Origin of the sequence: Nonomuraea ceibae (assembly GCF_019396325.1) — a bacterium.
GTDB classification, from domain to species: Bacteria; Actinomycetota; Actinomycetes; order Streptosporangiales; family Streptosporangiaceae; genus Nonomuraea; species Nonomuraea ceibae.
Genome location: NZ_JAHKRO010000009.1, coordinates 1 through 115,343 on the forward strand (window position 1 = coordinate 1; position 115,343 = coordinate 115,343).

At 72.4% G+C, this 115,343-nt stretch carries 104 protein-coding genes and 1 tRNA gene (1 of these 105 running past the window's edge); 68 read left to right on the forward strand and 37 right to left on the reverse strand.

Features of this window, described 5'->3' with window-relative positions; genetic code table 11:
- The 17 genes from ftsL to KME80_RS08705 all read left to right on the forward strand — a co-directional run.
- A partial coding sequence (gene ftsL, locus KME80_RS08625) for a cell division protein FtsL (protein ID WP_219502295.1) occupies positions 1-497 on the forward strand: 497 nt, incomplete at its 5' end.
- Positions 498-1,675: 1,178 nt separating this feature from the next.
- Positions 1,676-3,406: a peptidoglycan D,D-transpeptidase FtsI family protein gene (locus KME80_RS08630; RefSeq protein ID WP_504739704.1), complete on the forward strand. Its 1,731-nt coding sequence runs from the start codon at positions 1,676-1,678 to the stop codon at positions 3,404-3,406.
- A gap of 40 nt (positions 3,407-3,446) precedes the next feature.
- Positions 3,447-4,979, forward strand: a complete 1,533-nt coding sequence (locus KME80_RS08635; protein WP_219502296.1) for a UDP-N-acetylmuramoyl-L-alanyl-D-glutamate--2,6-diaminopimelate ligase — start codon at positions 3,447-3,449, stop codon at positions 4,977-4,979.
- On the forward strand, positions 4,976-6,400 hold the full coding sequence (locus tag KME80_RS08640) for a UDP-N-acetylmuramoyl-tripeptide--D-alanyl-D-alanine ligase (protein WP_219502298.1): 1,425 nt from the start codon (positions 4,976-4,978) through the stop codon (positions 6,398-6,400). The genes KME80_RS08635 and KME80_RS08640 overlap by 4 nt, the downstream gene beginning before the upstream one ends.
- Positions 6,397-7,452 (forward strand): phospho-N-acetylmuramoyl-pentapeptide-transferase, encoded by a 1,056-nt coding sequence (mraY, locus tag KME80_RS08645; protein WP_219502300.1) that lies wholly within the window; start codon positions 6,397-6,399, stop codon positions 7,450-7,452. Before KME80_RS08640 ends, mraY begins: the two co-directional genes overlap by 4 nt.
- Positions 7,437-8,816, forward strand: a complete 1,380-nt coding sequence (gene murD / locus KME80_RS08650) for a UDP-N-acetylmuramoyl-L-alanine--D-glutamate ligase (RefSeq protein WP_246644354.1) — start codon at positions 7,437-7,439, stop codon at positions 8,814-8,816. Before mraY ends, murD begins: the two co-directional genes overlap by 16 nt.
- Entirely contained in the window at positions 8,813-10,099 is a 1,287-nt protein-coding gene (ftsW, locus tag KME80_RS08655; RefSeq protein ID WP_219502302.1) for a putative lipid II flippase FtsW, read from the forward strand. The genes murD and ftsW overlap by 4 nt, the downstream gene beginning before the upstream one ends.
- A gap of 12 nt (positions 10,100-10,111) precedes the next feature.
- Positions 10,112-11,188 (forward strand): undecaprenyldiphospho-muramoylpentapeptide beta-N-acetylglucosaminyltransferase, encoded by a 1,077-nt coding sequence (gene murG / locus KME80_RS08660; RefSeq protein WP_219502304.1) that lies wholly within the window; start codon positions 10,112-10,114, stop codon positions 11,186-11,188.
- Positions 11,185-12,597 (forward strand): UDP-N-acetylmuramate--L-alanine ligase, encoded by a 1,413-nt coding sequence (gene murC / locus KME80_RS08665; protein ID WP_219502306.1) that lies wholly within the window; start codon positions 11,185-11,187, stop codon positions 12,595-12,597. The genes murG and murC overlap by 4 nt, the downstream gene beginning before the upstream one ends.
- A gap of 86 nt (positions 12,598-12,683) precedes the next feature.
- The gene (locus KME80_RS08670) at positions 12,684-13,346 is read left to right on the forward strand and encodes a cell division protein FtsQ/DivIB (RefSeq protein ID WP_219502308.1); all 663 of its coding nucleotides are present in this window, start codon (positions 12,684-12,686) and stop codon (positions 13,344-13,346) included.
- 342 nt (positions 13,347-13,688) lie between these two features.
- Positions 13,689-15,209 carry a cell division protein FtsZ gene (ftsZ, locus tag KME80_RS08675; RefSeq protein WP_219502310.1) on the forward strand — a complete coding sequence of 507 codons (1,521 nt, stop codon included), beginning with the start codon at positions 13,689-13,691 and terminating at the stop codon, positions 15,207-15,209.
- 167 nt (positions 15,210-15,376) lie between these two features.
- Positions 15,377-16,069, forward strand: a complete 693-nt coding sequence (locus tag KME80_RS08680; protein ID WP_219502312.1) for a YggS family pyridoxal phosphate-dependent enzyme — start codon at positions 15,377-15,379, stop codon at positions 16,067-16,069.
- 139 nt (positions 16,070-16,208) lie between these two features.
- Complete coding sequence (locus tag KME80_RS08685; RefSeq protein WP_049564089.1) at positions 16,209-16,709, forward strand: cell division protein SepF; 501 nt, start codon at positions 16,209-16,211, stop codon at positions 16,707-16,709.
- 80 nt (positions 16,710-16,789) lie between these two features.
- The gene (locus KME80_RS08690; protein WP_049564087.1) at positions 16,790-17,083 is read left to right on the forward strand and encodes a YggT family protein; all 294 of its coding nucleotides are present in this window, start codon (positions 16,790-16,792) and stop codon (positions 17,081-17,083) included.
- A 107-nt stretch (positions 17,084-17,190) separates the two neighbouring features.
- Complete coding sequence (locus KME80_RS08695) at positions 17,191-18,057, forward strand: DivIVA domain-containing protein (RefSeq protein WP_219502314.1); 867 nt, start codon at positions 17,191-17,193, stop codon at positions 18,055-18,057.
- Between the two features lie 41 nt (positions 18,058-18,098).
- Positions 18,099-20,360 (forward strand): hypothetical protein, encoded by a 2,262-nt coding sequence (locus KME80_RS08700; RefSeq protein ID WP_219502315.1) that lies wholly within the window; start codon positions 18,099-18,101, stop codon positions 20,358-20,360.
- A gap of 132 nt (positions 20,361-20,492) precedes the next feature.
- Positions 20,493-21,128, forward strand: coding sequence for an MBL fold metallo-hydrolase (locus KME80_RS08705; protein ID WP_219502317.1), 636 nt, complete (start codon positions 20,493-20,495; stop codon positions 21,126-21,128).
- 141 nt (positions 21,129-21,269) lie between these two features.
- Here the strand turns inward: KME80_RS08705 and KME80_RS08710 are convergent, their stop codons facing one another.
- The 3 genes from KME80_RS08710 to ileS form a co-directional block, all read right to left on the reverse strand.
- Positions 21,270-21,884 carry a TetR/AcrR family transcriptional regulator gene (locus KME80_RS08710; protein ID WP_219502319.1) on the reverse strand — a complete coding sequence of 205 codons (615 nt, stop codon included), beginning with the start codon at positions 21,882-21,884 and terminating at the stop codon, positions 21,270-21,272.
- Positions 21,881-22,723 (reverse strand): alpha/beta fold hydrolase, encoded by an 843-nt coding sequence (locus KME80_RS08715; RefSeq protein WP_219502321.1) that lies wholly within the window; start codon positions 22,721-22,723, stop codon positions 21,881-21,883. Before KME80_RS08715 ends, KME80_RS08710 begins: the two co-directional genes overlap by 4 nt.
- A 136-nt stretch (positions 22,724-22,859) precedes the next feature.
- The gene (gene ileS / locus KME80_RS08720) at positions 22,860-26,009 is read right to left on the reverse strand and encodes an isoleucine--tRNA ligase (RefSeq protein WP_219502323.1); all 3,150 of its coding nucleotides are present in this window, start codon (positions 26,007-26,009) and stop codon (positions 22,860-22,862) included.
- 420 nt (positions 26,010-26,429) lie between these two features.
- Here ileS and KME80_RS08725 point away from each other — a divergent pair, with 420 nt between their 5' ends.
- The 3 genes from KME80_RS08725 to KME80_RS08735 are packed head-to-tail and all read left to right on the forward strand — an operon-like array spanning position 26,430 to position 28,301.
- Positions 26,430-26,834 carry a TraR/DksA family transcriptional regulator gene (locus KME80_RS08725; RefSeq protein ID WP_246644367.1) on the forward strand — a complete coding sequence of 135 codons (405 nt, stop codon included), beginning with the start codon at positions 26,430-26,432 and terminating at the stop codon, positions 26,832-26,834.
- Positions 26,798-27,388, forward strand: coding sequence for a signal peptidase II (gene lspA / locus KME80_RS08730; RefSeq protein ID WP_308125667.1), 591 nt, complete (start codon positions 26,798-26,800; stop codon positions 27,386-27,388). Before KME80_RS08725 ends, lspA begins: the two co-directional genes overlap by 37 nt.
- The gene (locus KME80_RS08735) at positions 27,372-28,301 is read left to right on the forward strand and encodes an RluA family pseudouridine synthase (RefSeq protein WP_219502325.1); all 930 of its coding nucleotides are present in this window, start codon (positions 27,372-27,374) and stop codon (positions 28,299-28,301) included. Before lspA ends, KME80_RS08735 begins: the two co-directional genes overlap by 17 nt.
- Positions 28,302-28,305: 4 nt before the next feature.
- Here KME80_RS08735 and KME80_RS08740 read toward each other — a convergent pair whose 3' ends face one another.
- From KME80_RS08740 to KME80_RS08765, 6 genes are read right to left on the reverse strand one after another with little or no spacing between them, the layout of a single operon-like run.
- Positions 28,306-29,721, reverse strand: a complete 1,416-nt coding sequence (locus KME80_RS08740) for a serine/threonine-protein kinase (protein ID WP_219502327.1) — start codon at positions 29,719-29,721, stop codon at positions 28,306-28,308.
- A gap of 9 nt (positions 29,722-29,730) precedes the next feature.
- Positions 29,731-30,042 (reverse strand): AzlD domain-containing protein, encoded by a 312-nt coding sequence (locus KME80_RS08745; RefSeq protein ID WP_219502330.1) that lies wholly within the window; start codon positions 30,040-30,042, stop codon positions 29,731-29,733.
- Complete coding sequence (locus tag KME80_RS08750) at positions 30,039-30,701, reverse strand: AzlC family ABC transporter permease (RefSeq protein ID WP_219502332.1); 663 nt, start codon at positions 30,699-30,701, stop codon at positions 30,039-30,041. The genes KME80_RS08745 and KME80_RS08750 overlap by 4 nt, the downstream gene beginning before the upstream one ends.
- A 22-nt stretch (positions 30,702-30,723) precedes the next feature.
- Positions 30,724-31,554: an AraC family transcriptional regulator gene (locus KME80_RS08755; protein ID WP_308125668.1), complete on the reverse strand. Its 831-nt coding sequence runs from the start codon at positions 31,552-31,554 to the stop codon at positions 30,724-30,726.
- On the reverse strand, positions 31,551-33,464 hold the full coding sequence (locus KME80_RS51740) for a serine/threonine protein kinase (protein WP_281426892.1): 1,914 nt from the start codon (positions 33,462-33,464) through the stop codon (positions 31,551-31,553). Before KME80_RS51740 ends, KME80_RS08755 begins: the two co-directional genes overlap by 4 nt.
- 10 nt (positions 33,465-33,474) lie before the next feature.
- The gene (locus KME80_RS08765; protein ID WP_219502334.1) at positions 33,475-35,412 is read right to left on the reverse strand and encodes a serine/threonine-protein kinase; all 1,938 of its coding nucleotides are present in this window, start codon (positions 35,410-35,412) and stop codon (positions 33,475-33,477) included.
- A 286-nt stretch (positions 35,413-35,698) separates the two neighbouring features.
- Here KME80_RS08765 and KME80_RS52660 point away from each other — a divergent pair, with 286 nt between their 5' ends.
- Positions 35,699-36,601 (forward strand): chorismate mutase, encoded by a 903-nt coding sequence (locus KME80_RS52660; protein ID WP_219502336.1) that lies wholly within the window; start codon positions 35,699-35,701, stop codon positions 36,599-36,601.
- Between the two features lie 16 nt (positions 36,602-36,617).
- Here KME80_RS52660 and KME80_RS08775 read toward each other — a convergent pair whose 3' ends face one another.
- Both KME80_RS08775 and KME80_RS08780 read right to left on the reverse strand, forming a co-directional pair.
- Positions 36,618-37,619, reverse strand: a complete 1,002-nt coding sequence (locus KME80_RS08775) for an SGNH/GDSL hydrolase family protein (protein WP_219502340.1) — start codon at positions 37,617-37,619, stop codon at positions 36,618-36,620.
- A gap of 175 nt (positions 37,620-37,794) precedes the next feature.
- Positions 37,795-38,646: an SDR family NAD(P)-dependent oxidoreductase gene (locus KME80_RS08780; protein WP_219502341.1), complete on the reverse strand. Its 852-nt coding sequence runs from the start codon at positions 38,644-38,646 to the stop codon at positions 37,795-37,797.
- A gap of 191 nt (positions 38,647-38,837) precedes the next feature.
- Between KME80_RS08780 and KME80_RS08785 the strand changes: the two genes are divergently transcribed.
- Positions 38,838-39,743: an RNA polymerase sigma-70 factor gene (locus tag KME80_RS08785; protein WP_219502342.1), complete on the forward strand. Its 906-nt coding sequence runs from the start codon at positions 38,838-38,840 to the stop codon at positions 39,741-39,743.
- 7 nt (positions 39,744-39,750) lie between these two features.
- Here KME80_RS08785 and KME80_RS08790 read toward each other — a convergent pair whose 3' ends face one another.
- Positions 39,751-41,121, reverse strand: coding sequence for an amino acid permease (locus KME80_RS08790; protein WP_219502343.1), 1,371 nt, complete (start codon positions 41,119-41,121; stop codon positions 39,751-39,753).
- Positions 41,122-41,268: 147 nt separating this feature from the next.
- Between KME80_RS08790 and dnaE the strand changes: the two genes are divergently transcribed.
- Together dnaE and KME80_RS08800 are read left to right on the forward strand one after the other, a co-directional pair.
- Positions 41,269-44,796 carry a DNA polymerase III subunit alpha gene (gene dnaE, locus KME80_RS08795; RefSeq protein ID WP_219502344.1) on the forward strand — a complete coding sequence of 1,176 codons (3,528 nt, stop codon included), beginning with the start codon at positions 41,269-41,271 and terminating at the stop codon, positions 44,794-44,796.
- A 126-nt stretch (positions 44,797-44,922) separates the two neighbouring features.
- The gene (locus tag KME80_RS08800) at positions 44,923-45,543 is read left to right on the forward strand and encodes a TIGR03086 family metal-binding protein (protein WP_308125669.1); all 621 of its coding nucleotides are present in this window, start codon (positions 44,923-44,925) and stop codon (positions 45,541-45,543) included.
- A gap of 116 nt (positions 45,544-45,659) precedes the next feature.
- Here the strand turns inward: KME80_RS08800 and KME80_RS08805 are convergent, their stop codons facing one another.
- Entirely contained in the window at positions 45,660-46,316 is a 657-nt protein-coding gene (locus KME80_RS08805; protein WP_219502345.1) for a class I SAM-dependent methyltransferase, read from the reverse strand.
- 67 nt (positions 46,317-46,383) lie between these two features.
- Between KME80_RS08805 and KME80_RS08810 the strand changes: the two genes are divergently transcribed.
- Positions 46,384-47,754 (forward strand): amidase, encoded by a 1,371-nt coding sequence (locus KME80_RS08810; protein ID WP_219502347.1) that lies wholly within the window; start codon positions 46,384-46,386, stop codon positions 47,752-47,754.
- Positions 47,755-47,765: 11 nt separating this feature from the next.
- On the opposite strand, the gene KME80_RS08815 is transcribed toward KME80_RS08810, so the two are convergent.
- Positions 47,766-48,296: a hypothetical protein gene (locus KME80_RS08815; protein WP_219502350.1), complete on the reverse strand. Its 531-nt coding sequence runs from the start codon at positions 48,294-48,296 to the stop codon at positions 47,766-47,768.
- A 64-nt stretch (positions 48,297-48,360) separates the two neighbouring features.
- Between KME80_RS08815 and murA the strand changes: the two genes are divergently transcribed.
- Entirely contained in the window at positions 48,361-49,671 is a 1,311-nt protein-coding gene (gene murA / locus KME80_RS08820; RefSeq protein ID WP_308125670.1) for a UDP-N-acetylglucosamine 1-carboxyvinyltransferase, read from the forward strand.
- 52 nt (positions 49,672-49,723) lie between these two features.
- A complete protein-coding gene (locus tag KME80_RS08825; protein WP_308125671.1) occupies positions 49,724-52,060 on the forward strand; it encodes a transglycosylase domain-containing protein in 2,337 nt (778 codons plus the stop codon).
- A 38-nt stretch (positions 52,061-52,098) separates the two neighbouring features.
- Here KME80_RS08825 and KME80_RS08830 read toward each other — a convergent pair whose 3' ends face one another.
- The 4 genes from KME80_RS08830 to KME80_RS08845 all read right to left on the reverse strand — a co-directional run bounded on the left by KME80_RS08830 (position 52,099) and on the right by KME80_RS08845 (position 56,246).
- Positions 52,099-53,556: an amidohydrolase family protein gene (locus tag KME80_RS08830; protein WP_219502353.1), complete on the reverse strand. Its 1,458-nt coding sequence runs from the start codon at positions 53,554-53,556 to the stop codon at positions 52,099-52,101.
- A complete protein-coding gene (locus KME80_RS08835; RefSeq protein WP_219502356.1) occupies positions 53,553-54,818 on the reverse strand; it encodes an MFS transporter in 1,266 nt (421 codons plus the stop codon). The genes KME80_RS08830 and KME80_RS08835 overlap by 4 nt, the downstream gene beginning before the upstream one ends.
- 106 nt (positions 54,819-54,924) lie before the next feature.
- Positions 54,925-55,419, reverse strand: coding sequence for a Cys-tRNA(Pro) deacylase (ybaK, locus tag KME80_RS08840; RefSeq protein ID WP_308125672.1), 495 nt, complete (start codon positions 55,417-55,419; stop codon positions 54,925-54,927).
- Between the two features lie 20 nt (positions 55,420-55,439).
- The gene (locus tag KME80_RS08845) at positions 55,440-56,246 is read right to left on the reverse strand and encodes an AraC family transcriptional regulator (RefSeq protein ID WP_219502373.1); all 807 of its coding nucleotides are present in this window, start codon (positions 56,244-56,246) and stop codon (positions 55,440-55,442) included.
- 58 nt (positions 56,247-56,304) lie between these two features.
- On the opposite strand from KME80_RS08845, the gene KME80_RS08850 reads away from it, so the two are divergent.
- A complete protein-coding gene (locus KME80_RS08850) occupies positions 56,305-57,462 on the forward strand; it encodes an MFS transporter (protein ID WP_308125673.1) in 1,158 nt (385 codons plus the stop codon).
- A 4-nt stretch (positions 57,463-57,466) separates the two neighbouring features.
- Here the strand turns inward: KME80_RS08850 and ligD are convergent, their stop codons facing one another.
- Both ligD and KME80_RS08860 read right to left on the reverse strand, forming a co-directional pair.
- Complete coding sequence (gene ligD / locus KME80_RS08855; RefSeq protein WP_219502375.1) at positions 57,467-58,468, reverse strand: non-homologous end-joining DNA ligase; 1,002 nt, start codon at positions 58,466-58,468, stop codon at positions 57,467-57,469.
- 58 nt (positions 58,469-58,526) lie between these two features.
- Complete coding sequence (locus tag KME80_RS08860) at positions 58,527-58,721, reverse strand: hypothetical protein (RefSeq protein WP_219502377.1); 195 nt, start codon at positions 58,719-58,721, stop codon at positions 58,527-58,529.
- A 370-nt stretch (positions 58,722-59,091) separates the two neighbouring features.
- On the opposite strand from KME80_RS08860, the gene hisD reads away from it, so the two are divergent.
- The 9 genes from hisD to hisF are packed head-to-tail and all read left to right on the forward strand — an operon-like array spanning position 59,092 to position 65,064.
- Entirely contained in the window at positions 59,092-60,399 is a 1,308-nt protein-coding gene (gene hisD, locus KME80_RS08865) for a histidinol dehydrogenase (RefSeq protein WP_219502379.1), read from the forward strand.
- Positions 60,396-61,466, forward strand: a complete 1,071-nt coding sequence (locus tag KME80_RS08870; protein ID WP_219502381.1) for a histidinol-phosphate transaminase — start codon at positions 60,396-60,398, stop codon at positions 61,464-61,466. Before hisD ends, KME80_RS08870 begins: the two co-directional genes overlap by 4 nt.
- Positions 61,463-62,056 carry an imidazoleglycerol-phosphate dehydratase HisB gene (gene hisB, locus KME80_RS08875; RefSeq protein WP_219502383.1) on the forward strand — a complete coding sequence of 198 codons (594 nt, stop codon included), beginning with the start codon at positions 61,463-61,465 and terminating at the stop codon, positions 62,054-62,056. Before KME80_RS08870 ends, hisB begins: the two co-directional genes overlap by 4 nt.
- Positions 62,053-62,208 (forward strand): CG2302 family histidine operon protein, encoded by a 156-nt coding sequence (locus KME80_RS08880; protein ID WP_219502385.1) that lies wholly within the window; start codon positions 62,053-62,055, stop codon positions 62,206-62,208. Before hisB ends, KME80_RS08880 begins: the two co-directional genes overlap by 4 nt.
- Positions 62,202-62,837 carry an imidazole glycerol phosphate synthase subunit HisH gene (gene hisH / locus KME80_RS08885; protein WP_219502387.1) on the forward strand — a complete coding sequence of 212 codons (636 nt, stop codon included), beginning with the start codon at positions 62,202-62,204 and terminating at the stop codon, positions 62,835-62,837. Before KME80_RS08880 ends, hisH begins: the two co-directional genes overlap by 7 nt.
- Positions 62,830-63,159, forward strand: a complete 330-nt coding sequence (locus KME80_RS08890; protein WP_219502390.1) for a hypothetical protein — start codon at positions 62,830-62,832, stop codon at positions 63,157-63,159. Before hisH ends, KME80_RS08890 begins: the two co-directional genes overlap by 8 nt.
- A complete protein-coding gene (gene priA, locus KME80_RS08895; protein WP_219502393.1) occupies positions 63,159-63,881 on the forward strand; it encodes a bifunctional 1-(5-phosphoribosyl)-5-((5-phosphoribosylamino)methylideneamino)imidazole-4-carboxamide isomerase/phosphoribosylanthranilate isomerase PriA in 723 nt (240 codons plus the stop codon). The genes KME80_RS08890 and priA overlap by 1 nt, the downstream gene beginning before the upstream one ends.
- Before the next feature lie 29 nt (positions 63,882-63,910).
- Positions 63,911-64,306: a Rid family hydrolase gene (locus KME80_RS08900; RefSeq protein WP_246644356.1), complete on the forward strand. Its 396-nt coding sequence runs from the start codon at positions 63,911-63,913 to the stop codon at positions 64,304-64,306.
- Positions 64,303-65,064: an imidazole glycerol phosphate synthase subunit HisF gene (gene hisF / locus KME80_RS08905; RefSeq protein WP_219502399.1), complete on the forward strand. Its 762-nt coding sequence runs from the start codon at positions 64,303-64,305 to the stop codon at positions 65,062-65,064. Before KME80_RS08900 ends, hisF begins: the two co-directional genes overlap by 4 nt.
- Here the strand turns inward: hisF and KME80_RS08910 are convergent.
- Positions 65,061-66,434, reverse strand: coding sequence for a glutamine synthetase family protein (locus tag KME80_RS08910; protein WP_219502402.1), 1,374 nt, complete (start codon positions 66,432-66,434; stop codon positions 65,061-65,063). The two genes, hisF and KME80_RS08910, sit on opposite strands and share 4 nt — an antisense overlap.
- A gap of 62 nt (positions 66,435-66,496) precedes the next feature.
- Positions 66,497-66,658: a hypothetical protein gene (locus tag KME80_RS08915; protein WP_197094029.1), complete on the reverse strand. Its 162-nt coding sequence runs from the start codon at positions 66,656-66,658 to the stop codon at positions 66,497-66,499.
- Between the two features lie 258 nt (positions 66,659-66,916).
- On the opposite strand from KME80_RS08915, the gene KME80_RS08920 reads away from it, so the two are divergent.
- Positions 66,917-67,549 (forward strand): MerR family transcriptional regulator, encoded by a 633-nt coding sequence (locus tag KME80_RS08920; RefSeq protein WP_246644382.1) that lies wholly within the window; start codon positions 66,917-66,919, stop codon positions 67,547-67,549.
- 22 nt (positions 67,550-67,571) lie between these two features.
- On the opposite strand, the gene KME80_RS08925 is transcribed toward KME80_RS08920, so the two are convergent.
- The gene (locus KME80_RS08925) at positions 67,572-68,213 is read right to left on the reverse strand and encodes a TIGR03085 family metal-binding protein (protein WP_219502407.1); all 642 of its coding nucleotides are present in this window, start codon (positions 68,211-68,213) and stop codon (positions 67,572-67,574) included.
- A 117-nt stretch (positions 68,214-68,330) separates the two neighbouring features.
- Here KME80_RS08925 and KME80_RS08930 point away from each other — a divergent pair, with 117 nt between their 5' ends.
- A complete protein-coding gene (locus KME80_RS08930; protein WP_219502687.1) occupies positions 68,331-70,139 on the forward strand; it encodes an ABC transporter ATP-binding protein in 1,809 nt (602 codons plus the stop codon).
- Positions 70,136-71,938 carry an ABC transporter ATP-binding protein gene (locus KME80_RS08935; protein ID WP_308125674.1) on the forward strand — a complete coding sequence of 601 codons (1,803 nt, stop codon included), beginning with the start codon at positions 70,136-70,138 and terminating at the stop codon, positions 71,936-71,938. Before KME80_RS08930 ends, KME80_RS08935 begins: the two co-directional genes overlap by 4 nt.
- A 9-nt stretch (positions 71,939-71,947) precedes the next feature.
- Here the strand turns inward: KME80_RS08935 and KME80_RS08940 are convergent, their stop codons facing one another.
- Entirely contained in the window at positions 71,948-72,334 is a 387-nt protein-coding gene (locus KME80_RS08940) for an ATP-binding protein (protein WP_219502409.1), read from the reverse strand.
- The gene (locus KME80_RS08945) at positions 72,327-73,157 is read right to left on the reverse strand and encodes an MEDS and STAS domain-containing protein (protein WP_219502412.1); all 831 of its coding nucleotides are present in this window, start codon (positions 73,155-73,157) and stop codon (positions 72,327-72,329) included. The genes KME80_RS08940 and KME80_RS08945 overlap by 8 nt, the downstream gene beginning before the upstream one ends.
- Positions 73,158-73,307: 150 nt before the next feature.
- Between KME80_RS08945 and KME80_RS08950 the strand changes: the two genes are divergently transcribed.
- From KME80_RS08950 to KME80_RS09020, 16 genes are all read left to right on the forward strand, one after another.
- Positions 73,308-73,643 carry an STAS domain-containing protein gene (locus KME80_RS08950; protein WP_219502415.1) on the forward strand — a complete coding sequence of 112 codons (336 nt, stop codon included), beginning with the start codon at positions 73,308-73,310 and terminating at the stop codon, positions 73,641-73,643.
- A 41-nt stretch (positions 73,644-73,684) separates the two neighbouring features.
- The gene (gene hisI / locus KME80_RS08955) at positions 73,685-74,041 is read left to right on the forward strand and encodes a phosphoribosyl-AMP cyclohydrolase (RefSeq protein ID WP_219502418.1); all 357 of its coding nucleotides are present in this window, start codon (positions 73,685-73,687) and stop codon (positions 74,039-74,041) included.
- 74 nt (positions 74,042-74,115) lie between these two features.
- Entirely contained in the window at positions 74,116-74,745 is a 630-nt protein-coding gene (locus tag KME80_RS08960) for a Trp biosynthesis-associated membrane protein (RefSeq protein WP_219502421.1), read from the forward strand.
- Between the two features lie 62 nt (positions 74,746-74,807).
- Positions 74,808-75,395, forward strand: coding sequence for a DUF4190 domain-containing protein (locus KME80_RS08965; RefSeq protein WP_219502425.1), 588 nt, complete (start codon positions 74,808-74,810; stop codon positions 75,393-75,395).
- Positions 75,396-75,551: 156 nt separating this feature from the next.
- Complete coding sequence (locus KME80_RS08970; RefSeq protein WP_219502445.1) at positions 75,552-76,097, forward strand: CD225/dispanin family protein; 546 nt, start codon at positions 75,552-75,554, stop codon at positions 76,095-76,097.
- Between the two features lie 2 nt (positions 76,098-76,099).
- Entirely contained in the window at positions 76,100-76,531 is a 432-nt protein-coding gene (locus tag KME80_RS08975; RefSeq protein WP_219502447.1) for a DUF2752 domain-containing protein, read from the forward strand.
- Between the two features lie 121 nt (positions 76,532-76,652).
- Positions 76,653-77,492, forward strand: a complete 840-nt coding sequence (trpC, locus tag KME80_RS08980) for an indole-3-glycerol phosphate synthase TrpC (protein ID WP_219502450.1) — start codon at positions 76,653-76,655, stop codon at positions 77,490-77,492.
- Positions 77,493-77,530: 38 nt separating this feature from the next.
- Positions 77,531-78,736 (forward strand): tryptophan synthase subunit beta, encoded by a 1,206-nt coding sequence (trpB, locus tag KME80_RS08985; RefSeq protein WP_219502693.1) that lies wholly within the window; start codon positions 77,531-77,533, stop codon positions 78,734-78,736.
- A gap of 47 nt (positions 78,737-78,783) precedes the next feature.
- Positions 78,784-79,584 (forward strand): tryptophan synthase subunit alpha, encoded by an 801-nt coding sequence (trpA, locus tag KME80_RS08990; RefSeq protein ID WP_219502453.1) that lies wholly within the window; start codon positions 78,784-78,786, stop codon positions 79,582-79,584.
- Between the two features lie 208 nt (positions 79,585-79,792).
- Entirely contained in the window at positions 79,793-80,071 is a 279-nt protein-coding gene (locus KME80_RS53145; protein WP_372455349.1) for a pentapeptide repeat-containing protein, read from the forward strand.
- A 146-nt stretch (positions 80,072-80,217) separates the two neighbouring features.
- The gene (locus KME80_RS08995; protein ID WP_219502457.1) at positions 80,218-80,709 is read left to right on the forward strand and encodes a MauE/DoxX family redox-associated membrane protein; all 492 of its coding nucleotides are present in this window, start codon (positions 80,218-80,220) and stop codon (positions 80,707-80,709) included.
- The gene (locus tag KME80_RS09000; protein WP_219502461.1) at positions 80,696-81,448 is read left to right on the forward strand and encodes a DsbA family protein; all 753 of its coding nucleotides are present in this window, start codon (positions 80,696-80,698) and stop codon (positions 81,446-81,448) included. Before KME80_RS08995 ends, KME80_RS09000 begins: the two co-directional genes overlap by 14 nt.
- Before the next feature lie 26 nt (positions 81,449-81,474).
- Positions 81,475-82,491 carry a prolipoprotein diacylglyceryl transferase gene (gene lgt / locus KME80_RS09005; RefSeq protein ID WP_246644358.1) on the forward strand — a complete coding sequence of 339 codons (1,017 nt, stop codon included), beginning with the start codon at positions 81,475-81,477 and terminating at the stop codon, positions 82,489-82,491.
- A complete protein-coding gene (locus KME80_RS09010; RefSeq protein WP_219502463.1) occupies positions 82,488-83,192 on the forward strand; it encodes a VIT1/CCC1 transporter family protein in 705 nt (234 codons plus the stop codon). Before lgt ends, KME80_RS09010 begins: the two co-directional genes overlap by 4 nt.
- Positions 83,189-84,046, forward strand: coding sequence for a hypothetical protein (locus tag KME80_RS09015; protein ID WP_219502467.1), 858 nt, complete (start codon positions 83,189-83,191; stop codon positions 84,044-84,046). The genes KME80_RS09010 and KME80_RS09015 overlap by 4 nt, the downstream gene beginning before the upstream one ends.
- A gap of 125 nt (positions 84,047-84,171) precedes the next feature.
- Entirely contained in the window at positions 84,172-84,756 is a 585-nt protein-coding gene (locus tag KME80_RS09020; protein ID WP_219502470.1) for a hypothetical protein, read from the forward strand.
- 341 nt (positions 84,757-85,097) lie between these two features.
- Here KME80_RS09020 and KME80_RS09025 read toward each other — a convergent pair whose 3' ends face one another.
- Positions 85,098-86,633 carry a bis-aminopropyl spermidine synthase family protein gene (locus KME80_RS09025; RefSeq protein ID WP_246644359.1) on the reverse strand — a complete coding sequence of 512 codons (1,536 nt, stop codon included), beginning with the start codon at positions 86,631-86,633 and terminating at the stop codon, positions 85,098-85,100.
- A gap of 286 nt (positions 86,634-86,919) precedes the next feature.
- Between KME80_RS09025 and gltB the strand changes: the two genes are divergently transcribed.
- The 5 genes from gltB (at position 86,920) to pyk (ending at position 96,482) form a co-directional block, all read left to right on the forward strand.
- Positions 86,920-91,425: a glutamate synthase large subunit gene (gene gltB, locus KME80_RS09030; RefSeq protein WP_219502472.1), complete on the forward strand. Its 4,506-nt coding sequence runs from the start codon at positions 86,920-86,922 to the stop codon at positions 91,423-91,425.
- Between the two features lie 13 nt (positions 91,426-91,438).
- A complete protein-coding gene (locus KME80_RS09035) occupies positions 91,439-92,917 on the forward strand; it encodes a glutamate synthase subunit beta (RefSeq protein ID WP_219502475.1) in 1,479 nt (492 codons plus the stop codon).
- A gap of 114 nt (positions 92,918-93,031) precedes the next feature.
- Positions 93,032-94,669, forward strand: a complete 1,638-nt coding sequence (locus tag KME80_RS09040) for a S8 family peptidase (protein WP_219502478.1) — start codon at positions 93,032-93,034, stop codon at positions 94,667-94,669.
- Entirely contained in the window at positions 94,666-95,016 is a 351-nt protein-coding gene (locus KME80_RS09045; RefSeq protein WP_219502481.1) for a DUF2784 domain-containing protein, read from the forward strand. Before KME80_RS09040 ends, KME80_RS09045 begins: the two co-directional genes overlap by 4 nt.
- Before the next feature lie 35 nt (positions 95,017-95,051).
- Entirely contained in the window at positions 95,052-96,482 is a 1,431-nt protein-coding gene (gene pyk / locus KME80_RS09050; protein ID WP_219502484.1) for a pyruvate kinase, read from the forward strand.
- 93 nt (positions 96,483-96,575) lie between these two features.
- On the opposite strand, the gene dapD is transcribed toward pyk, so the two are convergent.
- The 4 genes from dapD to KME80_RS09070 form a co-directional block, all read right to left on the reverse strand.
- A complete protein-coding gene (gene dapD, locus KME80_RS09055) occupies positions 96,576-97,538 on the reverse strand; it encodes a 2,3,4,5-tetrahydropyridine-2,6-dicarboxylate N-succinyltransferase (RefSeq protein WP_219502487.1) in 963 nt (320 codons plus the stop codon).
- Between the two features lie 61 nt (positions 97,539-97,599).
- Complete coding sequence (locus tag KME80_RS09060) at positions 97,600-98,040, reverse strand: pyridoxamine 5'-phosphate oxidase family protein (protein ID WP_308125680.1); 441 nt, start codon at positions 98,038-98,040, stop codon at positions 97,600-97,602.
- A 95-nt stretch (positions 98,041-98,135) separates the two neighbouring features.
- Positions 98,136-98,894: a helix-turn-helix domain-containing protein gene (locus tag KME80_RS09065; protein ID WP_219502490.1), complete on the reverse strand. Its 759-nt coding sequence runs from the start codon at positions 98,892-98,894 to the stop codon at positions 98,136-98,138.
- Positions 98,895-98,938: 44 nt separating this feature from the next.
- Positions 98,939-99,012: transfer RNA gene (locus KME80_RS09070), tRNA-Leu, on the reverse strand.
- Positions 99,013-99,102: 90 nt separating this feature from the next.
- Here KME80_RS09070 and KME80_RS09075 point away from each other — a divergent pair.
- From KME80_RS09075 to KME80_RS09085, 3 genes are all read left to right on the forward strand, one after another.
- Positions 99,103-99,690 carry an ANTAR domain-containing response regulator gene (locus KME80_RS09075; RefSeq protein WP_308125675.1) on the forward strand — a complete coding sequence of 196 codons (588 nt, stop codon included), beginning with the start codon at positions 99,103-99,105 and terminating at the stop codon, positions 99,688-99,690.
- A gap of 146 nt (positions 99,691-99,836) precedes the next feature.
- The gene (locus tag KME80_RS09080) at positions 99,837-101,135 is read left to right on the forward strand and encodes an ABC transporter substrate-binding protein (RefSeq protein ID WP_219502492.1); all 1,299 of its coding nucleotides are present in this window, start codon (positions 99,837-99,839) and stop codon (positions 101,133-101,135) included.
- 172 nt (positions 101,136-101,307) lie between these two features.
- Entirely contained in the window at positions 101,308-102,609 is a 1,302-nt protein-coding gene (locus tag KME80_RS09085; protein WP_219502494.1) for an ABC transporter substrate-binding protein, read from the forward strand.
- Here KME80_RS09085 and KME80_RS09090 read toward each other — a convergent pair.
- Positions 102,606-103,124 carry a hypothetical protein gene (locus KME80_RS09090; protein WP_219502495.1) on the reverse strand — a complete coding sequence of 173 codons (519 nt, stop codon included), beginning with the start codon at positions 103,122-103,124 and terminating at the stop codon, positions 102,606-102,608. The two genes, KME80_RS09085 and KME80_RS09090, sit on opposite strands and share 4 nt — an antisense overlap.
- A 517-nt stretch (positions 103,125-103,641) precedes the next feature.
- On the opposite strand from KME80_RS09090, the gene KME80_RS09095 reads away from it, so the two are divergent.
- Positions 103,642-104,934, forward strand: coding sequence for an ABC transporter substrate-binding protein (locus KME80_RS09095; RefSeq protein ID WP_219502497.1), 1,293 nt, complete (start codon positions 103,642-103,644; stop codon positions 104,932-104,934).
- Positions 104,935-104,994: 60 nt separating this feature from the next.
- Here KME80_RS09095 and KME80_RS09100 read toward each other — a convergent pair whose 3' ends face one another.
- From KME80_RS09100 to KME80_RS09125, 6 genes are all read right to left on the reverse strand, one after another.
- A complete protein-coding gene (locus KME80_RS09100) occupies positions 104,995-105,390 on the reverse strand; it encodes a hypothetical protein (RefSeq protein ID WP_219502499.1) in 396 nt (131 codons plus the stop codon).
- A gap of 80 nt (positions 105,391-105,470) precedes the next feature.
- Positions 105,471-106,256 carry an ABC transporter ATP-binding protein gene (locus KME80_RS09105; protein ID WP_219502501.1) on the reverse strand — a complete coding sequence of 262 codons (786 nt, stop codon included), beginning with the start codon at positions 106,254-106,256 and terminating at the stop codon, positions 105,471-105,473.
- On the reverse strand, positions 106,253-107,188 hold the full coding sequence (locus tag KME80_RS09110; protein ID WP_219502503.1) for an ABC transporter ATP-binding protein: 936 nt from the start codon (positions 107,186-107,188) through the stop codon (positions 106,253-106,255). The genes KME80_RS09105 and KME80_RS09110 overlap by 4 nt, the downstream gene beginning before the upstream one ends.
- The gene (locus KME80_RS09115; protein WP_219502506.1) at positions 107,178-108,164 is read right to left on the reverse strand and encodes a branched-chain amino acid ABC transporter permease; all 987 of its coding nucleotides are present in this window, start codon (positions 108,162-108,164) and stop codon (positions 107,178-107,180) included. The genes KME80_RS09110 and KME80_RS09115 overlap by 11 nt, the downstream gene beginning before the upstream one ends.
- An 11-nt stretch (positions 108,165-108,175) precedes the next feature.
- Positions 108,176-109,330 (reverse strand): branched-chain amino acid ABC transporter permease, encoded by a 1,155-nt coding sequence (locus tag KME80_RS09120; RefSeq protein ID WP_308125676.1) that lies wholly within the window; start codon positions 109,328-109,330, stop codon positions 108,176-108,178.
- 522 nt (positions 109,331-109,852) lie between these two features.
- Entirely contained in the window at positions 109,853-110,197 is a 345-nt protein-coding gene (locus tag KME80_RS09125) for a hotdog fold thioesterase (protein ID WP_219502705.1), read from the reverse strand.
- A gap of 122 nt (positions 110,198-110,319) precedes the next feature.
- On the opposite strand from KME80_RS09125, the gene polA reads away from it, so the two are divergent.
- The 3 genes from polA to rpsA all read left to right on the forward strand — a co-directional run.
- Positions 110,320-113,010 (forward strand): DNA polymerase I, encoded by a 2,691-nt coding sequence (gene polA / locus KME80_RS09130; RefSeq protein WP_219502514.1) that lies wholly within the window; start codon positions 110,320-110,322, stop codon positions 113,008-113,010.
- Positions 113,011-113,514: 504 nt separating this feature from the next.
- Positions 113,515-114,603 (forward strand): polysaccharide deacetylase family protein, encoded by a 1,089-nt coding sequence (locus KME80_RS09135; RefSeq protein WP_219502517.1) that lies wholly within the window; start codon positions 113,515-113,517, stop codon positions 114,601-114,603.
- Between the two features lie 201 nt (positions 114,604-114,804).
- Positions 114,805-115,343, forward strand: partial view of a 30S ribosomal protein S1 gene (gene rpsA, locus KME80_RS09140; protein WP_219502519.1) — the start only. It continues 943 nt past the right edge of the window; only the first 539 of its 1,482 coding nucleotides appear in the window; its start codon is at positions 114,805-114,807; its stop codon lies beyond the right edge, outside the window.

Below are 115,343 nucleotides of genomic sequence, written 5' to 3' on the forward strand. Positions count from 1 at the left end.
AGACGTGTGCCCTCCCGATCTGGTCCGCGGGCGCGGCCTCCGAGCGCGCCGGCCGCACCAGGACCGAGGCCGCCCCGCGGTCTGCCGCCACCCGCACCCGGCCCGGCGCCGACCCCCGCACGCGCAGGCCGCGCACCGACCGCGGGCGCGGCGTCGCCGGCGGGCTGGACGGGCAGGCGCGCCCCGCCGTCCGGCGACGCCCGGCACGGCGGCAGCGCGCCCCGTTCGTGCTGCTCGTCGTCGGGCTGCTCTGCGGCGGCCTGGTGAGCCTGCTGCTGCTCAACACCGTGCTGGCCCAGGACTCCATCACCGCCTCGACCCTCGTGGACGAGATCGCCAGCGAGCGGCAGCACAACGAGGACCTCAAGCGCAAGAACGAGCAGAGCAAGCTGCCCACGGAGATCGCCAGGCAGGCCGAGGAACTCGGCATGCGCCCGGCGTGGGACAGCGTCGACCCCTACACCGCCGAGCCCGGCCAGGCGGTCCAGGGGCGGTGAGCGGCACCAGCGGCAGGGGTCAAGGTCCCGGTCGCGGCACAGGCGGCGCCGGCTCTCAAGGAGGGCCCGGCGCCGCTCGTCGTACGCCGGGCGGCCCAGGACGGGCGGGACGCAACACCTCCGCCCGCCCCACGCCGCCGGACGAGCCCCGCGAACGGCCCGACCCGTTCGACCTCCCCTTCACCCGCGACTTCACCCCCGATGAGCCCGGCGACGACACCCCACCGCCCCGGGGCGACGCCTCCCGGGGCCGCTCCCGCCGCGAGGGTGAGGAGCCGTCCCGGAGTGACCCCCCCGGTGGGTGCTCCCGAGATGACGGGGACGGGCCGTCCCGGGGCGACGCTTTCCGGGGCCGCTCCCGCCGCGACGGCGAGGGGCCGTCCCGGGGTGACGTCCCGGAAGGCCGCACCCGGGGTGAACGGGACGGGTCGTACCGGGGTGACGCCTCGGGCGGCCGGTCCCGTCGTGGCGGGGAGGGGCCGTACGGAGGCGACGAGGACGGGCCGCGCGGGCGGTCGCGTCGTGGTGCGGGGGAGGGACGGAACGGCGGGGCCGGTGACGGCCCGAGGGGGCGGTCGCGGGGTGACGACGGCGAGGGCCCGCGTGACGGGGCCCGCCGTGGAAGGCCCTCCGGGGGTCGCTCCGGTGATGGTGGTGAGGACGGGCCGGGCGGCAGGTTCCGGCAGGACGAGGGGCCGGGGGCGCGTGGGCGTGCCCGGCAGGATGGTGGCGATGTGGCCCGCGGGCGGGCAGGTGACGGTGGCGAGCGGCCGAGGAGCCGCGGACCCCAGGGCGACGACCGGCCGAGGGGCCGGGGCGACAGGCAGGACGCGCCGGGCAGGCGCCCCACCACGGGCGGCCGCCGCCCGTTCCCGGACGAGCGCCGCCCCGGCGCGGACGATCGGCGCGCCCCCCAGGACGACCGCCGCCCCGACGGGGGCGGGCGCAGGCCGAGCCCGGCGGAGCGGGGGCGGGAGGCCCCCGGGAGCGCCAGGCGGACGTCGCGTGACTCCGCCCAGGGCCCCAGGGGACGCACGCGCGACGGCTCCGACGGGCACCGGGGCCGCGACGGCGGGGAGGGCTACCGCAGCGCCCGCGAGGACGGCGGCCGCCGTCCACCGCCCCGGGGGCCGCGCCAGGGCGGCGGGCGGCCGCCCGTGCCGCCGAGGCCGCCACTGGTGCTGCGCCTGGGCAACCCGCGCCGGCGGATCAACATCGGCCTGATCGGCATGACGTTCGTGCTGTCGATCTTCGCCGGCCGCCTGATCCAGATGCAGGGCCTCGACTCCAAGGTGTACGAGGCGGCGGCGGTGGACCAGCGGCAGCAGACGGAGGAGATCCAGGCCAAGCGCGGCTCCATCACCGACGTGAACGGCCACGACCTGGCCGTGACGGTCGAGGCGCGGGAGATCGCCATCGACCCGACGAAGGTGCCCGAGGAGGTGCGCGGGAAGGTGGCCGCGCTGCTGGCGCGCCATCTGGGCAAGGACGAGCGCGAGCTGGCCGCCAAGCTGGCCCGCGTCGACACCCGCTACCAGCTCCTGGCCAGGGACGTGGAGCCGGTCGTGGCCACCCGCCTGCTGAAGGAGCCGATCCCGTCGCTGACGGCCACGGAGACGTACCGGCGGGTCTACCCCGGCGGCGACCTGGCGGGCAGCCTGATCGGCTTCGTCGGCGACGAGAAGAGCGGCCTGGCGGGCATGGAGCAGGCCCGCGACTCGGTGCTGGCGGGGCGTGACGGCGAGGTGCGGATGGAGACGGGCCGTGACGGCCTGCGCATCCCGATGACCAGCAGCCAGCGCACGCCGCCGGTCGACGGCCGTGACGTGCGGCTGACCATCGACCGCGACATCCAGTGGGCGGCCCAGAAGGCGATCGCCGAGCAGACGAGGAAGTCGGGCGCGAGCAGCGGCACCGTGATCGTCATGGACGTCCGCACGGCGCAGATCATCGCCATGGCCAACGCCCCCGAGCTCGACCTGGCCAACTGGCGCAAGGCGCCCGAGTCGCACTACGTCAACCGCGCCGCGGCCGAGGTGTTCGAGCCGGGCAGCACGAACAAGGTGATCACCGCCGCCGCCGCGCTGGAGGCGGGCGTGGTCGAGCCGGGCACGGTGTTCCACGTCAAGGACAACATCCAGTGCGCCGACCGGGTGCTGCGCGACGCGCACGCGCACCCGCCGCAGAACATGACCTTCCAGCAGGCCGTGGCCGAGTCGAGCAACGTGGCCACGGTCATGGCCGCGCGCAAGGTCGGCAGCCAGGGCCTGTACGAGATGCTCAAGGCGTTCGGGTTCGGCACGCGGCCGGGCGGCGGAGTGCCGGGCGCGGAGGCCGGGCTGCTGCCCGACTACAAGACCTGGTCGGGCAGCCAGAGCTGCACGGTCGCCTACGGGCAGGGCGTCTCGGTCACGGCGCTGCAGATGGCCAGCGTCTACCAGACGATCGCCAACGGCGGCGTCAAGATCGAGCCGCAGATCGTCGCCGGCACGACGGACGCGGCGGGCAGGTTCGTCCCCGCTCCTCCTGGTAAGCAGACCAGGGTGACCAGCGAGGAGACCGCCAAGGAGATCAGCACCATGCTCGAGGCCGCGGTGAGCGCGGAGGGCACCGGCGAGCTCGCCGCCATCCCGGGCTACCGGGTGGCGGGCAAGACCGGCACGGCCAACCGCTACGATGCCGAACTCGGCCGCTACGACGGCTACACCGCCTCGTTCGTGGGCTTCACGCCCGCCGACGCGCCCCGGCTGGTGGTGCTGTCGGTGCTGCAGAACCCCAAGAACGGCCACTTCGGCGGGCAGCTGGCCGCGCCGGTGTTCAAGGATGTGATGACGTTCGCCATCAAGAGCAGGAAGATTCCTCCCACAGGCTCCGCCGCCTCCCCGGTGCGGACACGCGCGGGACAGTGACCGGGAAAGGTACGCTGCCGCCGTGCGTCCCCCGTCGTCTATGCGTCCAACGAGCAGTCCGCCCCGCCCGCTGACCGGGCTGGCGACCATGCTCGACGCCGGTTCAGGCACCGCGCGCTCGCCGCGCGCCGCGCTGACCGGCGTCACCATCGACTCCCGCCAGGTGCGGCGCGGAGATCTGTACGTCGCCCTGCCGGGCGCCAGCGCCCACGGCGCGGACTTCGCCGCCGAGGCGCTGGCCCGCGGCGCCGTGGCGGTGCTGACCGATCCCGGCGGCCGTGACGCGGCCGTCGCCACCGGCCTGCCGGTGCTGATCGTGCCCGATCCGCGCGCCGTGCTGGGCCAGGTCTCGGCCTGGGTCTACGGCCGGCCCGCCGACGGCATCACCGTCCTCGGCGTGACCGGCACCAGCGGCAAGTCGACCACCACGTTCCTGCTGGAGGCCGGGCTGCGCGCGGCCGGGCACACGGCCGGCCTGGTCGGCGGCGTGGAGATCCGCGCCGGAGAGCTGCGCTTCGAGGCCAGGCTGACCACGCCGGAGGCCTCCGAGCTGCACGGCCTGTTCGCGCTCATGCGCGAGCAGGGCGTCACGGCGGCCGCCATGGAGGTCTCCAGCCACGCGCTGGCGCTGGGCCGGGTCGACGGCGTCTGCTACGACGTGGCGCTGTTCACCAACCTGTCGCAGGACCACCTCGACTTCCACAAGGACTTCGACGACTACTTCGCCACCAAGGCCAGGCTGTTCCAGCCGGAGCTGAGCCGCTGCGGCGTCACCAACCTCGACGACGCCTACGGCCGCGAGCTGCTGAGCGTGGCCAAGGTGCCGATGACGACGTTCTCGGCACTGGGCGACCCGGAGGCCGACTGGCGGGCGCTGGACGTCCGGCTGGGCGCCGACGGCAGCGAGTTCCTGGTGGCCGGTCCGGGCGGCGTGGAGGCGCGGGCGCGGATCTCGCTGCCGGGCCCGTTCAACGTCGCCAACGCGCTCGGCGCGATCGTCACGCTCGTCGAGTCCGGGGCGCCGCTGTCCGACGCCGTGCGCGGCGTCGGCACGCTGACGGGAGTGCCGGGCCGCATGGAGCGGGTCACCGGCTCCGGCGACGCGTTCCAGGCCGTCGTCGACTACTCGCACAAACCCGCCGCGGTCGAGTCGGTGCTGCGCTCGCTGCGCGAGGTCACCGACGGCACGCTCACGGTCGTGCTCGGCTGCGGCGGGGACCGCGACTCGGGCAAGCGGCCGCTCATGGGCGAGGCCGCCGCCCGGCTGGCCGATGTGGCGGTCTTCACGAGCGACAATCCCCGTTCCGAGGACCCGCTGCACATCCTGGCCGCCATGATGGAGGGGGCGCTCCGCGTTCCCCGGCACGAGCGCGCCCATGTGATCATTGAGCCCGACCGCGCCGCGGCCATCGACCTGGCGGTCGGCCGCGCCGGGCGCGGTGACGTGATAGTCGTGGCCGGCAAGGGCCACGAGCAGGGCCAGTACGTTTCAGGCGAGGTGATCCCCTTCGACGACAGGGAGGTGGTCGCCGCCGCGATCGACGCACGCAAGGAAAGCAGGAAGCACGCATGATCCCGTTGCCTCTGGCCAGGATCGCCGAGATCACCTCGGGCGCCCTGTCGGGCATGGCCGACCCCCGCGCGGTGGTGCGGGGTCCCGTCGTCATCGACTCGAGGGAAGCCGCGCCGGGATCGCTGTTCGTCGCCTACAAGGGCGCCCGGGTCGACGGCCACGACTTCGCCGCGCAGGCGCTGCGGGCCGGCGCCGTCGCGGTGCTCGCCGGCCGCCCGGTCGAGGGGCCCGCGATCATCGTGCCCGACGCCACGGCCGCGCTCGCCGAGCTGGCCACGGCGCAGGCCGCCGCGCTGCCCTCGGCGACCGTGATCGGCGTGACCGGCTCGGCCGGCAAGACCACCACCAAGGACTTGCTGGCCAGGCTCACCGCCCGCATCGGCCCGACGATCGCGCCCGCCGGCAACCACAACAACGAGATCGGCCACCCGCTCACGGTCCTCAAGGCCGACGCCACCACCCGCTACCTGGTGCTGGAGCTGAGCGCCCGGAGCATCGGCAACATCGCCGACCTGGCGCGCATCGCGCCGCCGCGGATCGGCGTGGTGCTCAACGTCGGCACCGCCCACCTCGGCGTGTTCGGCGGCAAGGAGGCCATCGCCAAGGCCAAGGGCGAGCTCGTCGAGGCGCTGCCGGGCGACGGCGTCGCCGTGCTCAACGCCGACGACCCGCTGGTGCGCGCGATGGCCTCGCGCACGCAGGCGCGCGTCACCCTGTTCGGCCGATCCGAGGACGCGGTCGTGCGGGCCGAGGAGATCACCGTGGACGAGCGCGGGCGCGCCGCGTTCACGCTGCGCACCCCCTCGGGCGCGGCTCCCGTCAGGCTCAAGCTGTACGGCGGCCACGCGGTGGACAACGCGCTGGCCGCGGCCGCGGCGGGCTACGAGCTGGGCCTGCCGGTCGCCACCATCGCCGAGGAGCTGTCGCAGGCCGAGCCGCGCAGCCGGTGGCGGATGGAGGTCACCGACCGGCCCGACGGCGTCACGGTCGTCAACGACGCCTACAACGCCAACCCCGACTCGATGCGGGCCGCGTTCGAGGCGCTGGCCGCGCTCGGCCGGGGCCGCCGCCGGTTCGCCGTCATCGCCGCCCTGCGCGAGCTGGGTGACGAGAGCCAGGAGCTCAACACCGAGCTCGGCCGGCTGGCGGGCGGCAGCGGCCTGGCGGGCCTGGTCGTGGCCGGGGCCGACGCTGGTCCGGTGCTCGAAGGCGCGCACGAGGCCGCCAGGCGGCTGGCCGAGGCGGGCGGGCCCCCGGGAGCGGGCGGGCCGCCGCTCATCACGCACGTGCCCGACGCGCAGGCGGCGGCGGCCGAGCTGGGCCGGTGGCTGCGGCCCGGTGACGTCGTGCTCGTCAAGGGCCCCCGGGCCATGGGTCTCGAACGCACGGCCGAGCTGCTGCTCGGGGGTGCCGCCCAGTGACCGACATCATCATCGCCGGCGCGGTGGGGCTGATCCTCTCCATGCTCGGCACCCCCCTCGCCATCCGGCTGTTCTCCAGACGCGGCTACGGCCAGGAGATCCGCGAGGAGGGCCCGTCCGGCCACCACGGCAAGCGTGGCACCCCCACCATGGGCGGCACGGTCATCGTGCTGGCCTCGCTGCTCGCCTACGGCGCATCCCACCTGGCCACGCTGGCCAAGCCGACGATCTCGGGGCTGCTGGTGCTGTTCCTGATGACCGGGCTCGGCGCCGTCGGCTTCCTCGACGACTTCATCAAGATCTACAAGCAGCGCTCCCTGGGCCTGCGCAGTGGCGCCAAGGCGCTCGGCCAGCTCATCATCGGCGCGATCTTCGCGGTGCTCGTCACGCAGAACCCCAACATCTACGACATCACGCCCGCCGAGCCGAGGCTGTCGTTCCTGCGTGACTTCGGCCCGTCGATCGGCATCGTCGGGTTCACCATCTGGGTCCTCATCATGATCGTCGGGTTCTCCAACGCGGTGAACCTCACCGACGGCCTCGACGGCCTGGCCAGCGGCGCCACCGGCGTCGTCCTCGGCGCGTACGTGCTGATCGGCAACTGGCAGCTGCGCAACAACTGCATCGACCAGCTCGGCCCCAACTGCTACTGGGTGCGCGACCCGCTCGACCTGGCCGTGGTGGCCGCCTCCGTGCTCGGCGCCCTGGTCGGCTTCCTGTGGTGGAACGCGCCCCCCGCCAAGATCTTCATGGGCGACACCGGCTCGCTCGCGCTCGGCGGCGTGCTGGCCGGCCTGGCCATCGCCACCCGCACCCAGCTCCTGCTCATCATCCTGGCCGGGCTCTGCGTCGTCATCACGATGTCGGTGATCATCCAGGTGGGCTTCTTCAAGATGACCGGCAAACGAGTGTTCCGGATGGCGCCGCTGCAGCACCACTTCGAGCTCAAGGGCTGGGCCGAGACCACGATCGTGGTGCGCTTCTGGCTGGTCGCCGGGCTGTGCGCGGCGCTCGGGCTCGGCCTGTTCTACTTCGAATGGATGCCCCGCTGATGAGCCTCACCTGCGTCGCCGGGCTCGGCGTCTCCGGCACCGCCGCCGCCCGCGTGCTGGCCGCGCGGGGCGAGCGGGTCGTCGTCGTGGAGTCGGCCGAGGGGGAGCGGCAGCTCGCCGCCGCGGCCGAGCTGTCCGGGCACGGCGTCGAGGTCAGGTTCGGGCCGCTGGAGCTGCCCGGGGGCGTCACCCGGCTGGTCACCACCGGCTGGGCGCCGCACCACCCGCTCATCGCCGCCGCCCTCGACGCGGGCGTCGAGGTGGTCGGCGAGGTGGAGCTGGCGTGGCGGCTGCGGTCCGGCCGGGCCGCCCCCTGGCTGGCGCTGACCGGCACCAACGGCAAGACCACCGCCGTGCGCATGCTCACCTCCATCCTGCTCGCCGCCGGGCGCAAGGCCGCCGCCGTCGGCAACGTGGGCGTGCCCGTGGTGGAGGCCGTGGGCGAGCCGTACGACGCGCTCGCCGTCGAGCTGTCGAGCTTCCAGCTCCACTGGTCCTCCACGCTGGCCCCGCACGCCGCCGCGATCCTCAACCTGGCGCCCGACCACCTCGACTGGCACGGGTCCATGGAGGCGTACGCGGCCGACAAGGGCCGGCTGTACGAGCGGGCCGGCACCGTGATCTACAACGCCGACGACCCCGAGGTCGCCCGGCTGGCCGCCCCCTACCCGGGCGCCGTCGGCTTCACGCTGCGCGTGCCCAGGCCCGGCCAGGTCGGCGTGGTCGAGGACCTGCTCGTCGACCGGGCCTTCGTCGCCGACCCGGCCGAGTCGGCCGAGGAGCTCGCCACGCTGGCCGACGTGCGCCCGCTCGCGCCGCACAACGTCGCCAACGCGCTGGCCGCCGCCGCGCTGGCCCGCACCCTCGGCGTCTCCTCGGAGGCCGTACGGCAGGGCCTGCGCGACTTCACGCCCGACCCGCACCGCCTGGCCCACGTGGCCCGCGTCGGCGAGGTCGACTACGTCGACGACTCCAAGGCCACCAACCCGCACGCCGCCGCCGCCGCGCTCTCGTCCTACCCGTCGATCGTGTGGGTGGCCGGCGGCCAGCTCAAGGGCGCTGACGTGGACGAGCTCGTCCGGCAGGCGGCCCCCCGGCTGCGCGGCGCGGTGCTGCTCGGCGCCGACCGGGCCCGGATCGCCGAAGCTCTCGCGCGACACGCGCCGAATGTCCCCGTCGTGGACATCTCCGGCCAAGACACTGGTGTGATGGACCGAGTCGTCACCGAAGCCTCCCGGCTGGCCTCCCCCGGAGACACCGTGCTGCTGTCCCCGGCGGGCGCGTCGCTGGACATGTTCGCCAACTATCCGGCGCGAGGGGAGGCCTTCGCGCGTGCCGTACGCGGGCTAGAGGCGGCCACGTGAGCGCGCCGGCCTCCGAGAAGGAACAGCGCTCGCGCGCCACGCAGGAGCCGTCAGGCTGGGCCCGCGAGCAGCTCGTCTCGCTGCGGGAGCTGCTGGACAAGCCGCTCACCACCTACTACCTGATCATCGGGTGCGTGACGCTGCTGCTCGCGCTCGGGCTGATGATGGTGCTGTCGGCCTCCAGCATCGAGGCGATGCACAAGACCGGCAGCCCGTTCTCCTGGTTCATCAGGCAGTCGATGTCGGCCGCGCTGGGCGTGCTGGTCATGTGGCTGTGCACGCGGCTGCCGTACAAGGTGTTCCGGTGGGCGGGCTACCCGCTGATGGCGCTGTCGATCATCGCGCTGATCCTGGTGCTCGCCTTCGGCCGGTCGGAGCTGGGCGCGCAGCGCTGGCTGGACCTCGGCCCGATCTTCCTGCAGCCGTCGGAGCCCGCCAAGCTCGGGCTGGCGCTGTGGGGCGCCGACCTGCTGGCGCGCCGGGCCCGCGCCGGGCGGATCGAGTGGCGGCACATGCTCATCCCGCTCATGCCCGGCACCGCGATCCTGGCCACCATGGTCATGCTCGGCAGCGACCTCGGCACCACGATCGTGCTCTTCATGATCTTCCTGGCGCTGCTGTGGGTGGTGGGGGCGCCGGTCAAACTGTTCGGCGGCATCCTGGCGCTGGCCATGCTCGCCGCGATCATCATGATCCGGGTGGAGCCGTACCGAATGGCCCGCGTCGGCTCCTTCCTCGACCCGTGGGCCGACGCGCAGGGCGCCGGCTACCAGGCGGTGCAGGGGCAGATCGCGATGGGCTCCGGCGGCTGGTTCGGGCTCGGGCTGGGCAGCAGCCGGCAGAAGTGGTCGTGGCTGCCCCACGGCGAGAGCGACTTCATCTTCGCCATCCTCGGCGAGGAGCTCGGGCTCATGGGCACGCTGCTGGTCGTGGCGCTGTTCGGCCTGCTCGGCTACGCCGGGCTGCGCGTGGCGACCCGCGTCAACGACGCCTTCGTCCGGCTCGTGGCGGTCGCCGTGGTGGCCTGGATCGTCGGCCAGGGGCTCGTCAACATGGGCGCCGTGCTCGGCGTGCTGCCCATCACCGGCATCCCGCTGCCGCTGGTCTCCTACGGCGGCTCGGCGCTGCTGCCGACGCTGGCCGCGCTGGGCATGCTGCTGTCGTTCGCCAAACGGGAGCCCGGAGCGCGCGAGGCCTTGGCCGCACGTGGCCCCGGACCGGCCGCCCGGGGCCTAAGCTGGCTTGGCCTGGGGCGTACGAGCAGACGCCGAGACAGACGTTAGGGAGTGACCGACATGAGGGTGGTCCTCGCCGGTGGCGGGACGGCCGGGCACATCGAGCCGGCTCTCGCCCTGGCCGACGCGCTACGCCGCCTCGATCCGGGTGTCGGCGTCACCTGCGTGGGCACCGACAGAGGGCTGGAGACGCGCCTGGTCCCGGCCCGCGGCTACGAGCTGGAGCTGGTCCCCGCCGTGCCGCTGCCCCGGGCGATCACCCCGCAGCTGCTCACCGTCCCCGGCAGGCTCGCCGGGGCGGTCAACGCCATGGCCGCCGTCCTCGACCGGGTCCGGGCCGACGTCCTGGTCGGCTTCGGCGGCTACGTGGCCACCCCCGCCTACCTGGCCGCCAAGCGGCGCGGCGTGCCCATCGTCGTGCACGAGGCCAACCCGCGCCCCGGCCTGGCCAACCGGCTCGGCGCCCGGCTGACCGACCACGTCTTCACCGGCTTTCCCGACAGCTCGATCGGCAAGGCCGAGTTCATCGGCACCCCGCTGCGCCGCGAGATCGTCGAGCTCGACCGGCTGTCCACCGGCGACAAGGCGCGCTCGTGGTTCGGGCTGCAGACCGACCGGCCCACGCTGCTGGTGTTCGGCGGCTCCCAGGGCGCCCGCTCGATCAACGAGGCCGCGCTGGCCGCCGCCCCCGCGCTGCGCCGCGCCGGGGTCCAGGTGCTGCACGTCATCGGCCCCAAGAACACCGTTGACCACGAGCCGCCGCCCGGCGACCCGCAGTACGTCCTGCTCCCGTACGTGGACCGCATGGACCTCGCCTACGCCGCCGCCGACCTGGCGGTGTGCCGCAGCGGGGCGCTCACCTGCGCCGAGCTGACCGCGGTCGGGCTCCCCGCCGCGTACGTGCCGCTGCCCCACGGCAACGGCGAGCAGCGGCTCAACGCCGAGCGCGTCACCGCGGGCGGCGGCGGGCTGCTCGTCGACGACGCCGAGCTGACCGCCGAATGGATCGTCCACCACGTGCTGCCCGTCCTCCACGACCCCGAACGGGTCGCCGCCATGTCGGAGGCCGCCTCCACACTGGGGAGGAAGGACGCCGACCTCATACTCGCCAGGAAAGTGTTGGAGATAGCCCGATGAGCCTCGTCAAGCTGGTCGATCCCGTAGCCGCAGAAGACCTGGGCCGGGTGCACTTCATCGGCATCGGTGGCGCGGGCATGTCGGGCATCGCGCGCATCCTGCTCAAGCGCGGCGTGCGCGTGTCCGGCAGCGACGCCCGCAGCGGCGAGCAGGTCACCGAGCTGCGCGAGCTGGGCGCCACCGTGCACATCGGCCACGCCGCCTCCCACATCCGCGACGTCGACACCGTCGTCGTCTCCACCGCCATCCGCGACTCCAACCCCGAGCTGGGCGAGGCGCTCAAGCAGCGGCTGCGGGTCATCCCGAGGGCCGCCGCGCTGGCCTCCGTCATGGCCGGGCGCACCGGCGTGGCCATCGCCGGCACCCACGGCAAGACCACCACCACCTCGATGCTCACCGTCGCCCTGCAGAAGTGCGGGGCCGACCCGTCCTACTGCGTGGGCGGGCAGCTCGTCACGACCGGGCTCGGCGCCGACGAGGGGTCCGGGCAGGTGTTCGTGGCCGAGGCCGACGAGAGCGACGGCTCGTTCCTCATGCTGGCGCCCGAGATCGCCGTGGTGACCAACGTCGAGGCCGACCATCTGGACAACTACGGCGACCCGCGCGCCGTGCACGACAGCTTCGCCCGCTTCGCCGAGCGGATCGGCTCGCTGCTGGTCTCCTGCTCCGACGACCCCGGCGCGGCCGAGGTGGCCGCCCAGGCGCGGGCGCGCGGGCTGCGCGTGGTGACCTACGGCGAGCAGGGCGACTACCGGATCTCCGGCGTGCAGCCCGACGGGTTCGGCACCGTGTTCACCGTCGAGGGCCCCGACGGGCGCGGCGGCGAGGTGCGGCTGGCCGTTCCCGGCGCCCACAACGCGCTCAACGCCACCGCGGTCATCGCCGTGGCCGACGAGCTGGGCCTGCCCTTCGAGGAGATCAGGGACGGCCTGGCGGCCTTCACCGGGGCCAAGCGGCGCTTCGAGGCCAAGGGCGAGGCGGGCGGCGTGGCCGTGTTCGACAGCTACGCCCACCACCCGACCGAGCTGGCCGCCGACCTGCGGGCCGCCCGCGACGTGGTCGCCTCCTACTCCGGCCACGGCCGGGTCATCGCGATCTTCCAGCCGCACCTCTACTCGCGCACCCGCTTCTTCGCCGACGAGTTCGGCGCCGCGCTCGGCCTGGCCGACGAGGCGATCGTGCTCGACGTCTACGGGGCCCGCGAGGACCCCGAGCCGGGCGTGTCGGGCGCGCTGGTCGCCGGGCGGGTGCCGCTGCCCGCCGAGCGGGTCGCCTACGCGCCCGACCGCGCCTCGGTGCCCGCGCTGGTGGCCGCGCGGGCGCGGGCCGGCGACGTCGTCCTGACGATGGGCGCGGGCGACGTGACCGAGCTCGGCCCGCAGATCGTCGCCCGCCTGTCGGGCGGCTGACACGGCTGACACGCGGGCGTGGCGCCACGGCGTCCCCCGGGCCGGCGGCGTAGGTTCGGGGGTCACAGGGTGACGCGGGGAGGGCGATGAAGGCGCGGAAGGTGTTCCTGGTGCTGCTCACCGCCGGAGTGGTGGGGACGGCGGCGTGGCTGATCTTCTTCTCGCCGGTGCTGGGCGTGCGATCGGTGGAGATCGTGGGAAATGTCACAGTGCCCGCCGACCGGATCAGGCAGGCGGCCCAGGTCCCCGACCTGCACCCGCTGGCGACCGTCGACCTGGCCGGCGTCCAGGCCCGGGTGCAGGCCATCAGGCAGGTGGCCGGCGCCAAGGTCGACCGGGTCTGGCCGGGCACCCTGCGCATCGAGGTCGCCGAGCGCGAGCCGGTCGCCCAGGTGCCCGCCGGGAGCCAGGTGGCGCTGATCGACAAGCTCGGCGTGGTCATCGAGGTGCAGGACGTCGCGCCGCCGCTGCTGCCCGTGCTGAAGGTCGCCGCGCCCGCCGCGGGCGACCCGGTCACCATGGCGGCGCTCAAGGTCGTCGAAGGGCTGCCGGGGGAGCTGGCCGGGCGGGTGCGCCAGGTGGCCGCCACGACGGCCGAGGACGTCACGCTGACGCTCTCCGACGGCCGCACGGTCATCTGGGGCGGCGTGGACCGCCCGGAGGCCAAGGCGCGCATCCTGGCGAGCATGCTGCGGCGCGAGGCCGAGGTCTACGACGTGAGCTCGCCCGACGTGGTGACGCTCAGGTGAGGATCGGCCCTCATGGTCACCCGGGCGGCCAAACTCGGGGCCGCGGCACCGCCGAGCCTGTCCGTCGCGGGCCTCCCGCCGTGAGAGCCTGTACCCCGGGTAACGGCGGTGGAGGCCCCCGACCAGGCGTGACCACGGAGCGAAACGGACAGCCCGCGACACGCCGGACGTGCTTGCGGCGCGGTTAGTTGACCCGCGCGGAGCGTAACTCCTACTGTCCGTATCAATCTCAGGTTGACATAAATCTAAATCTCAACTTGAGGTTGAGAGTTACCCGAACTGACAAGACGCGGAGAAATCCGCACCGAAATGGCAAGTCAACGAGCGGAAAGGCCCCTCGTCGTGGCAGCACCGCAGAACTACCTCGCGGTCATCAAGGTCGTCGGCATCGGCGGCGGCGGAGTGAACGCCGTCAACCGGATGATCGAAGAGGGACTCAAGGGCGTCGAGTTCATCGCGATAAACACCGACGCCCAGGCGCTGCTGATGAGTGACGCCGACGTCAAACTGGACGTGGGCCGCGAGCTCACGCGCGGCCTCGGCGCGGGGGCGAACCCCGACGTCGGCCGCAAGGCGGCAGAGGACCACCGGGAGGAGATCGAGGAGGTCCTCAAGGGGGCCGACATGGTCTTCGTCACGGCCGGCGAGGGCGGCGGCACCGGCACCGGCGGCGCGCCCGTCGTGGCCAACATCGCCAGATCGCTGGGCGCGTTGACGATAGGCGTAGTCACCCGGCCGTTCAGCTTCGAGGGCCGCCGCCGCGCCATGCAGGCCGAGGCGGGCATCGAGACGCTGCGCGACGAGGTCGACACCCTCATCGTCATCCCCAACGACCGGCTGCTGTCGATCTCCGACAGGCAGGTCAGCGTCCTGGACGCCTTCAAGGCGGCCGACCAGGTGCTGCTCTCCGGTGTGCAGGGCATCACCGACCTGATCACCACGCCCGGCCTGATCAACCTCGACTTCGCCGACGTCAAGTCGGTCATGTCGGGCGCGGGCTCGGCGCTCATGGGCATCGGCCACGCGCGCGGCGACGACCGTTCGGTCGCGGCGGCCGAGATGGCCGTCTCCAGCCCGCTGCTGGAGGCCAGCATCGACGGCGCCCACGGCGTGCTGCTATCGATCGCGGGCGGCTCCGACCTCGGCCTGTTCGAGATCAACGAGGCGGCCCAGCTCGTCTCCATGGCGGCCGCGCCCGACGCCAACATCATCTTTGGCACGGTCATCGACGACGCGCTCGGCGACGAGGTGCGGGTCACCGTGATCGCCGCGGGCTTCGACGACCTGCCGCCGGCCGAGAAGCCGCTGCCGCGCCCGCAGGCGCGTCCCGCCGCCCAGGCGCCGGCGCAGCCCGCCGCGCCGCCCGTGCCGCCGCCCGCGCGCTCCAGCACGCCACCGGCCGCCGTCAAGCCCGAGCCCAGGCCCGAGCTCCGCCCGGAGCCGCGCGCCGAGTTCAGGCCCGAGCCGCGCCCCGAGCCCCGCTCCGAGTTCCGCCCGGAGTCGCGTCCCGAGCAGCGCGCCGACTTCAGGCCCGAGCCGCGCCCCGAGCCCCGCGCCGAGTCGCGTCCGGAGCAGCGTGCCGACTTCAGGCCCGAGTCGCGTCCCGAGCCGCCCCGTACGGACTTCAGGCCGGAGCCCCGGCCCGAGCCCCGCCCGGAGCCGGCCCGGCCCGCCGAGAGCGCCCAGGAGCCGGCCGCCGGCCAGGACGACCAGCCCGGCCCGGTCTCCATCCCGCGGCCCACCCCGGAGCCCGCCAACCCGCCCACGCCCATCACCTCCCGCATGTCGGAGCCCGCCAAACGTCGGCCGGTGGTCTTCGAGGAGCAGGAGGAGGAGCTCGACGTCCCCGACTTCCTCAAATAGCACCGCAGGCCCCCGCCGCTCCCTCGTCCATCCAGGGGAGCGGCGCCGCTGTGTCAGGGGCCTGTGACCCTCTTCTCGTACGTGACCGCGGACCGTTCCCACCAGGGGGGCGGGGCCGTGGCGGGGAGCCGGGTGCGGGAGGATGGGGGCGCACAGGAAGGAGAGGCGTGCGAAGGGAAGAGATCGCCTCGGGCCTCACCGAGGTCGAAGGACGCATCGGGGAGGCGTGCCGGGCGGCGCGGCGTGACCGGGGCGAAGTGACGTTGATCGCCGTGACCAAGACCTACCCGGCCGACGACGTGCGCATCCTGGCCGAGCTGGGCCTGCGCGACGTGGCGGAGAACCGGGACCAGGAGGCGGCGGCCAAGGCGCGCGAGTGCGCCGGGCTCCCGCTGACCTGGCACTTCGTCGGGCAGCTGCAGACCAACAAGGTCCGTTCCGTCGTCGGCTACGCCGACGTGATCCACTCCGTCGACCGGCTCCGGCTGGTCGAGGCGATCAGCCGCGAGGCCGTACGGCAGGGCCGCGAGGTCGGCTGCCTGGTCCAGGTGGCGCTCGACGACGATCCGGCCAGGGGCGGCGCCCGTCCCGCCGAGGTGCCCGAGCTCGCCGCGCAGATCGCCGCCGCGCCGGGCCTGTGGCTCGGCGGCGTCATGGCCGTGGCGCCGCTGGGGGAGGACCCGGGGGCGGCGTTCGCGCGGCTGCGCGAAGTGGCGCTGGCCGTACAGGACCGGCATCCACGTGCCACGATGATTTCGGCGGGTATGAGCGACGATCTGGCCGAGGCCGTCGCGCACGGCGCCACACATGTGCGGATCGGTACGGCGTTGCTCGGCCGCCGCAAGCTCTTCGTCAGGTAATGTCCCCTCAAGTGGGTCTTCAAGGCCCGCGATCCGGTAGAGGTCGATCAGCGGTGAGCTCCAAGGGGGTACGGCTACCGCCTCGGGCCCGGCGACAGGCCCGAGCGAGTGCGACCATGAGCAGGAGGACGACTTAGCGATGGCCGGCGCGATGCGCAAGATGGCGGTCTACCTCGGTCTCGTGGAGGACGACCGCTACGAGAGGTACGAGCCCTACACGGATGAGTACACCTACGAGGACGACGGGCCGCGAACCGGCGAGGAACGTCCCGTAACGGTCCAGGACCGTGAAGAGGAGGCCGAGCCCGGGGTCCCCGCGCCGCGGCCCGCCACGACCGTCCTGGAGCGCCGTACGACCGATCTGGCCCGCATCACGACCCTCCACCCCCGGACGTACAACGAGGCCCGGACCATCGGCGAGCACTTCCGCGACGGCACGCCGGTCATCATGAACCTGACGGAAATGGTTGACAGCGACGCAAAGCGGCTGGTCGATTTCGCGGCAGGTCTGGTCTTCGGGCTACATGGCAGCATTGAACGTGTTACCAACAAGGTGTTCCTGTTGTCCCCTGCCAATGTCGAGGTGACCGCCGAGGACAAGGCTCGAATCGCGGAACGCGGGTTCTTCAACCAGAGTTAGAGTCTCTGTATGCCTATCGGATCCAACCAGGTCTCCCCGAGACCGGGCGGACACATCGGAAGTGGAGGGACGGCCGGACCGTGGGGATCGTAAGCCAGATCTTGGTCGTCGTCCTGTCTCTTTATCTGGTGCTGCTCATCGGCCGGATGATCTTCGAGACAGTGCAGGCTTTCGCCCGGCAGTGGCGGCCTTCAGGGGTCGTCCTCGTGCTCGCCGAAGCCACATACACCGCAACCGACCCGCCTCTCAAGTTCCTCCGCCGTTTCATTCCCCCGCTCCGGTTGGGTACGGTGGCCTTTGACCTAAGCTTCACTGTCCTCTTCATCATCGTCCTGCTGCTGATCAACATCGTAGGATCGTTCGGCGGCCGATGAGTGGGGGCCGCGGGGCACAGGTCGTGATCCAACTCGTGTCCGCGCTGAAGTGATTCGGGTTACCGTCCCTCCGGACAGACTCCAAAGCGCGCCAAGGAGACCAAAAGATGCCGCTTACGCCCGCTGATGTGCGGAACAAGCAGTTCAGCACGACCCGGTTGCGACCGGGCTACGACGAGGAAGAGGTCGACGCGTTCCTCGACGAGGTCGAGGCCGAGCTTGACCGCCTCATCCAGGAGAACGAGGAGCTGCGCGCCAAACTGGCCGAGTGCCTGCGCGGCAAGGTGCCTGGGGGCATGAACATGCCCATGGCTTCCGCGCCGGTCCAGGAGCAGCCCAAGCCGGAGATGATGCAGCCGCCGCAGCCGGAGCCCATGCGGGCCCCCGAGCCGCAGCCGCAGCCCCAGCCGGTTCCCGTGGCCATGAACATGCCTCCCGCCGAGGACAACATGGACACCGCGGCCCGCGTTCTCGCCCTCGCCCAGCAGACCGCCGACCAGGCGATCGCCGACGCCCGCCGCGAGGCCGACGAGACCGTCACCCGCGCCCGCCGCGAGGCCGACGAGATCCTCACCAAGGCCCGCCGCCAGGCCGAGCAGGTCATCGGCGACGCCCGCGCCCGCGCCGAGACGCTCGAGCGCGACGCGCAGGAGCGCCACCGTCAGGCCATGGGCTCCCTCGTCCAGACCCGCGACGAGCTCGAGCGCAAGGTCGAGGAGCTGCGCAGCTTCGAACGCGAATACCGCAGCCGCCTCAAGCTCTACCTGGAGAACCAGCTCGCCGAGCTCAACGTCTCCGCGGAGGGCAGCGGCGGGTTCCCGGTCATGTCGGGCGGTCCCGGCGCTCCCGCCATGTCGCACGCCGTGCCTCAGGGTGGTCAGCAGCCTCTGCCCGGTGGCCAGAACCCGTTCGGCGGCGAGGCTCCGCAGGGCGCCTTCCCCGGCGGTGACGGTCCCCACAACGACCGCCGGTAAAGTAACGGGTCGACCGGACCCGTCACTCGAAAGAGCCCCTAGTGATCCTTATCAGTGCTGGTTTGGTGCTCGCGGCGGTCGTGCTGCTGATCGCGGGCTTCGTACTGGCCAAGCCGTTCCTGATCATGTGGTCCATCGTGGTCAGCGTGCTGTCGGCGCTGTTCCTGGTGATCGGAGCGCTGCTGCGGCGTCACGAGCTGTTCCCCGGTGGTGGGCAGGCCGCTGCGCCGGCCACCCCCCCTCCGGCAGGGCTCGTGCCCCCCGGGGCGCCGCACACCCGCACCGGCCCGATGACGACCTCGGCAGGGACCTCGATGGGGGCCCCGATGGGGACACAACAGCCGTCCGGTCCGCACCCGTACCAGCGGACTCCGGCGATGCCCGCACCTGTGCCCGCGCCCGCGGCCCGGCCCGCGCAGGCACCCGCGACGCACCGCCCCGCGACGGCCGGAGGGATCTCCCCGGACGCGATCGTGCTGGTCATTCCCGGACGCAGGCGCTACCACGTGCCGGGATGCCGCCAGCTCGCCGGACGGGATCACGAGGAGCTCACGTACGAAGAGGCGCGGGAGGAGGGCTTCACGCCCTGCACCGCCTGCCTCCCGGACGCCGCGCTCGGCGGACGGCAGCTGCCGCCTGCCGCCGACCCCGAGCCCGCGGTCTCCGCCGCACATCTGGCCGAACCCGCCGAACCCACGCGCGACCTGCGCTCCCCGGTCGCCCCGCCGAAGTCCGGTCCCCAGGCTTCCACCCCCACCCCGTCCGGTTCATCCGCGTCGCCGGGCTCGCCCGCTTCGTCTGCTTCGCCTGATGAGCGTACGACCGGGTCGCGTGCCGAGGCCGCAGCCGCCTCGCCCGCCGAGGGGCGCCCCGCGCCTGCCGACGGCCCGTCCGCCTCGCCCGCCTCGTCCGCCGAGGACGGTGAGAGCGCGTCCGGCTGGTTCGCCCGCCCGGCCGCCAAGCCTGACGACACCCCCTCCGGCTCCCGTCCCAGCGGCAGCGCCACGGCCTCCGACGAGGACGAGACGGAGACCAGGACTTCCCTCCCGCTGCCCGGCGCCAAGCCGGGGCGGCCCACTGCCGCCCGCGCCGCCGACCGAGACGCCGGCCCGGCGGACCGCGATCCCGACACCCAGCCGCAGCCGCGCGTCACCGCCGACGGCACGCCGGTCCCGCAGCCTCCCGCCGCCGCCCCGGGCCGCACGGAGCGGCCCAGCGCGTCGGGCGGCCCGTCCGCTTCCGGCCCGTCCTCTTCCAGTACGTCCCGCCAGGCTGAGGCGGCCTCCGAGATGACGCCGCCCAGCGGGGTCAGGCGACCCGCCGCAGGCGGCGCCCGGCCCGGCTCCCCAGCGGGTGACGCGCCGGAACGCCCGGCCTCGTCCGCGGAATCGGCCCGCCCCAGCGGCCCCCTGCCCTCCGGCACGAACCCCAAGAACGCCACCCCGGCCGACCGCCCCTCGACAGGCAACGCGAAGACCGCCCCCTCGGCGGGCGCTTCCAAGGGCGCTGCCCCGGCCGACGCCCCCAAGGGCACTGCCCCGGCCGGCGATCGCAAGGGGACGAGCTCGGCCAGTGACTCCAAGGAGACCGGCCCGACGGGCGGTTCCCAGGGGACCGCTCCCACCGGCGCCTCACGAGGGGCCGCCCCGTCAGACGCCACCCCGAGCAGCGCCGGAAATGGTGGAACCTCAGGTGGCGGCAGATCTACGGGCGCTTCCGCGAGCGGAGCCGCCGGAACCTCCGGGAGTGGCAGGCCGACGGGCGCCGCCGCGAGCGGGGCCGCCGGAACGGGTGGCGCGTCGGGTGGCGGCACCTCTACCGGTGCCGCCTCGACCGGCGCCAAGGGCCCCGTGACCGAGGGCCCCGCGCCCAAGGACTCAGCGCCCAAGGGTTCCGCTGCCAAGGGCGGGGCCGCTTCGGGCAGTGGGGCCGGGAAGGGGGCCGCGGAAGGCGGTGCCTCCGGCGCGGGCAAGGGGAAGGCGCAGTCTCGGGCAGCCGAGGAAGGGACGGCCGGGACGGCGGGGGAGTCCGCTGGTCCGGGGCGCCCGACTTCGTCGGCGGAGTCAGCCAAGGGGACGGCCGGTGCCGCGGGCAAGGGCCGTGAGGCCGCCGCTGCCCAGGGCAAGAACGGCGGCGGGACGGTGAAGGTCATCGTCGGGACCCGGCGCTACCACAGCACCGCGTGCCCGCTGATCCAGGGCGCCGGCGACTCGGGCGTGGAGACCATGACGCAGGCGCAGGCCGAGGCGGCCGGGCTGACGAGCTGCTCGGTCTGCCAGAACGAGCGCGAGACCGTCGGCTGACATCGACGACACCGCCCCGCGTCCGAGAGGGCGCGCGGCGGGTTGAGCTGTACGCGAAGCCGGACGTGCGGCGGGTTGAGCTGTACGCGAAGCCGGGCCTGCGGGGCGATGTACGGGCGGCAGGATGGCCGCATGAGGCTCACCAAGTACGGACATGCCTGCGTACGGCTGGAGAAGGATTCGCGGGCACTGGTCATCGACCCCGGAATGATCATGCCGGACCCCGCCGCCCTGGCCGGGGCGGAGGCGGTGCTGGTCACGCACGAGCACTGGGATCACTTCGACGCCGACCGGTTGCGGGCGGCGGCCGAGGAGAAGCCGGACCTCGTCATCTACACCTGTGAGGTCGTGGCGCGGAAGCTGCCGCAGCTCGCCGAGCGGGTGCAGGTGGTGCGGGGCGGTGACGTGGTGAAGGCGGCCGGGTTCGAGGTGGCGGTCGTGGGGGAGCGGCACCATGTGAGCCACCCCGACGTGCCGCCGGTGGGCAACGTGGGGTTCCTGGTCGACGGGGAGGTGTTCCACCCGGGTGACGCGCTCACCGTGGTGGACGTGCCGACGCTGCTGGTGCCGGGGCAGGCGCCGTGGATGACGGTGCCCGACCTGATCGGCTATCTGCGGACGATGCGGCCGCGCAGGGCGTTCGCCGTGCATGACGGGCTGCTCAACGAGTGGGGGCTGAAGGTGCTCGACGGCGTGCTGGAGAGCGAGCGGGACGGCCTGGGCGCGGACATCCGGCGCCTGCCCGTGGGCGGCACCGTGGACCTCTGACGCCCCCGCCCCGCCCCCGGCCGCGGCGCGACCCGGTCCAGGCGTGACCCCGGCCTCACACCCCGGCCTCACACCCCGGCCTCACACCCCGGCCTCACACCCCGGCCGTGGTGTGAGGCCGGGTGCGGGGGGTGGGCTCGCTCAGGGGTGGGCTCGGGTCAGGGTGACCAGGGCGTCGGCCAGGAGGGTGGCCTGGCGTTCGCAGGCGGCCGGGTCGCCTGTCTCGGCGTACTCGAAGACGAGCCCGTCCATCCGGTGGATGAGGAAGCGCGTCAGCTCCCCGGTCGGCACGGCGGGCCGGATGCCGTCGGCGTCGGCGGCGGCGTCCAGGGCGGACCGGATGAGGTCGCCGCCGAGCGGCCCGTTGACGGCCTCCCACACGTCCTGGGAGCCGGGCAGCACGCTGTCCTTGTTGCGGATGACCCACATGGTCAGCTCCATGAGGGCCAGGTGCAGTCCGGGGTGGTCGCGGATCCACCGCCAGTAGGTGGCGACGAGGGCGCGCAGGGTGGCCTCCAGCCCGGCGGCGGGGTCGAGGCCGTCGAAGGCGGCGCGCATGGTGGCGCCGGCGCGTTCCAGGACGAGCATGATGAGCTCGTCCTTGCCCCGGAAGCAGTAGTGGATGGTGGCGCGCGGCGTGCCGGCGCGTTCGGCGATGCGCCGGGTGGTGGCGTGCGCGAGCCCTTCCTCGGCGATCACCTCGATGGCCGCGTCGGCGATGAGCCGGCGCCGCTCCCCGGCCGGCAGGTACGTCATGCGACGAACGCGCGCAGCAGGGAGAAGAACAGTTCGCCCTCGGTGTCGGGGACGAAGTGGCCGGAGCCCCCGAACACCTCCAGCCGGGCCCCGGGCACGCCGGCGGCGATCTCCTGGGCGGTGTCCAGGGGCGTGATCGGGTCGCGGGAGCCCGCCACGACGAGCGTCGGGCAGCGGATTGCGGCGAGCCGGTCGCGCAGGTCGAAGCGGGCGGTGGACATGAAGCTCATGGTCAGCTCCGGGTTGGGGGTCATGCGGGCCATCGCCTGGATGTCGGCCTCCGAGGGGAAGGCCGGGTCGGGGCTGTAGGCGGGGGCGCAGAGCCGTCCGAAGGCGGCGAACGTCTCCGGCGTGCCCTCGGTGAGGAACGCCTTGGCGGCCAGCGCGGCCTCCTCGCCCGCTTCGGCGCGGAAGCCCTCGACGACGCGGTCCACGTCCCAGCGGGCGACGGTGCTCTGCAGGATCAGTTTGGCGGGGTGGCCGGGGTGGCGGGCGGCGTAGTTCATGGCGACGGCGCCCCCCCAGGACCAGCCGAGGACGATCGGGCTGACGATGCCGAGGGTGTCGCAGAGGGCGCGTACGTCGTCGGCCCACTGGTCGAGGTGCCAGGTCGCCGGGTCGGAGTCCTGGCTGCGGCCGTTGCCGCGCTGGTCGACGTAGACGAGCTGGGCCACGTCGGCGAGCTGCCGGTAGGCGGGCTTGAAGATGGTGTGGTCGTGGCCGGGGCCGCCGTGCAGCAGCACGAGCGTGGGCTTCTCCCGCATCGTGCAGCCGTCGGGCTCCAGAGCGGCGCCTTCAACGTCGACGTACAGGGTGGTGCCGTTGACCTGGACTCGCATGGGACGAGCTCCTTCCGGAAGCAAATGGGCGCTTGGCCAAGTCTTGCGGCGGCCCGGTTCCCGGACAAGGAAGGCGCTCCCCCCGGGCGGTGGTAGGGCAGGCCCTACCGCCGCCCGGGAGGGAGCGCGGGACGTCTCAGGCGCGGCGGAGCTGGAAGGTGAGCCCCAGGTCGGGGTCGGTGTGCTCGGGCAGGCCGGGCTCGGCGCCCTCGGTGACCGAGGAGGCCAGCACCTCGTCGGCGACCGAGCCGCCGCCCGAGCGCAGCGCCTGCGCCAGGTCCGGGCCCGAGGCCGTCCACCACAGGTCGATGCGGTCGGTGATGGACAGGCCGCTCGACTTGCGCGCGTCCTGCACCAGGCGGATGACCTCGCGCAGCAGCCCGGCGCGGCGCAGCTCGTCGGTCAGCTCCAGGTCGAGCGCGACCGTCTCGCCGGTGCCGGTGTCGACGGCGCCGGTCTCCACCGCCCAGCCGGAGCGCGGCTGCTCGGTGACGATGACCTCGTCCGGTCCGAGCTCGACCTGGCCGAGCTCGCCCGCGTCCACGGTCACCGCGGCGCCGGAGCGCAGCCCTCGGGCCAGCGCGGTGGCGTCGGCGGCGGCCACGGCGGCGGCCACGAGCTTGGTCTGGGACCCGAACCGCTTGCCGAGCGCCCGGAAGTTCGGCTTGACCGTGTAGGACACGAGATCGGCGCTGAAGCCGGACATGTCCTCCAAAGCCTGGACGTTCAGCTCGTCGGCGACCAGGTCACGCAGCTCGCCCGGCAGCGACGGCCAGCCCTGCGCGCCGACGAGGGCGCGGCCGAGCGGCTGACGCGTCTTGACGCCGGAGGAGGCGCGGGCCGAGCGGCCCAGCTCCACCAGCCGCCGCACCAGCGCCATCCGCTCCGACAGCGCAGGGTCGAGCAGGTCCTCGCGCACGGCCGGCCAGGAGGCCAGGTGCACCGAGGAGGGCGCGTCCTCGCCGCGCAGCACGTCCCACAGGTAGTCGGTGACGAACGGCGTCATCGGCGCCATCAGCCGCGTGACCGTCTCCAGGCACTCGTACAGAGTGGCGAACGCCTCCCGCGACCCCTGCCAGAACCGGCGGCGCGAGCGGCGCACGTACCAGTTGGACAGGTCGTCGAGGAACTCGGCCAGCCTGCGCCCGGCCCGCTGGGTGTCGTACTCGTCCAGCGCCGCCGTGACCTCGGCCACCGTGCGGTGCAGCTCGGCCAGCGCCCACCGGTCGAGCAGCGGGCGCTCGGCGGCCGGCGGGGCGTCGGCGAGCATGGCGGGCGACCACGACTCGGCGTTGGCGTACAGGGTGAAGAACGAGGCGGTGTTCCAGTAGGTCAGCAGGACCTTGCGGACGATCTCCTCCAGCGCGTTGTGGCCGACCCGGCGGGCCGCCCACGGCGAGCCGGAGCAGGCCATGAACCAGCGCAGCGCGTCGGCGCCGTGCTGGTCCATCAGCGGCATCGGCTCCAGGATGTTGCCCAGGTGCTTGCTCATCTTGCGCCCGTCCTCGGCCAGGATGAGCCCCAGGCAGAGCACGTTCTCGTACGAGGACTGCCCGAACACCAGCGTGCCCACGGCCATCAGCGAGTAGAACCACCCGCGCGTCTGGTCGGTGGCCTCGCAGATGAACTGCGCCGGGTAGACGCCCTCGGGCTTGCCGGGGCGGCCCCACTGGGCGAACGGCATCGAGCCGGAGTCGTACCAGGCGTCGATGACGTCGGGCACCCGGCGGGCCTCGGCCGAGCACGTCGGGCAGGGGAAGGCCACGTCGTCGACGAACGGCCGGTGCGGGTCGAGGGCCGACAGGTCCTGCCCGGCCAGCTCGCCCAGCTCGGCCAGCGAGCCGACGCAGGTCACGTGGCTCTCGTCGGCGGAGCACACCCACAGCGGCAGCGGCGTGCCCCAGTAGCGCGAGCGCGACAGCGCCCAGTCGACGTTGTTGCGCAGCCACTCGCCGAAGCGGCCCCACTTGACCGTGTCGGGGTACCAGTTGGTGCGGGCGTTCTCGGCCAGCATCTGGTCCTTGACCGCGGTGGTGCGGATGTACCACGACGGGAGCGCGTAGTAGAGCAGCGGCGTGTGGCAGCGCCAGCAGTGCGGGTAGCTGTGGTCGAAGTGGCCGCCGCGGAACAGCAGCCCGCGCCCGCGCAGGTCGCCGGTCAGCCGCTCGTCGGCGTCCTTGAAGAACACGCCGCCGACCATCGGCACGTCGTCCAGGAAGCGCCCGTCGGGGCCGATCGGGTTGACGACCGGCATGTCGTAGCGCTTGATGACGGCCATGTCGTCGGCGCCGAAGGCGGGCGCCTGGTGGACCAGGCCGGTGCCGTCCTCGACGGTGACGTAGTCGCCGAGCACCACGTAGTGGGCGTCGGGGATGTCGACCAGCTCGAACGGCCGCTCGTACGTGGTGCGCTCCAGCTCGCGGCCGGTGAAGCGGGCCAGCTCCGTGGCGTCCTCGCCGAGCACGGCGGTCAGCAGCGGCTCGGCCACGACCAGCACCTCGCCGTCGGCGGTGCGGGCGGCGACGTACGTGACGTCGGGGTGCACGGCGACGGCGGTGTTGGACACCAGCGTCCACGGCGTGGTGGTCCAGATCAGCAGCGAGGCGCCCAGCTCGGCCAGCGGGCCGGAGGTCGCGGGCATGCGGACGTAGACCGACGGGCTGGTGACGGTCTCGTAGCCGCCGGGCTGGCCCAGCTCGTGGTCGGACAGGCCGGTGCCGCAGCGCGGACAGTAGGGCGTGATGCGGAAGTCGCGGAACAGCAGCCCCTTGTCGAAGACGACCTTGAGCGACCACCACACGGCCTCGACGTAGGCCGGGTCCATGGTCCGGTAGGCCGTCGACAGGTCGATCCAGTAGCCCATCCGCTCGGTGAGCTGCTCGAACGCGTCGACGTGGCGCAGCACGGACTCGCGGCACTTGGCGTTGAACTCGGCGATGCCGTAGGCCTCGATGTCGCGCTTGCCGGACAGGCCGAGCTCTTTCTCGATGCCGACCTCGACGGGCAGGCCGTGGCAGTCCCAGCCGGCCTTGCGGGGGACGCTGAAGCCGCGCATCGACTTGTAGCGCGGGAACAGGTCCTTGAACACGCGCGCCTCGACGTGGTGCACGCCGGGCAGGCCGTTGGCGGTGGGCGGGCCCTCGTAGAAGACCCAGGACGGGTTGCCCTCGTTCTGCTGGATCGAGCGCTCGAAGATCTTCCCGTCCCGCCAGCGGTCCAGGACCTCGCGCTCGAGCGCGGGCAGGTCGACCTGCGCGGGAAGAGAGCGGAATGATGGCGAAGACATTTCGGGTGGGACCTCCACGCGTCGACTGGACGGACCGGCGTGAAGGGACGAAGCCGCACGGGCTCCGCGGTACCACCCTTCTTGGCCCCTGAGGGGCCCTCTTCGTTTGGCTGCTGCCGGGTCTAGTGAGCTCGAGGCGAGCCGTTCTTCCGGCGGCTCCGGGGTGATATCCCTCACACGAGGGCCCCATCAACGCCTTGCAGCTTCACACCTTAACGCAGAGCGGAGGCCGGTCGCTTCCGCCTTTCCTCGTGCCGTGGAAGTGCCTGCAAGCGACAAAGTTGTGGGAATGGAGTCCACTGAGCAGGAGTGAGAACTGCGGGGCGGGATAGTACGGCAGAGGTAAACCGTCCGGCGGGTCGTTTGCCGTTCCGTTATCGGAGACCTAAGCTGCCCGCACCATTCACGGCCTTGATCAGCATGGAGGCAGCCATGGTGGCAGTCACGCAGACCACCGCAACACCGTCGATGTGGTCGAAACAGGAGCTGGCCGAGGTACGCGGCAGTCTGCAGACGGAGATCGACGAGCTCAACGCCGACATCCGCCGCCACGAGACGGAGATCGCCTCGGGTGACGTCACCCAGGGAGCGGGCGACGACCAGGCGGACGCCGGCGCCAAGACGTACGAGCGGGAACGCGAGATCGCCCTTACCCTGAATGCACGCGACCTGGTCGCGCAGAACGAACGTGCGATCGCCAGGATCGACGCAGGGACCTATGGAGTGTGCGAATCGTGCCACAAGCCGATCGGCAAGGAACGCCTTCAGGCGTTCCCGAGGGCGACGCTGTGCGTGGCCTGCAAGCAGAAGGAGGAACGCCGGTAGCAGGCGGGCGCCGGGGCCGCCTGATCGCGGTCCTGGCCTGCCTGGCGGCCGTCCTGTACGTGTCCGACCTCGTCACCAAGACGGTGGTGCTGCGGACGCTGGAGGGCGAGCCGCCGCTGGTCGTCATCCCGGGAGTCCTGCAGTTCCGGGTGATCTTCAACTCCGGGGCCGCCTTCAGCATCGGCACCGGGATGACGTTCGTCTTCACCTTCATCGCCGCCGGCGTGGTCGTCGCGATCATCCGCACGGCGCGCAAGCTCCGCAGCATGCCCTGGGCGATCACGCTCGGGCTGCTGCTGGGCGGCGCGCTCGGCAACCTCACCGACCGGCTGTTGCGCTACCCTTCCGGTTTCGGCAGGTCCACCCAGTTCCAGGGGCACGTGGTCGACTTCGTCGAGGTGCTGCCCGGCAACTTCCCGGTGATCGACTACTTCCCGGTGTTCAACGTCGCCGACTCGGCGATCGTGTGCGGCGGCATCGTGGCGGTCGTCCTGGCCTGGCGTGGCTACCAGATCGACGGAACGAGGGAGGGCAAGAGTGGCCGAGCAGCGTAGTCTGCCCGTGCCCGACGGGCTGGAGGGCGAGCGGCTCGACGCCGCGCTCTCCCGGCTGTTCGGATTCTCGCGCACCCGCGCGGCCGAGCTCATCGGCGCCGGGGAGGTCATGGTCGACGGCCGCGAGCCGGCCAAGTCCGACCGGGTCCACGCCGGAGCCTGGCTGGAGGTGACGCTGCCGCCTCCGGTGGCGACCCCGATGCCGGTGGCCGAGCCCGTCCCAGGCATGACGATCGTGTACGAGGACGACGACATCGTCGTGGTCAACAAGCCGATCGGCGTCGCCGCCCACCCGACCGTCGGCTGGACCGGCCCGACCGTGATCGGCGGCCTGCTCGGCGCCGGCCACACGATCGCCACCAGCGGCGCGGCCGAGCGGCAGGGCATCGTGCACCGCCTCGACGCCAACACCACCGGGGCGATGGCCGTGGCCAAGAGCGAGCACGCCTACTCCTTCCTCAAGCGCGCCTTCAAGGAGCGCACCGTCGACAAGCGCTACCACGCGCTGGTCCAGGGGCATCCCGACCCGTTCCGGGGCACCGTCGACGCGCCGATCGACCGCCACCCCTCGGGTGACGGCAGGTTCGCGGTGGTCGCGGGCGGCAAGCCGTCCATCACCCACTACGACACGATCGAGGCGTTCCGGGCGGCCTCGCTGCTCGACATCAAGCTGGAGACCGGCCGCACCCACCAGATCCGGGTGCACATGTCCGCGCTGCGCCACCCGTGCGTCGGCGACCTCATGTACGGCGCCGACCCGACGATCGCCGCCCGGCTGGGCGTCACCCGGCAGTGGCTGCACGCGGTGTCGCTCGGGTTCGAGCACCCTTCCAGCGGCGAGTGGATGTCGTTCACCACCGACTACCCGGACGACCTGCGCCACGCGCTCGACGTCGTGCGCGCCGAGTCCTAGCCGGTCAGGTCTTCTCCGCCTTTTTTGCGTTCTTCGCGTTCTTGGCGGACTTCGCGGACTTGCCGGGCTTCTCGGGATGGGCCTGCGCCTGGTCGCCGCCGTCCGGCTCCGGGTCCACCTGACCGGGCTTGGTCGGCGACGGGCCGTCCGGCTCGTCCGTGCCTTCGGGGTTCTCCGGCTCCTGGGGGTCGGCGGAGTCGCTGGGCTTGGGGGACTTCGTGGGCTTCGGGTCGGGCTTGCGGTCCGACGGGCGGTCCGACGGTCTCGCCTGCTTGCCGGTCTCCTCGTCGCGCGGTGTCGCGTACGTGGGGTCGGAGCCGGTGGGCGGGAGGCCGGAGCGCGGGGACGACGACGGCGCGTCGGCGGGGGACGAGGGTTCGGCGGGCCCGGCGGAGCTGGGCGTGCTCACCACGGCCGGCACGGCGGGCGGTCTGGCCGTCTCCGGCGGCCGGTTCGACCACCACGCCCACCCGCCCGTCACCAGCGCCACCAGCAGCGACCCGACGCCGAGCGCGAGCAGCGGCGGCCGGGTGCGGCCCGGCGGCGGCTCGGCCTGCGGCGCCGGGACCGGCACCGGGACGGGCCCCGTCGGCTCCGGCGGGCTGCCCGCGATGATCGCCGTCAGCCGCGCCTCCGCCTCCTCCAGCGACATCCGCTCCGCCGGGTCCTTGCGCAGCAGCCCGAGCAGCACCGGGGCCAGCACCCCCGCCCGCGCCAGCGGAGCCGGCTCCGCGTGCATGACCGCGCCCAGCGTGGCCAGCGCGTTCGAGCGGTGAAAGGGGGAGTGGCCCTCCACCGCGACGTACATCGTCACGCCCAGCGACCACAGGTCCGACTCCGGGCGCGCCTGCCCGCCCGCCGCCCGCTCCGGCGCCATGAACGCCGGCGTGCCGATCAGCATCCCGGTGCGGGTGACCGGGGCCTCGTCCTCGGTGGTCGCGATGCCGAAATCCGTCAGCACCGCCCGGCCGTCCTCGGTCAGCAGCACGTTGTCGGGCTTGACGTCACGGTGCAGCACCCCGGCCGTGTGCGCGGCCCGCAGCGCCTCCAGCAGTTGCAGCCCCAGGTGCGCGGCCTCGGCGGGGGACATCGGGCCGTCGTCGCGCACCAGCTCGCCCAGCGTGCGGGAGCGGACGAGCTGCATCACGATCCACGGGTGCCCGTGCTCCTCCAGCACGTCGTAGACGGCCGCCACGCACGGATGGGCCACCCGCCCGGCCGCTCGCGCCTCGCGGAACGTCCGGGTGGTGAACACCTCGCGTTCCGGCCCTGTCAGCTCGGGGGGCGGGAGGACCTCCTTCAGGGCCACGTCCCTGCCGAGCACCTCGTCGTGCGCCTGCCACACGGTGCCCATGCCGCCACGGCCGATCGTCCGCACCAGCCGGTAGCGGCCCCCAACAATCCCCGCAGAATCGGACATGCGGGGCGCCTACCCGAGAAAGAGCCTGACAACCCCGGTTGTGGCCGCCGCCGCGATCAGCACCACGAGGAACGGCGCCCGCAGCACCAGCGCCACCACCGCCGCCACCAGCCCCGCCGTCCTGGCCAGGTCGAAGGCCAGCGCCCCGTCCGCCGTGAACGTCTGCACGGCGATCAGCGCCGACAGCAGCGCCACCGGCACCAGCTCGGCGAAGCGCCGCACCGCCGGATGGTCCAGCACCTGACGCGGCGCCGCCAGCCCGGCCAGCTTGAGCGCGTAACAGCCCAGGCACACCGCCGCGATCGCCCACCACAGCGTCATCGCGCCATCACCACCAGCACCGCGAACGCCGACAGCAGCACCGGCACCCCCGGCGGCAGGAACGGCGTCGCCAGCAGCGCGATCCCCGCCCCGGCCGCCGCCAGCAGCCGCAGCTCGCCGCTGCCCGCCAGGCGCGGCCACAGGATCGCCAGGAACGTCGCCGGCCCCACCACGTCCAGCCCCAGCATGCCCGGATCGCCCAGCGCCGACGTGCCGAGCGCCCCGGCCAGCGTCGTGATGTTCCACGTCACGTACAGGGTGGCGAACGTCGTCACGAATCCCGTACGGGACGACTCCGGCGACGGCTGGGCCAGCGCCACGGCCGTCGTCTCGTCGATGACGCCGTGCGCGACCACCAGCCTGCGCGGCCCCCGTACCCCCAGCAGGTCGGCCAGGCGCAGCCCGTACAGCGTGTTGCGGCCGCCCAGCAGCAGCGCCCCCGACGCGGCGGCGACCAGGTCGCCGCCCGCCCCCACCGCGCCCGTGAGCGCGAACTGCGAGGCCCCGGTGAAGGCCAGCAGGCTGAGCACGCACGCCTGCGGCACGCTCAGGCCCGCGGTGATCGCCGCCGCGCCGAAGGCGACGCCCGACAGGCCCACGGCCAGGCCCACCCCCAGGCCGTCCCGGATCGCGGCCGAGCGATATGTCGTTCTTTCCATGTCATACGAGGGTATGGGCAGGTCAGCCGTGTTTCTTGTACGTTCCTGCGGCCCGCTGGTACGCCGCGGGCGGCACGCCCACGATCCGCTTGAAGTGCCGGGTGAGGTGCGCCTGGTCGGTGAAGCCCACGTCGGCGGCCACCCGCGCCGCCGGGATGCCCGACCGCAGCAGCCGGCGCGCCTGCCGCACCCGCAGCGACGTCAGATAGGCGTGCGGCGGCAGCCCCGTCGCCGCCTTGAACGCCCGCAGCAGCGGGAACGGCCTGGCCCCCACCGCTAGCGCCAGGTCCTCCAGCGCCGGCGGGTCCACCAGCCGCTCGCGCAGCACGCCCATCGCCTCCCGCACCGCCCGCAGCCCCTCCGGCGCCAGCGCCACCGCCGGCCGCCCCGCCGCGTGCCGGGTCAGCAGCCCCGCGAACAGCGTCCGCGTCAGCGTCGAGGCCGCCAGCCGGTCGCCCACCTCCGCGGCCCGGTGCGCCGCCGCCAGCGCTGCCGCCATCTCCCGGTCGCCGACCACCTGCTGCGGGAAGTACGGCGTCCCGTACGTCACGCCCAGCTCCGCCGCTACCTCCGCGACCGCCTCCACCGTCGGGTAGAGCATCCGGTACGACCAGCCGTCCTCCACGCCCGCCTGGCCGGTGTGCATCGAGTCGGGATTGACCAGCACGATCTCACCGGCCCCCGCCCGGTGCAGCGTGCCCCGGTAGTCGAACTCCTCCACCCCGGACGTGATCACGCCGATCGCGTAACCGTCGTGCACGTGCCGCGAGAAGCGGTGGGTGACGTACCGGGCCTTGAGCAGGTCGACCTCCGGCACCGCCGGATGCCGCCAGAACCGCGCCTGCTCCTTCACCTCGGCACCGGGCGGAACGTGCGCAGGAACGCCTCGACGTAGTGCCGGTCGCGCTCCCACCGGGTGTGGGCCGTCTCCCAGTAGAGGGCGAACGGGCGGCCGTCGGCCGTGCGGAAACCCCGGTTCACCACGTGCAGCAGGGCGCCGTCACGCGGCCTGACGAACTCCCAGTCGGCCGCCGGGACCCCCAGGTACGTCAGCGGCGTGATGCCGATCCGCCGGTAGCCGGGGAACTCGCCCTTGTCCCTGATCTCCCGCTCCAGCGCCCGCCAGTGCGCCTCCGGGGTGCTGTGACGCACCTCGGGCACGGTCCACTCGACGACCATCTTCCCGGCGGTGCCGGGGCCGGACAGGGTGACGCTGTCGCGCGTGGGACTCTTGGCGGCCCGCCAGCCGCGCGGCAGGGCGATGGAGAACCCGCCGGCGGCGTTGCGGTACGTCCGCCACCCGGCGGGCGGGCGCGCGGACCCGGTGGCCGTGGGCTCCCCGGAGGCCGAGGCGGTCGGCTCGGCCGAGCTGCCGGTCGGACTGCCGGTCGGGGCGCCCGTGGGGTCGCCTGCCGGGCTGCCTGTCGGGGTGTCCGCCGAGATGCCGGTCGAGGCGCCGGTCGGCGTGGCCCGGGCGGCGACGTCCGAGCCCGGCGACCTCAGCTCCAGCGCCACCAGCACGCCGCCCGCGCCCACGGCCGCCGCCACGACCACGGCCACGCCGATCCCCGCCCACCGCCGGCCCCGGGGCACGGGGACGGTGTCCCCGCCCGGCACACCCCCGGTCGGCATCCCGCCGAGCTGACCGGCCGTCTCCTCGCGCCACGCCTCCCCGTGAGCGGGCGTCCCACCATGACCGGCCGCGCCGCTCTGGGTGGGTGCGCGGTGCTGGGAGGGTGCGTCGCCCTGAAGGGGCGCGCCACTCCAGGAGGACCCGCCGCCCTGGGAGGACCCGCCGCCGTGGGCGAGCACGCCGCCGTGGCTGGGCGTGCCGTCATAGGCGAGCACGCCCCCATGATCGGGCGCGCCCCCATGCGGGGGCGGGCCTGCCGGGGAGGGCGTGACCCCCGGGTACGCCCCTCCGGCCGGTTGCCCGGGGACGGGGCCCGGGTAGGCAGGCTGGGCGGCGATCGACTCCAGGAGCCGGGCCGCCTCGGCGGCGGGCATGCGCGTGGCCGGGTCGCGGGCCAGCAGCCCGGTGATGACCGGCGCGAGGGGCCCGGCGTGGGCCGGCGGCACCAGCGGGTCACGCAGGATCGCCGCCACGGTGGCCGCCCACGTGTCGCGCCGGTACGGCGGCGCGCCCTCCACCGCCGCGTACAGCGTCGCCCCCAGCGACCACAGGTCCGACTCGGGCCGCGCGGCCTCGCCGTTGAGGCGCTCCGGCGGCATGTACGCGGGCGTGCCCACCAGCCCGCCGGTCGCGGTCAGCCCGGCGTCGGTCTCCACGGCGGCGATGCCGAAGTCGGTCAGCACCACCCGGCCGCCGTCGGCCAGCAGCACGTTCTCGGGCTTGACGTCGCGGTGCAGCACCCCGGTGGCGTGCGCGGCGCGCAGCGCGTCGAGGACGCGGGCGCCGATCGCCGCCACCCGCGCCGCCGGCAGCGGCCCGCCGTCGCGGATCGTCTCGGCGAGCGAGCGGGAGCGGACGAGCTGCATGACGATCCACGGCCGCCCGTCCTCCTCGACGACGTCGTGGACGACGACCACCGAGGGGTGGTCGAGCCGCCCCGCCGCCCGCGCCTCCCGGATGGTGCGCCGGTTGAGCGCGGCCCGCTGGGCGTCGCCGACGCCCGTGTAGCGGACCTCCTTGATCGCGACCGTGCGGTCGAGGAGCTGGTCATGGGCGCGCCAGACCACGCCCATCCCGCCCTCGCCAATGGGCTCGATGAGGCGGTAGCGGTTGCCGACCTGCCTGTCCATCGCCCGCAGCCTACTGGTCGGGTTTGAACGTCGCGCAGAACGTCTCGAAGAAGTGGTAGTCCTTCTTCCAGCGGCTGTTGAGGTTGTGCCAGTAGATCGCGTAGCCGCGGCCGTTCTCGGTGACGAAGCCGCGGTTGCGGACCCGGGTCAGGCCCGTGTTGGTGCGCCAGGTGAAGTCCCAGTCGGCGGCGGCCTTCTGGTAGTCGACCTTCTTGATGCCGATGAGCTTGTAGCCGCCGAACCCGTAGCGGGCCGTCTTCTCCTGCTTCTTCCAGTCCTTGTACGGGTCGGAGCCCGGGTTGGAGGCCCGGTCGACCGACACGAAGGCGTTGGACGCGGCGCCGGGGCCGCGGAAGAAGACCTGGTTGCCCTCGCGCTTGAACTCCTCCCAGCCCTTGGGCAGCGCCATGGTGAAGTCGAGCTTCTTGTCCTTGTAGAGCTTCCAGCCGTCCGGCAGGGCGGAGGCGGGGTCCTCCTCCTTCTCCGCGGTCTCGGACGGGGTGGGGGCGGTGCTCGACGGCTCGGACGACGGCCGCGCCGGCGATCCGGTGCCGCCGGGCGTGGCGGCGGTGCTCGCGGCGGCCGTCTGCTGCTCCTCCGGCGTGTCGCCGGCGGTGGAACGCAGGCCGAGATAGCCGCCTACGGCCGCGATCAGCACGACGGCGACGACGGCGACGACCACGGGCACGGCCTGCCGTTTGCCGTCGCCGCTCAGCCGCGTCGGGTCGCCGGTCACCGGGTCGGCGGTCGCGGGCCCGAACCGGTCGGCGGCCTCGGCGAACAGCGACTCGCTCTCCGGGCGGCGCTCCTCGACCTCGCGCGGGGAGCGGCCGGCGCCGCCCGCCTGGGGGAAGCCGCCGTCGCGGTCCTCGTGGCGGGCGCGGGAGCCGCCCTGGGGACGGTTCGCGCCGGGCTCGGGGAAGCGCGCCCCGGTCTCGGCGAAGGGCGCGGGACGGGACGGCCGCGCGGGCGGGACGGGCTGCACGGGCCGGACAGGCTGCGCGGGCTGGACGGGCGCCAGGTTCGGGTCCGTCGGCATGTCGTCCTCGATCGCGGGCTGGACCCGCGTCGCCGGCTGCACCCGCGTGGGCGGGTCGGCGCGGGGGACCGCCCGGGGCTCGCCGCCGCCGGACTGGCTGATCCGCCGCAGCATCCGCGCGGTCTCCTCGTACGTGAGCCGCTGCACCGGCTCCTTGGCCAGCAGGCCCGCGATCACCGGCGCCAGCGGCCCCGCGTGCGGGGCGGGGTCGGGCTCGTCGGTGAGCACCGCGTGCATGGTGGCCAGGGCCATCCCGCGCTCGTGCGGGGAGCGTCCCTCCACGGCGGTGTAGAGCGTCGCGCCGAGCGCCCACAGGTCGGACTCGCGCCGCGCGGGCAGGCCCTTGAGCCGCTCCGGCGCGATGAACGCCGGGGTGCCCGCCAGGCCCGTCACGGTCAGCTGCGTCTCGGTCTCCAGCGTGGCGATGCCGAAGTCGGTCAGCACCACCCGGCCGTCGTCGGCCAGCAGCACGTTCTCGGGCTTGACGTCGCGGTGGAGCACGCCGGACTCGTGCGCGCGGTGCAGGGCGTCGAGCACCGCCAGGCCGATCTCCGCCACGCGGGCGGGGGGCAGCGGCCCGTCCTGCTTGATCACCGTGCCGAGCGAGCGCGACTGGACGAGCTGCATGACGATCCAGGGCCGGCCGTCCTCCTCGATCACGTCGTGGACGACGATCACGTTCGGATGCTCGAACCTGGCGGCGGCCCGTGCCTCGCGCATCGTCCGCCGGTTCAGCAGTTGCACCTCGTCACCCAGGGCGGCGGCGTACCTGACTTCCTTGACAGCGACGGTGCGGTCAAGGAGCTCGTCATGGGCGCGCCACACGATGCCCATGCCGCCCTTGCCGATGGGCTCCTGCAGGTGGTACCGGCCGGCGATGCGGCGTCCGTCCTGCTTGCGATCCGACATCAACGGCCTCAAACCCTCCCTCTCGGCCAAGAAATACTCCCATAGGCACGGATCAACGGCGACTCGCCGGAAGGCCAGTCCACCATTCGGGAACGATGTCCCGGCAGGTGGATGACGGGTGTAAGGTTCAGACATGACTTGTCGCTACGCGTTTACCGAGCCGGCTCCGGGAGGGCCGGTCGTCAGCTAGCGACCACCTGGAGTCGGCACAAGGCAGAGACGCCGCGTCTCTGCCTTTTTGGTTTTTCCGCCGGTTCCAGGAGAGCCGGCCGATTGGGGAGCCGAGATGTCATCGACCTTGGAACGGCACGTGGTCACGCTGGGCGGGCTGCGGGTGGGCGAGGGCCCCGCCGTGGTGATCAGCGACCGGGTGAGCCTGCGTGAGCGCGGCGGGCGCGGCGCGGACGCCGCCGAACGGCTGCGCGACGGGGTGACGCTGGCCGAGCCCGCCGGCGCCGCCGACCTGCCCGCGATCGCGGCGCGGGCCGGAGGCGTGGTGATCGGGTCGGCGTGGACGCGCGACATCCCGCTGATCCGGGCGGTGGCCGCGCTGGGGCTGCCGGTCGTGGTGGAGCGCCGCCCGTCGGCGACGCTGGAGGAGTGGCTGGGGGTGGCCGCTTACGTGGCCGCCGAGGGCAATGACCAGGTCATCCTGTGCGAGAGCGCCGACCTGGGGCTAATGCGTGCCGCCCGGGAGGCGTCCGGCCTGCCGGTGTTCGCCGACTTGTCCGGAAATATCAGCACGAGCCCCGACCCTGCTCCGGGCGGCGGCGCGCAGGGCGTGCGGCTCGGCGCGGAGCTGAGCGCGGCGGCCGTGGCGGCGGGGGCCGACGGGCTCGTCGTCGACGGCTCCGCCGAGGAGCGCGCCCTGGCCGAGGAGGCCGTGACGCTCGTCGGCGCGCTGCTGCGCCCCGAGGCGCCCGGCACGCTCGCCGACTGCCGCCAGGCCATCGACCGGGTCGACGCCGCGCTGGCCACCCTCCTGGAGCGCCGCGCCGAGCTGGCGGGAATTGTGCAGCGCCTCAAGCCGGTCGGCGGTTTCGCCGGCCGCGACCCGGCCCGCGAGCGCGCCCTGGTGACCCGGATGGCGCAGCGCGCCCCGGAGCTCGGCGAGGCCCGCCTGGCCCCCGTCATGAACGCCGTCATCGAGGCCGGACTCCACCTCGCCGAAGAGCGCGCCCGCCGGTGACCCGTCCCGGGCGGGGTCAGGGGGTGGCGAGGCGGAAGTTGTTCATCGGGCGGCCGGGCCCGGCGGCGATGCGCTCGTTGACCAGCTCGGCGAAGCGGCGGTAGCCGTCGGCGGTAGGATGGAAGCTGCGCGCGTTGACGGTCAGCTCGCCGAGGTCCACGACCAGCCCGTTCAGGTACGGGCGCGGCTGCCCCACCTCGTGCCCGTCGAAGGCGTCGTAGGCGTCCACGTACTCGACGCTCCCCGGCGCGCCGAACGCGGTGATCAGCTGCTCGAACTCCCGCGCCACCGCCCCCACGGCGTCGTTGAGCAGGCGGGTGACGCCGTTGAGCCAGCGCTGGTCGGCGGCGGAGAGGTTGGTGACGGTCTTCGACGGCGCGGCGGGGAACGGCCTCGGGTAGCCGAGCACGATCACCCGCGCCTCGGGCGCCCGCGCCCGGATCCCGGCCAGCACCTGGCGCAGCCGGGGCCGCAGCTCGTCGATGCGCTGCCGCACCCGGGCGTCCTGGTCGACGCAGGCCGACGACCACGGCAGCTTGGCGATGCACTCGGTGAGCACGGGGGCGAACCCCGCGTCGTTGCCGCCGATGCTCAGCGTCACCAGGCTCGTCCCGGCGCTGACGCGGCTGACCTGGGGCGCGTGGCCGTGCTGGCCGCGCAGGAGCTGGCCGGTGGTGGCGCCGCTGCACGCCCAGAAGCCCGCCTCGCCGCCGAACGCGTGCGCGCCCGCGACCTGCGGCGCGTAGGAGCCATCGGAGCGGTGGCAGCGCGCCGCGCCGTCACCGGCGGGCGCCCCCGCGCCGTCGTAGACGCCCTCGCCGGAGGAGTAGGAGTCGCCGAGCGCCACGTAGCCGCCGCTCAGCGCCACCTCCACGGGCGTCAGCCGGGTCAGCTCCGGCAGCCGCCCGCGCGGCTCGGCCGGGGCGCAGCCGACGTCGAGGACGGCGCAGCCGAGCATGGTGTGCAGCCCGAGCGGCACCACCGACAGCGCCAGCGCCGCCCCCGCCACCACGGCCACACCGATCCGGGCGGCCAGGGCGAGCCTGACCTTCCCCGCCGGCCCGGCGATCCAGGCTGACCCGCGTATCGCTGTCTTCAGCCCCGCCCACCGCTCCGTGCGCGTCCTCGCCCCGTCCAGCGCTGCCTCCCCCCGGTGACGGCCATTCCGCCACCGAGCCTAGAACACCGGATGATCAGGCGCGGGCGCTCGCCCCGGCTCCCTGCGCCCGCGCCGAGAGGTCCTGCCAGTCGGCCCAGGTCTTGAGCCGGTCGGCGTAGGCGCGCTCGATCATCGGCTGGAAGCCCAGCCCGAACAGCACCCGCAGCGGCGGGTTGTCCAGGTCGACGAGCGTGAGCAGCGCCTGGGCCGCGGCGGCCGGGTCACCGGCGGGCTGGCTCCCGGCGGCGGCGCCGAGCCGCTGCCGCAGCTCGTCGTAGGCCGGGTCCATCCTGGCCATGTGACCGTTGGCCAGCGGGTCCGGGTTCTTGCCGTCGCGGGTGGCGAAGCCGCCGGGCTCGACGACGGTCACCTTGACGCCGAACCCGGCGACCTCGCCGGCCAGGGCCTCGTTGAGCCCTTCGAGCGCCCACTTGGAGGCGTGGTAGGCGCCGCCGAGCGGCATGGCGATGAGCCCGGCCGCCGACGAGAGCTGGACGATGTGCCCGGAACGCTGCTCGCGCAGATACGGCAGCGCGGCCTGGACCACCCACACGGCGCCGAACAGGTTCGTCTCCATCTGGTCGCGCAGCTCCCGCTCGGTCAGCTCCTCGACCGCGCCGACCTGGGCGTACCCGGCGTTGTTCACGATGACGTCCAGGCGGCCGAACCGCTCCTGGGCGCGCCTGACGCTCTCGAAGGCGGCGGCCCTGTCGGTCACGTCCAGGGCGAGGGGGAGCACCGCGTCACCGTGGGCGTCCACCAGCGCCTCCAGGCTCCTGGGGTCACGGGCGGCCGCGGCCACCCGGTCGCCGCGCGACAGCGCCGCCTCGGCGAACTCACGGCCCAGGCCGCGGGACGTGCCGGTGATGAACCAGACCTTGCTCATGGCGTTCTCCCGTTCATGCTCAGTCGTCAGGGGTGTGTGCCGTGCGGCACGCTGACGCCCATGAGTCGCCGGCCCCCTGGCGGCTGTGACAGCCGCGATGGTGTGACGTGTGTCACCGGTCACGGCTGTCACGCCGGGGCCCCGGCCGGCGCCTTGTGCATGAGACACAGCGGGACGGACAGGAGCCGGAGATGGACGAGCACAGCGACCCGACGACGGACCAGGCGACCGCTGCGTTCCTCACCCATCGCAACCTGCTGTTCACGGTCGCGTACGAGATGCTCGGCTCGGCGGCCGACGCCGAGGACGTCCTTCAGGAGGCCTGGCTGCGCTGGACGAGGATCGACCTGGAGCAGGTGCGCGACGAGCGCGCCTACCTGGTGCGGATCACGACCAGGCGGGCGCTCGACCGGCTGCGCACGCTGAAGCGGCGCAAGGAGGCGTACGTCGGCCCGTGGCTGCCCGAGCCGCTGCTCACCACGCCCGACGTGGCCGAGGACGTGGAGCTCGCCGAGAGCCTGTCGATGGCGCTCATGCTCGTCCTGGAGACCCTGTCGCCGACCGAGCGGGCCGTGTTCGTGCTGCGCGAGGTGTTCGACGTCGCGTACGACGAGATCGCGGAGGCCGTCGGCAAGACCCCCGCCACCGTCCGTCAGATCGCGCACCGGGCCCGCAGGCACGTCGAGGCCCGCCGCCCCCGCGAGACGGTCTCGCCGGACGAGACCCGCGCGGTGATGGAGTCGTTCCTGCGCGCCCTGGAGACCGGCGACACGCAGGGCCTGCTCGACGTGCTCGCCCCCGACGTCGTCCTGCTGAGCGACGGCGGCGGCGTCCGCCAGGCCGCGCCGAGGCCGATCAGCGGAGCCGGCAAGGTGGCCCGTTACATCGTCGGCGGCATCGGCAAGGCACAGGTCACGCTCACCGGCGAGCTCACGGTGATCAACGGCGCCCCCGGCCTGGTCGTGCGCGTGGACGGCGAGACGGACGGCGTCATCGCCCTCCAGGTCGAGGGGGCCCGCATCACCGGCCTGTACTACGTCCGCAACCCGCACAAGCTGACCCGCATCGAGTCGGAGGTCCGGCTCACCCTCCGCTGAACCCCGCTCAGTCGGCCACGGCCGGATCGGCGGGCGCGGCGGCGCGCCCCCGCCGCCTGAGCGCCGCCCAGCCCGCCGCGATCGCCGCCGCCACCACCGGCAGCAGGAAGAACGCCACCCGCTGGTCCTCGTCGGCGAACGGCATCAGCACGACGACCAGCGCCAGGAACGCCAGCGTCAGCCAGTTGGTGTACGGGCTGCCGGGCATCGGGAACGCCGAGCGGTGCCCGGTGGCGCGAAGCCGGAGCTGGCAGTAGACCAGCGTGCCCCAGGTGGTGATCACGCCGAGGGAGGCGGCGGCGGTGGCGATGTTGAACGCCCGCGCGGGCAGGAAGTAGAACAGCGCCACGCCTCCCAGGAACATCGCGGCGGTGAACACCACGCCGCCGACCGGCACGTGCCGCGAGCTGAGCGCCGCGGCGAATCCGGGCGCCTCCCGCTTGCGGGCCATCGAGCGCAGGATGCGGCCCGTCGCGTACAGGCCGGAGTTGCACGACGACAGCGCCGCGGTGATCACCACGAGGTTCATCGCGTCGGCCGCCCACGGCACCCCCAGCCCGGCGAAGACGGTCACGAACGGCGAGGTGCCCGCCTCGTACGCGGTCCACGGCAGCACCATCGCCAGCAGCAGCACCGAGCCCACGTAGAAGATCGCGATGCGCCACACGACGCCGTTGACGGCCTTCGGGATGACCTCGCGCGGCCTGGCGGTCTCGCCCGCGGCGATCCCGACGAGCTCGATGGAGGCGTACGCGAACACCACCGACTGCAGGCTCATCAGCACCATTGGGAACCCGGCCGGCAGGAAACCGCCGTGCGCCACCAGGTTGCCAGGCCCGGCCTGCCCGACGGCGAACACCACCAGCACCAGCCCGACCACCAGGAACGTGACGATGGCCAGCACCTTCAGCAGCGCGAACCAGAACTCCAGCTCGCCGAAGAGCCGGACCGACAGCAGGTTGACGACGAGCACGAACGCCAGCGCCAGCAGCGCGGTCGCCCACTGGGGGAACGCCGGCGCCCAGTAGTGCACGTACGCGGCGATCGCGGTCAGCTCGGCGATGCCGGTGAACGCCCAGTTCAGCCAGTACATCCAGCCGCTGGCGAAGGCGGCCCACGGCCCGACGAACTCGCCCGCGTACTCGACGAACGACCCGGAGGCGGGCCGGTAGAGCACGAGCTCGCCCAGCGCCCGCATGACGAAGAACGCGGCGACGCCGGCGGCGGCGTACGACAGCACGAGCGCGGGGCCCGAGGCGGCCAGCCGGCCGCCCGCGCCGAGGAACAGCCCCACGCCGATCGCCCCGCCGATCGCGATCATCTGCACCTGGCGGTTGCCCAGCGCGGGCCTGTATCCCTCGTCCGTCTCGGCAGGCACTGGGTGTCTCCTTCGTCACGGTCCGTGACGGCGACGATATCGGCGCGGCGGCTCCGGGCGGGGTGCGGCACGCCGCGCCCGGAGTGTCGGCGGGGACCACTAGAGTCGGAGCGCACAACCACATTCAGACCGGGGAGGCGCCGCTCCATGTCGTCCAGCGACTCGTTCGTCCATCTGCATGTGCACACCGAATACTCCATGCTCGACGGTGCCGCGCGCCTCAAGCAGATGTTCAAACAGGTCGGCGACCTGGGCATGCCGGCGATCGCGATCACCGACCACGGCAACATGCACGGCGCCTACGACTTCTTCAAGCAGGCGACCGGCGCCGGCATCAAGCCGATCATCGGCATCGAGGCCTACGTGGCGCCCGAGCTGCGCCACAACAAGAAGCCGGTGCTGTGGGGCGAGCCGCACCAGAAGAAGGACGACGTCTCCGCGGGCGGCTACTACACCCACATGACGATCTGGGCGCGCAACAAGACGGGCCTGCACAACCTGATGCGGCTGTCCTCGCGCGCCTACACCGAGGGATTCGTCCGCAAGTGGGCGCGGATGGACGCCGAGATCCTCGCCGAGCACTCCGAGGGCCTGATGGCGACCACCGGGTGCCCGTCGGGCGAGGTGCAGACGCGCCTGCGGCTCGGCCAGTACGACGAGGCGGTCAAGGCCGCCGCCAAATACCAGGAGATCTTCGGCAAGGACAACTTCTACCTGGAGATCATGGACCACGGCCTCGACATCGAGCGCCGCGTCCGCGACGGGCTGACCCGCATCAGCAAGGAGCTGGGCATCCCGCCGCTGGTCACCAACGACTCGCACTACACCTACGAGTCCGACGCCGCCTCGCACGACGCCCTGCTGTGCATCCAGACGGGCAAGCAGCTCTCCGACCCCGACCGGTTCCGCTTCGACGGCAGCGGCTACTACATCAAGACCGCCGACGAGATGCGCGCCGTCGACTCCTCCGACCTGTGGGCCGAGGGCTGCCGCAACACGCTGCTCGTGGCCGAGAAGGTCGACCCGTCCGGGTTCTTCGAGTTCAAGAACCTGATGCCCACCTACCCGATCCCCGACGGCATGACGGAGAGCGAGTTCTTCCGCAAGACCGTCTGGGAGGGCATGGACCGGCGCTGGCCGGAGGGCTACGACGACGAGCACCGCAGGCAGGCCGAGTACGAGATCGGCATCATCGAGCAGATGGGCTTCCCGAGCTACTTCCTCGTGGTCGCCGACTTCATCATGTGGGCCAAGGAGAACGGCATCCCGGTCGGCCCCGGCCGAGGCTCGGCCGCCGGGTCGCTGGTGGCGTACGCGATGGGCATCACCGACCTCGACCCGCTGCCGCACGGCCTGATCTTCGAGCGGTTCCTCAACCCCGAGCGCGTCTCCATGCCCGACGTCGACATCGACTTCGACGAGCGCAGGCGCGGCGACGTCATCCGCTACGTGACGGAGAAGTGGGGCGCCGACAAGGTCGCCATGATCGCCACGTTCGGCACCATCAAGGCGAAGGCCGCCATCAAGGACGCCGGCCGCGTCCTGGGCTACCCCTACGCGCTCGGCGACAAGGTGTCCAAGGCGTTCCCGCCCGCCGTCATGGGCAAGGACATCCCGCTGGCGGGCATCTTCGACAAGGACCACCCGCGCTACAACGAGGCGGGCGAGCTGCGCAGGCTCTACGAGGAGGACGTCGACGTCAAGGCGACGATGGACCTCGGCAAGGGCCTGGAGGGGCTGATCCGGCAGACCGGCGTGCACGCCGCCGGCGTGATCATGTCGGCCGAGGTGCTGACCGACCACATCCCGATCATGCGCCGCGACTCCGACGGCGCGATCATCACGCAGTTCGACTACCCGACCTGCGAGACGCTCGGCCTGCTCAAGATGGACTTCCTGGGCCTGCGCAACCTCACCATCATGGACGACTGCCTCAAGATGATCGAGGCGACCACGGGTGAGAAGGTCGACCTGCTCGGGCTGCCGCTCGACGACCGCAAGAGCTACGAGCTGCTGTCCAAGGGCGACACGCTGGGCGTGTTCCAGCTCGACGGCGGCGGCATGCGCTCGCTGCTGCGGCTCATGCGCCCCGACAACTTCGAGGACATCTCCGCCGCCCTCGCGCTCTACCGGCCCGGCCCGATGGGCGCCAACTCGCACACCAACTACGCCCTGCGCAAGAACGGCCAGCAGGAGATCACGCCGATCCACCCGGCGCTCGAGGAGCCGCTGCGCGACATCCTCGACACCACCTACGGCCTGATCATCTACCAGGAGCAGGTCATGGCCATCGCCCAGCGGGTGGCCGGCTACTCGCTCGGCAGCGCCGACCTGCTGCGCCGCGCGATGGGCAAGAAGAAGAAGTCGGAGCTGGACAAGCAGTACGCCTCCTTCGAAAAGGGCATGAAGGACAACGGCTTCCCCGACGCCGCCATCAAGGCGCTCTGGGACATCCTGCTGCCGTTCTCCGACTACGCCTTCAACAAGGCGCACACCGCCGCCTACGGCCTCATCGCTTACTGGACGGCCTACCTCAAGGCCAACCACCCGGCCGCCTACATGGCCGCGCTGCTCTCGTCGGTCAAGGACGACAAGGACAAGTCGGCCCTCTACCTCAACGAGTGCCGCCGCATGGGCATCAAGGTGTTCCCACCGGACGTCAACGACTCCGACTTCGACTTCACCCCGCGCGGCACCGACATCCGGTTCGGCCTGTCGGCCGTGCGCAACGTGGGCGGCAACGTCGTCGACGGCATCCTCACCGCCCGCAAGGAGAAGGGCCGCTTCGCCGACTTCAAGGAGTTCCTGCGCAAGGTCCCGGCGATCGTCTGCAACAAGCGCGTCATCGAGTCGCTGATCAAGGCGGGCGCCTTCGACTCCCTCGGCCACGTCCGCAAGGGCCTGGTCATGGTGCACGAACAGGCCGTCGACGCGATCATCGACATCAAGAAGAACGAGGCCATCGGCCAGGACTCCCTGTTCGGCGCCATCGACGGCGGCGAGGACCAGACCTTCGACGTGCAGATCCCCGTCGGCGAATGGGACAAGAACACGCTGCTGCAGTTCGAGCGGGAGATGCTCGGCCTGTACGTGTCGGACCACCCGCTGTTCGGCGTCGAGCACATCCTCGCCTCGGGCGCCGACTGCTCCATCGCCGCCGTCCAGGACGAGAGCCGCGCCGACGGCCAGGTCGTCACCCTCGGCGGCATCCTCAGCGGCGTCCAGCGCAAGGTCACCAAGAAGGGCGACACCTGGGTGCTCACCCAGCTGGAGGACCTCGAAGGCGCCATCGAGGTGATGATCTTCCCGTCGGCCTACCAGCTGTGCTCGACCATCCTCGCCGAGGACGCGATCGTCTTCGTCAAGGGGCGCATCGACAAGCGGGAGGACGTCGCCAAGATCATCGCCATGGAGGTGACGGCCCCCGACCTGACCCAGGAGGCGGGCGGGCCGCTGCTGGTGAGCCTGCCGCTGACCCGCTGCACGCCGCCGGTGGTGAGCCGGCTGAAGGAGATCCTCACCACGCATCCGGGCACCTCCGAGGTCCACCTGCAGGTGCACAACGGCCCCAAGACCACCGTCATGCGGGTCGACGACCGGCTCCGCGTGGCGCCCTCCCCGGCCCTCATGGGCGACCTGAAGGAACTCCTGGGCCCCGCCTGCCTGGGCGCCTGACCTCCGGGACCGCTTCCCTGCGGACGGCCACCTCGGGCCGCTTCCCCAGGGGGTCGGTCCGAGGGAGTTGTCCGGGCAGAGAGCCGCACGTCAGGCAGCACCGTCCGCCAGGAAAGAGGAAGTCCCGTGACCAGCGAGATCACCGCCGAGAGGGTCGCCGAGATCGCCGCCCGCTACCGGCGCAGGGCCGACGCGTTCGAGCGCAAGGTCGTCGCCGTACGGCCCGGGCAGTGGGACGGGCCGACCCCGTGCGCCAAGTGGACGGTCCTGGACGTGCTGCGGCACATCATCGACATGCACGCGGTGATGCTGCGGCCGTTCGACCGCGGCCTCAGCCCGGCCCCGCCGGCCGCCGAGGACCCGGTGGCCGCCTACCGCGCCGCCCGCGCCGACGTGGAGGCGATCCTGGCCGATCCCGCGCTCGCCGGCCGCCTCTGCGACACGCCCGCGGGCAGGCTCACCGCGGCCGAGCACATCGACCAGGTGGTCAGCGCCGACCTGCCGCTGCACGGCTGGGACCTCGCGGTCGCCACCTCCCGGGACGCCACGATCGACCCCGAGGACGTCGAACAGGGCTGGGCCGCCATGCGGGCGCTGCCTGCCGACCTCGTGGCGAAGTTCCGCGAGCCGGGCGCCTTCGGTCCCGGTGTCGAGGTGTTCGGCCCCGAAGTGCCGGTGGGCGACGACGCCTCCACCCAGGACCGCCTCCTCGCCTTCATCGGCCGCGACCCCCACTGGCACCCCTGACCGGGCACCCCGGACGGAGTGGGGGCTTCCGGGCAGCGGCTCGGGCGGGCCGTCCTGAGCAGGGGCCTCCGCCGGTGGTTCTGGGCGTGTGCCGCTGGGCGGGTAGTTCTAGCTGGTCAGGGGTGGCGGGTGGTGGCGGTCAGGTAGATGCGCCGGGCGGCGATCTCGTCCTCGTACGCCTCCCGTACCGTGATCTCGCCGATCGTGAACCCGGCGGCCCGGGCCGCCGTCTCCAGCTCGCCAGGCGTGAACTCGGCCCAGTAGACGCGCAGCCCGGTGCCGAGGGGGTCGTCGATGACGCCGTCGCCGTCGCCCTGCTTGGCCACGACGAGGAGCTCGCCGCCGGGCCGCAGGGCTCGCGCCCATGCCGCGAGGGTGCCGGGCAGCTCGCGTTTCGGCTGGTCGTGCAGCGAGTAGTACGAGACCAGCCCGTCGAGCCCGCCGGTCACGTCGCGCTGGTCCATCACCGCGAACCGGCACCCGGGCTGCTCGCGCGCGGCCAGTTCGACGCAGCGCGGCGACAGGTCGACGCCCAGCACGTCCAGGCCGTGCCCGGCGAGCAGCGCGGTGACGTGCCCGCAGGGCCCGCAGCCGGCGTCGCAGACCCGCCCGCCCGGGCCGACACGCCCGGCGAACGCCGCCAGGACCTCGCGGTCGTGGGGCTTGCCGGCCAGTTCGTGGCGGAACAGCTCAAGGTAGCGGTCGGCGCGGGCGTCCCATAGGTGGGCGACGGAGGCGGCGCTGCCCGGCGGGGGAGAGAGCGTTTCGGACATTCCGGCATCCTAGGAGATGGCAACCCTTGCCGTCGCCGCCCCCGAGGGGGTGCGGGAGGATCGCAGGATGAGCGAGCTGCACTACCTGACCGCGACCGAGATGGCCCGCCTCGTCAGGACCCGCCAGGTGAGCGCCGTCGAGCTGCTCCAGGCGCACCTGGACCGCATCGAGCAGGCGAACCCGCAGGTCAACGCGATCGTCACGCTGGCCGCCGAGCAGGCGCTCGACGCGGCCAAGGCGGCCGACGCGGCGGAGCCCGCGGGCCCGCTGCACGGGGTGCCGGTCGCGCACAAGGACCTGGCCGACACGGCCGGGATCCGCACCACGTACGGCTCGACGCTGTACGCGGGTCACGTGCCGGACCAGGACGCGCTCGTCGTCCGGCGGTTGAAGGAGGCGGGCGCCGTCTCGCTCGGCAAGACGAACACGCCCGAGTTCGGCACCGGCTCCCACACGGTCAACGAGGTCTTCGGGGTGACCCGCAACCCGTACGACCTGAGCCGGTCGGCCGGGGGGAGCAGCGGGGGCGCGGCGGCGGCGCTCGCCTGCGGGATGACGCCGCTGGCGGACGGCTCCGACATGGGCGGGTCGCTGCGCAACCCGGCGTCGTTCTGCAACGTGGTGGGGCTGCGGCCGACGCCGGGCCGGGTGCCGAGCCCGTCCGAGATCGCCGCCTGGTACACGCTGTCGGTGCCGGGGCCGATGGCCAGGACGGTCGACGACCTCACCCTGATGATGTCGGTCATTTCGGGATTCGACCGGCGGTCACCGTACGCGATCAGGGAGCCCTTCACCCCCGACCCCGAAGAGGGGGTCGCCGGGCTGCGGGTGGCGTGGAGCCCGGACCTCGGCGGGCTGCCCGTCGACGCCGCGACGGCGGCGGTCACCGCGACCGCGCCCGCCGTGCTCGAACGCCTCGGCGCGCGGGTGGAGCAGGTGGAGCTCGACCTGAGCGACGCCGACGACGCCTTCCGCACCTACCGGGCCTGGTTCTACGCGCTCGCCTACGGCGACCTCGACGGGCTGGGCGCCAACACCGCGTGGAACGTCGAGCAGGGCCGCACGGTGACCGGCGCCGACCTGGCCCGCGCCGAGCGCGCCCGCAGCCGCCTCTACCAGCGGATGGCCGCCTTCTTCGACGACCACGACGTGCTGATCGCGCCCGTCAGCCAGGTGCCGCCGTTCCCGGTCGAGGACCCGTACGTGCGCGAGATCAACGGGATCGAGCTGCCCGACTACCTGACCTGGATGCGGTCGGCGTACTGGGTGAGCGTGCTGCACGCGCCGGCCGCGTCCGTGCCCGCCGGGTTCACGCCGGAGGGGCTGCCGGTCGGGGTGCAGATCGTGGGGGCGCCGTTCGAGGACGCCAGGGTGCTGCGGGTGGCCCGGGCGTTCGAGCAGGCCACCGGCCACGGCCTGCGCCGCCCGCCGCTCTGAGGAGCAGGCGGTCAGCGGTCCGGCGGCGGCAGGGGCGGCGCCAGCCCGTACGGCCGCCGCAGCGGCGAGTCGCGGTAGCCGTGCATGCCCTCCAGCAGCCCGAACAGCCCCACCGCCAGCAGCGGCCAGAACACCAGCACGCCCTTGGCCGTCAGGTGCAGCGGCCCCGGCGTCAGCTGCGCGCCCGGCGCCGCCGCGGCCTCCACCGTGACCACGCCGATCGTGAACGCCGACCCCACCCAGAGCGTCACGTACGCGCCCAGGACCCCGCCCGCGCAGAGCCCGAGCAGCGCCGCGAGCTGGCGGCGGCTCAGGAACCAGGCGAGGGCCCCGCACGCGAGCCCGAGCGCGCCGGTCACGGTGGCGAACCAGCCGTCGGCGGCGATCAGCGCCTGCGTGGACGGGTCGGCGAGCACGGTCGCCTCCTGGGTGACCAGGTACGGCGGCCGGGGTGACAGGGCCGACCACACCAGCCCGGCGGGCACCCCCAGTGCGGCGAGGGAGAGGACAGTGACCGCGAAAACGCGTACTTCCCTCGCCACGCCACTCCCCTTCGCGTTCTGAGTCTCTGCCAGACCGATGGTATCTCCCGGTTAGGCTCACTTCGTGATTGAAGAGAAGGTCTGGCTCATCGAACCCTCCGGCCCGCTCCGGGGCGACGTCGTCGTGCGCGGCTCCAAGAACGGCGTGTCCAAGCACATGGTCGCCGCCATGCTGGGCAGCGGCGAGAGCAGCATCCACAACGCCCCCGAGGTGGGCGAGGTCGGCATCACCGCCGACATGCTGCGCGCCCTGGGCATCAGCGTGGAGATCGGCCGGACGGAGATCCGCATCGAGCGCGGCCCGGAGATCAGGCCCCGGGTGCCCGACGCGTTCACCGGACTGAACCGCATCCCGATCCTCATGCTCGGCCCGCTGCTGCACCTGGCGGGCGAGGCGTTCGTGCCGCTGGTGGGCGGCGACCCGATCGGGCGGCGGCCGGTCAACTTCCACGTGGAGGCGCTGCGCGCGATGGGCGCCGAGGTGGAGGTCGGCGACACCGGCATCTACGCCAAGGCCAAGCGGCTCAACGGCACCCGGCTGGAACTGCCGTACCCGAGCGTCGGCGCGACCGAGACGATCCTCATGTCGGCGGTGCTGGCCGAGGGCAAGACCGTGGTGAAGAACGCCGCGATGGAGCCCGAGGTCGTGGAGCTGGCGCTGTTCCTGCAGCGGATGGGCGCCCGCATCGAGCTGTCGCCGGACCGGCGCATCGTCATCGAGGGCGTCGAACGGCTGCGCGGCGCCTCCACCTGGCTGGCCGGCGACCGCATCGAGGCGTTCTCGTACCTGGCCGCCGGGCTCGTGACGGGCGGCGAGGTGCGCGTGCACGGCTGCCCGCAGGACCGGCTGGTCACCGCGATCACCACGCTGGCCCGGATGGGCGCCCAGTTCGACATCAACGACGAGTACGTGTGCGCGACCGCCCCGCCCGAGGGGCTGCGCGCGGCGGCGGTGCAGACCGACACCCACCCCGGCTTCATGACCGACTGGCAGACGCCGCTCATGGTGCTGTTCACGCAGAGCCAGGGCATGTCGGTGCTGCACGAGACGGTCTTCGAGAACAGGCTCGTGTACGTGCCCGCGCTGCAGAGCATGGGCTGCGAGATCGAGGTGTTCGACCAGTGCCTGGGCGGTCCCGCCTGCCGCTACCACGACACCAACGCCCGCCACTCGGCCGTGGTGCGCGGCGTGTCGCAGCTCAAGGGCGCCGACGTGGTGCTGCCCGACATCCGGGCCGGCTTCTCCGCGGTGCTGGCGGCGGCCGTGGCCGACGGGCAGTCGACGCTGCGCGGCGTGCACCACATCGAGCGCGGCTACCACCGCCCGTTCGAGCAGTTCGAGTCGCTTGGTCTGAACATCCGCAGAGGAGAGTAAAGAGTTAAGAGCGGGTCGTTTGCCGGTGATCGGGTGGTAGCAGATCATCTGCGTGACTGTGCTCAAATCCATCACCAGGCTCGGGGCGGCGGGGGCGCTCAGCGGGGTGCTGGTCGCGGCACTGGCCGCGCCCGTCGTGAGCGGAGCCGGGATCGGCGCCAAGAGCGTCGCCGACACCTTCAACGACCTGCCGCCCGCACCCCGGGAGGAGCCGCTGTCGCAGGTCACCCGGCTGGTCGACCGCACCGGCCGGACGTTCGCCCAGTTCTACGAGGCCAACCGCACCGTCGTCCCGCTGGACAAGGTGTCGGCGGTGATGCGCCGCGCCATCGTCGCCATCGAGGACGCCCGCTTCTACGAGCACGGCGGCCTCGACGTCATCGGCACGCTCCGGGCGCTGATCACCAACACCCAGGCGGGCGGCATCAAGCAGGGCGGCTCCTCGCTCACCCAGCAGCTCGTCAAGAACATCCTCGTCGAGAGCGCCCGCACCGAGGCGGAACGCGACAGGGCCCGCGCCCCCAACCTCGCCCGCAAGATCACCGAGCTGCGGCTGGCGCTCGCCCTGGAACGCAAGTACCGCAAGGACGAGATCCTGGAGAAGTACCTCAACATCGCCTACTTCGGCGCGGGCGCCCACGGCGTCGAGGCCGCGGCCAGGCGGTTCTTCTCCACCACGGCCGCCGAGCTGACGCTCACCCAGGCGGCCACCCTCGCCGGCGCCGTCCGCGCCCCGTACTCCACCGACCCGTCCATCGGCCAGGAGCACCGCGCCCGCCTGAAGATGCGCCGCGACCTCGTCCTCGACCGGATGGCCGGGCTCAAGCTCATCACCCAGGCGCAGGCGGCCGAGGCCAAGGCCAGCCCGCTGAACATCCGCCTGCGCCCCGAGCCCGGCGGCTGCGCGCAGAGCGACCACCCCTACTACTGCCTGTACGTGCACCGCGAGCTGATGACGAACGAGGTGTTCGGCGCCACGGCGGACGTGCGCCGGGCGCGGCTCGCCCGAGGCGGCCTCGTCGTCAGGACCAGCCTCGACCCGCGCGCGCAACGGGCCGCCGACCAGGCCATCCGCCAGCGGGTCTCCGCCGAGGACACCGAGGTGGCCGCCGAGGCCATGATCGAGCCCGGCACCGGCTGGATCAAGGCGATGGCCGCCAGCAAGCGGTTCGGCCGCAATCCCGGCAACAAGAAGAACGGGCCGAGGACCACGTTCAACCTCGTCGCCGACGTGCGGCACGGCGGCGGCCAGGGACTCCAGGCGGGCTCCACGTTCAAGGTGTTCACCCTCGCCACGGCGCTCCAGCAGGGCTGGCGCTTCGACGACGGCTTCGACACCCCCGGCGTGATGACCCCGGCACAGGGCTACCGCGACTGCTCGGGACGGCCCGTCAACGACCCCGGCACCGAGATCCACAACGCCAGCGGCGAGGGCAAGGGCGGCCCGCACAGCATCTCCACCGGCACCTGGAAGTCCGTCAACATCTTCTACATGATGCTGGAGCGCAAGGTCGGGCTCTGCAACGTGGTCAAGACCGCCAAGGCGCTCGGCGTGACCCGCGCCGACGGGACGCCGCTGCGCGAGGTGCCGACCTTCACGCTCGGCGTCAACGAGATGGACCCGCTCACCGTGGCCGCGTCGTTCGCCGCCTTCGCCGCCCGGGGGCGCTACTGCGAGCCGCTCGCCATCACCGAGATCGTCGACCGCGACGGGCGGCGCACCCACGTCTCGCCCGCCTGCGAGCAGGTGATCGACCGGCAGGTGGCCGACGCCGTCAACTGGGTGCTCACCGGCGTGTTCGACAAGGGCACGATGAAGGGCCAGGACCTGGACCGGCCCGCCGCCGGCAAGACCGGCACCAACAACGGCTACACCTCCGCCTGGTTCGCCGGCTACACGCCCCATCTGGCGGCGGCGGTGAGCGTCGGCGACATCCGCGGCTCCTACAAGCACCCGCTCACCGACGTGCGCATCGGCGACCAGTACTACGGCTCCGTCCAGGGCGCCTCGCTGCCGGGGCCCATCTGGGTGGACTCCATGCGCGCCGCCCTGCGCCACACCGAGGCCAAGGGGTTCCCGGGGCCCGACATGAGCCGCTTCGGCGGCGGCAACACGCCGGGCCTGGAGGAGGGCGAGGAGGAGGCCGGCGAGGAGAACGGCCGCCGTGGCCGGCACCGCGCGTACGCCAAGCGCCACCGCAAGCTTCTCCGCTGGCTCTTCGGTCACGGCGCCCGCCCCCACGAGCCCCGCGCCCACGAGTCGCGCCCTCACGAGTCGCGCCCGTACGAGGGCCCGCTCCGTGAGGGCCGCCCGCCGGAGGCCCGCCGCCGCCACGGTGACGACCACCGCCGCGACACCGCCCCCCGCCACCGCCGCGACCGCCACTGACCTGCCCGTCCGGAGGTCAGGGCCGCGCCCGGTGGAGGTCAGGCGCGGACGGGGCGGCCGGGCCGGGCGTCCGGGAGGAGGGCGCCGTCCTGGACGACCGGGACGCCGCCCACCAGCACGTGCCGGAACCCCGTGGAGGGGAGCGCCGTGGCCGCGTAGGTGGCCCGGTCGGTGACCGTGTCCGGGTCGAAGACCGTGAGGTCGGCGTCGGCCCCCGGCTGGACCCGCCCCTTGCGCGCCAGCCCGGCGACCTGGGCGGGCACGAGCGTGCACCGCCGCACGGCCTCGGCGAGCCCGAGCATCCCCTGCTCGCGCACGAGCCGCAGGGTGCGCCCGTACGTGCCGGCGGTGCGCGGGTGGGTGACGGCGTCCGGCGGCAGCGGCCATTCCAGCCGCCGCGCCGGGTCGCCGCCCTCGCGCCACAGCAGCGGCACGGCGTCGGTGGCGACCGCCGCGTCCTCGAAGTCGAGCGCCCGCCGGATGTAGGCGAACTCGGCGGGCGAGTCCTCGTCCAACAGGTGCACGAACGCCGCCGACCCGGGCTCCTCCTGCCGGACGCGGCGGAGCTCGGCGGCGTCGGCCATGCGCCGCCCGGTGGACAGCAGCCCGATGGAGTGCGGGGTGAGCCCGCGCCGGTGCAGCAGCTCGGGCGCGAGGAAGGCGGCGCCGACGCCGGTCATGCCGGCGCCGTACGGGTACGCCTCGGTGGTGACCCGCGCCCCTTCGGCGCGCACGCGTTCGACCAGGGCGAGGACGCGGTCGACGTGCCGGATGGAGGTGCTGTTGACGTGGCAGTAGTGCATGTGCGCGCCGGTCTCGACGGCGGCGCGGACGATCTCCTCGGCGCCGTCGACGGGCGTGCCGGCGTCCATCTCGACGAGCTCGCGGGCATGGGTGTACGTGGGCCGTCCGGCGCGGGCGGCGAGCGCGGCGACGGTCAGATACTCGTCCGGCCCGGTGCGGGGCGCGTAGCCGACGAGGACGCCGATGCCGAGGGCGCCGTCGGCGAGGTCGGCCTCAAGGAGGCCGACGATCCGCGCGACCTGCTCAGGGGTCGCGGGCCGCTGCCAGGCGTCGACGGCGATGTTGGCGAACAGCGTCTCCAGCCTGCCGGTGGGCTCGACGCCGGCGAGCACGGCCATCCGGGCGGCCGCCCACGAGGTGGCGAAGCCGTAGTTGAGCGGCCGTCCCTCCTCGGCGGCGGCGCGGTAGGCGGCCGACACGGGCAGGCTGCCGGCCTCCAGCTCCAGCACGGTGGTGACGCCGTCGAGCGCCTGGAGCCGGTGCCCGGCGAGGTCGGCGCTGTGGCTGTGCAGGTCGACGAAGCCGGGGCAGACGGTCAGCCCGGTGGCGTCGACGCGGGTGACGCCGTGCAGCGGTTCGGCCGACACCTCCCGGATCGTGCCGCCGCTGACGCCGACGTCGCGGATCCCGTCGAGCCCGGTCTCGGGGTCGATCACCCGCCCCCGGGAGATCACCAGGTCGTACGTGGTCACGAGGCCCTCCCGAGGGTGAAGCGGTCGGCGCGCTGCGGCACGATGAGCGCGATCAGCGCGCCGAGCACGGTGGTGCCGATGAGCAGCCCGAACGCGGCGCTGTAGGAGTACTGGTCGACGAGCCAGCCCATGAGCACCGGCGCGATCACGCCGGCGAGCTGCCCGCCGACGTTGACGACGCCCATGCCGGAGCCGATCACCTCGGGCGGCAGGGCGCGGACCGGCATGCCGAGGATGCCCATGGTGGACAGCCCGGCCACGGCCATCGCCAGCGTCTGGAAGAGCGTGAACCCGGCGGCGGTCTCGGCGTTGATCATGACGAGCAGCAGCACGGCGGTGCACAGCAGCAGCGGGATCACGTACAGCCTGGCCCGGTCGTGGAAGTAGCGGTCGAACAGCCAGCCGCCGAGCAGCGTCGTCGCGGTCATGACGAGCTGGGGGAGCGCGGCGAGGAAGCCGGTGTTGAGCAGGGAGATGCCGCGGGCCTCCATGAGGTAGCTGGGCACCCAGGTGATCATGCCGTAGCCGAGCATGTTCGTGGCGCAGAACAGCGCGGCGAACTTCCACACGGCGGCCGAGCGCAGCACGGCCGCGAGCGGGATGGCGGGCCGGGCGGCGGGGCCGGTGTCCTGGGCGGCGCCGGTGAGGTGGGCGGGCAGCGCGCGGGGGAGCAGCGACCACAGCAGCACGCCGATCGCGACGCCGGCCACGGCCGCCACGAGGAACGTGTCACGCCAGCCGAACACCAGCAGCAGCGGCGCGGCGATCAGCGGGGCGAGCCCGCCGCCGAGCACGTTGGAGGCGAGCATCGCGCCGGCGGCGGTGGCCCGCCGCTCGGGCGTGGTGCGTTCGGCGATGGCCTTGAACGACGCGCCGGGGAACAGTCCCTGGCCGACGCCGAACAGCGCCCGGATCACCAGCAGCGCGGCCAGCCCCCACGCGAGCCCGGTCAGCGCGGTGAACGCCGACCACAGCAGCAGGGAGGCGACGAGCAGCCGGCGCGCCCCGAACCGGTCGGCGAGCATGCCGCCGGGGATCTGGCACAGCAGGTAGACCAGCGAGAAGACGGTGATCAGCCAGCCCTGCTCGGTCTTGGTGAGCGCGAACTCCGCGCCGATGAACGGCAGCGCGACCGCCATCATGACGCGGTCGACGTAGTCGATCACCCACACGCCGGCGAGCAGCGCGATGGTCAGCGTGGCGGTCTTGCGGATCTTGGCGGGCGTCCAGGTGGTCGCCGGGGTGTTTTCGGCCAGTCCCATACGGTCTCCGGTGTTGCGGCGTTTCTGCATTGTTCATACGGAAACGCCGCGACCGCTTGGTGCGTCCGGACGAAAGTCGGCCCAGGTGTTGTGCGCTGCGACGAGGTCAGCCCGTCTTTCCGATGGGCGCGGTCACCGCCCGGGTCAGCGCGATCAGGTTGGCGGGGGCGGTCTCGATCTGCAGCCCGCGCTTGCCCGCCGAGAAGTAGATCGTGTCGAACTCCAGCGCCGAGGAGTCGACCACGGTGGGCAGGAGCTTGCGCTGCCCGAGCGGGCTGATGCCGCCGACGACGTAGCCGGTGACGCGCTCGACCTTGGCGGCGTCGGCCATCGCGGCCCGCTTGCTGCCGGTGGCGGCGGCCAGCGCCTTGAGGTCGAGCTTGCCGGCCACGGGCACCACGGCCACGGCCAGGCCGCTCTCGACCTCGGCGACCAGCGTCTTGAAGATCCGCTCGTGGGGGACGCCGAGCGCGTCGGCCGCCTCCTCGCCGTAGGCCTGCGCCGAGGCGTCGTGCTCGTAGGGGTGGAGGGTGAACTCCGCCTTGGCCTTGTCGAGCGCCACGGTGGCCGGCGTGCCGCCGCCCTTGCTCTTCTTGCTCACGGAGACCCAGTGTAGCGAATCTACATTGTAAAGGCGCGGCCCGGGGTGTACCCGAGCGCCCGCCGGAACGCGTCGATGAACGCGCTGGCCGACGCCCAGCCGCACCGGTGCGCCACGGTTGTGACGCTCACCCCGTCGGCGAGCAGCAGCAGCGCGTGGTGCAGCCGGAGCTGGGTGCGCCACTGCGGGAACGTCATGCCCAGCTCGGCCCGGAACAGCCGGGCCAGCGTCCGGTCGCTGGTGCCTGCGTGGGCGGCGAGCCTGGCCAGCGTCCGGTTGTCGGCCGGGTCGGCGTGCAGCGCCGCGCACACGGCCGCCAGCCGCGCGTCACGCGGGGTCGGCAGGTGGAACGGCTGCTCGGGCGCCCGCCGGAGCTGATCGACCAGCACGGCCAGCAATCTCGCCCGCTCCCCTCCTGCCGTGAAGCCTCCTGCCGTGAAGCCTTTGTCCGCGGGGCCTTCGTCCGCGGTGTCCCCGGTCGCGGCGGCGTCGTCGTCCGGCAGGTCGGTGTAGGCGATGATCAGCTCGCGCAGCAGCGGCCCGACCGCGAGCACGGCGGGGCGCGTCAGGCCGGGCGGGTTGCCGGTGAGCCCGATCAGCCGCAGGTCCGTGCTGCCGTGAGCGCGGTGCTCGTGGACGGTCCCGGCCGGGATCCAGATCGCCCGGTTGGCCGGGGCGACCCAGGTGCCGGCGTCGGTGGTGACCGACAGGACGCCGTGGCGCGCGTACACGATCTGGTGGGTGTCGTGCCGGTGGGCGTCGATGCCCGCGCCGGCCGCGAGCGGGCGGATGCCGGTGGGCGCACGCGACAGATGGCGGATTTTCATGACTGATTGGCATTTTATCGGAAGCGGGCCACGACCGCCCGGCGGCACGATCGGGGGCGTGCGGGTGAACAGGGTCGCGGTGCTGGCCGCCGGGCATGCGGGCGTGGACGTGTATCAGGGCGCGGTTCCGGCGATGGTGCCGTTCCTGGTGGCCGAGCGGGGTTACGGGTACGTGGCCGCGTCGGGGGTGGTGCTGGCGGCGACGCTGCTGTCGTCGATCGTGCAGCCGGTGTTCGGGGCGCTGACGGACCGGTGGCGGATGCCGTGGCTGATCCCGGTCAGCATGACGACGGCAGGGCTCGGCGTGGCGTTGAGCGGGGTGTCGGAGTCGTACCCGCTGACGTGGCTGGCGGTGGCGCTGTCGGGGCTGGGGGTGGCGGCCTACCATCCGGAGTCGGCGCGGCTGGCGCGGATCGCCAGCGAGGGCAGCGACGTGCGGATGAGCTGGTTCTCGCTGGGCGGCACGCTGGGGTTCGCCTCGGCGCCGATCCTGGTGACGCCGCTGCTGGCGGCGGGCGGGCTGGCGGCGTCGCCGTTCCTGGTGGTGCCGGGCGTGGCCGGGGCGGTGCTGACGCTGGTGGTGATGCGCTCGCTGGCGGGGCCGGGGGAGCGGGGGCGCGCGGCCGGGCCGGCGCGGGGGCGTGACGACTGGCCGTCGTTCGCCCGGCTGACGCTGGTGATCGTGTTCCGGTCGGTGGTGTACGTGGGGCTGAGCGCGTTCGTGGCCCTGTACCTGGGGGGCGGGGCGGCGGGCGCGGTGGCGCTGTTCGTGCTGTTCGCGGGCGGCGCGGTGGGCACGGTGCTGGGCGGCAGGCTGGCGGCGCGGATGGGGCGGGTGCGGGCGATGCGGCTCGCGTACGCGCTGAGCGTCCCGGCGGTGGCGGGCGTGGTGCTGGCGCCCGGACCGGCCGCGTACGTGTTCGTGGCGGCGGCGTCGATCACCCTGTACGCGCCCTTCTCTCTGCACGTGACGCTGGGCCAGGACTTCCTGCCGCGCCGCGTGGGCACGGCGAGCGGGGTGACGCTGGGGCTGGCGGTGAGCGTCGGCGGGCTGGCGAGCCCGCTGGTGGGGGCGGTGGCGGAGGCGACGTCGCTGCGGCTGGCGCTGGGCTGCCTGATCGCGTTCCCGGTGCTGGCGTGGCTGCTGTCGCTCACGCTGGCCGAGCCGGTCCGGGCCGACGCCCCTGCCGGCGCCCCTGCCGCCGGTCAGCGCTGACCGGTCAGCCTGTCGCGGACGCGCCCGGGCTCTCGCCGCCGGGCGCGCGGACCTCACGGGGCTCGCGGTCGGGGCGCAGACCGCGCCAGGACGGGTGGCGCAGCCGGTTGTCGCCGGTCATCTCGGCGTACTGCACCTCGCCGACCAGGACGGGGCTGACCCAGTGCGCGTCGCGGGCGTGCTCGCGCGGGACGGGCTCGTCGAAGGGCGGGTCGGGCCGTTCCAGCGGGGCGAGCCTGCGGTGCAGGTCGCGGAGCATGGCCTGGGTGAAGCCGGTGCCGACGTGCCCGACGAACAGCAGTCTGCCGCCGTCGTCGTAGGAGCCGAGCAGCAGCGACCCGATTGTCCCGGCCCGGCGGCCGGCGCTCGGCTTCCAGCCGCCGACGACGACCTCGACGGCGCTGACGTTCTTGACCTTGGTCCACTCGGCGGTGCGCCGGCCGGGCCGGTAGGGGGAGGTGAGCCGTTTGCACACGACGCCTTCGAGGCCGAGGCGGCGGGAGGAGGCGAAGGCGTCCTCGGCGTGGTCGTGGAACCAGACCGGGACCTGCCAGCGGAAGCCGGGCGTGAGCGTGCTCTCCAGCAGGTCGCGCCGGGCGGTGTAGGGGAGGGCGATGGCGGGGTCGTCGCCGAGGTGCAGGATGTCGAAGGCCAGGAACGTGACGGGGACGGTGCGGGCGAGCTCGGCGACGCTCAGCGGGTTGCGCTGGTGCATGCGCGGCTGCAGGGCGCCGAAGCTGGGCCTGCCCGCCTCGTCGAAGGCGACGATCTCGCCGTCGACCACGGCGGGCCGGCCGCCGGTGGCCCCGGCCATGAGCTGGAGCTCGGGGTAGGCGGCGGTGATGTCCTTGGCGTTGCGCGACATGAGGCGGACGGCGCCGCCGTCGACGTAGGCGAGGGCGCGGACGCCGTCCCACTTCATCTCGACGGCCCAGTCGTCCTCGTCGGTGGTGGGCAGGGAACCGAGCTGGGCGAGCATCGGCGCGTAGGTGGGCAGCGGCGCCATGCACCCAGGCATACCCCGGCGCGCGCGCCGCCAGTGATCGCCGGGGGTTTACAGATGGTCAAGCCACGGGGTCGGGCTTCTCCTCGACGAGCTGGGCCAGGTCGACGCCGTGCCGGCCGAGCTCGTCGACGGACGAGCAGTAGCCCTGGAGGTAGGCGCGCCCGCCGACCTGGTGAGAGACCCGGAGCACCGGCCGGTCGCCGAGCACGATGGCCTCGACGACGACGCCGTCGGGCCCACGCCAGATTCCCATGCGGGCAAGCGTACGGGAGGGAACATAAAGGACAAGTAATGTCAAAGTACGTTTCAAGTGTCCCGGGCCAGGGAAAAACCCTGGCCAAACCGTGGACGTGTTTGCCCGCGACCCCGCCGGGCAGCACCCGGCCCAAGCTTCACCCCAGCCGTGGATCCACCGCCCACGGCGCCCCGCACTGGCGCTCGGCCCGGGCCAGGGCGGAAACGGTCGTGAGGTCGCGTGCCCCCGTCGCGACCTCACGACCGGGCCACCCGCGTCACCCCTGTGCCACCCCCGTGCCGCCACTGTCCCGTCCCCGTCGCGCCACGCGACTGTCCGTAGTGTGGACAGATCCGGATCCGGGGATCGGACTCCGTAGACTGTCAGGGTGATTTCCCGTATCGACATGCGCGGTTCCCTGCCGGCGAACCTGCGCGACGTGCTGCCCCGCGCCGAGCTCGACGTCGAGGCCGCCCTGGAGAAGGTGCGGCCCATCTGCGAGGACGTGCGCCATCGCGGGGCGGCAGCCGTACGGGAGCTGACCGCCAGGTTCGACGGAGTCGAGATCGCCACCACCCGCGTCCCCGCCGAGGCCATCGCCCGCGCGCTGGACGAGCTGGACCCCGCGGTCCGGGCGGCGCTGGAGGAGTCGATCAGGCGGGCCAGGCTCGTCCACCGCGACCAGCGGCGCAGCGACGTCACCACCGAGGTCGTGCCCGGCGGCACCGTCACCGAGCGGTGGGTGCCCGTCGACCGGGTCGGCCTCTACGTCCCCGGCGGACGCGCCGTCTACCCGTCGAGCGTGGTCATGAACGTCGTGCCCGCGCAGGAGGCCGGGGTGGCCTCGCTGGCCGTCACCAGCCCCGCCCAGAAGGAGCACGACGGCCTGCCGCACCCGACGATCCTGGCCGCGTGCGCGCTGCTCGGCGTCGACGAGGTCTACTCGGCGGGCGGCGCCCAGGCCGTGGCCATGTTCGCCTACGGCACCGAGGAGTGCGAGCCCGCCACCATGGTCACCGGGCCCGGCAACATCTGGGTCGCCGCGGCCAAGCGGCTGCTCAAGGGCCGCATCGGCATCGACTCCGAGGCCGGCCCCACCGAGATCGCGATCCTGGCCGACGAGACGGCCGACCCCGTCCACGTGGCGGCCGACCTGATCAGCCAGGCCGAGCACGACGTGATCGCCGCCGCCGTCCTGGTCACCACCAGCCCCGAGCTCGCCGACGCGGTCGAGAAGGAGCTGCCCGGCCAGGTGGCGGCCACCCGCCACTCCGAGCGCATCACCGAGGCGCTGGCCGGCCGCCAGTCGGGCATCGTGCTCGTCGACAGCCTCGACGACGGGCTCAAGGTCGTCGACGCCTACGCCGCCGAGCACCTGGAGATCCACACCGCCGACGCCGCCGCGGTGGCCGCCCGGGTGCGCAACGCCGGCGCGATCTTCGTCGGCCCCTGGTCGCCGGTCTCGCTCGGCGACTACCTCGCCGGGTCCAACCACGTGCTGCCCACCGGCGGCTGCGCCTGCCACTCCAGCGGCCTGTCGGTGCAGTCGTTCCTGCGCGGCATCCACGTCGTCGACTACACCCGCGAGGCGCTGGCCGGCGCGGCCGCGCACGTGTCGGTGCTGGCCGACGCCGAGGACCTGCCCGCGCACGGCGCCGCCGTGCGCGCCCGCTTCGACGGGCAGGTGCCGTCGTGAACCTCTCCGACCTGCCCATCCGCGACGACCTGCGCGGCAAGTCGCCCTACGGCGCGCCGCAGATCGACGTCCCGGTCCGGCTCAACACCAACGAGAACCCCTACCCGCCCTCTCCCGAGCTGGTCGCCGACCTGGCCGAGGAGGTCGGGCGGGTGGCGGGCGGCCTCAACCGCTACCCCGACCGCGACGCCGTCGAGCTGCGCGCCGGGCTGGCCGCCTACCTGGGCCACGGCCTGACCACCGAGCAGGTGTGGGCGGCCAACGGCTCCAACGAGATCATCCAGCAGATCCTCCAGGCGTTCGGCGGCCACGGCCGCACCGCGCTCGGCTTCGAGCCGTCCTACTCGATGCACCCGATCATCACGACCGGCACCAACACCGAGTGGATCAGGGCGGCGCGCGAGGACGACTTCTCGCTCGACCCTGGCAAGGCCGTCGCGGCGATCGGCGAGCACCGGCCCGACGTCGTCTTCCTGGCCTCGCCCAACAACCCGACCGGCACCGCGCAGCCGCTGGCGGTGATCGAGGCGATCCTGGAGGCCGCCCCCGGCATGGTGGTGGTCGACGAGGCCTACGCCGAGTTCGCCCGCGAGGGCACGCCGTCGGCGCTCACCCTGCTGCCGCGTCACCCCCGGCTGATCGTCACCCGGACGATGTCCAAGGCGTTCGCCATGGCGGGCACCCGGCTCGGCTACCTGGCCGCCCACCCGGCCGTGGTGGAGGCGCTGCTGCTGGTGCGGCTGCCGTACCATCTGTCGGCGCTCACGCAGACGGCGGCGCGGGTGGCGCTGCGGCACCGGGCCGAGCTGCTCGGCACCGTCGACGCGCTGCGCCGCGAGCGTGACGACACGGTGGCGTGGCTGCGGTCCAAGGGGCTGGCGGTCGCCGACTCCGACGCCAACTTCGTGCTGTTCGGGCGCTTCCCCGACCGGCGCGCGGTGTGGGAGGGGCTGCTGGCCCGGGGCGTGCTCATCCGTGAGGTGGGCCCGCCACAATGGCTTCGGGTGTCGATCGGCACCGGCGAGGAGATGGCGGCCTTCCGCGCCGCCCTGGAGGGAGTCCTGTGAGTCGCGTAGGCCGCGTCGAGCGTACGACGAAGGAGACGTCGGTCCTGGTCGAGGTGGGTCTCGACGGCACCGGCACGGTGGACGTGTCGACCGGGGTCGGCTTCTACGACCACATGCTGGCCCAGCTGGGCAAGCACGGGCTGTTCGACCTGACGGTCAAGACCGAGGGCGACCTGCACATCGACTCCCACCACACGATCGAGGACACCGCGCTGGCCCTGGGGGCGGCGTTCCGCGAGGCGCTGGGCGACAAGTCGGGCATCAGGCGGTTCGGCAATGCGTCGTGCCCGCTCGACGAGTCGCTCGCCGAGGTCACCGTCGACCTGTCCGGCCGCCCCTACCTGGTGCACTCCGAGCCCGAGGGCATGGCGCCGATGATCGGGCCCGACTACGACACGACCATGACCCGCCACATCCTGGAGTCGTTCGTCGCCCAGGCGGCGATCTGCCTGCACGTGCGCGTCCCCTACGGGCGCAACGCGCACCACATCGTCGAGGCCCAGTTCAAGGCGCTGGCCAGGGCCCTGCGGGCCGCCTCCGAGCGCGACCCGCGCGCCACCGGCGTGCCCAGCACCAAGGGCGTGCTGTGACCGGCAACGTGATCGCCGTCGTCATGGTGTTCCTCGGCATGTTCCTGGTCGGCGGCGTGGTCTCGCTGTACAAGCAGGGGCTCAAGATCGGCGCCGCGATCTGCGGCGTCGGCGCCGCCATGGCGATCACCGCGGGGGTGATGTGGTGGTGAGCCGCGTCGTCGTGCTCGACTACGGGTCGGGCAACCTGCGCTCGGCCGAGCGTGCGCTGGCCAGGGTCGGCGCCGACGTCACGGTCACCGCCGACTTCGACGCCGCGCTGGAGGCCGACGGCCTCGTCGTGCCCGGCGTCGGCGCGTTCGCCGCCTGCATGGCCGGGCTCAAGGGCGTGCGCGGCGAGCAGATCATCGGCAGGCGGCTGGCCGGCGGCCGGCCCGTGCTCGGCATCTGCGTCGGCATGCAGATCCTGTTCGCCCGCGGCGTCGAGCACGGCGTGGAGACCGAGGGCTGCGGCGAGTGGCCCGGCGCGGTCGAGCGCCTGGAGGCGCCGGTGCTGCCCCACATGGGCTGGAACACCGTCAAGGCCCCCCAGGGCAGCGTGCTGTTCGCCGGCCTCGACGCCGCCACCCGCTTCTACTTCGTGCACTCCTACGGCGTGCGCGAGTGGGAGCTGCGACCCGGCGACGGGTTCGCCGAGCCGGTGGTGACCTGGGCCGAGCACGGCGTGCCGTTCGTCGCCGCCGTCGAGAACGGCCCGCTCATGGCCACCCAGTTCCACCCGGAGAAGTCCGGCGACGCCGGGGCCGCGCTGCTGGCCAACTGGCTCGGCACCCTTGAGTAAGGAGCGGGCGCGCCGCCGCGCCGAGCGTGAGGCCGAACGGGCCCGGGCCATGCGGATCAACGAGGAGCGCCAGGCCCGCCGGGCGCGCCGCCGCGCCCGCCTGACCCGGCTCGTCCCACGCCCGGTGCGGGTGGCCCGCCAGGGCGGCCTGCTCGCCCGCCGCCACCGCGCGCAGAACGCGGTCGTCGCGCTCGCTTTCCTGCTCGTCCAGGCGCTCGCCTGGCTGCTGTGGGGCTCGCCGTTGCTGAGCTTCGGCGTCCTCGTCTTCTCACTGCTGCTCTTTCCCGTGCTCGTGACCCTCGCTTTCGACCGGAGGACCTGATGTCGCTCGTTTTGCTCCCCGCCGTGGACGTGGCCGACGGCCAGGCCGTACGCCTCGTCCAGGGTGAGGCCGGCACCGAGACCGGCTACGGCGAGCCGCTGGCCGCCGCGCTGGCCTGGCAGGAGGCGGGCGCCGAGTGGATCCATCTGGTCGACCTCGACGCCGCGTTCGGCCGGGGCTCCAACCGTGAGCTGATCACCGACCTGATCGGCCGGCTGGACGTGAACGTGGAGCTGTCCGGCGGCATCCGCGACGACGCCTCGCTCGCCGCGGCGCTGGCGACCGGCTGCCGCCGCGTCAACATCGGCACGGCCGCGCTGGAGAACCCCGAGTGGTGCCGCCGGATCATCGCCGAGCACGGCGACAAGATCGCGGTCGGCCTGGACGTGCGCGGCACCACGCTCGCCGCCCGGGGCTGGACCGAGGACGCCGGCGACCTGTGGGAGGTGCTGGAGCGGCTGGAGGCCGACGGCTGCCAGCGCTACGTGGTCACCGACGTCACCAAGGACGGCACCCTGCGCGGCCCCAACCTCGACCTGCTGCGGGAGGTGTGCTCGCGCACCGACAAACCCGTCGTGGCCAGCGGCGGAGTCTCGTCTCTCGACGATCTGGTGGCACTGTCTTCTCTCGTTCCCGTCGGCGTGGAAGGTGCCATCGTGGGCAGGGCCCTGTACGCCCGGGCGTTCACGCTGGAAAGCGCGCTGGCCGCGGTGGGCGAGTAGTGACGCCGGGAGGGGGCGTGATGGGCACCATGAGCATGGAAAGCACCGGCATGCGGGTGTTCTCCGGAGGCGTCTGGGAGGAGAAGTACGGTTACGCGCGCGCGGTGGTCGTGGGCAACCGGGTCATCGTCTCGGGCTGCACCTCCACCGTCGACGGCGAGGTCCGTCACGTCGGCGACGCCTACCGGCAGAGCCGCACCGCGATCCAGATCGCGCTGGAGGCCGTGGAGATGGGCGGGCTGTCCCGCCAGGACGTCGTCATGGTCCGCTACTACGTGGTCGAGCACCGTCACTTCGACCTGGCCGGCCAGGCCATCGCCGAGTCGTTCGGCGACGTGCGGCCCGCCTGCACCGGGGTGCGGGTGGCCGGGCTGGTGGACCCGCGGATGCTTGTCGAGATCGAGATAGAGGCACACCGAGCATGACCGTAGCCGTGAGGGTGATCCCCTGCCTGGACGTCGACGCCGGCAGGGTCGTCAAGGGCGTCAACTTCGCCAACCTGCGTGACGCGGGCGACCCGGTCGAGCTGGCCAGGCGCTATGACGAGGAGGGTGCCGACGAGCTCACCTTCCTCGACATCACCGCCTCGTCGGGCGAGCGCGAGACCATGCTCGACGTGGTGCGCCGCACCGCCGAGCAGGTGTTCATCCCGCTGACCGTCGGCGGCGGGGTGCGTTCGGTCGACGACGTCAACCGGCTGCTGCGGGCCGGGGCCGACAAGGTGTCGCTCAACACCGCCGCGATCGCCAGGCCGGAGCTGCTGACCGAGGCGTCGCGGCGCTTCGGCGCGCAGTGCGTGGTGCTGTCGGTCGACGCGCGGCGGGCGCCGGGCACGGCGAGCGGCTTCGAGGTGACCACCCACGGTGGCCGGCGCGGCACCGGCATCGACGCGGTGGAGTGGGCCGCCCGGGGCGAGGAGCTGGGCGTGGGCGAGATCCTGCTCAACTCCATGGACGGCGACGGCACGCTCGACGGCTACGACCTGGAGATGCTGCGCGCGGTGCGGGCCGCCGTGCGGGTGCCGGTGATCGCCAGCGGTGGCGCGGGGCGGCTGGAGGACTTCCCGCCGGCCGTCGCCGCGGGCGCCGACGCGGTGCTGGCGGCCAGCGTCTTCCACTTCGGCACGCTGAAGATCGGCGAGGTGAAGGAGACGCTGCGGACGGCGGGCCACCCGGTCCGCTAGAAGGCCCGCATGTGCTGGAACAGCTCGTAGGAGGCGTCGCGGGCGGCGAACGCCGCCGCCTCGGACCGTTTGACGGCCAGGTAGGCGGAGGCGCGCAGCGGCCCGAGCGCCTCCATGAGCACCGGGTCGGCCTCCAGCGCGTCGAGGGCCTCGGTCAGCGACGACGGCAGCCGCGGGTAGCGGCCGGGCCGGGTGTCGGGGTCGACGTCCACGGCCTCGCCCGGGTCGAGCCTGCGGCGGACGCCGTCGAGCCCGGCGTGGATGACCGCGCCGAGGGCCAGGTAGGGGTTGGCCGAGGAGTCGGAGGGCTTCAGCTCCAGGTTGGGCTCGCCGCTCTCGCCGAGCGGGGAGCAGATCCGTACGGCGGCCTCGCGGTTGTCGGGGCCGTGCACGGCGTAGGCGCCGGCCCACATGCGCGGCGCCAGGCGGCGGAAGCTGTTGACGCTGCCGCAGGTGAGCGCGGTCAGCGCGGGCAGGTGGGCGAGCAGCCCGCCGACGAACCAGTCACGCACAGCTCCCTCGCCGCCACTGTCACCGTCGAAGAGGTTACGGGATTCGCGCCACAGGGACAGGTGCAGGTGCGCGCCGTTGCCCGCCTGGTCGGCCAGCGGCTTGGGGGCCAGCGACGCCCACATGGACATGCGCAGCGCCACGCCGCGCACGGTCTCGCGGTAGAGGACGTGGTTGTCGGCGGCCCGCAGCGCGGGCGCGTGCCGCACGGTCAGCTCCTGCTGGCCGGGGCCGAGCTCCGGATGGTAGTGCTCGACCCGCAGCCCCTGCGTCTCCAGGGCGCGGACCAGCTTGATCGTGTAGTCGTGGGCGGTGTCGAAGCCGTGACCGGCGTAGCACAGCGAGTCGTCGAGCGGCACCAGCCGGTCGGGCCCGCCGGACGGGTCGGGCAGCCGCCGCCCCAGCGTGAACTCCGGCTCGAACGCGGCCAGCAGCGTGTAGCCCTCGCCGGCGAGCAGCGCGATCGCGTCCTTGAGGAAGGTGCGCGGGCAGGCCGCCCAGGGCGAGCCGTCGGGAAGGCGCAGATCCGACAGCATGGCCGCGGCCCCCGGCGCGTGGGGGAGCGGGACGTACGTCGACGGGTCGGGGACGATGCGGACCTCGCCCACCGGACCCAGGTGCTCGACCTCCTGCAACTGGTCGAGCATGTTCATCGCCATCATGGCCACCGTGTGCCCGATGCCCGTGTTGAGCCGTTCCGCGAGGCGCGACCGCGAGGCGGCCTTGCCCCGGATGACGCCGCCGTGGTCGGCGTACAGGAACCGGATCAGCTCGACGCCCTCGAGCTCGGTGCGCTCGAGGATCCGCCTGACCGCGGGGTCAGGCTGGACGGGCTTGGCAACGGCTGGGCGATCTCTCATCCTGTCTGCGTAACACGACTTGGCAGCGCGGGGAAGCCAATTGACGCAGACAGGACCGCGCTTCAGGTCAAAACACTGCTGAAGAAGACAGCCAGTTGATTGGCTCCTTGGACGATCCCATCGAACACACCGTTGACCGCGGCGGCGGCTTCGGCCGGCCGGGTGAACAGGTAGAAGATCACGAACGCGACGGCCACGTACGTGATCACCTTCTTGACCTGCATGGGGGGCCTCCTGCAGTCCATTCCCAGCCGTATATACCCGGATCTGGGCGGTCACTAGGCATCTTCTGTGAAGATGTTCATGATCCTAACCGGGGGGCTTGTTTCCTGTGTCATCGTACGGCCTGCGGGCGTGGCGGGGGCGCCATACGGGCCGGTGGTTCGGTGATGTGACGGGAGCGACAGACCCTGGATGGATAGCGACACTCTCCAATGGCTAGACTTTCCGCAATCCGCGAGAAGGGAGCCGCGAGCGTGCGCATGGCCGGTCTGAGCGCCGCCACCGGGGTGCCGGTGCCGACGATCAAGTACTACCTGAGGGAGGGGCTGCTGCCGCCCGGCCGGCCGCTGGCCCGCAACCAGGCCGAGTACGGGCCCGCGCACGTGCGGCGGCTGAAGCTGGTGCGGGCGCTGGCCGACTACGGCGGGCTGAGCATCGCCGCGATCGCCGGGCTGGTGCGCCACCTCGACGACCCGGGCGTGAGCGCGGGCGAGCTGCTGGCCGAGGCGCAACCCGCCGTGGCCGCGCCCGAGGAGCCGGGCCCCGCCCCGGGCTCCGGCGCCGCGGCGGAGCGGGCACGGGACCAGGTGGCCGCCCTGCTGGCCAGGAGGGGCTGGGAGGGCTTGGCGGATCATCCGTCGGCGGCCACGCTCACCGGCGTCCTGGCGAGCCTCCTGGAGCTGGGGCTCGACGACGTGCTCGAGGGGCTGGACGACTACGCCGAAGCGGCCGAGGCGGCGGCCTCGGCCGACGTGCGCATCCTGGGGGACGTGACCGACCGGGAGCGGGCGGTCGAGGTCGTGGCGCTCGGCACCCTGCTCGGCGACACGCTCATCGCCGCCCTGCGCAGGCTCGCCCAGGCCCGCCTGGCGGAGGACACGTACCAGAGCTAGACGTAGCTAGACGTACGGGGGACTAGACGCCCAGGCGGGCGCTGCGCAGCCGCTCGACGGCGCCAGGGTCGCCGGTCAGGTCGACCCTGGCGTGCGCCTGGCGGCCGAAGCAGAACAGCAGCAGCTCGCCCGCGTCGCCCGTCACCTCGACCTTGGGGCCCTCGCCCGCGCCGCCGAGCAGCACCGAGCGCGCCCCGCCGGAGCCGCGCCGGTGCAGCACCACGCCCACGGGGGCGCGGCGCAGCATCAGCTTGGCCATGGCCGACAGCCGCTTCCAGATGTGGTCGTCGAAGTCCGCGGGCAGCTCGCGCGGCTCCCAGGAGGGCTGGGCGCGGCGCACGTCCTCGTGGTGGACGAAGTACTCCAGCGTGTTGACGGCCGAGTCGAGGAAGGGCGCCAGCCCGTAGACGCCGCCGGGCCTGCGGACGAGGGCGACCAGCTCGGGGAAGGGGTGGCGGTCCTTCAGCGACTGCTGCACCGAGGCCGTGCGGCCCGACAGCGCCCGGATCGCGATGCCGGGCAGCGCGTCGAGCCTGCGCTCGCGCAACACCAGGTGGGCGGCCAGGTCGTAGGAGTCCCATCCCGCGCAGAGCGTCGGGGCGCCGGGGCCGAGCCGGTCGAACAGATCGCAGAGCGCCGCGCGTTCGTCACGAGCATGAGTCACATGCCAACCTTACGCCAGGGGAATAACGGGATGATCAGACGTGATACTGACTTACGTAGTTATAGCGGGCAGTGAAGGGAAGCTTCAGGAGTGGCGAACAAGGTCACCTCGGCCGTCATGCGTCAAGGGCTGCGTGTCCTTGGGGTGGCCATTCGTACGGAGAAGGCGATGTTCGCCGCCGCGGTCGTGGCGAGCGCGCTCTACGGCGGCATGACCGTCGCCTCGGCATGGGCACTCGGGTGGGCCACCGAGCACGTCGTGATGCCCGCGTTCACCGCCGGCGAGACCGCGGCGGGCGCGATGTGGACCGGCGTGCTGCTCATCCTCGGCACCGCCCTGCTCAAGTCCATCGGCGTGGCCGGGCGGCGCATCCTGGCCGGTGTCATCCAGTACCGGATGCAGGCCCGCTCCCGCCGCGACGTCACCAAGCAGTATCTGCGGCTGCCGCTCGCCTGGCACCACCGCCACCCCACCGGCCAGCTGCTGTCCAACGCCAGCGCCGACGCCGAGGCCGCCTGGGCGCCGCTCGCGCCGCTGCCGATGGCCGTCGGCGTCGTCGTCATGCTGCTCACCGCGGCCGTCGGCATGCTGCTCACCGACCTCATGCTCGCCCTGGTCGGCTTCCTCATCTTCCCGGCCATCGCCGTGCTCAACCTCGTCTACCAGCGCAGGCTCAGCCCGCTCGCCACCCGGGCCCAGCAGTTGCGCGCCGAGGTCAGCGAGATCGCGCACGAGAGCTTCGACGGCGCCCTCGTCGTCAAGACGCTCGGCCGCGAGGACCTGGAGACCGACCGCTTCCGCCGCCGCGCCCACGAGCTGCGCGACGCCAACATCGCCGTCGGCAAGGTGCGCGGCCTGTTCGACCCGCTGCTGGAGGCGCTGCCCACGCTCGGCGTGCTCGCCGTCCTGGCCGTCGGCGCGCTGCGGCTGTCCACCGGCTCCATCGAGGCCGGGCAACTCGTCCAGGTCGCCTACCTGTTCACGCTGCTGTCGTTCCCGATCCGGGCGCTCGGCTGGGTGCTGGCCGAGCTGCCGCGCAGCGTCGTCGGCTGGACCCGCGTCCAGGCCGTGCTCGACGCCGAGGGCTCGATGGACTACGGCCAGGCCGCCGCCGACCGCGACGAGCCCGCCGCCCTGGCCGTCTCCGGCGTCTCCTACTCCTACGGCGACGCCGAGGTGCTGCACGACGTCACCTTCGACGTGCCCGCCGGGCGCACCGTCGCGCTCGTCGGCCCCACAGGCTCCGGCAAGTCCACGCTCGTCCAGCTGCTCGTCCGCCTCGTCGACCCCGACTCGGGCCGCGTCGCGCTCGACGGCGTCGACCTGCGCGACCTCGCGTACGGCAAGCTCGCCGAGTCGGTCGCGCTGGTGCCGCAGCAGACGTTCCTGTTCGACGACTCCGTACGCGGCAACATCGCGCTCGACCTGCCCCTCGACGACGACGAGGTGTGGGGCGCGCTGCGCGTCGCCCAGGCCGACGGCTTCGTCACCCGCCTCGGCGACGGGCTCGACACCCGCGTCGGCGAGCGCGGCGCCTCCCTGTCCGGCGGCCAGCGCCAGCGCCTCGCGCTGGCCCGCGCCGTCGTCCGACGCCCCCGCCTGCTCATCCTCGACGACGCCACCTCCAGCGTGGACCCGCAGGTCGAGGCCAAGATCCTGTACGGGCTCCGGGACCGGGCACAGGCCTCGACCGTCGTGGTCGTCGCCTACCGGATGGCCACCATCGCCCTCGCCGACGAGGTCGTCTTCCTGGAGCACGGCCGCGTCGCCGACCGCGGGACCCACGACGAACTGATCAAGCGGTGCGAGGGCTACCGCAACCTGGTGACGGCCTACGAGCGCGAGGAGGCCGAACGGGCCGCCCTCGACCTCGACGGCAGCACTCAACTCGGCACCGACGCCGAAGAGGAAGGGGTCAGCGCGTGACCGCCGAGACCGCCGAGAACGTGCGCCAGGGCATCGGCGCGAACGCCGACAGCTCGGCCTGGGCGACCATCCGCCGGGGGCTCTCGCTCACCCCCGAGTTCCGCCAGGGGCTGGCGGTCACGCTCGCCCTCGCCGTCGTCGCCACCATCGGCAAGATCATCGTGCCGATCGCCGTCCAGCAGACGATCGACACCGGGCTCAAGGACGGCGTCCCCGACCTGCCCTACATCTACCGGACCGTCGCCCTGTGCGCCGCCGCCGTGCTGCTGACCGCGCTGGCCGCGTACATCATGAACGTGCGCCTCTACAAGGCCACCGAGGCGTCGCTGGCGACGCTGCGGGTGCGCGGCTTCCGCCACGTCCACGACCTGTCGGTGCTCACCCAGAACACCGAGCGGCGCGGCGCGCTCGTCTCCCGCGTCACCAACGACATCGACCAGATCAGCACGTTCATGCAGTGGGGCGGGCTGATGATCATCGTCGCGCTCGGCCAGCTCCTGGTCGCCAGCGTGCTCATGCTCGTCTACTCCTGGCAGCTCACCCTGCTCGTGTGGCTGTGCTTTGTCCCGCTGATGATCGCGCTGCCGCGCTTCCAGCGCTGGCTGTCGCGCGCGTACACCACCGTCCGCGAGCGCACCGGCGACATGCTCGCCGCCGTCAGCGAGTCCGTCGTCGGCGCGGCCGTCATCCGGGCGTACGCCACCGAGCGGCGCACCGCCGAGCGCATCGACAAGGCCGTGAACGCCAACCGCGCCGCCCAGGTCAAGGCGCAGACCATCGTCGGGTTCGTCTTCCCGCTGACCGAGATCGTCGCCGCCCTGGCCATCGCCGGCATCGTGCTCCTCGGCGTCCGGCTCGGCCTGTCCGGCGACATCACGCAGGGGCGGCTGATCGCGTTCCTGTTCCTCATCACGCTGTTCGTCTCACCCATGCAGACCGCCACCGAGGTGCTCAACGAGGCGCAGAACGCCGTCGCCGGCTGGCGGCGCATCCTCGGCGTCATCGACACCCCCGCCGACGTCGCCGACCCCGGCGAGAACGGCGTCGAGCTGCCGCGCGGCCCCATATCCGTCGCCTTCGAGGACGTCCACTTCGCCTACCCCGGCGGCCCGCCCGTGCTGCGCGAGCTGTCGGTGGAGATCCCGCCGCGCTCGCGCGTCGCCGTCGTCGGCGAGACCGGCTCCGGCAAGACCACGTTCGCCAAGCTCCTCACCCGGCTCATGGACCCCGTCGGCGGGCGCGTCACCGTCGACGGTCACGACCTGCGCGACATCCGCTTCTCCTCGCTGCGCGAGCGGATCGTGATGGTCCCGCAGGACGGGTTCCTGTTCGACGGCACGCTGGAGGACAACATCCGGTACGGCAAGCCGGACGCCACCCGTGAGGAGATCCTGCTCGCGCTGACGGAGCTGGGCCTGGCCGACTGGCTCGACGGCCTGCCCGCCGGCCTCGACACGCCCGTCGGGCAGCGCGGCGAGTCGCTGTCGGCGGGGGAGCGGCAGCTCGTCGCGCTGGCCCGCGCCTACCTGGCCGACCCCGACCTGCTGCTGCTCGACGAGGCCACCTCCGCCGTCGACCCCGCCACCGAGGTGCGGCTGGCCCGCGCCCTCGAAGGCGTCACGCGCGGGCGCACCGCCGTGTCGATCGCGCACCGCCTGTCGACGGCCGAGAACGCCGACGAGGTGTTCGTGTTCGACGGCGGCCGGCTCGTCCAGCGCGGCCCGCACGCCGAGCTCGTGACCGAACCCGGCGTCTACGCCGACCTGCACGCCTCCTGGGTGTCGGCCGCCCGCTCGTGACCCGCGGGCTCACCCCCGCGTGACGCTGAAGGTCACTGTCGTGCCGACCGGCCCCGACACGATCGTCACGTGCTCGCACAGCAGCCGCACCAGCCACAGCCCCCTGCCGCCCGCCTCGAACCCCGACGGCGGCGGCAGGGCGCTGCTCCAGCCGCCCATGCCCGGCCCCTCGTCGGCCACCTCGCACCACAGCCGCCCGTGCTGCCACCACACGCGCACCGTCCCGCCGCCCCCGCCGTGCAGCACCGCGTTCGTGATCACCTCGTTGACCGCCACCACGAAGTCCTCCAGGCGGCGCCCGCCCAGCCCCTCACCCGCCACCCGCTCGGCCAGCGTGCGGCGCAGCGCTGTGATGCGCCCCCGGGCGAACGAGGCGCACAGCACCTGTCTACACATCGCCGACCCGGCGGACGGTGACGACCTCGTCCCCCTTGATGAGCTGCAGCAGCCTGGCCAGCCGCGCCCCGCACACCACCACCGTCCGCCCCGGCGGCCTGCGCACCGCCATCGCCACCAGAAGCCGCGCCGAGCCCGCGTCGGCGAACGCCAGCCCCGCCGCGTCGATCACCACCTCACCCGGCTCCTCCCGCAACGGCTCCAGCACCGACGCGAACGCCTGCCGGTTCGTCAGATCGACGTCGCCCCACAGCCGCAGCGCCGCCGCCCCGCCCGGCGCCGCATAACGCAGCGCCGCCTGCCCCGGCGTGATCGGATGGGCCGAAGCCGCCCGCTCCACCGCCTCCCGCGTGAACACCCGCCGGTCGTACTGGCACACCAGAGCCATCCGATGCCGCCCGAACAGCGCGTTGGCCGCCGACTCCAGCGCCACCTGCCCCGGCGGGTCGCAGGCCCCCCACGACGCGTCCACCAGCGCGTAGAGCCCCCGGCAGCCCTGCTTGCCCGCCAGCTCCACCGCCGCCGCCAGCCCGCCCAGCGCCTTGCCCGGATCGAGCCGCCCGTCGGTGAAGTGCGTGCCCGCCCCGTCCAGGATCTCGATCCGCCCCGACGACTCCGCCGCCGCGAACCCCGGCACCAGCGGCCCCAGCCACTCCCGCGTCAGCCCCGGCGAGTCGGCATGCGTGATCAGCAGCACCTTCGCCCGGCGGCGCAGCCCGTTGAGCGTGAACAGCCGGGCCGCCGCCCGCCGCTCGCCCTCACCGCGCAACGGCAGGCACACATGATCGCCCAGCTCGGGATCGAGAACGGAGCCCGGTGACACGATGGCGCACCCCCTACCGTAGGTCGCCCTGAAACTACTCTCCGGAGCATCATCACGTACCGCGTTCTGTGTAAAACACACGGTGACGGCGCGCGGTAAGGTGTACCTTCATCGCGGGCCGCCTTACGGCGGGGCGTGAGGAGCATGGCGTTGGACATTCTGCAGATGACCCGTCGGCGGCACGGCGAGATGGTGGTCGTCAGCCTCGCCGGAGAGGTCGACGCCGACAACGTGACCGAGGTGCGCGAATGCCTCGACCAGGCCGTCCGGACCCACGGGCCGCGCCTCGTCGTCGACCTCAGCAAGCTCACCTTCATCGACACCACCGGGCTCGGCGTCCTCGTGCGCCAGCTCGCCAGCCTGCGCGACCGCGACGGCACCATGGCGCTCGTCGCCCCCGACGGCCAGGTGCTGCGCCGGCTGCGCCGCACCAACCTGGCGCCGCTGTTCCCCATCTACGACACGCTGTCGCAGGCCCTCGCCTGACCGCCGCCGGGACCGCGGCGGACGCCTGGTTGAATGAGGGCATGTCCCTTGACCCCACCATCGCCGCGCGGCTCAAGCGCAACGGCGACGGGCTGGTGCCCGCGATCGTCCAGCAGTACGACACCGGCGAGGTGCTCATGCTCGCCTGGATGGACGACGAGGCGCTGCACCGCACCCTGACCACCGGCAGGGCCACCTACTGGTCCCGCAGCCGCGCCGCCTACTGGGTCAAGGGCGACACCTCCGGCCACGTCCAGCACGTCAAGTCTGCCGCCCTCGACTGCGACGGCGACACCGTGCTGCTCCAGGTCGACCAGGTCGGCGCCGCCTGCCACACGGGCGACCGCACCTGCTTCGACGCCGCCCCCCTGCCCGTCGCCGAGCCCCAGGCGACCTGATGGCCACCCCCGACCACCCCACCCCGGACCGCCCCTCCGCCCCCACGAGCTCGCCGTCCCCTGAGGGACCGGGCGTGCCGGCGGGGTCCCCTGCGGCGGGTGACGCCGTACGGGCCGCGTCCCCTGTGACGGGTGGCGCCGTCCGGGAGCGGTGGGTGTGGCTCGCCGTGGCGGCGGGCGGGTGCCTGCTGGTGCTGCTGGCCGCCAGCCGCCCGTGGGCCGCAGGGGTGCGGGAGGCCGGGGCGGCGGCGGAGCTCGTGGCGCCGACCGGCCGGGACCTGGGGCCGGCGTTGACGCCGCTCGCGCTGGCCGGGCTGGCCGGCGTGGTGGCCGTGCTGGCCACGAAGGGGGCGGGCCGCCGCCTGATGGGCGCGCTGCTCGCGCTGTGCGGGCTGGCCGCCGGCGCCGCGACGTGGGCGGCCACGGGCGCCGACGGGGTGGTGGACTGGCTGCGGGAGCGCAACGTGCTCGCCGGGACGGCCGGGCTGACGTGGGACGACGTGGTGGTGTGGCCGGTGCTGTGCGGGCTCGGCGCCGCGCTGGTGCTCGCCGGCGGGCTGGCCGTCGTGGTGCGTGGCGGCCGGTGGGCCGGGATGTCCGCCCGCTACGAGCGCGACCCGGGCCGCGCGCCCCGTGCTGCCGACGGCGACAGAGCTCTGTGGGATGCGCTCGACCGTGGAGACGATCCGACCGAATCGCGCTAGGTTTGCGTTCGTTTGATGGTCGGATTCGTCGCCGCGGGGCGACCACACGAGGAGTCGGACGGATGAGCTACGGGGACCAGGGCAGCGGCTACGGAGCTCAGCCGCCCGGCGGTGGTTACGGTCAGCAGCCCCCCACCGGGGGCGGATACGGCCAGCAGCCGCCCAGCGGAGGCGGTTATGGCCAGCAGCCGCCCAGCGGAGGCGGTTACGGTCAGCAGCCGCCCAGCGGGGGCTACGGTCAGCAGCCCTACAGCGGCGGATACGGTCAGCAGCCGCCCAGCGGCGGCCCGTACAGCTATGGTCAGCAGCCCCCGAGCGGCGCGTACGGCTACGGCCAGCAGCCGCCGCCCGGCCCGGGCTACCCGCCGCCGTACGCGCCGCGGCCGACGAACGGGATGGCGGTCACGTCGCTGGTGCTCGGCATCGTGGGCCTGCTCTTCTGCGGCCTGACGAGCATCCCGGGCGCCATCGTCGGCCACATCGCGATGGCGCGCATCAAGCGCACCGGGGAGCAGGGTCAGGGCATGGCGGTGGCCGGCCTGATCACCTCCTACATCACGATCGTGCTGTGGCTGATCCTGTGGATCTTCTTCGGCGGGATGTGGCTGGCGTTCCTCGGGATCGCCTCGTCCGCCTCCTACGCCAGTTGACGACCGCCTGACCTGGAATAACTTGCGGTAACGCCACGAATGCAGGCAGATTACAAGTTGTCCGCAAGGTGAACGTTGTTGCATGTCGCCGATGGTTTGTCGCTAGGCTGCCGCGCGCAAGTCGCCGCGAACATGACGACATGAGGAGTTCTAAGGATGAGTTACGGAAATCAGGGCGAAGGCGGTTACGGCGCCCAGCCCCCGGGCGGCGGCTACGGTCAGCAGCCGCCGAGCGGTGGCGGCTATGGCCAGCAGCCCCCCAGCGGTGGCGGCTATGGCCAGCAGCCGCCGAGCGGCGGCGGTTACGGTCAGCAGCCCCCGAGCGGGGGTGGCTATGGCCAGCAGCCGCCCAGCGGCGGCTACGGCGGTTACGGCCAGCAGCCCCCGAGCGGTGGCGGCTACGGCGCGGGCGGCTACGGCGCGCCGCAGACGCCGCCGGACAACCACCTGGTGGCGGCCATCCTGACCACCATCTTCTGCTGCCTCCCGCTCGGCATCGTCTCGATCGTCAAGTCGTCGCAGGTCAACCAGAAGTGGGCGGCCGGCGACTACCAGGGTGCGGTGGAGGCCTCCGAGGAGGCCAAGACGTGGTGGAAGCGCGCGCTGATCTTCGGCCTCATCGCCGAGGTGCTCATCGTGGTGGCGTACGTCCTGTTCTTCGTCGTCCTCGTTGCCAGCACCAGCAGCAGCTACTACGGATGACCATGCCTGACGCGAACATCGAGCGGCGCGGCACCGACCGGCTCAGGTCGGTGCTCGCGCCGCTCGGCGTGGCGGCCGCGGCGGGAGCCGTGTTCGGCGTAGTGGGCCTGATCGACCCCAACGAACCGGGGCACTATCCGACCTGCCCGTTCCTGTGGGCGACCGGCCTGTACTGCCCGGGATGCGGGACGCTGCGGACGATCCACGCGCTGGCGCACCTCGACCCGGTGGCGGCGGCGGGGCTCAACCCGCTCGCGCTGGCCATGGTGCCGTTCCTGCTGTTCTGGTGGGGGCGGTGGCTGGTGCGCTCCTGGCAGGGCAGGCCGAGACGCACCACGCTGGCGCATCCCGCCTGGCTGTGGGCGTTCCTGGCGGTCGTGCTGGTCTACTGGGTGGTCCGCAACCTTCCGTTCGGGGCGTTCCTGGCCCCGTAAGGCGAGCCCTGTGACGATGTGGGCCCGCCGGGCCGATACCATCGCAAGACAAGGCAGGGAGCGGACGCGAAGCGAACTCCCGGCCTCCACCCCCACTGCCGACCGGAGGGACCCCAAGCGCGTGAGTGAGCGGACCGAAGGACCGAGTGTCCTCGACGACATCCTCGACGGGGTGCGCGCCGACCTCGCCACACGTCAGCAGGCCGTGCCGCTTGACGAGCTCAAGCAGCGGGCCGAGCGGGCCCCCGCGTCGCGTGACGCGCTCGCCGCGCTCGGCGGCGACCGCGTCTCGGTGATCGCCGAGGTGAAGCGCTCCAGCCCGTCCAAGGGCGCGCTCGCCGCCATCGCCGACCCGGCCGCGCTCGCGGCCGACTACGAGGCCGGCGGCGCGCACGTGATCAGCGTGCTCACCGAGCGGCGCAAGTTCGGCGGCAGCCTGGACGACCTGGCCGCCGTGCGGGCCCGCGTCGACATCCCCATCCTGCGCAAGGACTTCATCCTCACCTCCTACCAGCTGTGGGAGGCGCGGGCGCACGGCGCCGACCTGGCTCTGCTGATGGTCGTCTGCCTGGAGCAGCCCGCGCTGGTGTCGCTGATCGAGCGCGCCGAGTCCATCGGGCTCACGCCGCTCGTCGAGGTGCACACCGAGGAGGAGCTCGACCGCGCGGTCGCGGCCGGCGCCCGCGTCATCGGGGTCAACGCCCGCAATCTGAAGACACTCGAGGTCGACCGGGATGTCTTCGCGAAGCTGGCGCCGAAGATCCCCGATAATGTGATCAAGATCGCTGAGTCGGGAGTGCGGGGTCCGCACGACCTGCTCGCCTACGCCAGGTCGGGTGCCGACGCCGTGCTGGTGGGGGAGAGCCTGGTCACCGGCAAGGATCCGCGCAGGGCCGTGGAGGCGCTGGTGACCGCCGGCGCCCACCCCGCGACCCGCCCCGACCACGGAGCAGAGGGATAGCAGTGGCAAACGAAGGCTCCATCCTCACGGCCGCCGACCTGGCGGGCAACGGCGTCCACGGCGACGACCCGGACGTGCACGGCAAGTTCGGCATCTTCGGCGGGCGCTACGTGCCCGAGGCGCTCATCCCGGCGCTCGACGAGGTCGCCGCCGTCTACGCCAAGGCCAAGAACGACGCGCAGTTCCTGAGCGAGTTCGACCACCTGCTGCGCACGTACGCGGGACGGCCGACCACGCTGACCGACGTGCCGCGCTTCAGCGAGCAGGCCGGCGGGGCGCGCATCGTGCTCAAGCGTGAGGACCTCACCCACACCGGCGCGCACAAGATCAACAACGTGCTGGGCCAGGCGCTGCTGACCAAGCGGCTGGGCAAGAAGCGGGTGATCGCCGAGACCGGCGCCGGTCAGCACGGCGTCGCCACCGCCACCGCCGCCGCGCTGCTCGGCCTGGAGTGCGTCATCTACATGGGCGCCGTCGACTGCGAGCGCCAGGCGCTCAACGTCGCGCGGATGAAGCTGCTCGGCGCCAAGGTCGTGCCGGTGACCAACGGCTCCCAGACGCTGAAGGACGCCATCAACGAGGCGTTCCGCGACTGGGTGACCAACGTCGACACCACCCACTACCTGTTCGGCACCGTCGCCGGGCCGCACCCGTTCCCGGAGATCGTCCGCGACTTCGCCCGCATCATCGGCGTCGAGGCCCGCCGCCAGATGCTGGAGCTGACCGGCGCGCTGCCCACGGCGGTCTGCGCGGCCGTCGGCGGCGGCAGCAACGCCATCGGCATCTTCCACGCCTTCATCGGCGACCAGGACGTCCAGCTCCACGGCTACGAGGCGGCCGGCCACGGGCTGGAGAGCGGCGAGCACGCGCTCACCCTCACCGCCGGCTCGGTCGGCGTGCTGCACGGCTCGCGCACGTACGTGCTGCAGGACGACGAGGGCCAGACCATCGAGTCCCACTCGATCTCGGCGGGCCTCGACTACCCGGGCGTCGGTCCCGAGCACGCCTGGCTCAAGGACAGCGGCCGCGCCACCTACCACGGCGTCACCGACGACCAGGCGATGACCGCCTTCTCGCTGCTGGCCCGCACCGAGGGCATCATCCCGGCCATCGAGTCCTCCCACGCGCTTGCCGGCGCGCTGGAGCTCGGCCGCGAGCTCGGCCCGGAGGCGACCATCCTGGTCAACCTCTCCGGCCGCGGCGACAAGGACATGGGCACGGCCATGAAGTACTTCAACCTCTGACGACCCGCAGCGGGGCGGGGCTCGACGACCTGAGAACGGGACCATCAATGACGACTCTCCAGACGGTGTTCGCCAAGGCGAAGGCGGACAACCGGGCCGCGCTCATCGGCTACCTGCCGGCGGGCTTCCCGACCAAGGACGGCGCCGTCGCCGCCGCCGCGGCCCTGGTCGAGGCCGGGTGCGACGTCATCGAGATCGGCCTGCCCTACTCCGACCCGCTCATGGACGGGCCCACCATCCAGGACGCCGTGCACCGTTCGCTGCTCAACGGCACCCGCATCGCCGACGTCCTGCGCACCGTCGAGGGCGTGGCGGCCACCGGCGCGGCCACGCTCGTCATGACCTACTGGAACCCGATCGACCGCTACGGCGCCGACCGCTTCGCCCGCGACCTCGCCTCGGCGGGCGGCACCGGCACGATCACCCCCGACCTCACGCCGGAGGAGTCGGAGCCGTGGCGCACCGCCTCCGCCGAGGCGGGGATCGACACGGTGTTCCTGGTGGCGCCCAGCTCCACCGAGGAGCGCATCAAGGCCGTCGCCGCCTGCTGCACCGGCTTCGTCTACGCGGCCTCGCTGATGGGCGTCACGGGCGCCCGGGAGACGGTCAACGTGGCGGCCGAGGACCTGGTCAAGCGCACTCGCGAGCACACCGACCTGCCGGTCTGCGTCGGTCTCGGCGTCGGCACCGGCGCCCAGGCGGCGCAGGTCGCCGGTTACGCCGACGGCGTCATCGTGGGCTCGGCGTTCATCCGCCGCATCCTCGACGCCCCCGACGAGGCCGCCGGTCTCGCCTCGATCGGCGAGCTGGCCCGGTCGATGGCCGAGGGCGTTCGCTCCCGCGTCTGACCACCGGGGCGCCCGCCTGGCGGTTCGCCGCCTTCGCCGGGCCCGCCTGCCAGGACCTCGGGTGCGTCGACGCCGCCCGGCCGGTCCCGCCGCTCACCACCGCCGAGCCGGCTGCCCGCGCGATCGGCCGCATGGCCCGTGCGTGCCGGCCCGCGACGCCTGCCTGCCCGTCTCCGTCTCCGTCGCCGAGCACGCCAGACGCCTCGGCATGCCGCGCGCCGACCTGCGCCGGGCTGACCTGCGCCGGGCTGACCTGCGCCGGGCCGTCCTGCGGCCGGTCGGGTGCAGCCCTGAGGACCATCTGCTGTCGATCCGGCTCAACGGGCCAAGGGCCTGCTCGCCGGGGCACCGACCTGCCGGTGGCCGCCGTCGCCCGCCGGGTCGGCTACGACGACGCCGCCTGTTTCGCGCGGCTGTTCACCCGGCGCGCGGGGCAGCCGCAGAGCGAGTTCCGCGCCCAGCGGAATCGGGGTTTCGCCGCAGGTGAACCGCGGGACGGCGGCACTTAGCCGACCCTTATCCCGAGCGTGATCGGATAGGTCCCGGTACTGTGCGCCTTCCGCACGGAGAAAGAGGAGATGGCTCGTGAACGCGTCACAGGCGTCACACACCGCGAGATCGGCGATACCCTGGGTGACGACCGTCGCCCGGCTGGTCCTGGGCGGAGTGCTGATCGCGGCCGGAGGGCTCAAGATCGGCAACCCGGCCGACTCGGTGGTGGCGGTCAGAGCGTACGAGTTGCTGCCCGAGCCGCTGGTCACGACCGTGGGCTACGCCCTGCCGATCGTGGAGGTCGTCGTCGGGGTGCTGCTGATCGTGGGCCTCATGACCAGGGTGGCGGCCGTCGTGGCCGCGCTGCTCATGCTCGCGTTCGTGTTCGGCATCGCCTGGGCGTGGGCCAACGGGCTGCGGATCGACTGCGGCTGCTTCGGCGGCGGCGGCCAGCTCGGCGCCGGGCAGGAACCGACCTACCTGCTCGACATTGTGCGCGACTTCGGCCTCGTGCTGCTGGGCGCCTGGGTCGTGCGTTTCCCGCCGGGCCGCTTCGCGCTGGACCGGCCGCTGGGGCTGGCGGGTGCCGAGCACCCCTTGGACGATGAGGAGAACAGTGATGGGCAAGGCTGAGCGGTCGAAGACGGCGCGGGAGAAGATCAGGGAGCAGCAGGCCGCCGAGCGTGCCCGTGAGCAGCGCAAGAAGGTCGTCACGTACGTCACGGCCGGCGCCGTGGCCATCGCCGCCATCGGCGCCGGGATGTGGTACACGATGAGCAGGTCCCAGTCGGAGCAGGCCGGGGCCGATCTCGCGCCGGTCACCATCCAGGCCGACGGCAGCGTGATCATGGCCAAGGACGGCGTGACCAAGCCGGTCGTCGACATCTACGAGGACTTCCAGTGCCCGGCGTGCAAGGAGCTGGAGCGGGTCAGCGGCCAGACGTTCAAGAACCTGGCCGCCGAGGGCCTGGCCAAGGTCGTCTACCACCCGATCACGATCTTCGGCCAGGAGCCCACCAAGGGCAACTCGGTGCGCGCCGGGGCCGCGGCCCGCTGCGTCCCCGACGGCAAGCAGTGGGTGGCCTTCCACGACCTGCTGTTCGAGAACCAGCCGAGCGAGACCGTCGAGGGCTTCAAGACCGACCAGCTCATCGAATGGGGCAAGGAGGCAGGCGTCACCGACCCCGGCTTCGAGACCTGCGTCACGTCGCAGAAGCACGCCCAGGCGCAGCTCGACTACAGCGACAAGATCAACAAGCGGGAGAACCTCGAAGGCACCCCGACGGTCAAGGTCGACGGCCAGATGATCGACAACAGTGTGGTCTTCACCCCCAAGGATCTGCGCGATACGGTCACCGAGGCCGCCAAGTAGCCTGACGTCCGCTACCCTCACCTGACATGCCCCTAGCCTCGATTCCCAGCCCCGCCGAGGGGGTCTGGTATCTCGGAATCATCCCGATCCGGGCCTATGCCCTGTGCATCGTGCTCGGCGTGATCGTCGCCGTCTGGCTCAGCGAGCGCCGCTGGCGCGACCGCGGGGGCCAGAAGGGCACGATCATCGACATCGCCGTCCCGGCGGTGATCTTCGGTCTGATCGGCGGCCGCCTCTACCACGTCATCACCGACTGGCAGACGTACTTCGGCGAGCGCGCGATCAAGGAGCCCTACCAGGCGCTGTTCATCTGGGAGGGCGGTCTCGGCATCTGGGGCGCGATCGCGCTCGGCGGCGTCGGCGTGTGGATCGCCTGCCGCCGGCGCGGTCTGTCGCTGAGCGCGGTGGCCGACACGGTCGCCCCCGGCATCGCGTTCGCCCAGGCCATCGGCCGCTGGGGCAACTGGTTCAACCAGGAGCTGTACGGCTCGCCGACCACGCTGCCGTGGGGCCTGGAGATCGACCAGGCACACGGCGGCGAGCCCGGCGTCCTCTACCATCCGACGTTCCTGTACGAGTCGCTGTGGAACCTGGTGCTCGGCTTCGTGCTGCTCTACGCGGGCAAGCGGTTCACGCTGCGCCACGGGCGGCTGTTCGCCCTCTACGTGGCGGGTTACACGCTCGGGCGGTTCTGGATCGAGGGGCTGCGCATCGACCCGGTGGGCGGGGTCGACCACGCCGTCGAGCTGTTCGGGCTGCGGATCAACCAGTACACCGCGCTCGCGCTGTTCATCGGCGCGCTCGTCTACTTCTGGGCGACCCGTAACAAGACGGGTGACGAGGTCGTCGTCTCCCCGGAGGCCGACGCGACGGCCGACGCGGACGCCGTACCGGCTTCGGGCGACGGCGGGGACGACCCGGCCGACCCTGCCCACGAGGCCGACCAGGCCGACGACACCCCCGGCGACACTTCCGACGACGGGAAGTCCGACGGGTCCGACGCGGCCCCACGCGACGTCGCGGAGGAGAAGAACGCGCGATGAACGACCGCGCGGAGATCCACCACCAGCATCGCGACGTCAACGGCGGCTGGCTCAGGCCGTCGGTGTTCGGCGCGATGGACGGCCTGGTGTCCAACTTCGCGCTCATCGCCGGCGTCGCGGGCGGCACCGCCAACACCAAGGTCATCGGCCTGGCGGGCGTCGCCGGGCTGGCCGCGGGCGCGTTCTCCATGGCGGGCGGCGAGTACGTCTCCGTCGCCAGCCAGAAGGAGCTCGCCCAGGCCGAGATCCAGGTCGAGGCCCGCGAGCTGGCCCGCCACCCGGAGGACGAGCTGGCCGAGCTCGCCCAGTCCTTCACCGACCAGGGCGTCGAGCCCGCCCTGGCCACCGAGGTCGCCAGGCAGCTCTCCCGCGACCCCCGCCGGGCGCTGGAGGTCCACACCCGCAACGAGCTGGGCGTCGAGCCCGGCAAGCTGCCCTCACCCGTCCTGGCCGCCGTCTCGTCGTTCGTCTCGTTCAGCGTGGGCGCGGCGCTGCCGCTGCTGCCGTACGTGTTCGGCGCGGTCGAGCTGTGGGTGCCGGCCGTCGTGTCGTGCGTGGCGCTGTTCACCGCGGGCGCCGTCGTGTCCGCCGTGACCGCGCGGAGCTGGTGGTACTCGGGGCTGCGCCAGCTCGTCGTCGGCGTGGTCGCGGCCGGGCTGACGTTCGGGCTCGGCAACCTGATCGGGGCGTCGGGGCTGTGACCGAGACCAGGGCCCGCAAGAGGCGCCGCGCCGCCCCTGCCCCCCGCCCGCCCAAGACGCCCCGCGCCGGCCGCGCTCCCCGGCCCGACTTCGAGCTCTCGCTGCTGACCCGCTGGGGGCTCCGGCCCGAACAGCAGCGGACGCTGGCCGTCATCGCGACCGTGGCCGCCGCCCTCGTGGCCGTCGCCGCGCTGGTCGCCGTCATCGCCTCCCTCGGCTCCTACACGCCCCCGGCGCGCACCGGCGGCTCCGTCCCCGAACGCGACACGGCGCTGCCGCAGGTGTTCCACGGCTGGGCCTCGCCCAAGCTGTTCCAGCCGGTCGCCGACCGGGCCAAGGACCCCAAGCCGCTCACCGCCAAGGAGGTCTTCGGCCAGAAGACGCTCCCCGGAGGCAAGAAGCTCTCGCTCAAACTCGTCGCCAGCCAGGTCGACGCCGACTGCTCGGCCGCGCTGTGGGGCGCCGACCTGCTCGCCCGCGTGGCCGACGCCGGCTGCACCCAGGCCGCCCGCGGCCTCTACACCACCGCCGACGGCCGCTACGTCGGCCAGTACACGCTGCTCAACCTGCGTGACGGCGAGGCGGCCGGCGAGCTCGTCGAGGCGCTGAAGACGCTCTACCGAGGCGGCTGGACCATCCCGCTGGAGAGCCCCCAGGCCGCCTACCCGGCCGGCGGCTACACCGAGGCGGGCGGCTACGCCCTCGGCCACTACGTCGGCCTCGTCTGGCTCGGCCGCGCCGACGGCGCCGAGCCCACGCCCAAGGATGACTACGTCTCGCTCGCCCTCACCCTGAGAGGCGCCGAGAAGGCCCTCTACCGGCGCGTGGTCGCCATCACCGGCCCCGGCGGGTGACAGGCGGCGACCGGGTCCCGTCGTCATGGGGATGGCGACGGGACGCGGTTGTGTGGTGGCATGGGGCGTACGGGGGCGATGGTGTGGTTTGAGAGAACGGGGGTTGGCGTGAGGTGGGGGATCTGATGCCGGGGCGGGTCGTGATCGCGCTGGTGGTGGCCGGGGTCGCGGTGCTCGGGGCGGGGGCCTGGCTGTGGCTCGGGCGCGACGCGCCCCGGCCCGCCGCCTTCCACGGGACGCCGACGTCGGCCATGTACGCGCCGGTCGACTCCCGGGCCGACGACGCCGCGCCGCTCACCACGGGCGAGCTGTTCCGCGCCGGGGCGCTCGGCCAGCTGGCCCGGGGCGAGGTGGAGGAGCTGGCCGACTGCGACGACGCGCTGTGGGGTGCCGCCGCGTCCGGATGCACGCAGGCGCTGCGGGCCACCTACACGGGCGGGGCTGTCGCCGGGCAGTTCGTCATCTTCAACCTGCCGGACGGGCGCGCGGCCGACGCCCTGGTCACGGCCCTGCGCCGCGACGGGTTCGTCCGGCAGGCGGTGCCCTTCGACCCCGCGCGCAGCCGCGCCGAGGTGCGCGCCCTGGGCCATTACGTGACCGTCAGCTGGGTCGGAGCCCGGGGCACGGCCGACGCCGACCTGGTGCCGCCGCTCATCGCCCTCGACTCCCTCGGCCAGGCCATCCAGTCCCGCGTCCTCGCCGCCACTTAGTCCCTCCGGCCCGTGTGGCCCTTACGGCCTCTGCGTCCATAGGAGGCGCGCACCCGTGCGCGCGCTCTCGGCAGGCGCGCCGTGGGGAGGCACCTGCCACGCAAGTAGCCGGGGCCCGCTCGGCGGTGCGGGTTCCGCCGGGTGCCACCGCCTCCGGCTGGTACGCGCGGGGGAGGGGCGGGCCCCCGTAGCGGCCCGTGGTCCTGCAGGAGCCACTGGGGCCTCCAGGCGCCCGTACCGGGGCCAGTCTGTAGCTTGCGCCGGCGTCACGGTCCCTGCGGTGGCTCGACCAGGTGGGGTCGGCGTCCCTTGGCGGTTCGCGCTGCCTGTGGCGGGTCCCGTCAGAGGGGGGTGTGGAGGAGGGTGAGGGTGGTGGCGATGTGGGTGGGGAGGGTGGTGAGGCGGTGGAGGGGGGCCTCGACGGGGGAGAGGGCGTCGGACCAGGGGGCGGTCTGGCGGATGAGGGTGCGGGCCTCGTTCTTGGTGAGGGCGCCGTCCTGGGCGCGGGCGGCGGCGATGAGGCCCTCGCGCCAGGAGTTGGCGAGCTTGGCGTGCCCGTTGTCCAGGATGCGCCGCAGGAGCAGCCCCTCGGGGTCGTCGGGGAGGGGGCGGCGGGTGGCGTGCAGGACGGTGCCGGAGGTGGTGAAGTCGTAGACCGGCGCGAGGGCGGCGGGGACGGCGGGCGGGGCGGTGAGGTGGACCTCGACGTGGGCGGCGCGGGTGGCGAGGAGGAGGCGGGGGAGTGCCGCCTCCAGCCCGGCCGGGACGGCGATCGCGACGCGCTCGACGGTGGCGGCGTACGGCTTGGCGAGCCAGGTGGAGAGCTTGACCCGGGTGTGGGGCAGGGAGGCCGGCCAGTCGCCGACGAGGAGGTCGGCGGGGCCCTCGGGCTGGGTGGGGGCGTCGGCGGCGGGGGCGGACTCGACGGACTGGGGGCCCTGGGTGTAGATGGCGGTGGCGGCGCGGTCGAGGCGGGCCGCGGCGGCGGGCCGGGTGCGGGTGGTGGGCCGCAGGATGTACAGGTCGGCGGCGGACCCGATGGCCTCGGCGCCGAAATAGCGGTTGAAGTCGGGATAGATGGCCTCGTAGGCGAGGTTGAGGGCCGACAGCGCGTTCTGCACCTTGAGGGCCAGCGCCGGGGTCCGCTCGCTGGCTCCGTACGCGAGCAGGACGCGCCCGTCGTCCTTGACGCCCTCGACGGCGCGGGCGACGAACAGGCCGATGCCCTCCGGCGTGTAGGGCGGGTCGGTGATGGCCAGGTCGTGGTCGCGGGCGGAGGTGGGCAGGGTGAGGCGCAGGTCGGCCCAGCGGGTGCGGACGCCGAGGTCCTGCTCGTCGATGTAGGCCAGGATGCGGTCGTCGACGTCGGCGACCGTGACGTCCGTCTCGGGGTGCACGAGCTTGACGGCGAGCGAGGTCAGGTCGTGGTCGCCGACGCAGAGCAGGCGGGCGCCCGGCAGCCAGAAGCGGGCCCCGAGCAGGAGGGCCCGGCGCAGGATCGTGTCGGGCGTGGCGGCGACGTGGTCGAGCGTGTGGCGGGCGCGCGGCGCGCCGGCGACCAGCTCGCGCAGCCGGTCCAGCACGGCCTCGTAGTGCGGCACCAGGTGGCCGACCGGGTCCTCGGGCGGCGGCGCGACGGCCAGCAGGTCCTGGAAGGCGGGCCGGTGCGTCTCGGCCACGCGGAAGCGGTCGCCGGAGCGCTCCAGGTCCAGGACGCCGAGCAGCGACTCGATCGTCCGCCGTGAGGTCGCGGTGTGCCTGACCAGCGTGGCGAGGGTCCACCACCGGCCGTCGCAGAGCGACGCCAGCGCGTGCCTGAGCCGCCTGCCGTCGACGCCCGCCTCGGCCAGCAGCCGTTCCACCCCGTCGCGTTCCATGCGGGCAACCCTATCGAGGGGCTGCCCCGTGTCCGGCGACACCAACCCGGCGGCACTAATCCGGCGGCGCCGTGTCCGGAATGCGGGGGAGCGGGAAGCCCCTGCTGTTCCGGGGTTTGGGACATCTCCGCTCGCATGCCGGGATGTTATGAATGTTCGCACTGTGGATGCGGTGGGCACCATTCGGGCAGCGTGCGGTAACCTCTATCCACGATATGCAGCAGGGCCAACGTCGTCCCCGCCTGTGGAGCAGTCCAAGACAGACGAAGACGACGGGAGGGATTCAATGCCTGCTGCCCACCTCGGGTTCCCCGAGCCCCAGGGCCTCTACCACCCCGCCAACGAGCACGATGCCTGCGGCGTCGCCATGGTGGCCGACGTGCACGGCCGCCGGGAGCACGGGATCGTGGTCAAGGCGCTGACGGCGCTGTGCAATCTCGATCACCGGGGGGCCAAGGGTAGCGAGCCGGACACCGGCGACGGAGCCGGCATCCTGACGCAGATCCCCGATGAGCTCTACCGCGCGGTCGTGCCGTTCGCGCTGCCGGAGGCGGGCCGCTACGCCACGGGCGTGGCCTTCCTGCCGATCGACCCCGAGGCGCGCCGGATCGCCACCGGCATGATCGAGGAGATCGCCGCCGAGGAGGGCCTGACCGTGCTCGGCTGGCGCGACGTGCCGGTCGACCGCGACCTGCCCGGCCCGAGCGCCAGGGCGGTCATGCCGCACTTCGGCCAGCTGTTCGTGGCCGCGCCCGGCGGCGAGGCCGGGATCGACCTGGACCGGCTGGCGTTCTGCCTGCGCAAGCGGGCCGAGCACGAGGTCGACGTCTACTTCCCCTCGCTGTCGGCCCGTACGGTGGTCTACAAGGGGATGCTCACGCCCGACCAGGTCGAGCCGTTCTTCCCCGACCTGTCGGACGAGCGTTACGCCACCGCGATCGCGCTGGTGCACTCGCGCTTCTCGACCAACACGTTCCCGAGCTGGCCGCTGGCCCACCCCTACCGCTACATCGCGCACAACGGCGAGATCAACACGGTACGGGGCAACCGCAACTGGATGCGGGCCCGCGAGGCCATGCTGGAGTCGGGGCTCATCCCCGGCGACCTGCAGCGGCTCTTCCCGATCTGCGACCCGGACGCCAGCGACACCGCCTCCTTCGACGAGGTGCTGGAGCTGCTGCACATCGGCGGGCGCAGCCTGCCGCACGCGGTGCTCATGATGATCCCGGAGGCGTGGGAGAACCACACGGAGATGGACCCGGCGCGCCGGGCCTTCTACGAGTTCCACTCCTCGATGATGGAGGCGTGGGACGGCCCGGCGTCGATCACGTTCACCGACGGCACGCTGGCCGGCGCCGTGCTCGACCGCAACGGCCTGCGCCCCGGCCGGTTCTGGGTGACCGCCGACGGCCTGGTCGTGCTCGCCTCCGAGGCGGGCGTGCTGGACTTCGCGCCGGAGGACGTGGTCCGCAAGGGCCGCCTGCAGCCCGGCCGTATGTTCCTCATCGACACCGCCCGCGGCAAGATCATCGAGGACGACGAGATCAAGGCCGAGCTGGCCGCCGCGCTGCCGTACGCCGACTGGCTGCACGCCGGGCTGGTCCGCTTCGAGGAGCTGCCCGCGCGGCAGCGGGAGATCCCCACCCATGAGGCGCTGGTCAGGAGGCAGCAGACCTTCGGCTACACCGAGGAGGAGCTGCGGATCATCCTGTCGCCGATGGCCCGCACCGGCGCCGAGCCGATCGGCTCGATGGGCACCGACACGCCCGTGGCGGTGCTGAGCGAGAAGCCCAGGCTGCTGTTCGACTACTTCACGCAGCTGTTCGCGCAGGTCACGAACCCGCCGCTGGACGCCATCCGGGAGGAGCTGGTCACCAGCCTGGCCAGCGTGCTCGGCCCCGAGGGCAACCTGCTCGACCCGGGCCCGGCCTCCTGCCGGCAGCTCGTGCTGCCCTACCCGGTGATCGACAACGACGAGCTCGCCAAGATCATCCACATCAACGACGAGCACGACCTGCCCGGGTTCCACCCGCATGTGGTCTCCGGCCTCTACCAGGTGGCGGGCGGCGGCCAGGCGCTGCTGTCGCGGCTGGAGGAGATCAAGGCCGAGGTGTCGCAGGCCATCGCCGACGGCGCCCGGATCATCGTGCTGTCCGACCGGGGCTCCTCCGACAGCCTGGCGCCGATCCCGTCGCTGCTGCTGACCGGGGCCGTGCACCACCACCTGATCCAGGAGAAGACCCGTACCAAGATCGGCCTGGTCATCGAGACCGGCGAGGCCCGCGAGTGCCACCACATGGCGCTGCTCATCGGCTACGGCGCCGGCGCGGTCAACCCGTATCTCGCGATCGAGACCGTCGAGGACCTGGTCGAGACCGGGGTGCTGGAGCTCGACAAGCGCAAGGCCGTGCGCAACCTGATCAAGGCGTACGGCAAGGGCGTCATCAAGGTCATGTCCAAGATGGGCGTGTCCACCGTGGCCTCCTACACCGGCGCGCAGATCTTCGAGGCGCTCGGGCTCAGCCGGCAGGTCATCGACTCCTGCTTCACCGGCACCACCTCGCGCCTGGGCGGCGTCGGCTTCGACGTGCTGGCCCGCGAGACGGCCGAGCGGCACCGGCACGCGTACCCGAGGGCCGCCAATGCGCACCGCAGGCTGCAGGTCGGCGGCGAGTACCAGTGGCGGCGCGAGGGCGAGCCGCACCTGTTCAACCCCGAGACCGTCTTCAAGCTGCAGCACGCCACCCGCACCCGGCGCTACGAGATCTTCAAGGAGTACACCGAGATGGTGGACTCCCAGGCCGAGCGGCTGATGACGCTGCGCGGCCTGTTCAAGCTGCGCAAGGGCAACCCGATCCCGATCGACGAGGTCGAGCCGGTCTCGGAGATCGTCAAGCGGTTCTCCACGGGCGCGATGTCGTACGGCTCGATCTCGGTCGAGGCGCACGAGACGCTCGCGATCGCGATGAACCGGCTGGGCGGCAAGTCCAACACCGGCGAGGGCGGCGAGGACCCCGGGCGCCTGTACGACGCCACGCGCCGGTCGGCGATCAAGCAGGTGGCCTCCGGCAGGTTCGGCGTCACCAGCGAGTACCTGGTCAACGCGGCCGACCTGCAGATCAAGATGGCGCAGGGCGCCAAGCCCGGCGAGGGCGGCCAGCTCCCCGGCCACAAGGTCTACCCGTGGATCGCCAAGACCCGCCACTCCACGCCCGGCGTCGGCCTCATCTCGCCGCCGCCGCACCACGACATCTACTCGATCGAGGACCTCGCCCAGCTCATCCACGACCTGAAGAACTCCAACCCGGCCGCCCGCGTGCACGTCAAGCTCGTGGCCGAGGTCGGGGTCGGCACGGTCGCGGCGGGCGTGTCCAAGGCGCACGCCGACGTGGTGCTCATCTCCGGCCACGACGGCGGCACCGGCGCCTCCCCGCTGACGAGCCTCAAGCACGCCGGCGCGCCGTGGGAGCTCGGCCTGGCCGAGACCCAGCAGACGCTGCTGCTGAACAACCTGCGCGACCGCATCGTCGTGCAGGTCGACGGCCAGCTCAAGACCGGCCGCGACGTGGTCATCGCCGCGCTGCTGGGGGCCGAGGAGTACGGGTTCGCCACCGCGCCGCTGGTCGTGTCCGGCTGCGTGATGATGCGCGTGTGCCACCTCGACACCTGCCCGGTCGGCGTCGCCACGCAGAACCCGGAGCTGCGCAAGCGCTTCGCCGGCAAGCCGGAGTTCGTGGTCAACTTCTTCGAGTTCATCGCCGAGGAGATCCGCGAGTACCTGGCCGAGCTGGGCTTCCGCTCGCTGGACGAGGCCATCGGGCACGTCGAGATGCTCGACGTGAGCGCGGCCGAGCACCACTGGAAGGCCGGCGGCCTGGACCTGTCGCCGATCCTGCACCGCCCGGAGCTGCCCGAGGGCACCCCGCTGCGGCGCACGGTCGAGCAGGACCACGGCCTGCGGCACGCGCTGGACAACACGCTCATCCAGCTCGCCGAGGGCGCGCTCAACGACGGCACCCCGGTCACGCTGGAGCTGCCGATCCGCAACGTGAACCGGACCGTCGGCACCATGCTCGGCTACCAGGTCACCAAGCGCTACGGCGGCGCCGGGCTGCCCGACAACACGATCGACATCTCCTTCACCGGGTCGGCGGGCAACTCGTTCGGCGCGTTCGTGCCGCGCGGCATCACGCTGCGGCTGACCGGAGACGCCAACGACTATCTCGGCAAGGGCCTGTCGGGCGGGCGGATCACGCTCCGGCCGCACGAGTCGGCCCCGCTGGACGGCCACATCATCGCCGGCAACGTCGCCCTGTACGGGGCCACGTCCGGCGAGGTGTTCATCCGAGGCGTCGTCGGCGAGCGGTTCTGCGTCCGTAACTCGGGCGCGACCGCGGTCGTCGAGGGCGTCGGCGACCACGGCTGCGAGTACATGACGGGCGGCCGGGCGGTCGTCCTCGGCCCCACCGGGCGCAACTTCGCGGCGGGCATGTCGGGCGGCGTCGCCTACCTGCTCGACCTGCGGCCGGAGCGCGTCAACCGGGAGATGGTGGCCGTCGAGGCGCTCACCGCCGAGGACGCCGACTTCCTCAAGGAGACGGTGGAGCAGCACTTCGCCGAGACCGGCTCCCCGGTGGCCAAGCAGCTGCTGGCCGACTGGGACGCCGCGCTCGGCAGGTTCGGCAAGATCATGCCGACCGACTACAAGCGGGTCATGCAGGCCGCCGAGGCCGCCCGCATCGAAGGCAGGGACATCGACGAGGCCGTCATGGCGGCCGCGGTCCAGGGTTAAGGAGGCGTACCGCATGGCCGACCCCAAGGGTTTCCTCACGCACGACCGCGAGCTGCCGGTGCGCCGCCCCGTGGACGTCCGCATCGGCGACTGGCAGGAGGTCTACCAGGACTTCCCGCAGGAGAAGCTGACCAAGCAGGCGTCGCGCTGCATGGACTGCGGCATCCCGTTCTGCCACAACGGCTGCCCGCTGGGCAACCTCATCCCGGAGTGGAACGACCTCGTCCACCGCACCGACTGGCGGGAGGCGATCGAGCGGCTGCACGCCACGAACAACTTCCCGGAGTTCACCGGCAGGCTCTGCCCGGCTCCGTGCGAGGCGGCGTGCGTGCTCGGCATCAACTCCGACCCGGTGACGATCAAGCGGGTCGAGGTCGAGATCATCGACCGGGCGTTCGACGAGGGCTGGGTCGTCCCGCAGCCCCCGTCGACGCGCACCGGCAAGAGGGTCGCGGTCGTCGGCTCCGGCCCGGCCGGGCTGGCCGCCGCCCAGCAGCTCACCCGCGCCGGCCACGACGTGGTGGTGTACGAGCGGGCCGACCGCATCGGCGGGCTGCTGCGCTACGGCATCCCCGAGTTCAAGATGGAGAAGCGGCACATCGACCGGCGCCTGGCCCAGATGCGGGCCGAGGGCACCGAGTTCCGCACCGGTGTGGACGTGGGCGTCGACATCACGGCCGCGGAGCTGCGCGAGCAGTACGACGCGGTGGTGCTGTCGGGCGGCGCCACGGCCTGGCGCGACCTGCCGGTGGCCGGGCGCGACCTCAAGGGCGTCTACCAGGCGATGGAGTACCTGCCGCTGTCCAACAAGGTTCAGGAGGGCGACTACGCGGTCTCTCCCGTCTCGGCCGAGGGCAAGCACGTCGTGGTGATCGGCGGCGGCGACACCGGCGCCGACTGCATCGGCACGGCGATCCGGCAGGGCGCGGCCTCCGTCACCCAGCTGGAGATCATGCCGAGGCCGCCGGCCTCGCGGCCCGGCAGCCAGCCGTGGCCGACGTTCCCCCTGCTGTTCAAGGTGGAGAGCGCGCACGAGGAGCTGGCCGACGCCGGTGGCGAGCGCGTGTACGCGGTCTCCACCACCGAGTTCACCGGCGACGCCGACGGCAACGTGCGCGGGCTGCGCCTGGTCGAGGTCGAGGGCCCGCAGAACGGCTTCAAGCCGATCCCGGGCACCGAGCGGGAGATCCCCGCCGAGCTGGTCACGCTGTCGATGGGCTTCCTCGGCCCGGAGAAGGGCGCGCTGCTCCAGGACCTGGCCGAGCTGGCCGGCGACGGCTTCTACGACGCCCGCGGCAACGTCGCGCGGGACAGGACGTACATGTCCAAGGTCGACGGCGTGTTCGTGGCCGGTGACATGGGGCGCGGGCAGTCGCTGATCGTGTGGGCGATCGCCGAGGGGCGTGCCGCCGCCAGCGGTGTCGACCGCTACCTCACCGGTGAGACGGCGCTGCCGTACCCGATCCTGCCGACGGCCCGCCCGCTGGTGTAGCTAGTTCCGCGAACGCCCGTCCCCATCGGGGGCGGGCGTTCGGCGTCGAGTTGCATCACCCGGTCAGTGTCGGGAAGATGCAGTTTCTGGGGGAGTGCGGGGGATGGAGGAAATATGCGAAGAATCGCCTCCGGCTTCGCGGCCCTGGCCACGGTGACGGCGCTGGCCGGCTGCTCACCCACGGGCGCCGCCGCGGGACCCGCCACCGACTACCTCGTCTTCTACGCCGAGGGCGGGCAGGCCGGCGCGCTCGACCGCATCGGCGCCGCCGGCGGCACCGCCGTCCTCACCGAACCCAAGCTCGGGTACGTGCTCGCCCGCGCCTCCGGAGCGCGGTTCGCCGAAAGCGTCGGCGCGGACCCGGCCGTCGTCGGCGTCTCCGCCGACCGCCGCATCGGCCACGCCCCGTCGGCCGCCGCCGTGAAAGGCCCTGCCAAGAAGGCATTCCCCGACGCCTCCGCCTTCACCGGCGACGGCGAGAGCGCCGGCGACCCGCTCTCCCCCCGCCAGTGGGACATGATGATGATCGGCGCCGACCGCGCCCGCGCCAAGGCCCCCGGCAGCGACAAGGTCCTCGTCGGCGTCATCGACACCGGCATCGACGGCAGCCACCCCGACATCGCCGCCAACTTCAACCGCGAGCTCAGCCGCAACTTCGTCACCGACAAGCCCGAGGACGAGAACGGCGAGACGCTCGACGGCCCCTGCGAGGCCGACGGCTGCAAGGACCCCGTCGACCGCGACGACGACGGCCACGGCACCCACGTCGCCAGCACCATCGCCTCCCCGGCCAACGGCATCGGCGTCATCGGCGTCGCCCCGCGCGTGCAGCTCGTCAACATCCGCGCCGGCCAGGACTCCGGCTTCTTCTTCCTCAAGCCCAGCCTCGACGCCCTCACCTACGCCGGCGACATCGGCGTCGACGTCGTCAACATGAGCTACTACGTCGACCCGTGGCTGTTCAACTGCCGCGACAACCCCTCCGACAGCGAGAAGGAACGCCTCGAACAGCGCGCCATCATCACCGGCATGCAGCGCGCCCTCGACTACGCCCGCGGCAAGGGCGTCACGCTGATCTCCGCGCTCGGCAACGGCTCCACCGACCTCGGCCGGCCCAAGACCGACAAGGTCAGCCCCGGCTACCCGCGCGGCGGCGAACGCGTCCGCGAGGTCGACAACTCCTGCCTCAACGTGCCCGCCGAGTCCGAAGGCGTCATCTCCGTCGCCGCCGTCGGCCCCTCGGGCCGCAAGGCCATCTACAGCGACTACGGCGTCGAGCAGGCCGACGTGGCCGCCCCCGGCGGCGACACGCTCGACGGCAAGGACGCCTCGCCCACCCGCTCCATCCTCGCCGCCGCGCCCGAGGCGATGCTGCGCGCCAAGGGCCGCATCGACAGGAACGGCAAGCCCCGCGGCACCGACGTCGTCCGCGACTGCACCCGGCGCCCCTGCTCCTACTACCAGTATCTCGACGGCACCTCCATGGCCGCGCCGCACGCCACCGGCGTCGCCGCCATCCTCATCAGCCGCTTCGGCAAGCCCGGCCCCGGCGGCCTCACGCTGGCGCCCGGCACCGTCGAGCGCTACCTGTACGAGACCGCCACGGACAAGCCCTGCCCGACGCCGCGCGCGTACGTCTACAAGGTGTACGGCGAGAGCACCACCCACGTGTGCGAGGGCGACACCGCGCACAACGGGTTCTTCGGCAGGGGCATCGTCAACGCGTGGGAGGCGGCGACCTTCGAGCCATGATCTACCGCCTCGTCGCGGAACTGGCGATGGTGGCGCACTTCGCCTTCCTCGTCTACATGGTGGTGGGCGGGTTCCTGGCCTGGCGCTGGAGGCGTACCATCTGGGTGCACCTCGCCGTCGCCGGCTGGGGGCTGCTGTCGGTCGTCACCGGCGTCGAATGCCCGCTCACCCTGGTCGAGGACTGGGGGCGGCGCAACGCCGGGCTCGCCGGGCTGCCCGCGAGCGGCTTCATCGACCACTACATCGAGGGCGTCATCTATCCGGAGGAATACACGAACTTGGCACGCCTGCTGGTCGCCGTTGCCGTCCTGTTCTCCTATGTCGGGTACGTTCTCCGTCGTCAGTGACTGCCAAGTGGTCTGTACCAATTAAGGTAGGACTCGTGACTCGTCGCGCGAAAATCGTCTGCACCCTAGGCCCCGCCACATCCTCTCCCGAACGCCTGCGCGAGCTCATCGCCGCCGGCATGGACGTGGCACGGTTCAACCTCAGCCATGGCAATCATGACATGCACAGAGAGGTCTACGACCGGGTCAGGGAGGTGGCGGCCGAACTCGGCCGCGGCGTAGGCCTGCTCGCCGACCTGCAAGGCCCCAAGATCCGCGTCGGCAGGTTCGAGGAAGGCCCGGTCCGCCTCGGCTTCGGCGACGTCTTCACCATCACCGCCGAGGACGTGCCCGGCGACCGCGACCAGGTGTCGACCACCTACAAGGGGCTGCCGGGCGACGTGCGCCCCGGCGACACCATCCTCGTCGACGACGGCCGCCTCGTCCTGGAGGCCACCCGCGTCGACGGCGAGCGGGTCATCACCCGCGTCGTCATCGGCGGCATGATCTCCGACAACAAGGGCCTCAACCTCCCCGGCATCAACGTCAGCGCCCCCGCGCTCACCGACAAGGACGAGGCCGACCTGCGCTGGGCGCTGCGCACCGGCTTCGACATGATCGCCCTGTCGTTCGTCCGCCGTCCCTCCGACGCCGACGTGGTGCGCAACATCATGGAGCAGGAGGCCGTCCGCCTCCCGCTGCTCGCCAAGATCGAGAAGCCGCAGGCCGTCGAGCGCCTCCCCGAGATCGTCGAGGCCTTCGACGGCATCATGGTCGCCCGCGGCGACCTCGGCGTCGAGCTGCCCCTGGAGCAGGTGCCGATCGTCCAGCGCCGCATCATCGAGCTGTGCCGCGAGAAGGCCCGCCCGGTCATCGTCGCCACCCAGATGCTCGACTCGATGATGAACGCGCCGCGCCCCACCCGCGCCGAGGCCTCCGACGTCGCCTACGCCGTCATGGACGGCGCCGACGCCGTCATGCTCTCCGGCGAGACCTCCGTGGGCAACTACCCGATCGAGGCGGTCTCCACCATGGACCGCATCGCCTGCGCCGCCGAGAAGTCCTCGCTGCACGCCACCCACACCCTGGAGCGCATGCCCGAGACCACCGGCGGGGCCATCGCCCGCGCCGCGGCCGAGGTCGGCGCCATCGTCGGCGCCAAGGCGCTGGTCGCCTTCACCATGTCGGGCGAGACCGCGCGCCGCCTGGCCCGCTACCGCTCCCCGATCCCGCTGCTCGCCTTCACCTCCGCCGCCCACGTGCGCGGCCAGCTCTCGCTCACCTGGGGCGTCGAGACCTTCCAGGTGCCGTTCGTGCACCACACCGACGACATGGTCCGCCAGGTCGAGGCGTCGCTGCTGTCGCTCGGCCGGCTGGAGAAGGGCGACAAGGTCGTCATCGTCGCCGGCTCGCCTCCCGGCACCCCCGGCTCCACCAACGCCCTGCGCGTCCACACCATCGGCTCCGCGGTGTCCCACACCCACTGACCGCCCGGGCCGATACGAGAAGGCGGAAAGAGCCACCGGCCCTTTCCGCCTTCATCCGTCTCGTCCCTGCTCGCCCGTGCCCGGTCGCCGGGGCTAGTTCGCGTGCAGGGCCGCGTTCAGCTCCACGCCGCCGCCCTTGCGCGGCAGCGCCTCCACCGCGCCCGACTGCGAGTTGCGGCGCAGCAGCACCCCGTCGGAGCCCGACAGCTCCATCGCCTTCACCACGCGCCCGTCAGGCAGCGTCACCCGCGTGCCCGCCGTCACGTAAAGACCGGCCTCCACCACGCAGTCGTCACCCAGCGAGATGCCCAGGCCCGCGTTGGCGCCCACCAGGCAGCGCTCGCCGACCGAGATCACCTGCTTGCCGCCGCCCGACAGCGTGCCCATGATCGACGCGCCGCCGCCCACGTCGGAGTCCGCGCCCACGACCACCCCGGCCGAGATCCGGCCCTCCACCATGGCCGTGCCCAGCGTGCCCGCGTTGAAGTTCACGAACCCCTCGTGCATCACCGTCGTGCCGCTCGCCAGGTGCGCGCCCAGCCGCACCCGGTCGGCGTCGGCGATCCGCACCCCCGAAGGAACCACGTAGTCGACCATCCTCGGGAACTTGTCCACCCCGTAGACCGTCACCACGCCCCGCGCCCGCAGCCGCAGCCGCGTCCGCTCGAACCCCTCCACGGCGCACGGCCCGAAGTTCGTCCACACCACGTTGGCGAGCTTGCCGAACACCCCCTCCAGGCTCAGCCCGTGCGGCCGCACCAGCCGGTGCGACAGCAGATGCAGCCGCAGATAGGCGTCATGCGCGTCGGCGGGCGGCTCGGACAGCTTGGCGATGCCGGTGCGCACCGCCACCACCTCGACCCCGCGCGCCTCGTCCGGGCCGACCAGCGCGGCCAGCTCGCCCGCCTCGCCGGCGGGCAGCCGCTCGGTGCCGGTGACGGGCGGCTCGCCCAGCTCGGGAGCGGGGAACCAGGTGTCGAGTACGGTGCCGTCGGAGGCGACGGTGGCCAGCCCGACGCCGTACGCGCCGGTCACGGTGGGATCGATAGCAGTCACGTGCCACAAAATACCGCGATCCGCGGCCCGGCCCCGCCCCAGCGCGCCGGGCCGCGACCGCTCAGAGGGCGCCCAGATCCGCCGACAGCCAGTGCTCGGGGCGCATCCGGAACGTCACCAGCGCGTTCAGGTCCGAGCCCTCCACATAGCCCGCCACGGCCTCCGCCGGCAGATAGCGGGCCGCGATCCGGGTCAGCTGCGCCAGCGTCGTCGGCCCCTGCGCCACGACCGGCCCCTCCACCGACACGTACCGATAGGTGGGGCTCGTCCGCTGCACCAACAACGTGAACCGGCCCGCCTTCGCGATCAGCCGAGCCTTGACCGAATCGGCCCCCGTCAGGAACTCCACCGCCCCGCCCGGCTCGTAGTCGTACCAGACCGGCACGTTCAGCGGAGCCCGCCCCGGCCCGGCGTCGACGGCCACACCCGCGATGTGCGACTCGGCCAGGAACTTCTCCCGCTCCTGCGCGCTCAACCCCACCAGACCCACCTCCACGGTCACACTCAAGATCAACCTTGGTATTCCCCGCCGTCCCCGGTCAAACGTCCCATAACCGACGTCGCTCCCGCAGTCTTTACCGATCCTTGACCCTGGGCTCAGTGCTTGGGCCCCACATGCAGATCGAGCAGCGCGACCGCCTCCCGCCGGGCCACCGACAGCTCGTTGCGCTTGTTGTGGCGCCACGCCACCCCCAGCACGTCGAGCGCCCGGCCGCAGAGAGCCAGGATGTCGCGCGACTCGTTCCTGAACAGGTAGCGCGGATAGGCGTAGCAGCGCTCCCCGTGGCGCACCCGGTTGACGCCCCGGTAGCCGTCGGAGTGCATCAGCCCCCGCACGAACAGCCCGGCATGCGCGTCGACGATCTCCTGCTGCCAGCCCTCGAGCGTGATCGGACGCTGGTGCTTCAGTCCGGGCCCGTGCTGGGGGAACAGATGCGGCCAGTGCTTGGAGTAGGAGTTGACCTCGGCGCAGCCCTGCTTCGGCACGATCCGCACCTTGTTGGTGGGGCGGACGGCGCGCAGGGCGGCCACGCACTCGCGCCGGAGGCCGGGCCAGGCGTCGGCGCAGAAGATGCGCATCGACCAGACGGCCTTGGCCGGGTCGCCGGCCGGGCTGATGCAGCCGTCACCCAGGTAGAGGCCCAGCAAGTAGGCGTAGCTGCCGGCGGGGGAGGGCGAGTGGGGCGTCTCGGCGCAGCGAGGGCAGGTGCCGGTGGTCGAGAGGCCCGCGGCCGGCCGGTCGCGCCAGGCGCGGATCGTCGACCGGTTGGCTCCCGTCCGGCGGCTGACCTCGCTGACGCTGAGGCCGGAGGCGAGCATGGCCAGCGCTCGCCGACGCACGGTGAGATCGTACATGCGGAGAGTGTGGCAGCGGGGTGCGACAGAAAGCCGCAGGCAGGTGCCCCGAGTGGGATTCGAACCCACACTGAATGGATTTTGAGGCCATCGACTCTGCCGGTTGGTCTATCGGGGCGGCATATGTCCGGTTCAGTTCCCGCAGGGTATCGCCGCAGGAGAGCACCGGCGTGGATCTAATCTACCGGACATCGGTACTCTTCTGCTCGTGAGTACGCAGCGGCGAGTGGTGATCGCGGAAGACGAGGCGCTGATCCGCCTCGATCTCAAGGAGATGCTCCAGGAGGACGGCTACGTCGTCGTGGGGGAGGCCGGTGACGGGGAGCAGGCGATCCAGCTGGCCACGGACCTGCGCCCGGACCTGGTGATCCTGGACGTCAAGATGCCGGTGCTCGACGGCATCTCGGCGGCCGAGCGGATCGTGGCGGAGCGGATCGCGCCCTGCCTGATCCTCACCGCGTTCTCGCAGCGTGACCTGGTCGAGCGAGCCAGAGACGCGGGGGCGATGGCCTATCTGGTCAAGCCGTTCACCAAGGCGGACCTGGTGCCGGCGATCGAGATGGCGGTGAGCCGGCACGAGGAGATGGTGGCGCTGACCGCCGAGGTGTCGAGCCTGTCGGAGCGGCTGGAGACGCGCAAGCTGGTCGAGCGGGCCAAGGGGCAGCTGATGGCCCAGCACGGGTGGACCGAGCCGCAGGCGTTCCGGTGGATCCAGAAGGCGTCGATGGATCGCCGGTTGAGCATGCGTGAGGTTGCCCAGATCGTTATAGACGACGCGGCCGAGCGTTCGCAGTAGGGCGCATATCAGGATATTTCGCGGCATGGGTTGTGATGCGGTCACGGATGGGCATCCAACCGGCCTCGGCGGCTATCGCGTGAGGTGTCCCTGCACTTCTGATGGGCGGACGGAAGCTCCCCTCATCACGAACGGAGACGCTTGCGATGATCCGCATTCTTCGCGCGCCCGCCGCCGTCACCGCGGCGTGCCTGGCGCTGGCGGCCTGCGGCGGCGGCACGACCCCCGGACCGGGCGCCGGATCGACCGGCGGGCCGGGCGCCGGGGCGCAGTCCCAGGCCCCGAGCCGTCAGGGTGACGGGACGCTGACGATCGGCACGGTGCTGCCGCAGACGGGCACGCTGGCGTACCTGGGCCCGCCGGAGTTCGCCGGGGTCGACCTGGCGGTCAAGGAGATCAACGAGGCCGGCGGCGTGCTGGGCAGGCCGGTGGAGAAGATCCACACCGACTCGGGCGACACGACGACGAACATCGCCGCGCAGTCGGCGGACAAGCTGCTGGGGCAGAAGGTGGACGCGATCATCGGGGCGGCGTCGTCGTCGGTGTCGGAGTCGATCGTCGACAAGATCACCCGCGCCGGGGTCATCCAGTTCTCGCCGGCGAACACCTCCGACAAGTTCACCACGATCAAGGACGACGGCCTGTACTTCCGCACGGCCCCGCCGGACAAGCTGCAGGGGCGGGTGCTGGCCGATCTGGTGGTGTCGGACGGGCACGCGACGGTGGGCATCCTGGCGATGCAGGACTCGTACGGCTCCGGCCTGGCCGACCAGTTCACCAGGACGGCCGAGGAGGCGGGCGGCCAGGTGGTGGAGCGGGTGGACTACGACCCGAAGGCGGCGGACTTCGCGGCGGACGTGGCGAAGATCAAGGCCAAGAGCCCGCAGGCGATCGTGCTGATCGGTTTCCAGGAGACGGCGAAGGTGGTGCAGGAGCTGGTCAAGCAGGGGCTGACGGCGGACCGGCACCAGTGGTACATGGTCGACGGCAACATGTCGAACACGAACTTCCTGCGGGCGCCCCGGGGGACGCTGGAGGGGGTCAAGGGCACGATCCCGGGGGCGTCCGCCCCGGAGGCGTTCCAGAAGCGGCTGCTGGCGGTGGACCCGGACCTGACGGAGTTCACGTACGCGGCGGAGTCGTACGACGCGGCCAACCTGATCGCGCTGGCGGCGCTTGCGGCGGGCGACGACGCGGGGCGGCCGGCGGCGGCGAAGCTGGTCGAGGTGAGCAGGGGCGGCGAGAAGTGCCAGGACTTCGCGAGCTGCGCGGCGCTGCTGAAGGCGGGCAAGGACGTCGATTACGACGGGGTGAGCGGTCCGGTGGATTTCACGGACGAGGGTGATCCGTCGGTGGCGACCATCGGGGTGTATCAGTACGGGCCGGACAACAAGTTCGACGCGGGCAAGGCGACCGAATACCGCAAGGGAAACATCGCCGGCTGATCGGCACGGACCTGATGTCCGAAACGTCCGTGCTCGGGGCGGGCGTTTCGGACATCACGAATTAGCATAAAGTTCGCACAACAACCCCCCTTTTCCGTCGTTCACCGTCATGCTGAAGTCGGAAAACGCAGCGGCGGGAGAGTTCCTCCGCTGGGACAAGGGGAGTTTCTTGATGATCCGCATTGCTCCGGCCGGACGCATGCTGGCTCTCGCGGCCGCCGCGAGCCTGGCCCTGACGGCCTGTGGGGGCGGCGACACCACCGCGCAGGAGAGCCCGTCCGCCGCGGCCTCCGACGCGGCCTCGTCCGCGGCGCCCGCGGCCAAGGGGGACGGCACGCTGACCCTGGGCACGCTGCTGCCGCAGACGGGGTCGCTGGCGTTCCTCGGCCCGCCCGAGTTCGCCGGCGTCGACCAGGCGGTCAAGGAGATCAACGAGGCCGGCGGCGTGCTTGGCAAGCCGGTGAACAAGATCCACACCGACTCGGGTGACACGACGACGAACATCGCCGCGCAGTCGGTCGACAAGCTGATCTCGCAGAAGGCCGACGCGATCATCGGCGCCGCGTCCTCGTCGGTGTCGGAGTCGGTCGTCGACAAGATCACCGGCGCCGGTCTGGTGCAGTTCTCGCCGGCCAACACCTCCGACAAGTTCACCACGATCGAGGACGACGGCCTCTACTTCCGCACCGCCCCGCCGGACAAGCTCCAGGGCCGCGTGCTGGGCGACCTGATCGTGGCCGACGGCAACGACAGCATCGGCATCATGGCGATGCAGGACTCCTACGGCTCGGGCCTGGCCGACCAGGTGACGGCGACGGCCGAGGCGGCCGGCGCGCAGGTGGTCGAGCGGGTCGACTACGACCCGAAGGCCGCCGACTTCTCCGCCGACGTGGCCAAGGTCAAGGCCAAGAGCCCGAAGGCGATCGTGCTGATCGGCTTCGAGGAGGGCGCCAAGGTCATCCAGGAGCTGGTCAAGCAGGGCCTGTCGACGGACAAGGTCAAGTGGTACCTGGTCGACGGCAACATGTCGAACACCAACTACCTGGACATGCCCAAGGGCACGCTGGACGGCGTGAAGGGCACGATCCCGGGCGCCGAGGCGCCGACGGCCTTCCGCGAGAAGCTCATGAAGACCGACCCCGACCTGGACGACTTCACCTACGCGGCGGAGTCTTATGACGCGGCCATCCTGATCGCGCTGGCCGCCGAGGCGGCCAAGGACGACAGCGGCAAGTCGATCGCGGGCAAGCTGGCCGAGGTCAGCAAGGGCGGCGAGAAGTGCAAGGACTTCAAGACCTGCGCCGACCTGCTCAAGGCCGGCAAGGACATCGACTACGACGGCGTCAGCGGCCCGATCGAGTTCGACGACGCCGGTGACCCGGCGGTCGCCACGATCGGCGTCTACCAGTACGGCAAGGACAACAAGTACGCCGCCAAGGCGCTGGAGTACCGTACCGGCAACATCGCCGGCTAGCCGCCGCCCAGGTCGCAGACGTCGGCCGCGTAGCGGATGAGGCGTTTCTGCACCTGCTCGGGCGGCGTGAGGATGACGACGCGTTCCTCGCCCCCGTCGACGCTGGCGCGGGCGGGGAACATGAACGCCTTCTTGGCCTCGGCGAACGCGTGCGCGTCGCAACGGGCCGGGGTGATCTCGAACGGCACCTCGGCCCGCTGCGCGGAGGCGTCCAGCGTGGCCCGCAGGCGCTCCCCGCCGGTGACGAGGTAGTGCGTGGTGCCGCCGACGGAGTGCACGGTGACGGCGCCGGGGCCGCGGCGGGTGAGCGTGAGCGTGGTGCGCATGGCGTCGCCGTGCTGCTTCCACTCGGGGCCGAAGGCGAGGTCGGCGGCCTGCCTGATGAGGTGTTCCGAGCACTCGTCGCGCACGAGCCGGGCGAGCACCGGGTCGGGGTGGGGCACCGGGAAGACGACGCGGCGCAGCTTCTGCTCGGAGCCGGTGCGCACGTGGGCCACGACGGTGGCGGGCCGCACCTCGGGCAGCCCCTGAGCGGGGCAGACGGCCTTCCCATAAGGAATGGGGAGATCAGTCCTTGCCGTCCGTTTGATGGTGGAATCAGTCTTTTGTACGGGAACCGTGGTCAATGACGGTGTCACGAGTTGAAGATCCGCGAAATACACCGGGGTGTCGCTCGTATTCCGTACGGCTACCTGTAACCGGTGCGCGGCCTCGTCCGAACGCCATTGTCCCAGCGTGACCGACACGCCCGCGGGCGGCTCGGCGGACGGCGCGGGGGGCGGAGGCGAGCTGCACCCGGCGGCGAGGACGCACAGCATGCCGATGGTCCAAATGCGCTTCACGTCCTTCACATTAGGCACACCCCGGGCCCAGTCGTAAGTTGAGGACTGATTACGACTCCGCATCCAAGTGCCGACAGTTCATCTGCGCATCTGGCCCCGATGTCCAGGCATTTTGTACGTTTCCGTCATTCGATCGGGAACGCTCGGCGGTGCTGACGGATCCCGGCCTGGAAATGAAGGAGATTACTTCATGATCCGCATTGCTCCCGTGGGACGGGTGCTGGCTGTCGCGGCTGCCACCAGCCTCGCCCTGACAGCTTGCGGTGGCGGCAGCAACACCGCCACGCCTGAATCCCCCTCGGCCGCCCCATCCTCCGCGGCCCCCGCGGCGAAGGGCGACGGCACGCTGACCCTGGGCACGCTGCTGCCGCAGACCGGATCGCTCGCCTTCCTCGGCCCGCCCGAGTTCGCCGGCGTCGACCTGGCGGTCAAGGAGATCAACGAGGCCGGTGGCGTCCTGGGCAAGCCGGTGAACAAGATCCACACCGACTCCGGCGACACCACCACGAACATCGCCTCGCAGTCGGTCGACAAGCTCCTGACGCAGAACGCCGACGCCATCATCGGCGCCGCGTCCTCGTCGGTGTCGGAGTCGGTCATCGACAAGATCACGGGCGCCGGTGTGGTCCACTTCTCCCCGGCCAACACCTCCGACAAGTTCACCACGATCGAGGACAAGGGCCTGTACTTCCGCACCGCGCCGCCGGACCAGCTCCAGGGCCGCGTGCTGGGTGACCTGATCATCTCCGACGGCAACGCCTCCATCGCCATCATGGCGATGCAGGACTCCTACGGCACCGGCCTGGCCGACCAGGTGGCCAAGACGGTCCAGGACGGCGGCGGCCAGGTCGTCGAGCGGGTCGACTACGACCCGAAGGCGGCCGACTTCTCCGCCGACGTGGCCAAGATCAAGGCCAAGAGCCCGCAGGCCGTCGTGCTGATCGGCTTCGAGGAGACCGCCAAGGTCATCGGCGAGCTGATCAAGCAGGGCATGCCGGCCGACAAGGTCAAGTGGTACATGGTCGACGGCAACATGTCGAACACCAACTACATCAAGATGCCCAAGGGCACGCTCAAGGGCGTCAAGGGCACCTACCCCGGCGCCGCCTCGCCCGACGAGTTCCGGCAGAGCCTGATGGCGGTCGACCCCAAGCTCGAGGACTTCACCTACGCCCCCGAGTCCTACGACGCCGCCAACCTGATCGCGCTGGCCGCCGAGGTCGCCAAGAGCGACGTGGGCGCCGACATCGCGGCCAAGCTGGCCGAGGTCAGCAAGGGCGGCGAGAAGTGCACCAACTTCAAGACCTGCTCGGAGCTGCTGAAGGCGGGCAAGGACTTCGACTACGACGGCGTGAGCGGTCCGGTCGAGTTCAACGACGCCGGTGACCCGGCCGTCGCCACCATCGGCATCTACCAGTACGGCGACGACAACAAGTACCCCGTGAAGGCGCTGGAGTACCGCACGGGCAACATCGAGGGCTGATCCCCGCCCCAAGTGTGAAGGGCCCGGTCTTCCCCCCTGAGACCGGGCCCTTCGGCATGCTCAGCGGCAGCCCGCCTCGATCTGCCCGGCCGCCGCGCGATAGCGCTTGAGCAGCGCCACCTGCCGCTCGCGCGGCGTGCGCGACTTCGACAGGTCCGCGGTCGTGGACTCGACCGTACGCACCGCCGTGCCGAGGGAGTCCGGCAGGCGGGGGCCGAACTGGCGGGTGATGCCGTGCACCTCGGCCAGCCGGCCGATGACGGCGTCCTGGAAGTCCTGCTCGTCCTCGTGGCCCGCGGGTTCGAGCAGCAGGCCCGCGTAGCCGATGGCGGAGACCACGCGCGCGCACGGGTCGTCGTCGGGGTCGCCGCCGGTGCTGTAGGTGCCGGTGGAGGGTGAGGGACCGCAGGCGGCGGTCAGGAGGACGAGGAGCGCCGAGGCCGCGAGACGTTTCACACCGCCCATTGAAGACCGCCGGCCGCCAACGGAGAAGGGGCCCCCGCAGGAGCCCCTTCCCGTGCCTGATCGTCCGTGCCTCACGCCTTGGCGAGCGTGCCCAGGTAGAGCTCGATGACCTTGGGGTCGCGGGCGAGCTGGCGCCCGGTGCCGGTGTAGGCGTTGCGGCCCTGGTCGAGCACGTAGCCGCGGTGGCAGATCTGCAGGCAGCGCCGGGCGTTCTGCTCCACCATGATCACGGTCACGCCGGCCTTGTTGATCTGCTGGGCCTGGATGAACACCAGGTCCTGCAGCTTGGGTGACAGACCGGCCGACGGCTCGTCGAGCAGCAGCACCGACGGCTCGGTCATGAGCGCCCTGGCCATCGCCACCATCTGCCGCTCGCCGCCCGACAGGGAGCCGGCCCGCTGCTTGCGCCGCTCCTTGAGCGCCGGGAACAGCTCGGCGACGAACTCGAAGCGCTCCTTGAACTTGCCGGGCACCTGGAAGGCGCCCATCTCGAGGTTCTCCTCGATGGTGAGGCTGGGGAAGACGTTGTTGGTCTGCGGGACGTACCCGACGCCCCGCGCGACCAGCTCGTGCGCCTTCATGTTCGTGATGTTCTCACCCTTGAGCGTGACGCTGCCGCTGCGGATGTTGACCAGCCCGAACATGGCCTTGAGCAGGGTCGACTTGCCGGCGCCGTTGGGGCCGATGATGCCGATCAGCTCGCCGTCGCCCACGTAGAGGTCGGAGCCGTTGAGGATGTTGACGCCCGGCAGGTAGCCGGCGATCAGCTCGTCGCAGCGCAGGACGGCGTTCTCGGCGCCGGCCACGTGCGCGCTGCGGTCGGTGACCGCCGACGTGGACTCGGGGACGGCGTTCACTTCTTCGTCTCCTCTTCGAACTCGGCCTCGAGCGCCTGCTCGGCCTCGTGGAGCTGTTCGGCGAGCTCGCTCTCGTCGAGCGGGGCGTCGTGGTGGGCGCCCAGGTAGGCGTCGATGACCCGCTCGTCCGACATGATCGTGTCGGGCGGGCCCTCGGCGATGACGGCGCCCTGGGCCATGACGACGACCCAGTCGCTGATGTCGCGGACCATGTCCATGTCGTGCTCGACGAACAGCACGGTCATGCCCTGCTCGCGCAGGTCCTTGACGTGCCCGAGCAGCGACTGGGTGAGGGCCGGGTTGACGCCCGCCATCGGCTCGTCGAGCATGACCAGCTCCGGCTGGACCATGAGCGCGCGGGCCATCTCCAGCAGCTTGCGCTGGCCGCCGGACAGCGACCCGGCGAAGTCGTCGCGCTTGGCGTCGAGCTTGAAGCGGACCAGCAGCTCCTCGGCCCGCTCGGTGATCTCGTCCTCCTGGCCGCGCCAGATCGCCGGCACGAGCGCCCGCCAGAAGTTCTCGCCGCGCTGCTTCTGCGCGCCCAGGCGCATGTTCTCCAGCACGGTGAGCTTCGACAGCGCCTTGGTGAGCTGGAACGTGCGCACCATGCCGGCGCGGGCCACCTTGTGGGCGGGCACGCCGTTCATGTTGCGGCCGTTGAACGTCCACTGGCCGGAGTCGGCGGTGTCGAAGCCGGTCAGCTGGTTGAAGAACGTGGTCTTGCCGGCGCCGTTGGGGCCGATCAGCGCGGTGATGGAGCCGCGCTGCACCTCGACGTGCTTGACGTCGACGGCGGTCAGGCCGCCGAAGCGGCGCACCACGTTGTCCACGACGAGGATCGGGTCCGGCTTGGCCACCCCGGGGTCGTGGGCGAGGTCCTTGAAGGCGGCCAGGGCGGCGGCCTTGCGGTCGGTGGTGGTTTCAGCGTGCATCGATTGCTATCTCCCTCTTGTCACCGAAGATGCCCTGTGGCCGGAAGACGAGCAAGAGGATGAGTCCCAGCCCGACGAGGAGGAAGCGGAACGGGCCCACCTGGGTGGAGTCCAGGAAGGTGATCGCGCCCGACTCGACCGCACCGCTGAGCACGCCGTTGACCAGCACCAGCAGCACCCAGAAGATCGCCGAGCCGACGACCGGGCCGAACACGCGGGCCGCGCCGCCGAGGATGACGATCGTGTAGGCGAAGAAGGTGGTCTCGGTGCCGAAGATGTCCGGCTGCACCGAGGCGTAGGCCAGGCCGTAGATGAAGCCGCCGAGGCAGCCGATGACGCCGCCCAGGATGAGCGACTGCATCTTGTACGAGAAGACGTTCTTGCCGAGGCTGCGCACGGCGTCCTCGTCCTCGCGGATCGCCTTGAGCACGCGGCCCCACGGGCTCTTCATGAGCAGGAAGACGATGGCGCAGGAGAGGGCGACGAGGATCCAGCCGACGACGAGCACCCACAGCGTCCGCTCGCCGAACAGCAGCCAGCCGAACCCGTACTCCCCCTCGGGGAAGGGGTTGAGCGCGTAGAAGCCGTCGGAGAAGCCGCGCCGGCCGTCGGAGCCGCCGAAGACGTCCTTGAACGCCACCGAGCGGAACACCAATCGGACGATCTCGGCCGCCGCGATGGTGACGATGGCCAGGTAGTCGGCGCGCAGCCGCAGCGTGGGGATGCCCAGCACGAGCGCCAGCAGGACGGCCGACAGCAGGCCGACCCCGATGCCGATCCAGAACGGCAGGCCGAGCACGGTGACGGTGACCGCCAGGCCGTAGCCGGCGACCGCGAGGAACGCCGACTGCCCGAAGTTGAGCAGGCCGGTGTAGCCGAAGTGGATGTTGATGCCGATCGCGGCGAGCGCGTACCAGACCGTCTCGACGCCGATGGCGGCCTTGACGGTGGTGGAGATGATCGTGATCCAGTCCATGGTTCCCCCCGTCAGCCGATCCGCTCGCGGCGGCCGAGGATGCCCTGCGGCCGGAAGAGGAGCACGATGATGAGCACGGCCAGCGCGCCGACGCTCTTGAGCTCCGGCGGCACCCACAGCGTGGAGACCTGGATGAACAGGCCGACGATGATGGAGCCGACCAGCGCGCCGAACGCCGTGCCGAGCCCGCCGAGCGTGACGCCGGCGAAGATGAGCAGCAGGATGTCCTGGCCCATGGTGAACTTCAGGTTCTGCGACAGGCCGAGCATGATGCCGGCCAGCGCGGCGATGGCGCCGCCCATGGTCCAGATGATGCGGATGACCCGGTCGACGTTGATGCCGGAGGAGGCGGCGAGCGCCGGGTTGTCGGCCACGGCACGGGCGGCCTTGCCGGTGCGGGTGCGCAGCAGGGCGACGCCGACGACGACCAGGACGATCAGCTCGATGCCCATGGCGACGAAGTTCTTCGGCGCCGCCGAGATCGGGCCGACCTGGATGCCGGGCTGGGCGTTGTACTGGGCGAACGCCTCGCTCTGGCCGCCGAACAGGATGAGGAAGAGGTAGCGCAGGAAGATCGCCACACCGATCGAGACGATCATCATGGCGATGATGCCGGTGCCGCGGCGGCGCAGCTGGCCCCAGAAGAACCTGTCCTGCGCGTAGCCGAGCCCGCCCGCGAGGATGACCGCGATGATCGCGGCGGGGATGAGGTGCAGGCCGATGCCGGTGTTGAAGGCGTAGGCGAGCAGTGCGCCGAGCGTGACCAGCTCACCGTGGGCGAAGTTGGTCAGGCCGGTGGTGCCGTAGATGAGCGACAGGCCGAGCGCCGCCAGGGCGATGATCAGCCCCAGGTTGAGACCCTCGAAGGTGAGCTGCGCGGCCCGTTCCCAGAAGGCGCTGCCCCCGCTGCCGGGCTGCGCGGGCTCCTCGCCCGCGGCGGTCTTGGGCTGCAGGGCGAACAGCACGCTCGCCGGGTTGCCCTCGTAGACGGTCGGCGTGCGGACGTTCTTTCCGCCGACGATCTGCAGGTCCGCGGGGAGGGTGCTGACATCCAGCGTGACCTTGAACTTGCCGGGCTTGTCGACCGGCACCTCCCATGTGCCCTTGGCGTCACTGGTGACCTCCTGAACGGGTTGTCCGCTCTCGGTGGTCACGACGATCTTCACGCCGTTCACTGGCTGGCCTTGGTGTTGGAGTGTTCCCCTCAGGCTCTGTTCCGGATCCGCCGCATGGGCAGGAACGGCGAGCAGGAGAATGAGTCCACCCAGGAAGGCCGTGAACGCGATCACGGCTCTGCGCAATGGTGCTCCCTCAGATAGGTCAAGGCGGGGTTGTGCCCCTCCATCTCGACACGCGGGCATCGCAGGCACGACTGGGATGCTGTGGCGGGAGCTTATTCCGGGTACGCCCGGTTCAGTATGGTTCGTCACCAATTAGTGACATGCGTGTGTCACTTGTGTGAGCAAACAACGCGGCAGGTCAGGGGCTAAATGAGCGGACACGCCTGGCGCGGTGACTAACGAATCCCTAACGATACAAGCGGAATTCATAAAACGAGCCCGGGGGAGACCTTTGGTGCCGTATGAGGCTTCCCCGGCCTCACCCGTTGTCTACTCGGCCTCCCCGCGGGCTCCGCTGGGGACAACCGTAGCGATCCCCGGGCCCTGTGCGCAAAGGGGCTGGTGCGATCAGGCGTCGCGCAGCATGCAGGTGAGGCGGGAGGTGCACACCCGCCGCCCCTGCTCGTCGGAGATCTCGATGTCGTACGTGGCCAGCGTGCGGCCGCCGTGCAGCCGGGTCGCCACCCCTGTCACGTGCCCGGAGGTCGCCGGACGGTGGTGGGTGGCGTTGATCTCGATCCCCACCGCGATCCTGCCGGGGCCGGCGAAGAGGGCGGCCCCCGTCGAGCCGAGCGTCTCGGCCAGCACCACCGAGGCGCCGCCGTGCAGCAGGCCGTACGGCTGCGTGTTGCCCGCCACCGGCATCCGCGCCACCACGCGCTCGGCGTTCGCCTCCAGGAACTCGATGCCCATCCGGTCGGCCAGCGTGCCCTCGTGCACGGCGGTGAAGGAGGCCGGGTCGATCTGCGTCAAGGGGACGCCTCCAGTCTTTCGAGCTCGGGTTTTCTGTCGCAGTTGGAGACTAGGCTGCCTGTGTGCCGAAGAGTGAAGTGACCCCCAGCCGACCCTGCCTGCTGCTGCTTGACGGGCATTCCCTGGCTTATCGCGCGTTCTACGCGCTGAAAGACGCCAACCTGATGACCACCGACGGTCAGCACACCGAGGCGGTCTACGGGTTCACCTCGATGCTGACCAACATCCTGCGTGACGAGCAGCCCACGCACGTGGCGGTGGCCTTCGACCGATCGGAGCCGACGTTCCGGCACGAGGAATACTCCGATTACAAGGCCAACCGCAGCGAGACGCCCGAAGACTTCCGCGGCCAGATGCAGCTCATCTACGAGCTGCTCGACACGCTGCGCATCCCGCGCCTGTCCAAGGCCGGCTTCGAGGCCGACGACCTGATCGCCACGCTGGCCACCCGCGCCGGCGCCGAGGGCATGAGCGTGCTCATCGTCACCGGCGACCGCGACGCGCTGCAGCTCGTCAACGACGACGTCACCGTGCTCATGACCCGCCGCGGCATCAGCGACATGACGCGCTTCACGCCGGAGGCCGTCCAGGAGAAGTACGGCCTCACCCCGGTGCAGTATCCCGACTTCGCGGCGCTGCGCGGCGACCCGTCCGACAACCTGCTCAGCATCCCCGGCGTCGGCGAGAAGACCGCGGCCAAGTGGGTGCGCGAGTTCGGCTCGCTGACCGAGCTCGTCGACCGGGTCGACGAGGTCAAGGGCAAGGTCGGCGACAAGCTGCGCGAGCACGTCGCCCAGGTGCTGATGAACCGGCGGCTCACCGAGCTGCTGCGCGACGTCCCCCTGGAGGCCGAGCTGTCCGACCTCAAGCAGGGCGCCTGGGAGCGCGAAGAGGTCAACAAGCTGTTCGACACCCTGCAGATCCGCGGCGAGCTGCGCGAGCGCGTCTTCAAGACCCTCGGCACCGGCGAGCAGGAGCCCGACCAGGGCTTCGAGGTCGAGACCGTGATCCTCGGCCCCGACCGGGTGGCCGGCTGGCTGTCGGCGCTGCCCGAGGGCCGCGCCGGCGTGGCGTTCAAGGGCGTCTACGGCAGCGGCACCGGCCGCGTCGACGCCATCGCCATCGCCTCCCCCGACGGCACCGCCGCGCACATCGACCCGGTCAAGCTGACCGAGGCCGACGAGGCCGCGCTGCGCGCCTACCTGGCCGACCCCGGCAGGCCCAAGGCCGTCCACGACGCCAAGGGCCCGATCCTGGCGCTGTGGGCGCAGGGCATGGAGCTGCGCGGCCTGTCGTGCGACACCGCGCTGGCGGCCTACCTGGCGATGCCGGGGCAGCGCACGTTCGCGCTCGAGGACCTCGCCCGCCGCTACCTCAACCGCGACCTGCGCGCCGAGGAGGAGTCCGACGGCCAGGCCGCCCTGTTCGGCGACGACGAGGACGCCCCCGCCAAGGACCTGGCCCTGCGCGCCCACGCGGTGCGCGAGCTGGCCGACGCCCTGGAGGGCTTCCTCGCCGGGCGCGGCGGCACCCAGCTCCTCAGCGACGTCGAGCTGCCGCTGCTGACCGTGCTGGCCGAGATGGAGCGCGCCGGCATCGCCGTCGACAGCGAATACTTCGCCGGCCTGGAGGCCGAGTTCGGCGCCGCCGTCAAGCACGCGGTCGAGGAGGCCCACCGCTCCGTCGGCGAGCAGTTCAACCTCGGCTCGCCCAAGCAGCTGCAGGAGGTGCTGTTCGTCAAGCTCGGCCTGCCCAAGACCAAGAAGATCAAGACCGGCTACAGCACCGACGCCGACCAGCTCGCCTGGCTCGTCACCCAGACCGAGCACGAGCTGCCGACGATCATGCTGCGCCACCGCGACCAGACCAAGCTGCGCACCACGGTCGAGGGCCTGATCAAGGAGATCGGCGACGACGGCCGCATCCACACCACCTTCAACCAGATCATCGCCGCCACCGGCCGCCTGTCGTCGGAGAAGCCCAACCTGCAGAACATCCCCATCCGCACCGCCGAAGGCCGCCGCATCCGGCAGGGCTTCGTCGTGGGCGAGGGCTACGAGACGCTGCTCACCGCCGACTACAGCCAGATCGAGCTGCGCATCATGGCCCACCTGTCGGGCGACGAGTCGCTGATCGCCGCGTTCGAGTCGGGCCACGACTTCCACCAGGCCACCGCCGCCCGCGTCTTCGACCTGCCGCCCGAGCAGATCGACGGCGAGCTGCGGGCCCGCATCAAGGCGATGAACTACGGCCTCGCCTACGGATTGTCCGACTTCGGGCTGGCGGGCCAGCTCAACATCCCGGTCGCCGAGGCGCGGGCCCTGAAGGAGGAATACTTCGAGGAGTTCGGCGGCGTGCGTGACTTCCTGCACGACATCGTCCGCCAGGCGCGCACCAACGGCTACACCGAGACCATGATGGGCCGCCGCCGCTACCTGCCCGACCTCACCAGCGACAACCGCCAGCGCCGCGAGATGGCCGAGCGGATGGCGCTCAACGCCCCCATCCAGGGGTCGGCGGCCGACATCATCAAGGTCGCCATGCTGCACGTCCGCCAGGCGCTGGCCGAGGAGGGGCTGGGCTCGCGCATGCTCCTCCAGGTGCACGACGAGCTCGTCTTCGAGGTGGCCCCGGGCGAGCTGGAGATGCTGCGGCAGCTCGTGAGCGACCAGATGAACGCCGCCTACCAGCTCCGGGTCCCCCTGGAGGTCTCCGTCGGCATCGGCCGCACCTGGGAAGACGCCGGCCACTAACCCGCACCCAGCGGGAGGGCCCGCCCGGCGCGGGCCCTCCGCCCGGGGCGCGCCTTCCGCCCGGTGCAGGCCCCGTCCGGGGCAGGACCCGTCCTGGGTGGGCGGCCGCCTGCGGGGCCCGGCCCCGGCACGGCGTGGGCGCTCTGGGTGGCCGCCTGGCGCGGCCCCCGGGTGGCGCGCGCCCCTTCCAGGCCCTCTCCCCGGCTGATCTGGCCCTCGGCCGGCGTGCGGCCTCCAGGCGGGGCAGGCTCCTCCTGTCGTGCCGCCTCCCCGTACGGCGGGCCCCTCGGGGGCGGTCGGGGCCTCGGCGCGGTGGGGGCCCCTCTGGGGCGCGCTTGCGGGGGTGGTTGCCTTCGCGTGAGGGCGTCGGGGCAGGTGGTGCCGGGGTCCTGGGTGGGTTGCGGTAGGGGTGGGTTTCGTCCTGGTTCGGCGGGGCATGGCACTTTTTTCGTGATCCTTTGGATTACGCTGAGGGAAGCTTTCCCCGAGTGGCACAGGAGTTTTGTGCAGTCCCTTACGCGGATCATCGGCGTGACGAACGTCCTGGTCGTGGTCACGGCGATCGTCGGGCTCTGGCTGGTGCCCGGCGACCGGCCGGTGGCGGCCCCGCCCGCGCGGGCTCAGGAACGGTCCATGGCGGCGCCGACGGGCCCGGCGGTCGGCGAGGTGGCCGAGCCGCCGGGCGTCGTGGCGACCCCCGAGTTCGCCAAGCAGGTCAAGGCCAACGAGCTGGGCAAGGTCCCGGTGCTGATGTACCACCGGCTGGTCGGCAAGCGGCGCTCGTCGATCGACCGCACGCCGGCCCAGTTCAGGCAGGAGCTGGAGAAGCTCGCCAGGAAGGGGTACGTGCCGATCAGCGCGGCGGAGTTCGCGGCGGGCGACATCCGGGTGCCGGCCGGGAAGTTCCCGGTCGTGCTCACGTTCGACGACGGCCATCCCAGCCATTTCGCGCTGGACGCCGCCGGGAAGCCCGCCCGGGACACGGCGGTGGGCATCCTGCTGGACGTGGCCGCGCGCCATCCGGGTTTCCGGCCGGTGGCCACGTTCTGGGTCAACCAGACGCCGTTCGGGCTGCGGAGCGAGCGGGAGCAGGAGGCGGCGGTGCGCTGGCTGACGGGCAACGGGTTCGAGGTGGCCAACCACACCTGGTCCCATCCGGACCTGCGCTCGCTCGGCACGAAGAAGGTGCGCAAGCAGATCGCCAGGCTCGACCGGATGCTGGGCCGGCTGGGCGTGGACAAGGTGACGACGCTGGCGCTGCCGTACGGGTCGATGCCGCGTTCGAAGAAGGCGGCCCGGCAGGGGGCGTGGGAGGGCACGCGTTACGACTACGACGGGGTGTTCCTGGCCGGGGCCGAGCCGTCCGTTTCGCCGTACGCGAAAAAATTCGACAGGGGTGCGATCCAGCGGATCCAGAGCAACGGCAAGAAGGGCGAATGCCGCAAGTGGTGCTCGCAGTACTGGCTGGAATGGCTGGACAAGCACCCGGGCGAGCGTTATGTGTCCGACGGCGACCCGGAGCGCGTCTCCATCCCTCGTCGGCTTCGGGGTAATATCGAGGCAAAGCACAGGCCTCGGGTCAACGCTTACTAGCCGCGGTGGATGTGCCGGTTGGATTGACCCCGTGGCGATGGTCTCATATGCTGATCGCTGCGCTGTGGGCTCGCGCGCGCCTCAGACGGAGCGGGCTCGCGCTCGGTCACGTCGATGTCGTAACTCCTCGGCTTGATGCGGAAGAGGGCCTGCCGCGCATCGCCACATCGACATCTGTCCGCGTTCGGAGCAATTCCACACATGACGTCCAGCACTGAGGCCACCTCGAGCACCCCGCAGGTAGCGGTCAACGACATCGGGTCCGAGGAAGCCTTCCTCGCCGCGATCGACGAGACCATCAAGTACTTCAACGACGGCGACATCGTCGAGGGCACCGTCGTCAAGGTCGATCGAGACGAGGTTCTTCTCGACATCGGCTACAAGACCGAGGGTGTCATCCCCTCGCGCGAGCTTTCGATCAAGCACGATGTCGACCCTGCTGACGTCGTGGAGGTCGGCGAGCACGTCGAGGCCCTGGTTCTCCAGAAGGAGGACAAGGAGGGCCGCCTGATCCTGTCCAAGAAGCGTGCTCAGTACGAGCGCGCCTGGGGCACGATCGAGAAGATCAAGGACGAGGACGGCATCGTCACCGGCACCGTCATCGAGGTCGTCAAGGGTGGTCTCATCCTCGACATCGGCCTCCGTGGCTTCCTCCCGGCGTCCCTGGTCGAGATGCGCCGTGTCCGCGACCTGCAGCCGTACGTCGGCCGCGAGCTCGAAGCCAAGATCATCGAGCTCGA

Coding starts and splice junctions, on each gene's coding strand:
- KME80_RS09025 (WP_246644359.1), bottom strand. CDS start 86,633: ATGGAACGCGACGGGGTGGAACGGCTGCTGGCCGAGGCGGGCGTCGAC.
- KME80_RS52660 (WP_219502336.1), top strand. CDS start 35,699: ATGTCATCGACCTTGGAACGGCACGTGGTCACGCTGGGCGGGCTGCGG.
- priA (WP_219502393.1), top strand. CDS start 63,159: ATGTCGCTCGTTTTGCTCCCCGCCGTGGACGTGGCCGACGGCCAGGCC.
- KME80_RS09045 (WP_219502481.1), top strand. CDS start 94,666: ATGATCTACCGCCTCGTCGCGGAACTGGCGATGGTGGCGCACTTCGCC.
- KME80_RS08915 (WP_197094029.1), bottom strand. CDS start 66,658: ATGCAGGTCAAGAAGGTGATCACGTACGTGGCCGTCGCGTTCGTGATC.
- KME80_RS08705 (WP_219502317.1), top strand. CDS start 20,493: ATGAGGCTCACCAAGTACGGACATGCCTGCGTACGGCTGGAGAAGGAT.
- KME80_RS08975 (WP_219502447.1), top strand. CDS start 76,100: ATGCCTGACGCGAACATCGAGCGGCGCGGCACCGACCGGCTCAGGTCG.
- KME80_RS53145 (WP_372455349.1), top strand. CDS start 79,793: ATGCCGCGCGCCGACCTGCGCCGGGCTGACCTGCGCCGGGCTGACCTG.
- KME80_RS09035 (WP_219502475.1), top strand. CDS start 91,439: ATGGCCGACCCCAAGGGTTTCCTCACGCACGACCGCGAGCTGCCGGTG.
- KME80_RS08715 (WP_219502321.1), bottom strand. CDS start 22,723: ATGCGAGTCCAGGTCAACGGCACCACCCTGTACGTCGACGTTGAAGGC.
- KME80_RS09040 (WP_219502478.1), top strand. CDS start 93,032: ATGCGAAGAATCGCCTCCGGCTTCGCGGCCCTGGCCACGGTGACGGCG.
- KME80_RS08860 (WP_219502377.1), bottom strand. CDS start 58,721: ATGGGAATCTGGCGTGGGCCCGACGGCGTCGTCGTCGAGGCCATCGTG.
- gltB (WP_219502472.1), top strand. CDS start 86,920: ATGCCTGCTGCCCACCTCGGGTTCCCCGAGCCCCAGGGCCTCTACCAC.
- KME80_RS08750 (WP_219502332.1), bottom strand. CDS start 30,701: ATGGAAAGAACGACATATCGCTCGGCCGCGATCCGGGACGGCCTGGGG.
- KME80_RS09115 (WP_219502506.1), bottom strand. CDS start 108,164: ATGGACTGGATCACGATCATCTCCACCACCGTCAAGGCCGCCATCGGC.
- KME80_RS09095 (WP_219502497.1), top strand. CDS start 103,642: ATGATCCGCATTGCTCCCGTGGGACGGGTGCTGGCTGTCGCGGCTGCC.
- KME80_RS08745 (WP_219502330.1), bottom strand. CDS start 30,042: ATGACGCTGTGGTGGGCGATCGCGGCGGTGTGCCTGGGCTGTTACGCG.
- KME80_RS09110 (WP_219502503.1), bottom strand. CDS start 107,188: ATGCACGCTGAAACCACCACCGACCGCAAGGCCGCCGCCCTGGCCGCC.
- KME80_RS08970 (WP_219502445.1), top strand. CDS start 75,552: ATGAGTTACGGAAATCAGGGCGAAGGCGGTTACGGCGCCCAGCCCCCG.
- lgt (WP_246644358.1), top strand. CDS start 81,475: ATGCCCCTAGCCTCGATTCCCAGCCCCGCCGAGGGGGTCTGGTATCTC.
- hisF (WP_219502399.1), top strand. CDS start 64,303: ATGACCGTAGCCGTGAGGGTGATCCCCTGCCTGGACGTCGACGCCGGC.
- KME80_RS08685 (WP_049564089.1), top strand. CDS start 16,209: ATGGCCGGCGCGATGCGCAAGATGGCGGTCTACCTCGGTCTCGTGGAG.
- KME80_RS08920 (WP_246644382.1), top strand. CDS start 66,917: ATGGCCGGTCTGAGCGCCGCCACCGGGGTGCCGGTGCCGACGATCAAG.
- KME80_RS09065 (WP_219502490.1), bottom strand. CDS start 98,894: ATGTACGATCTCACCGTGCGTCGGCGAGCGCTGGCCATGCTCGCCTCC.
- KME80_RS09010 (WP_219502463.1), top strand. CDS start 82,488: ATGAACGACCGCGCGGAGATCCACCACCAGCATCGCGACGTCAACGGC.
- KME80_RS08695 (WP_219502314.1), top strand. CDS start 17,191: ATGCCGCTTACGCCCGCTGATGTGCGGAACAAGCAGTTCAGCACGACC.
- KME80_RS08710 (WP_219502319.1), bottom strand. CDS start 21,884: ATGACGTACCTGCCGGCCGGGGAGCGGCGCCGGCTCATCGCCGACGCG.
- KME80_RS08910 (WP_219502402.1), bottom strand. CDS start 66,434: ATGAGAGATCGCCCAGCCGTTGCCAAGCCCGTCCAGCCTGACCCCGCG.
- KME80_RS09000 (WP_219502461.1), top strand. CDS start 80,696: ATGGGCAAGGCTGAGCGGTCGAAGACGGCGCGGGAGAAGATCAGGGAG.
- KME80_RS09080 (WP_219502492.1), top strand. CDS start 99,837: ATGATCCGCATTCTTCGCGCGCCCGCCGCCGTCACCGCGGCGTGCCTG.
- KME80_RS08900 (WP_246644356.1), top strand. CDS start 63,911: ATGAGCATGGAAAGCACCGGCATGCGGGTGTTCTCCGGAGGCGTCTGG.
- KME80_RS08845 (WP_219502373.1), bottom strand. CDS start 56,246: ATGAAAATCCGCCATCTGTCGCGTGCGCCCACCGGCATCCGCCCGCTC.
- KME80_RS51740 (WP_281426892.1), bottom strand. CDS start 33,464: ATGGACAGGCAGGTCGGCAACCGCTACCGCCTCATCGAGCCCATTGGC.
- KME80_RS08635 (WP_219502296.1), top strand. CDS start 3,447: ATGCGTCCAACGAGCAGTCCGCCCCGCCCGCTGACCGGGCTGGCGACC.
- ileS (WP_219502323.1), bottom strand. CDS start 26,009: ATGTCTTCGCCATCATTCCGCTCTCTTCCCGCGCAGGTCGACCTGCCC.
- KME80_RS08930 (WP_219502687.1), top strand. CDS start 68,331: ATGCGTCAAGGGCTGCGTGTCCTTGGGGTGGCCATTCGTACGGAGAAG.
- KME80_RS08785 (WP_219502342.1), top strand. CDS start 38,838: ATGGACGAGCACAGCGACCCGACGACGGACCAGGCGACCGCTGCGTTC.
- KME80_RS08780 (WP_219502341.1), bottom strand. CDS start 38,646: ATGAGCAAGGTCTGGTTCATCACCGGCACGTCCCGCGGCCTGGGCCGT.
- murC (WP_219502306.1), top strand. CDS start 11,185: ATGAGCCTCGTCAAGCTGGTCGATCCCGTAGCCGCAGAAGACCTGGGC.
- murG (WP_219502304.1), top strand. CDS start 10,112: ATGAGGGTGGTCCTCGCCGGTGGCGGGACGGCCGGGCACATCGAGCCG.
- KME80_RS08835 (WP_219502356.1), bottom strand. CDS start 54,818: ATGGGACTGGCCGAAAACACCCCGGCGACCACCTGGACGCCCGCCAAG.
- KME80_RS08810 (WP_219502347.1), top strand. CDS start 46,384: ATGAGCGAGCTGCACTACCTGACCGCGACCGAGATGGCCCGCCTCGTC.
- murD (WP_246644354.1), top strand. CDS start 7,437: ATGGATGCCCCGCTGATGAGCCTCACCTGCGTCGCCGGGCTCGGCGTC.
- hisI (WP_219502418.1), top strand. CDS start 73,685: ATGTCCCTTGACCCCACCATCGCCGCGCGGCTCAAGCGCAACGGCGAC.
- KME80_RS08670 (WP_219502308.1), top strand. CDS start 12,684: ATGAAGGCGCGGAAGGTGTTCCTGGTGCTGCTCACCGCCGGAGTGGTG.
- KME80_RS08965 (WP_219502425.1), top strand. CDS start 74,808: ATGAGCTACGGGGACCAGGGCAGCGGCTACGGAGCTCAGCCGCCCGGC.
- KME80_RS09125 (WP_219502705.1), bottom strand. CDS start 110,197: ATGGGCATCGAGTTCCTGGAGGCGAACGCCGAGCGCGTGGTGGCGCGG.
- trpA (WP_219502453.1), top strand. CDS start 78,784: ATGACGACTCTCCAGACGGTGTTCGCCAAGGCGAAGGCGGACAACCGG.
- KME80_RS08765 (WP_219502334.1), bottom strand. CDS start 35,412: ATGTCGGATCGCAAGCAGGACGGACGCCGCATCGCCGGCCGGTACCAC.
- KME80_RS08640 (WP_219502298.1), top strand. CDS start 4,976: ATGATCCCGTTGCCTCTGGCCAGGATCGCCGAGATCACCTCGGGCGCC.
- dnaE (WP_219502344.1), top strand. CDS start 41,269: ATGTCGTCCAGCGACTCGTTCGTCCATCTGCATGTGCACACCGAATAC.
- KME80_RS08940 (WP_219502409.1), bottom strand. CDS start 72,334: ATGTGTAGACAGGTGCTGTGCGCCTCGTTCGCCCGGGGGCGCATCACA.
- KME80_RS09085 (WP_219502494.1), top strand. CDS start 101,308: ATGATCCGCATTGCTCCGGCCGGACGCATGCTGGCTCTCGCGGCCGCC.
- ligD (WP_219502375.1), bottom strand. CDS start 58,468: ATGGCGCCGCTGCCCACCTACGCGCCGATGCTCGCCCAGCTCGGTTCC.
- KME80_RS08805 (WP_219502345.1), bottom strand. CDS start 46,316: ATGTCCGAAACGCTCTCTCCCCCGCCGGGCAGCGCCGCCTCCGTCGCC.
- KME80_RS09020 (WP_219502470.1), top strand. CDS start 84,172: ATGCCGGGGCGGGTCGTGATCGCGCTGGTGGTGGCCGGGGTCGCGGTG.
- KME80_RS08740 (WP_219502327.1), bottom strand. CDS start 29,721: ATGTCCGATTCTGCGGGGATTGTTGGGGGCCGCTACCGGCTGGTGCGG.
- KME80_RS08725 (WP_246644367.1), top strand. CDS start 26,430: ATGGAGGCAGCCATGGTGGCAGTCACGCAGACCACCGCAACACCGTCG.